The organism is Rhodococcus sp. OAS809 (genome assembly GCF_040546695.1).
GTDB lineage: Bacteria > Actinomycetota > Actinomycetes > Mycobacteriales > Mycobacteriaceae > Rhodococcus_F > Rhodococcus_F qingshengii.
Genome location: NZ_JBEPOI010000002.1, coordinates 4,964,966 through 5,077,107 on the forward strand (window position 1 = coordinate 4,964,966; position 112,142 = coordinate 5,077,107).

The window sequence follows — 112,142 nt, forward strand, 5'->3', positions numbered from 1 at the left end:
CGCAGATGTGGAGAGCACCGACTGGCCACAGATCTGCGCTCTCTACGGAGTGCTCCTCACGCTGACTCCGTCGCCGGTCGTGGCCGTCAATCGGGCAGTAGCGTTGGCGATGCGCGACGGCGAGGAAGTCGGGCTGACTGCGCTGGAGGAACTGGCAGCGGAGCCCAAACTTGCCGACTACCATCCGTATCACCTTGCACGAGCCGAACTACTTGCTCGGTTGGGGCGCACCGACGCAGCGGCATCCGCGTACCGACAAGCTCTGAAACTCGTTGGTACGGAACCGGAGCGGGCCTACCTGGAGCGTCGGTTGGGTGAGATCTCGGACTGATCGGCTCCTATCGAGGGACGTCGAGATCGAAGTACAGGGTCTCGGACCAGTAACCGAGGCCGAGTTCGCGTAGCGGTTCCTCGACGCTCTCCTGAGTCGGCGTGAACAGTCGCTCCCAGAAGCGCGGCTTGGCGGGTGCGAGTGTGGCCAGCGCCGCCTCCATCTCGGCGTCGATGTCCGCCAGACCGGTCATCAGGGCCGTGCCCTGTTCGGCGAACGGTTCGTCGTCCATGTCGAAGATCTCGCCGCACTCGAGGACGAAGTAGTGGTCGGGTTCGGTGTGGCTGCGCAGGAAACGCAGCGCATCGCCGGCCATCGTGCCGAGTTCGGGGTGATCGATGCGGCCGAGGAAGTCTTCGAGCCGGGCGATACCAGGACCACAGGGCGCGGTGACCGCGATCAGGTCGGGGGTGTCGTCCCAGATGATCGACTGTTGGGCGAAGGGATTCACGGACACAAGGATCCGTGGGACCAGCGGTATCGCGTACGACCACTCCGAGATTCCTTTGAGTCCACGGGTGCGAGCGGCAGCCGGATTCTCATGCGGGGCAACAGGGGTCGAGTAGAGATAGGTGCGGTTGGCCACTGGCCGAGTCCTTTCTGCGGTCGGCGTCACCTGATTCGGGCGGCGCCCACCATCCTCAATGCCAGGTCTCCGTACAGTTTTCCGATGTCTTCCGGATTCGTGTAGTTGCCGGCCGGGAACCAGCGGCACACGTCGACGCACAGGGACATCAAGGCGAGGGTGACGCCTTCGGCATCAGGGATCGTGAAATCGCCCGACTGCACGCCGGCATCGACAACCTCCCGGACCACCCGCGTCGTGCTGCGGCGAAGCGCGACGACGGTTCGGTAGTGCTCTGGTGTGAGGGCAGTGAGTTCGTACTGGACAACGCGAGCGAGTGAATGGTGCCCGGCCTGCCAACTGGCGAAGGTGCTGATCAGTTCCTGCAAACGAACGGACGGTTCTTCACCAGGTCGGTCGGCGCCCTCGACCACCTTCAACGCTTCGGTGTGGCCTTCGAAGCTGATCGCGAAAAGCAGTTCTTCTTTCGAGCGGTAGTGCGGGTACATGGCGGCGGGACTCATGTCGAGTCGCGCGGCGATGTCACGGGTGGTGGTGCCGCCGTAGCCGGCAGAGGCAAAAGCGTCCACGGCTGCCGCGCGGATACGGGCCGCAGCTTTGGAGGGGCTGATCACCACGTCAGGTGAATCGCTCACGGTTTCCTCCAGGTGTGACGGATTTCGATGTTGACAATATCCCGCTCTCGATTCACTATAAGCAGGTGCTTAGATTCTAAGCGAATGCTTAGGAACATCGTTACGTGTGGCTTTGCCACGCCGAAAGGAAGCAACTCGTCATGCGTCGCACTCTGTACGGACCCGATCACGAGGCATTTCGCGAATCTGCTCGCGAATTCGTCAACCGGAACATCCTTCCGGTCGCAGAGAAGCTGATCGACCAGCGCTTCATCGATCGTGAAATCTGGCTCGAAGCGGGACGCAACGGCTTCCTCGGACTCGAGGTTCCGGAGGCGTACGGCGGAAGCGAAGCCGGCGACTACCGCTTCAACGCGGTTCTGGCCGAAGAGCTCTCGCGCGCCAGTGCAGCTGTTGCCTCGAGCTTCGGCATTCACGCCGACGTCGTTGCTCCCTACCTCGTTCAGCTCACCACCGAAGAGCAGAAGCAGCGTTGGCTGCCCAAGTTCTGCACCGGTGAGATGCTGACGGCCATCGGCATGACCGAGCCTTCCGGTGGATCCGACCTCGCCTCGCTCAAGACCACTGCGGTCAAGGACGGCGACGACTGGATCATCAACGGCTCCAAGACCTTCATCACCAACGGCTACAACGCCGACCTCGTGATCGTGGCGGCTCGGACCAGTCCCGAGAAGAAGTCCAAGGGCATCACCCTCTTTGCCGTCGAGACCGGCATGGAAGGCTTCGAGCGCGGACGCAAGCTCGACAAGGTCGGCCAGCACGAGTCCGATACCGCCGAACTGTTCTTCGAGAACGTTCGCGTGCCGTCCACCAACATCATCGGTGAGATCGACCGCGGCTTCATCCACATGATGGAAATGCTGCCGCAGGAGCGCGTCGGCGCTGCGGTGTCCAACATCGCGCACGCCGCTCCGATCCTCGAAGAGACGCTGCAATATGCCAAGGACCGCAAGGCTTTCGGTCAGCCGATCGGCTCGTTGCAGTGGAACAAATTCCTTCTCGCGGATCTCGTCACCCGCATCGAGGTCACCCAGGCCTACGTCGACAACTGCGTCGCGGCACACGCTGCCGGCGAGCTGACCGCCATCGACGCCGCCAAGGCTAAGTGGTGGACCGCGCAGGTGCAGAACGAGGTCCTCGATCACTGCGTTCAGTTGCACGGTGGCTACGGCTTCATGACCGAGTACCGCGCCGCTCGCGCGTGGATGGACGCCCGCGTCACCAAGATCTGGGCCGGATCCAACGAGATCATGAAGGAACTCATCGGCCGCGATCTCGGCCTGTAATTTCGCAACTGCAGTCGATACGTCACTGCAACCGCCACTTCCCGAACCCGACGACACAGGAGCATCACCGCGCATGTCTGTTCTCGACAAGTTCTCTCTGACCGATCGAGTGGTCATCGTGACCGGTGCGTCGTCGGGCCTCGGGGTGGCGTTTGCGAAAGCCGCAGCAGAGGCCGGCGCGGACGTCGTCCTCGCTGCTCGCCGCGTCGACAAGCTCGAAGACACGGCCAAGCTCGTGCGTGACGCAGGCCGCGAAGCATTGTGTGTGGCCACCGACATCGTCGATCCGGCTCAGGCTCAGAACATGGTCGACGCCGCGATGGAGAAGTTCGGCCGCGTGGACGTGCTGGTCAACAACGCCGGCGTCGGAACTGCCGTTCCGGCGACCCGCGAGACCCCGGACCAGTTCCGCGCCGTCATCGACATCAACCTCAATGGGTCCTACTGGGCAGCGCAGGCCTGCGGCCGCGTCATGCTCCCGGGCAGCTCCATCGTCAACATCTCGAGCATTCTCGGATTGACGACCGCCGGACTCCCGCAGGCCGCCTATGCGGCGAGCAAGGCAGGCGTCATCGGATTGACCCGCGACCTCGCACAGCAGTGGGGAACGCGCAAGGGCATTCGCGTCAACGCGATCGCGCCCGGCTTCTTCAAGTCGGAAATGACGGACCAATACAACGACGGTTACTTGGACGCGATGGCTCCGCGCCTGATCCTCGGCCGCATGGGCGATCCGGAAGAGCTCGCGGCCACCATGGTGTGGCTCGCGTCCGAGGCCGGCGGATACGTCACCGGTCAGACCATCGCCGTCGACGGAGGAATCACCATCACCTGACGCCGATGCCGAGATGTCGCCGGCTTTGCCGTATAAGTAGCTGGTGACCTCTCGCGCCGAACCTCAGGAGAACTGGGAAGACCGTCCGCCACCATCCATGGCTGCGACGGAGCTTCTGCGTGACCTGCCGGTGACTGCCCGCGGCGTCCGTACCAGGGCTTCTCTGGTCGCAGCGGCTCGAACGGTGTTCGAGCGCGCAGGGTATCTCGACGCCCGTCTCACGGACATCACCAAGGAAGCGAACTGCTCCACCGGCACGTTCTACACCTACTTCGACAACAAAGAGCAGATCTTCGCCGCAGTTCTCGACGTCGCGCAGGAAGACATGCTGCACCCAGGCATGGGACGGGTCCGCGACGTCGACAATCCGTATGCGGTCCTCGAATCGAGCAACCGTGCCTACCTGACGGCTTTTCGCCGCAACGCCAAACTGATGGGTCTGCTCGAGCAGGTATCGCACATCGATCCGGCCTTCGCGAAACTGCGTCGGGACCGAGCCGAGACCTTCATTTCTCGTAATGCCCGAGCCATCGAACGCTTGCAAGCAGCTGGCAAGGCAGACGCCTCGTTGGACCCGCTGTTGGCTTCCCGAGCACTGTCGGCGATGGTGAGCCGTCTTGCCTACAGTTCATTCGTCTCCGAGGAACCTGGCGCCGACGGCAACCCCGTCCCGTTCGAGGACGTCGTCAAGACGGCTACTCAGGTGTGGGCCAACGCGCTGGGACTCGAAGGCGACCGCGGGTAGTTTCAGCCTTCGCCGCGGGCCGCGAACTGCTCCTCGAGGCTGTGGCGCAGTGTTTCCTCGCTGTTCTTGACAGCGTTTTCGACGAACGGCCCGATCAATCGGCCGAGTGCCTTGCCGGCAATGCCGCCGGGCAGTTTGTAGGCGAAGTCGACGGAAAGCTCGGTCTTGGAATCGTCGATCGCAGCGAACTCCCACGTGGACGAGTTGGATACACCGCCGAGCGAGGACAGCTTGATGATCCGATTCTTCTCCCACTCGGTGACCTCGAGTTTGGAGCGCAACGTGCTCGGCCCGATCTGCATGGCCGCGTCGAACGTGGCGCCGAGTCCCTGATCGAACTCTCCGAACGGGGTGAACTCGGAAACACCGAACATCCACGTCGGGACATTGCGGTAGTTGTCGATGTAGTCGAAGGCGACATCAACCGGCACGGCAGCAACCGCGGTGTGGCGAACATGGATCATGACTGGTCCCTGTCTTTCGGTGAACACCGACTCTAACCAATGGCTCCGACGTGTTCGGCGGCGGCGCAAGAGCGATCTACGGTATCGGTATGACGAACGAGCTTCCGGTACGCGGGTCCTGGCGCGATTACGAAGACCTGGGACTACCGAAACCGCTCGCTGCGGCGTTGGAGGCGTTCGTCGAGCAGGGCTATCACGGGACTTCGATCCGTGACGTCGCGTCGCGGTCCGGGCTGTCGGTGCCGGGGCTCTACCACCACTACCCGTCCAAGCAAGCTCTGCTGATCGGTCTGGCGACCGTTGTGATGACGGAGTTGTTGGAGCGAAGCCGCGCCGCCGAACTCGATGCCGGGGACGATCCCTCCGATCGCTTCGACGCGGTGATCGAATCTCTGTTGCGGTTCCACATGTTTCGACGCGAGCAGTCGTTCGTCGCCTCCTCCGAGATCCGCAGCATGGAGCCCGACAGCCGGGCTGGTTACATCGCCCAGCGCGACGAACAGCAGAAGCAGGTGGACCGGATCGTCCTCGACGGCGTCGCCTCGGGCGTGTTCGAAGCCGACCATCCCGAGGACGCCAGCAGAGCCGTGGTGACGATGTGCGTCGCCGTCGCGGTCTGGTACCGACCGGACGGTGAGTTGTCTCCGGACGAGTTGGTGGAGAGGTATTTGGAGATAGCGAGGCGCATGGTGGGGGCGAAGCGGGTGGGGGAGTGACTGTGGGGGCGAAGCGGGTGGGGGAGTGACTGTGGGGGCAACTGCGCGAATCAGTCTGAATTTTTGAGCAATTCGAGCGCCGCGTCCCGGCCGGCGCCGAAGGGGTCGGTGCCGATACCGATCCCGTCTGCGACGAGGGCACCTTCGTGAAGCAGCATGATTGCCTCGACGAGACGTTCGTCGGCTAGTCCGTCCGTCGCCAGAATGCGCCGGAAAAGGTCTGACATCTCCCGCTTTTGTTCGGCGATGACAGCGAACACCGGATGTGAGTGATCGCTGAACTCGGCGTGCGCGTTGATCATGCTGCACCCTTTGCCTCCGCTCGCCTTGGACCAGGAGGCGGAAGCGTCGAATACCGCACTCAACTGTTCGGCGCGGCTAGCTCCGGCTGATGCGAGCTTCTCGTCGCGAAAGATTCGCCACCGCCGATCTCGAGCCCTCAGGTATTCAACGACGAGACCGTCTTTCGAGCCGAACCGTTCGTACAAAGTCTTCTTCGTGACCCCGGCGTCCAGTGCGACGGTATCCACGCCTACGGCATGAATCCCCTTTTCGTAGAACAGCTTCGACGCAGACTCCAGAATGCGACGCGCTTTCGGAGTCAATTCGGGTGTGGATTCCTCTGCCATGGACAAAAGTATACCGATCTGTATAGTCGGGCTCATGAGTAAACAGATCGGTATACCTCGGATCGTGACCTCGAGATCTGCCGTGACGGCTACCTTGTCGGTCCTGTTCGTCGCGTGCTGGAGTTCGGGATTCATCGGAGCCAAACTAGGCGCCGGCAGTGCCGGGGTCCCCACGCTGCTGATGTGGCGTTTTCTCCCGCTCGCGGTGGTACTGCTCCCGATTGTCTGGTTCTCCGCCCGGCGCCAGAACACGATGCCGACACCACGGGCTCTCGGCAGGCAGGTGGTGATCGGGATGCTCTCCCAGAGTGGCTACCTGTTGTCGGTGTACTGGGCAGTCGATCTCGGCGTGAACACCGGAACCACAGCGCTGATCGACGGTATTCAGCCGCTGGTGGCTGCCGCGCTGCTCGGTCCGGTCCTCGGTGTCGCAGTCCCGCGTATGCAGTGGGTCGGGTTGGCGATCGGAATGGGCGGCGTCGTGATGGTCACGGCAGCCGATGCCGGGGCCGGCACATCGGCGCCGTGGTGGGCGTACGCGATTCCGTTCCTGGGGATGCTCAGCCTGGTTGCATCCACCTTCGTCCAGCAACGCGCTCCCACGTCCACACCGCCACTGCAGGCTTTGGCCATCCACTGCTCAACCAGCGCAATAGCTTTCACAACTCTGGCGATCGTCTCGGATGCTGCCGTACCGCCGAGTATCAGCACATTCTGGATCGCGTTGCTCTGGTTGATCGTGTTGTCCACCTTCGGTGGTTACGGGCTGTACTGGTTGTTGCTCCGCCGCATCGGCATTACGTCCGTCAACACCCTGATGTTCTTGATCGCCCCCGTCACCGCGGTCTGGGGCGCACTGATGTTCGGAGAATCCTTCACTCCGTTCACCGCGCTCGGCTTGGCGGTGGGCATCGTCGCCGTCGTCGTGGTCACCCGGGCGGACAATCACCAGAAAAAGCGGGGAGAGGGCGAAAATGCCTGTTCGGTAAGGGCTCCGATCACTTCGCGCTGATGACTCCCGACCTGGATGTGAACCGCTCGCGGAGCGCGGTGAGTTGCTCTGCGGTGAGCTTCAGTCCGTTGATTGCGTAGTCCTCGACGGTGCCGAAGTGCGTGCGCATTTCGTCGAGAGCTGCGTCGAAATAGCTGTCACGGACTCCGAGGAGGGGTCGTAGCACTTCTGCGTCAACGCCTTTGCTCGCGGCGAAGTCGAGGATCGGTTCTGTCATGGGAGCCAGATCGGTGTTCGTCTCCAGGTAGTCGGCGCGTACATCGGCTTCGTCGGCCCCGAGGAGGAGTAGGAAAGAGGTCGCGGCCCACCCGGTTCGATCCTTGCCGGTGGTGCAGTGGAAAAGTGCTGCCCCGGAGCGTTTTTCGTCGATGAGGTCGAGGTAGAACGTGCGATAGGCGTCGAGAGCGGACGGCAGGCTGACGAAGTTGCGGTTGGCTTCCTCCATCTGTGCGATCCCACGTCCGTCGCTGATGGTCTCGGCGTATGCGACCGGGTCCGTCATGAGTAGTCCAGTGGCCGCGGCGTTTTGGGCATTGTCGGCAAGTACGTCGAGCCAGACTGTGCGCGTCGAGTCAGGGAGATTGTCGAGTGCGCCGTCGCGCTCGGCGGCGGTCCTCAGGTCGTATACCGTCCGCACGTCCAAGTCGGCGACCGCGGCAAGGTCGTCGCCGTCGAGTTTCGCCAGAGTCGCCGAACGATAGAGCGCGCCCGCGCGGACGGTGCCGTCTGCAACAGGAATGCCACCGAGGTCCCGGAAGTTCGGAACGGTCTTCAGGAGAACGCGGCGATCGAGCGGGTGAGTTGGCATGGCTGACTCCTTGTGGGTTCCGTTTCCGAACTGATCATTCATGCCTTCTGCACACTGCGCACGAGCTTTTCGGCATTGCGTCTCTTGATCCACTTGTCGATGACGAGAGCCATGAAGATCCACCCGCCCAATGCCGTGATCACCCACACGATGATCGGGGCGAGGATCCAGGACCCGACGCCGCTGATCTCGATACCGTCGGGGACCAGGGTCGCAACCCAGAGCGCGAGCAGTGTGGCGACCAAGCCGACACCACCCGCGAGCGGAGCCGCGTAGTGCAGTGCCACGCTGAGCACGAATGGGCCGAGGATCATGTGTGCGAGGGTGAATACACCGATAGCGGCCAAGAAGCCGTTCACGCTCAGGCTGACCCCGGGAAGAGCAAAATGCACGACGATCAGCGCTATCGCGCCGAGAACACATTGCGAAACGAGCTGAAATAACAGACGCATGGCTTGTACCTCCGTGATCAGGTCGAGTCACCCGAGAGTGGTGTGTGCGTGGGGAACGCTTTGCTGCAGGGCTTCGGGACGAGGCGCCGTCCAGGTGCCGTCGAGCACGGAGGGACGGGGGCGGTACAGGCGCAGTACGTAGTTCCACCCGGGCATGATGGGCAGTGCGTTCGCGACGCCGTCGAGATGGACCCCGAAGCGAATGGTGTTGCTGCCGTCGGAGTCTGGGGTGGCCGTGAGGCTGTTGATGCTGTTGACGCCCAGAGCGTTCTCTTCGAAGTATCCGGCCGCGTTGTACAGCGAGACCGACCAGAACGCATCCACGGGAACATCGTTCAGGCGGAGACGGTATTCCCCGACCGGGAGACGTTCGTCGAAGTTGACGTAGGTGGCCTCGTACTCGGGAAGGCCACCCCAGCCGGATGCGGTACCGAGCAGGTGCCTGATCGGATCGACTTCCGCAGCGGTACCGAATGAATGGTCGTACGTGGTGATGCCACGCGCGAGTGCGAGGAGTGCGTCGCGGGTCTCGGTCTGCGATTGCTCGTCGTAGTCGGGCAACGGGAACTCTCCCGTTCCGCCGCCGTCGATGTTGAGGGCGTCTTGCAACCGGTTCACCTCGGCGACGTCTTCGGGGCTGTTCGGATCGACGAGGATGCGCACGATCAGTGCGGCGTAGTCGGTCCCGACCAATTCACGCGTGAGCAGGTGCTCTCCCGGGTCGCGCAGGATGACGGGACCGAAGTGATCTTGACTGACCACCCACACGGAGATGTAGCGCTCGCCGGTATCGGGCACCGTGATGGTGACGTTCTCGCGCACGTCGATGATCGCGCTGCTGTACAGAGTGTCGCGGTTCTGGCGGATGATCGGCTGGTTGTCGAGTGACCCGAGATCACGAGTGTGGTTCCACGTGCCCAGGCCGACGCCCGCGGCCAGGCGAGCGAACATGAGATCGGACTCTGCCCGATTGAAGTTCAGGACGTTGACGGCGATCGTGGACATAGTGGGTTCCAATCGGTGTCGGGGTACGGAAGCGGGCGCGGTAATCCATGGCCCGTCGGGGTGAATCAGCCCAGCAGTCGTGCTTTCGCGGCTTGGAACTCGGCGTCACTCAGCAGGCCTTGTGATTTGAGGTCGCCGAGTTTCTGCAACTCGGCGACGAGATCGACCGGGGCCGCGGGTGCGGGTGTGGGCATCGGGAGTGCGGCATGCTGCTGGGCGAATTCGTACTGCGCCTGCTCGTAGTCGGCCTGAGCTCTCCTTTGCCGGCGGGTGGCCATACCGTCGCTGACGGCGGTCGCGGTACCGGTGACGACCGCGGTTCGGGCGGCGAGGCCCAGCAGTCCGGGGCGGCCTCGTCTCGGGATGTACGGCATGTCAGACCTCCAATTTCGGGATGATCGTGTCCATGAGGGCATTGACGACGGGTGCGGGTATCCGCTCGTAACCCAGTAGCACCGCGCCTGACGCAGCGGTGCGGGCGGCGAGTTCGCGCTGATAGACCAGCTCGAGCGCGACCAGCAGCGCTGCAGCGCCGGTGGGAATGGCTGCCGCGAGTTCGGTGATGTCCTCATGCCCGAGCAGACCGGACGCGCCGAGCATCTCGACGTTGATCTCGAAGCCGTTCGGCAACTCCTCGACTTCGATGAGGGTGAGTTCATCGTCCTCGGACTTGGAGATGACGATCAGATCGAGCAGCCGCACCAGGCCGGTATCCGTAAGGTCGGTCAGTGCGGAGAGCGCGGCCGGGTCGAGGCTCTGCCCAGGCAGGCCGAGAAGGTAGAAGTCGACGGGGCCGAAACGCGCGGCACTCACGAGAGGACCTTCAGCTTGAGTGCGGCGAACTCGTCCTCGCTGATCGCTCCGGCTTCGAGCAGTGCTGCGGCTGCGGCGATCTCCTCGCTGGGGCTCTTCCCCGCGACCTCGCGGATATACGATTCGGCGGCCTTCTCGGCGTCGCGTGCGGCCTTGTTGCTGCGTTCCGTCATCCCTTCGCCGCGGGCGACGAGATAGACGAGGGCGGTCAGGATCGGTAGGAAGAGCAGGAAGAACACCCAAACGGCCTTCAACCAGCCGTTCAGCTTGTGGTCGCGGAACAGGTCGGCGATGATCGCGAACAGCGCGAAGAGATATCCGATGAAGACGGTCGCCCACAGCATCCAGCCGAGGCTTTCCCAGAAGCTCATGTGTCTTATCCGTTTCGTGTAAGGCCTGCGCACACGGTATTCCGCTGACTCACGCATTTCGGTTGATTCCGGCAATTCTCACCGGTATCGGCGGGCTTCGATCGCGGCCTAATCCGAAGCGGATGAGACCGGATTTCCACGGACATCGAACGTCTCGAGTATCTTCGACACATGATCGAAGCCGTGCGTGACGCACTCGCCTCTGGTGAGGCGGAGCAGGCTCGACGAGTCCTGCGGAAAAACTGGCTTCGTTTGATTCTCGAATCTCACACCAGGGAACTCGAGCAGCTCTGCCTTGCTCATCCCGATCCCCACGATCCGCACATCCTGCTGATACGAGCGTGCTGCCGCGATCTCAGCGGTGATCCGTACGGCGCTGAGTTTCTCCGCGGGCAGGGTCTGCGGGCGGCGTCCGACGATTTTGTCGTCTGCTTCACCGACCTGCTGCTCGCTCCGGACACCTCGACCAAGGCCGTGATCGCCGATCGCGCGCGTCACGCGCTCGCCCAGTGCGAGCCCGAGGACGATTACCCGTCCGCGCTTTTCCTCCTCGGATGGACCGAGGTCAGGCTTCGTCGTGACCTTCCTCGTGCCATCGCGCTACTTCGCTCCGCCGGCGACGAGGCGCAGTTGCAGTCGCGCACGGAGACATTGCGTCTTGCACAGTCCAACTTGGCCTTTGCGCTGACCCACGCGGGAGCATTCACGGAAGCCGAACAGATCCTCGACGGCCTTCCTGCGCGAGAGGTGGCGTCCGATTGGGAACGCTTCGAAGGTGGGCTCCCACAGTCGAATCGGGGGTGCATCGCTTACTGGCGTGGCGACTTCGAGGAGGCGATCGCTCAGTTCGATTCGATCATCGAGGAGGGCAGCCCCGGAACCAATTTCGAGGCGCTCGCCCGTCTGTACCTGGTGATGAGCCTGATCGCTCTGAACCGGGAAGACCGGTACCACAACGCCGCTCGTCTGCTGCGAGGCGTGAGCACTGCGGACAAGCACGGCATTCCTTGGGATACGCTGCGGCGCGTCACCACGGCCTGGCTCGCCCACGCTCAAGGACAGGACGAGCAAGCTCGCCGCATCGCAATGCCCACGCTGACCAGAACAGGTGCTGCGGTCGCTCACGCGCTTCTCGCGGAGCTCTACCGAGTCATGGGGGATCCGGAACCGTCGGCTCAAGCGCTTCGCTTGGCAACCTCGGCCGCGCTGCCGCGATATGCGCTGGTGAGCACCCTTGTCACGTCTGCCGCCCTGAGCTCCGTCGCCGGGCGTGGACCGCAGGCGCACGAGCAGTTGGATCGTGCGCTGGCGGAAGCAATCCCCGAGCGGATTCTCGCCCCATTTCTGAGCGGCGATCCGGTAATCGTCGATCTGTTGAACGCGCACGCAACACAGGGGTCGAGACACCAGGAGCTCCTGCGCACGATTCTGGAAAAACGGGGCCAGCTCTCTGCCAAACTCGCCGGAGTCCTGACGGAACGTGAGAAAGAGATCCTCACTTTTCTGCGAACTACGATGACTGCAGACGAGATCGCTGCGCACCTCGGCATCGCCTATCCCACTGTGAAGACTCACATTCGCTCGATCTACCGCAAACTAGGCGTGACCAAACGGCGTGCCGCTGTTCAAGCAGCCGACAACCTAGACCGCGGGATCGGGGGCGATTCCGCGGCGGAGGCTGCGAACCGTCAGATCCAAGGCTTGTAGGCGCGTCCCGGAACCGCGGTTCACGTAGTCCATCGACGTGTAGAGCAGTGACCACAGCAGGTTCTGCACCCAGTCCGAACCCATGTCGGGGTCGATGGAACCGTCGGAGTGTCCGCGCTCGATGGCATCGGTGACTGAGTCGTCGTTCGACGCGGACTCGGCAAACGAATCTTCTTGATACACACCGGGAGTGAAGAACAGGACCGTCAAGAGGTCGGCCAGTTCGAAGTATTCATGGCACAGGCGAACCAGTGCTTCGGCTCCGGTACCCTCGCCGAGTCGAGCTGCTGCTGCTGCCTCTCCGACGGCGCGGGTGGCCTCGGCCGCGACTGCGTCGACCAGGTCTGACCGTTCGGGAAAGTAGCGGTGCAAAGTGGTCCGGCCGACCTTTGCGGCCGAAGCGATCTCGCTGAGGGTCGCAGCAGGCTTGGATGCGAACACCGAAACGGCAGCATCGAGGATGGCCTTCCGTGTGCGCTCGCGGGTCGCGCTTTGTTCTGGTGCGCTGTGGATCGTTGTCACGAATCCGAAGCGTAGCCGTGTCCGGTTTCGGTATCCAGTGTTTCCGAATCGGAATTTCTCTTGCCCTTTATGGAACATTCGTGTTCCATAAATTCATGCTTGAATCCGACGCTTCTCAGCCCGCACCGAAATGGAGCAATCTCCGCGTCCTCTCGGAGTTCGCTCGACCGCATCTGCCGTCGCTCCTTCTCGGATTGGTACTGGCGCTGTGCGGCTCCGCGGCGACGCTGGCAACGCCCATGGTCACCAAGTGGGTTCTCGACACCCTCGATACCGGTGCGTCGCTGAAAGGACCTATCCTCACGCTCGTCGTCCTTCTGATCGTCGGTGCCGTGCTCGGTTGTGCTCAGTGGATCGTTCTCGGAACCGCCGCCGAGAAGGTTGTCTTCGACGCCAGGTCGTCGCTGGTGAAGCGATTCCTGGCGGCGACCGTACCTTCGCTGCAATCGCGATCCGTGGGTGAATTGGTCACCCGGGTCACGTCTGACACCTTGCTGCTGCGGGAGGCTGCGTCGTCGGCCGCGGTGAATATTCTGAACGCAGCCGCGTTGACCATCGGAACGATTGTTCTGATGGGCGTACTGGATCTGCCGTTGTTGGGCGTCACCATGGTGGCAATCGTGTTCGCCTCCATACTCTTTGCCGTTCTGATGCCTCGGATTTCCGCAGCCGAAGCGCGAACCCAGGAATCGCTCGGTCAGCTCGGCGGCGTACTCGAGGGTGGCTTGCGTGCGATCCGGACGGTCAAAGTTTCCCTCGCCGAGGATCGCGTCGGCGCTCTGGTGACGAACAATGCGTCCGATGCGAAAAAGCATGCGATCACGGCAGTTCGAGTGTCGGCAACCGCGTGGACTGTCGCGTGGACCGCCATTCAAGGATCGATCATTGCCATCCTCGGCTTTGGTGCCTGGCGAGTCGCCGACGGCGAAATGGCAGTCTCGACGCTAATCGCGTTTCTGCTCTACGCCTTCACCCTGATGGGGCCGGTGTCGGAGCTTGCGCAGAACGTGACCTCCGTTCAGTCGGGAATCGCGGCAGCTATCCGGATTCGCGAGATGCAGTCGTTGCCCACCGAGCAGTACGACGAGGTCGTGGACGTGGTCGCGAAAACCAACGCTGCCGCGCCGCTGATCGAGTTGCGCGACGTCACCGTGAGCTACCACGGATCGAACCAGCCGGCGTTGCGCGATGTCTCGCTGGTCATTCCGACGCGTGGGCACATGGCCATCGTCGGCCCGTCGGGTGCAGGAAAGACGACCTTGCTCTCGACCGTGCTGCGATTTGTCGAACCGCGATCGGGTGAGGTTCTCCTGCATGGAGTCGGTTACGACGCGCTCGATCACCGCGCTGTGCGCGAGAGTCTCGCATACGTGGAGCAGGAGACACCGGTGGTGCCCGGAACGATTCGGGAGAACGTCGTCTTCAGCCATCCCGATGCGACGGACGAAGAAGTCCAGGCCGTTCTGCGCTTGCTCCGGCTCGACGACGCGATCGAGGCCCTGCCCAACGGACTCGACACCGCTCTGACGGCCACTTCGCTGTCGGGCGGCCAACGTCAGCGGATCGCGATGGCGCGCGCAGTTCTGCGGCCGAGTGCTTTGCTTCTGCTCGACGAAGCCACTGCCCAGGTCGACACGCTCACCGAAGCCGCGATTGTCGACGCGATCAACGAACGTGCGCGCACCGGGGCCGTGGTGACTATCGCTCACCGGCTCTCGACGGTGCGTGACGCCGACTGGATCGTGGTCATGGAAGACGGTCGGATCCGCAACATCGGCAACCATGACGAGCTCATGGACAAGGACGATCTGTACCGCGACATGGTGGTTGCCGGCCGGCTCGATCAGGGCGAGGCAATGCTCGAGGATTGTTGACCCGACGCGTCGGCGTGTGCGAGAGTGCTGATACCGAGCGATCGCTCGGTCGGGATGTTCTTTCGGAGGTGGCTGGTGGCAATCGATCTGACGTACGCGCCCGAGGTGGTGGCGCTGATCGAGAAGACGCGCGACTTCACGCGCAACGTAGTGCTCCCCATCGAAGACGAACACGCCGGTGACATCGCTGTAGCGGGTGGCGATGCAATCCGCATCGAGATGCAGTCGGCAGCAAAAGAAGCCGGTGTCTTCGCCCCGCATGCGCCGATCGAGTACGGCGGACACGGACTCAACATGAGTGATCGCGCGCCGGTCTTCGAGGAAGCCGGCTACTCCCTCTTCGGGCCGACGGCGCTCAACATCGCGGCGCCGGACGAGGGCAACGTTCACATGCTGGCCCACGTGGCGAACGAAGCACAGAAGCAGCAGTTCCTCGCGCCGCTCGCAAGCGGGGACATGCGGTCGGCATTCGCCATGACCGAACCCGCGCCCGGAGCGGGATCCGATCCCTCGGCTTTGAACACCCGCGCCGAAAAAGTCCCCGGTGGCTGGAAGATCAACGGTAAGAAATGGTTCATCACCGGCGCCGCCGGCGCCGGGTTCTTCATCATCATGGCGCGCACGTCCGGCGAGCCCGGGCAGCGCGGCGGAGCGACCATGTTCTTGGCGCCGACGGACACTCCCGGCCTGGTAGTGGGTCGACACATCGACACCCTCGACAAGGCCATGATCGGTGGGCACTGCGAGGTCACGTTCGAGGATCTCTTCGTACCCGACGAGGCCGTTCTCGGTGAGGTCGATCAAGGTTTCGCCTACGCGCAGGTTCGCCTCGGTCCCGCCCGCATGACGCACGTGATGCGCTGGCTCGGTGCAGCGCGCCGCGGCCACGACGTCGCCGTGGCCAGAGTTGCCGAACGAGAAGGCTTCGGCTCGAAACTCGGTGATCTCGGAATGATCCAGAAGATGGTCGCCGACAACGAGATCGACATCGCAGCCAGCCGCGCACTCCTGGTGCAGGCCTGCTTCGAACTCGATCAGGGCGGGCACGCGAGCAACGCGACGTCCATCGCCAAGACCTACGCTGCCGAGGCGATCTTCCGGATCGTGGACCGCTCCATTCAGATGTGTGGCGGAATGGGCGTGTCCGGCGATCTGCCGCTGGCACGCTTGTCCCGCGAAGTGCGTCCCTTCCGCGTCTACGACGGCCCGTCCGAGGTTCATCGCTGGGCAATTGCGAAACGTGTTGTCGGAGCTGCGAAGCGCGCTGCTCGGGAGGAGTCGAAGTGACGGACTTTCCAGGACTCGATCTCGCGGCGCTCCACAAGTATCTGCAAGCCGCTGGCGTCGAGGTGAGCGGTGAGTTGCGAGCCGAACTGATTTCAGGCGGCAAATCCAATCTCACCTACGGTATCTTCGACGACAACTCGAAGTGGATTCTCCGTCGTCCACCCACGGCCGGCCTCACGCCGTCGGCGCACGATGTTGCGCGCGAGTTCCGAATCACCTCGGCGTTGCAGAACACCGCCGTGCCGGTCGCGCCGACCCTCGTGCTGTGCGAGGACGCCTCGGTGATGGGTGCGTCGTTCACGGTGGTCGAGTTCGTCACCGGTCAAGTGATCCGGACCAAAACCGAGTTGGAAGCTGTTCCGGCAGCGCAGGTCACGCAGTGCACCGACGAGTTGGTGCGTGTTCTCGCTGCACTGCACGACGTCGACTACACCGCAGTGGGTCTCGGCGAACTCGGCAGACCAGACGGTTACGTAGCCCGCCAGGTGAAGTTGTGGGCCGGTCAATGGTCACGCGTCAAGACCGAGGACTCGGCCGACGTGGACAGGTTGGCGTCGAGCCTCGCGGAATTGATTCCGGCGGAATCAGCCTCGTCGATCGTGCACGGCGACTACCGGATCGACAACACGATTCTCGCGGCGAACGACGTCACCAAGGTTGCCGCAGTGGTGGACTGGGAACTGTCGACGCTGGGAGATCCGCTGGCGGACATCGCGATGATGTGCGTCTATCGGCATCCCGCGCTGGATCTGGTTCTGGGTGAGCCTGCTGCGTGGACGAGCCCGTCGCTACCGTCCGTTGTCGATCTGGCGCAACGGTATTCGTCCGTTTCGGGTCGTGAACTGGCGCATTGGAACTTCTACATGGCGCTCGGGTTCTTCAAACTCGCCGTCGTGGCGCAGGGCATCGATCACCGATTCCGAGCAGGAGCCACCGTCGGCGGGGGATTCGACAAGGCTGGATCTTCTGTGCCGGAACTGATCTCGGCCGGACTCAACGCACTGCAAGGGAAATTCGAATGACTCGATCAGCACTGGTCACCGGCGCCTCCAAGGGAATCGGGCTCGGCATCGCAACACGCTTGGCTTCGCAAGGGTACGGGCTGACCATCACGGCGCGTGATACCGAGCGGCTCGCCGTTGTCGCCGAAGAACTTACCCGCGCCGGATCGCCGGACGTCGTCGTCTCGGCCGGCGACATGGCGGACGAGAACTTCGCCGCAGCACTCGTCGCCACACACAGTGAGCGATTCGGCTCCATGAGGGCTCTCGTCCTCAACGCCGGAGTGGGAACCAGTGGGCGAGTGGCGGATTACCCGATGCGACGTTTCGACAAGACCGTTGCCGTCAATCTCCGGACACCGTTCGCGCTATTGCAAGCGTCGCTGCCGCTCCTGCGTACAGCGGCGGACGCGGACCTCGCCGGCGGAGCAAAGGTGATCGCTCTCGCCTCGATGGCCGGTGTGTATGCCGAGAGCGGCCTGGCCGTCTACGGAGCCACCAAAGCTGCGCTGATTTCGATGGTCGAGGCACTCAACGCCGAGGAATCCGGAAACGGCGTCAGTGCGACGGCCATCGCTCCCGGTTACGTCGACACCGACATGTCGGCATGGACACACGATCGGATCACACCGGACACCATGATCAAGGTCGACGACATCGTGGAGTTGGTGGACGGTCTGCTCAAGCTCTCGTCTCGAGCGGTCGTTCCGAAGGTCGTCATGGCGCGGGCCGGGACCAACGGCTACTCCGCCTGAAATTTCAATCCAGCTTGGCTTCGCCCCGCTTGCGAAAGAAGTGAAAGCCAGGCACCCCGACGATCGCCTGCCGCAGGTCCTTGACCACTCCGAGGAGTTCGTGGATCTCGGGCGAGACGGAGTCCAAGGTTCCGAGGATGGGCAACACCGCGGCCACCCGGTCGGTGAGCTCCGGTAGTTGGTCGATCAGCTTGATCGCGGCGCTGACCTCTGCCTCGGAAAGGTCGTCGGCGAACCTGGCGGCCAGCGGCGCGAGCTGTAGGGCGATGGGCTCGTAGATCTCGAGGAGTTGTCCCGCGATGTCCGACGTCTGCTCGACGGCCTCGACCAGTGTCTCAGCGCGAACGGTCACGGCGGCAGCTCCGATGACGACGCGGTCGGCGTTGTCGGCGATCTGGTTGATGCGCGCCACCAACCTCTCGACCGAGAAGAGGAGCGCCTCGAGTCGAGTGGGCAGGGTGACCGCAAAAGCGACCGTGGACAGGGACCAGTGCACCACGTCGCCGACGGAGCGGACGACGGTGGAGCTGCCGGGCAAAACTAGAGCCATCCCTCGATACTGCCTGATGTGACGTCAAAGTACAGGTAAATCTCACATTCACGAGGCCCGCGGCGTCTTCGAGGTGTCGGTGCCGGCGCGGACAATCAATTCACCCGCTGCCTGCCGCACCGCGCAACCTGGAAGGATCGAGACATGACGGCTATCCGTACGCACACTGTGATCGACTCGCCGATCGGAGCGTTGACGCTGGTAGCAGCAGGTGACGACCTCTGCGGTCTGTACATGGCGGAGCATCGCCACAAGCCGGACGAGTCCACGTTCGGTGATCGTTCCTCGGCGGTCTTCGGTGAAGTCGAATCGCAGCTCACCGAGTACTTCGAGGGTGATCGCACGGAGTTCTCCGTGCCGCTGGCGCCCGTGGGTACCGAGTTCCAGAAGCGGGTGTGGGACACCTTGCGAACGATCCCGTACGGCGAAACCTGGACCTACATGGAGCTCGCGCAAACTTTGGGTAACCCGCTTGCGATCCGTGCTGCCGCCGCGGCAAACGGCAAGAATCCGATCAGCATCATCGTTCCCTGTCATCGCGTGGTCGGTAGCGACGGAAGTCTGACCGGTTTCGCCGGCGGCCTCGAACGTAAGCGGTTCCTGCTCGACCGCGAGCACGGCGGCGAATCGGATGTCCTCTTCTGATGCGCTCGGCTCACAATTCGGTGATCGGGAACGTCTACCGGTCGTGACACTCAAACCGTTCGAAGACGTCGTGACCGAATACGGTGCAGTGGTCCTCCGTGTCTGCCGCGCGGTGGTCGGGCCCGTCGACGCCGAGGACGCGTGGTCCGAGACGTTCATCGCGGCGATGCGGGCATACCCGGATCTGAACCCGGACGCGAACATCGAAGCCTGGCTGGTCACCATCGCGCACCGCAAGGCGATCGACATCACCCGAGTGCGTGCCCGCGTGGCCGTGCCGACAGACGACGTTCCGGAGTTGCCGACGCGAATCGGCGTGCCGGGCACGTGGGATCACGAACTCTGGGACGCACTCGAACAACTACCACTCAAACAACGTGCGGCGGTCGCCTATCACTTTCTGTGTGGGCTGCCGTACGCAGAGATCGCGGACATCCTCGGCAACACGCCGGCAGCCGCCAGACGCGCGGGTGCGGACGGTATCGCCACCCTACGAAGAACCTACTTGTCCGCTACCGCTGCGGAAGGGAGTCACTCATGAGTAACGATGTGTTCGAGGCACTTCCAGCCGTTGACGCCGACGCCATGATCCGCCTACGGGCGCGCCTGGCTGCGCAGGCGTCCGAAGCCGAATTGATCGACGTGGCATATCGAACCGTCGATTCGCCGGTCGGAAAGCTGCTGCTGGCGGCAACTGATGTCGGCCTGGTGCGGGTTGCCTTTGCCGTCGAAGGGCACGACCTCGTTCTGGAACGATTGGCGGACACCGTCAGCCCTCGTGTGCTTCATTACCCGCGCAGGCTGGACACTGTCGCTCGCGAGTTGGACGAGTACTTTGCCGGTGCGCGTCGAGAATTCGATCTGCGCTTGGATTTCCAACTCGCGAAAGGGTTTCGACGCGAAGTGTTGCGTCATCTTCCCGAGATCGAATACGGCCACACTGCAAGCTATTCGGTGGTCGCGGCAGCGTCGGGAAGCCCACGTGCGGTGCGTGCCGTAGGGACCGCATGTGCAAAGAACCCGCTGCCGTTGGTGGTCCCGTGTCACCGGGTGGTGCGCAGCGACGGCAGCCTCGGGCAGTACGCGGGTGGCCCCGAACTGAAAGCGATTCTGCTGGATCTGGAAGCCGGCCGGTGAGCGCAGTGACGCTGCGCTTTCAGGCGCCCTATGCAGTCGAACCGCTCACCGGTGCCCTGCGGGCTCACTGCGTCGCAGGCCTCGAGCGTCACGACGACGGTGTTCACACCAGAGTCGTACCGTTGCCTTCCGGACCCGTTGTCGTGTCGGTGTCGTGGACCGACGACGGTGTCGTCGTGGATTCCGATGTGCCGGTAACGGATTCCGCAGTGCTGGAGGTGATCGTGCGCCGTTGGCTCGACCTCGACGCCGATCACACTGCTGTCGAAGCGGCGTTCGGTAGTGATGAGTTGTTGGCCCCACTTGTTGCCGCCCGTCCAGGATTGCGTGTGCTCGGTTCGGTGGACGGGTTCGAGACCGCAGTGCTCACTGTTCTGGGACAACAGGTTTCGCTCGGCGCGGCGAGGACGTTCGGTGGTCGTTTTGTCAGCGCATTCGGGGTACCGGTGCAAGGGGATTTTCTTGCCTTCCCTGATCCGGACGTGGTTGCAGCGCAATCAACCGAGGGCATACAGAAAGCCGTCGGATTGACCACAGCGCGCGCAAGAACAGTGCACACGCTGGCAACTGCGGCAGCGAACGGCCTCGACCTCTCCTGGAATGCGGATCCTGTCCAATTTCGGCGAGAGCTGTTGGCGCTAAAGGGGATCGGACCGTGGACCGCTGACTATCTCACCGTCCGGATTCTCGGTGATCGCGACGCATTCGTGCCCGATGATCTGGTGTTGAAACGTGCGCTGGGGGTCTCGACGGCCAAAGAAGCCGCAGCGTTGTCCGAGCGCTGGCGACCCTGGCGAGCCTACGCGCTCTTTCATCTGTGGACCAAGGAAGCGTTTCTGTAGTCGGTCAGTCTTTCGCGCGCGCCAGTTCGGACGGCCACCAAATACGTTTCCCGATGTCGTGAGAGAGTGCCGGCACCAGGACGCTGCGCACGATGATCGTATCGAGCAGCACGCCGAAGGCCACGGCAAATCCGATCTCGGCGAGGAAGACCAGTGGCAGGATGCCCAGTACGGCAAATGTTGCGGCCAAGACGATTCCGGCTGACGTGATCACACCGCCCGTCACCGCAAGACCGCGCAGTACACCTGCGCGGGTGCCGAATTCTCCGGTCTCCTCCCGGACTCTGGTCATCAGGAAGATGTTGTAGTCGATACCCAGCGCGACGAGGAAGACGAAGGCGAACAGCGGGAACGATTGATCCGCCCCGGCGAACCCGAATACGTGTGTGAAGAAGAATCCGCTCACACCGAGGGTCGCCGCGAATGAAAGCACCACGGTGACAATGAGAATCACCGGGATCAGCAGAGCACGGAGCAAAGCGGCCAGAACCAGGAAGATCACCACCAGCACGATCGGGATGATCAGGTTTCTGTCGCGGACCGAGGCCGCCTGGACATCAAGGGTGGTGGCCGTGCTGCCGCCGACGAGCGCGTCGGCGCCGGGCACGTCGTGGACGGCAGTCCGCAGTCGCTTGACAGTTTCGAGTGCCTCCGGCGAATCGTAGGAGTCGGCGAGGGTTGCATTGATCATGGTTCGGCCGTCGATCGGTGCAACGGTGAAAGCCGCAGGGGCGCAACCCGCAGCGGCGGCTTGTGCGACGGCAGCGGGGTTGGTCTTGATCAAATCGCTGACCTTCGCGACGTCCACCTGGGTGCAGACGGCTCCGGGATCCTGCGAGATACCTTCGACGCCGCTGGCTGCTTTGATGACGGCGTCGGCCTGGTCGGCGTTTGCGGTGATCACGGCCGGTGCGCCGGCTCCGGGATCGAACTTCGAGTCGTAGAGTTCTTGTCCGACAACGGCGTCGGGACGATTGGTGAAGCTTTCGGTGGATGTCAGGCCATCGGTTTTGAGACTGCCGATCCCGGCCGCGAACAGGATGATCAACAACACTGTGGCGCCGATCCACAGTGGGCGGTCCTTGCTACCGACGGCCTCGGCGATCTTGCCCCACATCCCGTGCGTCGTAAGGTCTGCGGCGTGATCGACCTTGGGCTTGCGCGGCCAGAAGACCCACCGTCCGGTGGCGGCCAGAGCGACCGGCATGAACGTCATCATCACCAGATAGGTGCAGGCGATCCCGATGGCGGCGACGGGTCCGAGGCTCTTGTTGGAGTTGAGTTGAGAGAACGTCAGGCAAAGCAGACCGAGAATCACGGTGACAGCCGAAGCGGTGATGGCCGGCGCAGACTCGCGCCAGGCCTTGATCATCGCGTCGAAGCGGTTGGGATACGTGTGCAATTCTTCGCGATAGCGAGAGATCAAGAGTAGGGCGTAGTCGGTACCGGCACCGATCACCAACACGAAAAGGATGCCTTGAGACTGTCCGGTCAGAGTGAGTAATTCGGCTTTCGCGAGAAAATAGATCACCATCGACGACAAACCGATGGCGAGGAGCGCGGAGAACAGCGGGAAGAACCACAACACCGGCGATCGGTACACGACAAGCAGGATGAGGATCACGACCAGGAGTGCCGCGCCAAGGAGCGCTCCGTCCAGACCGGCAAAGGCGTCGATGAACGCAACGAGTAGCCCACCTGGCCCGGCTGGGAGTACCTCGACATCACCAGCTGCTTGTTTTGCTGCGTCGATGACGTTCTGCTCGGTGGTCGCCAGGACATCGCCTGCCACGGATGTGTCTCCGTCCTTGGCGACGAGTGGCACGAAGATCGACGCAGTTGTGCCGTCGGCGGAGTACTGAGTGGGCTGCATACCGTCGGCGTCTACCCCGGAGATGCCGGCAATGGCGCCGTAGGCCGAGTTGATTGCAGATTTGTCCGCCTCGGTGAGGGCCGAATCTCTATGGAACAGAACAAATCCAGGGATCGTCTCGACTGCGAGGAAGTTCGCGGATTGGTTGCTGACGATTGTCGATTCGGCGGAACTCGGGAGGTACGAGGCGTTGTCGTTCTTTTGAACCTCGGCGAGTTTGCCCTGGAAAGAACCGCCGAATCCGCCTGCGACGAAGGCGAAGATCGCAAGGGCGATCACGGTGAAGATCGGCACGCGAAGGCGCTTCACGGCTCCGCTGTCGTTCCGTTCTGCGTCAGTTGTGTCCAGCTTGGTCATGGTTCTCCTCGAACGCAGTCGACCAGCACCAACAAAGCAACGTTTTCCAGTAGAACACGCAATACGGGCGCGGTGGAACCACTTGGCGTGGAATTGACGACGCTACGAAGTGCCTTTGCCGTATGTCTCGCGGGCTGCGACGTCCATGGGAAAACGGACGACTGTGTCGCCGAACAACAATCGAGTTGCCGAAGCAGCTGCGGCCAGCACGTGCGCGGTACCGGTTTCGGGGTTGCGGGTATGCACGACTACCTCGTCGTGCTGGAAGAAGACCAACTCGCCGTCCGGATCTTCGGCGAGGCGGCGCCTGAGGTCGGCCAGGAGGCACAGCGCCCACTCGGACGCAGTCGCCTGCACGACGAAGTTGCGCGTGAAACGACCGCGGGCGTGAGCGTCGCCGTGGGAGTAGAAGTCGGGAGACGGTGGGGGACAGGCCCGGCCGAGCAGTGACTTCACCACCTCGCCGCGCTCACCTGCCTTGGCAGCTTGCTCGACGTACTCGACGGCGACCGGGAATCGCTTCCGCAACAAGATGAGCAGTGCTTTGGCTTCACCCGCCGTCGCCCCGTACAGGACTCCGAGGATTGCGACCTTGGCTTTTGCGCGATCCCCGCCGAAGGCTTCTGCACCGACAAGTGCGTACAGATCGTCGTCGCCGGCGGCAGCCATCATGCGGCGGTCGCCGGACATGGCGGCCAGAATTCGGGGTTCGAGCTGACCGGCGTCGGCGACGACGAACACGTGGCCCGGATCTGCGACGACGCTCGAGCGCATGGTCTTAGGAATCTGGAGGGCCCCGCCGCCCCGGCTCGCCCACCTGCCGGACACGACACCACCGGGAACGTAGATCGGGCGGAATCGATCGCCCCGCACCCAACTGTCCATCCACTGCCAACCGTTGGTGCTGTACAGCTTGGCGAGTTCGCGGTGACGTAGGAGCAGCGGCACAGCCGGATGATCGATTTCCTGCAGAAACCACTTGCGCGTCGACGGTAGTTCGATGCCCTGACGTCCGAACGCCTCGGTGATCTCCACCGAAGACGAAGGATTGACGGTGCGCCCGAAGACCTCGCTGATCTGGGCGGCAAGTTCCTGCATGCGTGCGGGGAGGTCGTATCCCGTCGGCCGCGGCCCCAGCCGTTCTTCGAGGAGTTCGCGATGCTTCTGCGTCGAGAACGGAAGGCCCGTGTGCGTCATCTCGGCGGCGCTGAGAGCGCCGGCCGATTCTGCTGCGATCAACAAGTCCAGTCGAGCGTCCGCGCCGATGGTTGCGCGCTGCTCGGCGAATTCGGTGACGACGGCGAGGGGATCGAGAACGGGTGCAGTGTCGAAGAGTCCGAGTCGATCGTCGTCGAACTCGTCGGCGGGCGGTGACGGTTTGCCGGCGCGCATTCCGAGTATCGCGCGGGTCAGGGAGATGTCGTGGCACCGTTGAACCCGTACGCCTGCCCGCAGTAGAGGTGGGTACACGGTCGCCGTACTCGGCCACACCCACCGCGGGTGCTCGGCTTCCTCGATGGTGCGTACCGCTGCGATCAGGTCGGGGTATTCGACGGGATCGGCGAGCGGCGTTCCAGCGGGATCGGTCCGTAGGACAGTTGCCGTCACAGCTCCCGTGGACGTCGTACTACCGGGGACCAGGACAACTCGCACGACATCAGTGTGACGGCTGGGTCCGACACGCCATCGCTCGGCGTGCTCAGGCCCTGACGAACCGGATGTGTTGACCCGGGCGGGCTTGGCCGAGTCGGTCGATATCTGCGTCCGCGACCACTCCCACCACCGGATAGCCGCCGGTGATGGGGTGATCGGCGAGGAACACGACAGGTTGGCCGCTGGGTGGGACCTGGATCGATCCGAGTGCCACGCCTTCGGTGGGCAGTTCGGTGTCGTCTGTTCTTCGAAGTAGTTCGTCGGCGCCGACGCGATCGACGCGTGCGCCGATTCGGTCCGAGTCGGTCGAGATCGCCCATCGGCCATGGAGGAGTGTTACGGGGTTGGTGAATCGATCTGCGCGAGGACCGAACACCACTCGAATGGCGAGAGTCTCGTTTGCCATCGGCGGCACCGGTGCGAGGTCGACGGCTGAGAACGTGGTCGGCGATGGCCCGATCGGTAGAAAAACACCAGGCTCGAGAGGCGCCGGACCGATCCCGGACATCGTGTCGGTGCTGCGCGATCCCAGGATCTCGGGAACCACAATGCCGCCTCGGACGGTCAGATACGTCCGCAGTCCACTCGGTGCGTAGTCCAGGCGGACGGTCTGACCAGCCCGCAGATCGATCACGCTCGAATGCCCGACCGGAATGCCGTCGCGGTAGGCCTGTGCCGGCGCACCGGTGAACGCGATCGTTGTCGGTTGCTGCGCCCGAAGACTCAGCCCACCCAGGAGGACCTCGACACCGGCTGCGCCCTCGTTGTTGCCGACGAGCCGATTGCCAAGCCTGAGAGATCGCCTGTCTGCCGCACCGGAAACCCCGACACCCGAGCGAAGATGACCTATCCGTCCGAGGTCCTGGATCAGGCTCAGCGGCCCGGTGTCGAGTATCTCCAGACCGTTCATCGTTGTTCCTCGTTCACGAAGCGCACGCGTCTGCCGGGCTGAACGGTGGCCGGTGGTGTGGCGTTCAGATCCCACATCACGGCATCGGTGCTCCCGATGATCTGCCAGCCACCCGGTGATGCACGCGGGTAGACCGCGCTGTATCCAGCGGCCAGGGCGACGGAACCGGCAGGCACAGCGGTTCGTGATTGCGTTCGACGCGGAACGTCGAGCCGAGTGTCGCCTGAAGTCAGGTAGGCGAAGCCGGGTGCGAATCCGATGAAGGCGCAACGCCACATTGCCCCGGTGTGGGCCGCAACCACCTCGGATCGGCTCATACCAAGTGACTGTGCGACGTCGTCGAGGTCGGGCCCGTCGTACCTGACGGCGATGGTGAGTGCATCCGTCTCGAAATGCTCGTCTGTGGTCGCGGCAGAATCGGTCTGCTCGAGATCGTTCAAGCGCTTCCGGACGTACGTGAGATCTGCCGCCGGGGTGCACGTGACCAGGACCGTGCGAGCTGCGGGGAGGAAGTCTTCGACCCCGACCGGGGTGTTACGCGTCAGTGCTTCGGTGAACGCTAGAACGCCAGCTTCGGAATCGAAGTCCACGAGCAATGCGCGTTCTCCCGCGGGAAGTATGCGAGTCACCGGGAGGGCTCCCTATCGACTCGAGTCCGCTCCACGTCCGCTCGCATCGCGGCGATGAAACTCGCGATGGTGGCTCGCTCTGTGGCGGTAAAATTGCCGAGGGTGCTCACCGCCCGTGAAATGAGTGGGCCGAAGTAACTCTCGCCCAGAGTGACCGCCGATGGTGTGACCTGCAAGAGCACCCGCCTGCGGTCTGCTGAGTCTCGCTCCCGAGCTACGTGGCCCGCTTTGACCATCCGGTCGACGAGCGCGGTCACCGACGCCGAGTTGATACCCAGCTGTGCGCCGAGCCAGCCTGGTGTCGCCGGTGCGTCCGAGCGCTCGGCATCGAGAAGGCAGATCAACGCGCGCACGTCGGTGGAGTGCATTTTGTACTTGTTCGCAAAGCCGGAAACCGCCACGTTCAAGTCGACGGTAAGTGCGCGAAGCGAGTGGACGATCGCCATCGCTTCGTCTTCTGCATCGCCGACGCTCAAGGATGCCTCCAGCCCTGGTGTGTTGTCTCTTGATTGTCTACTATCTCGATAATCGAGAGAAATGGGGGTGGGGGATGGACTTCAATCGCGCATACGACGCTGTACTGACCAAATGGCCGCAGAAACCGCTGGGTGTGGATCTCGCGGGGCGGTTCGGTAACACGCATGTGAACGTCTGTGGGCATGCAGACTCGCGGCCGTTGATCCTTCTGTCCGGGGGAGGTGCCACTTCGACGGTGTGGTTCGACAATGTTGGGGCGCTGTCGAAATCCCGGCGTGTCTTTGCTGTCGACACCATGGGCGATGCCGGGCGGAGCGTTCCGAATGGTGATCCGATGAAGTCCGTCGACGATCTGATCGAGTGGATGGACTCGATAGTCGATTGCACCGGGGCCGGCACCGTTGATGTGATCGGACATTCCTATGGCGCAATGATTGCGTTGGCCTTTGCGCTGCATCGACCGAATCGTGTCGGGAAACTTGTTCTGCTCGATCCTAATTCGAGTTTCTCCGGCATGAAGGCGGGCTACCTTCTGCGTGCGCTTCCGCTGTTGCTCTCCCCGTCGCGAGCGCGCCGACGGCGACTGTTGGATTGGGAGACAGGTGAGTTGAGTATCGACTCCGACTGGCTGTCTCTTGTGGAAGTGGGCACTTCGGATCTACCGCGACCCGATCTCGTAGTGCCTCGACGTCCTTCGAAGGAGGCCTTGAGCGCACTGGATGTCGAGTTGCTGGTGGTCCTCGCACAAGACGGACGGGTGCATGATGCGGAAACCGTGTCGAAGTCAGTGCGGGAGAGGGTTCCCGCAGCGCGTGTCGAGGTGCTGAAAGCTTCTTCGCATCACAGCATTCCGATGGTTCCCGCCGATGAAATCAACCGGGTGCTCGTCGACTTCTTGGAGGGCTAGCGGATCAGGGTGCGACGACGCACCCCGGACCGATCGGTGTCGCCGGATTGACATCGACCGTTGTGACCGGCCCGCCCGCGGACGTCTGGTAGGCCATCAGAGAGTGTTCGCCCGGTGCAGTCGGAGTCCACAGCGTGACGGCGTGGCCGAGTACGACCGGCAAGGTGAAGTAGGGATTGACGGTGTCCCAGATCAGTTCCTGCGGGAACATGGTCGACGCCCGGTTCATGTCGACAATCGAGACGTTCGGCTCGTTCAACGCTGCTGTCCTGGCAACCACCAGATACGTGCAGCCCGCTCCGTACGGCGTCGTCGGTCCGCTGCTGAGACCCGGAAGGATCGTGACGTCGACTACGTCCGCGGAAGCTGACGTCGCGGAACAGATGGCTGCGCCCGCGCAGAGGGCGGCGGCGATCACGGAAGTGCGAGCGATACGTGAAAGTGTCATACCAGCAGGTCGGTTTTATCTGGGTGGGTGATACAGACAGACTGACCGGATGCGCGCACTTCACGTTCTGCTGGCCGGCTTCGGCTTCCTGCTGGGGTTCCTGATTATTGTTGTCTCCGGCCTGATCGAGTGGGCGTCCTTCGCCTCCCGAACCGATTTCGCCTTCGTCGGTGACTCCGCCGTGTCGGTTGGTGTTTCCAACGAGGCGATCTACACCGCCGTCGCTGCTCCACTGGTGGGTGCACTGTTGGGCTGGGTGTCAGCTGTCATCGCGACGAGGTTCGGGTGGAGCCTCACTCATGGGGGTGCCACGCCGGCAAGCGAGTGACCAGGCAGCGGACCCGCTTGCTGGTCCGTGGGTTATGAGGAAAGGCCCCGACCTCCATCGAGGTCAGGGCCTTCCTTTGCGCCGCGCTACTTCTGTGTCGAGCTACTTCTGTGTCGAGCTACTTCTGTGTCGAACTACTTCTGTGTCGAACTACTTCTTGGAGACGCGGAGCAGCTTCTTGTTGACGAACTCGTCCATTCCCCACGGACCCAGCTCGCGGCCGACTCCGGAGCGCTTGACTCCGCCGAAGGGCAGACCGGGCAACGTCGTTCCGTGCTCGTTGACGAACGCCATTCCCACGTCGAGATCTGCAGCGACCGACCGGGCGGAATCGAGATCGCTGCTCCAGACGGATCCGCTCAGGCCGTAGACCGACGAATTGGCAAGTTCCACAGCCTCGCTGGCCGACTTGACCTTGTAGACGACTCCGGCAGGTCCGAACAGTTCTTCGCTGTAGGCCCGCATGTCCGGTGTCACGTCTGCGAGCAATGTCGGTTGAACGTAGGCGCCCGGGCCGTCGATCTTCTTTCCACCGGTCAGCAGCGTGGCACCCTTGGACACAGCGTCGTCGATCTGCTCGATCAGAGTGTCTGCCGCGCTCTGCGAAGAGAGCGGACCCAAGACTGTGGATTCGTCCAACGGGTCACCGGCAGTGACGGATTCGAAGGACGTCGCCAACTTGTCGGTGAAGTCGTCGTAGAAATCTTCGGTGACGATGAAACGCTTGGCCGCGTTGCAGGCCTGGCCGGCATTGGACAGACGTGCCTTGGTTGCGGACTTGACGGTGGCATCCATGTCGTCGGAATCGAGGACGATGAACACGTCTGATCCGCCGAGTTCGAGGACGACCTTCTTGAGATTGCGTCCGGCAGTTTCGGCGACGCTGGTTCCGGCGCGTTCGCTGCCGGTCAGTGACACACCTTGAACTCGGGGATCGGCGATCATGTCCGCGATCTGCTCGTTGGTCGCGAAGACGTTGACGTAGGCGTCGTCCGGCAATCCGGCTTGTCGCAGAATCTCTTCCATCAGCAGCGCCGACTGCGGACAGTTCGATGCGTGCTTGAGAATGATCGTGTTACCGAGCATCAGATTCGGTGCCGCGAAGCGGGCGACTTGGTAGTACGGGAAGTTCCACGGCATGACGCCGATGAGAGCGCCGATCGGTCGCCGGTACACAACCGACTCCTCGGCCCCGGGAACGTCGAGTCGTTCTTCCTCGAGCAGTGCCGGACCGTGGTCTGCATACCACTGATAGATCGCGGCCGAGAGTTGTACTTCGCCCTTGGCCTCGCGGACCGGCTTACCCATCTCCAAGGAGATCATTCGGGCCAGTTCGTCTGCGCGCTCTGTGTACAGTTCGGCGGTCTTGCTCAGGACTGCCGCACGCTGCTGTGGCGCACTGTTGCGCCAGGTCAAGTAGCCGCGATGCGTGTTCGCAAGTGCGGCTTCAACTCCGGCGTCATCCAAAGTATCGAATTCCCTGACGGTTTCACCTGTCGCGGGATTGACTGTTTTGTAATTAGCCATAGTTGTACAACGTGCGGAAGGGGCTCGAAGATTCCCGAAACGCGCAATCACATTGAATCGGCTCAACAGGTTTCGATCAAATCCCGGCTGGGTACCATGTCACGCCACCTTGGGACGATGGGTGCGCTCGTAGCCCTTGCGGTCGTAGAAACGGGTGGTCACGATGCCGAGTACGACGCCGATCAGTAGCCCCACCAACGTCATCCAGACGGCATGCAGCAGGCCTGCCTCACCGCGTGCGCCGAAGAACAGGATCGATCGCGTGCCCATGTAGATCTGGTGCATCGGCTCGAATTGCGCCAGCCAGGCATACAACCTGGGGCTGGCTTCGAGGGGGATGGTGCCACCGGACGAGGGCAGCGCGAGAATGACGAACACGAACAGGTTGATCAACATGCCCAACGAGCCGAACGCGGCCATCACCGACATCGCCGTGATGCCCACCGCTGTGATGACCAGCGCGCCGTACTCCCACAATGCAAGCCCGTGAGTGACCGGCATTCCGAGGGCGCGACTGATCCACTGGAACAACGCGGAGACTATGCCGGACAACACGATCATGAATGCCCATTTGACGAGCAGCGTTCGAAACCTGTTGATACCCACAACGTCGTTCTGAACGAAGAGTGGACCGAATTCGGTAGGCGCGTATCCGAGCATGCCGTCCACCAAGGAATTGACCACGGTTGCTCCGGTGAATCCCGCAAGGACCAACAGCAGCGCGAAATAGAATGCCACCAAACCGAATCCGGTTCCGTCGGGAAGCGGATCGTGGGCAACCGTGAGTACGTTCACCGGGTTTTCGAGCAGCAGGCGGCTCGCTCCGGAGATCTGGGTTCCGGTGCCTCCCGCTTCCAACTGCGCGGTGACAAGGGCGGTGAGTTGCTCGCCCATGTTCTTGTTGACCGAGGCGAGGGCTGTGGTTCCGATCGACTGGACCAGCGATGCCGAGACGGAACCGGCGCGAGGATTGGTGTAGATCGTGATGATCGGTTGCTCTACGTCACCGGCGACGACGCTGGCCTCCGCCAGGATGATCGTCCTCTTCGTGAAATCACTGGGAATCACGATCGCGCCGTACAGCGTGCCGGAGTTCAACCGCGATTGGGCTTCGGCGATACCGATCTGCTGCAGGTCGATCTTCTGGTGGTCGATTCCGCTTTCGAGGCCGGCGACGATGTCGTTTCCGAAGTTCTTGCGGTCGGCGGGGTCGCCACCGGGGAGGGTGTCGCCCTCGTCCTGGTTGACCAGGGCGATCGGGAACTGGTCCAGGTGTTTCTTGGGGTCGAGTATTCCGCCCATGTACAACGCTGCCAGCGCAGACATCAAGAGGGTGACCACTATCAATGGTGTCAACCAGAATCGTGGTGTGTGCATGACGGTGCGGGCAGACGGCTCCGTGTTCTTGCTCATCGTCAGTCGACCGGCTTTCGTTCGCGCGGAGTTCCTCGGGCTGAGCGTAAACGCAAAGGTGCGCCGGGGCAGTCTTTCGATCTGCCCGCGGCGCCGGAGACCTGTCCGGTCGGCGACAGGCCGGATTGCCGGCAGTCTCATCCGAAAAGGCTGAGAACGGATCGGTAGGGTATGGCCCGCGGCAACCCTGCCGAGATGATTTCGGAGAAACCGTTGACCAACGTGCTGATAGTTGTCCTGATACTCGTAGTGATCGCTGCCGTCGTGTTTGTGGTCCTGCGTGGACGCCAGGGCAAGCCGAATGCTCGCGTCGACCCGCTCGCCGACTATCCCGAGGTGTACGACCCCCACAAGATCGGGGTCGGCGACATCATCACGTACGCGGGTATCGACCATGTTGTTCGAGGGACCATCACGCTCGACGAAGAGGGGTACATCTGGCGTGAGCACCTTCTCGACGGTTCGACCGGTCGTCGTTGGCTGACGGTCGAGGACGACGAGGGCGAATTGGAGATGACTCTCTGGATGCGTCGAGAAGGAACCAACCTGGTCCCGAACGGCGACGTCATTCTCGACGACAAGGTTCACCGCAAGATCGAAAGTGGAACGGCGAAGTTCACGGCCGAGGGTACGACGGGTACGGCCCCTTCCGGCTCGATGGAATACGCGGACTATGCGACCGCAGACAAGACCGGCCTGATTGCATTCGAGAAGTGGGCGCGCGGACAGTCGTGGGAGGTTTCCACGGGACGGGCGGTCACTCGCAGCGAACTCACTGTCATCCACTCGGGCCCCCCGGAATGAGCCTGTATCTACTCGACGTGGAGCCGACCGACGTGGATGCCTCGGCACTGGGGTTGGTACTGGGAGCTCCTGCGCCACCGACCCTCGCCGAGTTGGTGATCGGAACTTCCGACGCGACGCTGACCCTCGGAGTGCTGGGGGCTTCGCACGTGGTGACGGCCTGGGCGTCGGGAAAGGAACTGACCGAACAGGTTTCGTGCGATGCTCTTGCAGTCGGCGGTGAACCACTGCCCGCAGTGGAGTCCACGCAAAACTACCGGTTCGAGTCTTCCTCACTGGTGATGGATCGGGTCGAATTCGACTCGGAAGCTGCGTCGTTGAAAGAGTCCGCCGGCCACGACGGTTGGATCTGCGGATCCTTTCCCGGTGACGACACGGCTTTGACCGCTTTGTATGGCGTGCGAGACCGCCAGGGGTGGAGTTGGCAGAGTTGGCATTTGTACCCGGGGGAGGGGACAGGAGTGATCGTGAAGACACGCAGCAGGTGGCAGCCGTGAGGGGGCGGACGTGGTTGGCTCCGGTGATGCTGGCGGCCGCAATTGTCTTGTCGGCGTGCGGTGGTGGAGCCAAAGACTTCATCGCGGACAACTATTCCAAGACGTCCCAGGATGGCGACGTCGTGTTGTACTCGTCGAAAGATCCAGTGGGCACGACCGTCTCACGGATTGTCGACGCGGACGAACCAGCGGCGCGAAGTGCTGACGGCGGCAACGAATACCTGCGCTACGACGACGACATCGTCACTGTCAGTTCGGCTTCGGGCGGTGGCAGCACCATCAAGGTAGAGGACATCGACGGCACGTATCGCAGCGGCGGATACGCGTACCTGGGACCGGGCTTCAACCCGGGATCCCCGGCGGGTGGAAGCAGTGGCAGCGGCGGCTCGGGTAGTGCCAAATGACGGTAATGCTCAATGAGGAGGAGAACGGCGTGACGAACATCTTTGCATCCACTTCCGTCGAGATCGGGACGGTGGATCCGGCATTGCTCGTCGGGGGCGTTCTCGGCACCCTCGCCTACTTCGTCGTCGGTGCAGCGGTTCTGGCGACGGGATTCCTGGTCCTCGACCTCATGACACCCGGAAATCTCCGCCACCAGGTTTACGTCGACAAGAACCCGAACGCTGCGATTCTGTTGGCCTCCAATCATCTTGCGCTGGCGATCATCGTGGTGACGGCAATCCTGACCAGTTCGGACGGCTTTGCTCAGGGACTCGCCGACTCCGCGGTGTACGGACTGTTCGCGATCGTGTTGCAAGCGATCGCGCTGCGATTGATGAACGCATTCCTTCCCGGCAAGTTGGTTGCGCTGGTGCAGGATCCGAAGATGTGTGGCGCCGCGTGGGCTGTGGGTGTGAGCTTGCTGTCCATCGGTTTGGTGAACGCCGCAGCGCTCACCTGATGGTTGCCGCTGATCCCGATGTGACAGTTGACGAGCGTTCGACGATGCTCGGCCCGCGCGCACGCGTCCTTCTCCTTGCGGCTGTTGCGGCGTGCGCTGCGTGTGGCCTGATCTACGAGCTGGCCCTGTTGACACTCAGCGTGAGTCTGACCGGCGGCGGCATCACCCAGACGTCGTTGATCGTCGCGGGATTTGTTGCGGCTCTGGGTATCGGAGCGCTGGCCGCCAAACCTCTGCTGGGACACGCTGCCGTTTCGTTCGTGACGGTCGAGATACTGCTCGGGCTGATCGGCGGATTCAGTGCCGTCACGCTGTACGTGACCTTCACGTTCTTCGGTTCCAGCGCAGCAGTTCTGGTGGCGGCGACCGCGCTGATCGGCATCCTCGTCGGTGCCGAAGTGCCTCTGCTGATGACGCTCTTGCAGTCCGGTCGCAGCGACAACGACGCACAGAGCACCGGAAAGGTACTGGCCAACCTCAATGCCGCCGACTACCTCGGCGCATTGATCGGTGGTCTGCTGTGGCCGTTCGTACTGTTGCCGTGGGCGGGAATGATTCGCGGTGCCGCACTCACCGGCATGATCAATCTCGTGGCTGCGGCAGTGGTCGCGCTGATACTCCTTCGGTGGCAGCTCAGCCTGCGCGCACGATCGATCGCCGTCGTCGCAATGCTGTTGGCAGCAAGTTTGATCGGATGGTTGCTGATCGCAGCGTCGGACATCGAGACCACGTCGAGGCAGCGGCTCTACACCGATCCCGTGGTGGCCGCCGAGCGATCGGTGTACCAGGAAATCGTCGTCACCGAGCGGGGGAACGACGTGCGCCTGTTCCTCGACGGAGACCTGCAGTTCTCCAGTGTCGACGAGCATCGGTACACGGAGTCGCTGGTGTATCCGGCCCTGGTGAACGACCCCCGGCGCGTGCTGATTCTGGGCGGCGGTGACGGCCTCGCTGCACGGGAAGTGCTGCGAATGAACAGCGTCGAGCAGATCGTTCAAGTGGAACTCGATCCGGCAGTCATCGAGTTGGCCAACACGCGTCTTCGTGATCTGAACGAGGGAGCGCTCGAGGATCCACGGGTGGACGTCGTACTCGACGACGCGTTTCGGTGGCTGCGAGAGCGTCCGGAACCGGGTTTCGATGCGGTGATCGTCGACCTCCCGGATCCTGACACCCCCGCACTTGGCCGCTTGTATTCGATGGAGTTCTACGGACTTGCCGCTGCCGCGATGAATCCGGGCGGGCTGATGGTCGTCCAGTCCGGCAGCCCGTACTCGACACCGGATGCGTACTGGAGAACGGTGTCGACGGTATCGGCTGTCGGACTGAGCGTCTCGCCCTATCACGTTTTCGTGCCGAGCTTCGGTGACTGGGGATATGTGCTCGCGCAAAGAGGTTCCACGCCGCCCGAGCTTCGTCTGCCCGCTGATGTGCCGAACCTGCGGTTCCTCGACGAGCCGACGCTGGCGTCGGCCTCGGTGTTTCCTCGCGATCGCCCGAGGCGGGAGTTGGAACCCTCGACGCTCGACCGGCCACGCATCGTCGACGATATGCGCAAGGGCTACGAACGCTGAACTCCCGACCGAGTAGCTTGAATCGAGACTCTCGGCCACGACGGAGGTACGGATGACTGTTCGGATCGAGGAGCACGCACCGGGAGTTCGGTTGCTCACGATGAAGCGCAGGAAGCATTCGCAGCTTTTCATGAAGAAGAGGTGATCGAAATGAACGGTGCACAGTCGCTCATCCAAAGCCTGGTCGACTCGGGCGTCGAGGTGTGCTTCGGCAATCCAGGAACGTCCGAGATGCATTTTGTCGCCGCACTCGATTCCGTTCCGCAGATGCGGGCGGTACTCGGCTTGTTCGAGGGCGCCGTGACCGGTGCCGCGGACGGCTACGCACGGATCGCCGGAAAGCCTGCCGCGACGCTGCTCCATCTGGGCCCCGGTATGGCGAACGGACTGGCGAACCTTCACAACGCGCGCCGCGCCCACACACCGATCGTGAACATCGTCGGGGACCACGCGACCTACCACCACGGTTTCGACGCTCCTCTCGAATCGAACATCGATGCGCTGACCGAATGGTTGGAGGGGTGGAGTCGACGTTCCGAATCCACCGCGACCGTCGGTAGCGACGCGGCCGACGCCGTTGCCGCCTCGTTGAATCCGCCCGGACGCATTGCCACACTTGTCCTCCCTGCCGACGTCTCGTGGGGCGAAGGTGGAGTTCTTGCGGGTCCTCGGGACATACCGGGGCGGGCGGAAGTTTCTGCAACACAGATCGACTCGGTGGTGGGCGCGCTCAATGCCGAGGGTCGCGCCACGCTACTGCTGGGCGGCGCAGCCTGTTCCGAAGCTGGGCTGCGCGCCGCTTCCCGAATTGCGGTCGCGACCGGTGCCCAGATTCTGATCGAGACTTTTCCAGCCAGGCTTCAACGAGGTGCGGGGCTACCGTCATTCGAGCGCTTGGGATACTTCGCCGAGCACGCCACCGAACAACTTCGCGGAACAACTCAGCTGGTTCTGGCCGGAGCGGTTTCGCCGGTCTCGTTCTTTGCGTATCCCGGAAAACCGAGCGATCTGGCACCGGAGGGTGCTGCGGTGACAACGCTGGCAAGCGTCGGCGACGATGTTGCCGGTGCACTGGAGGCAGTGGCCGAACTCGTGGCACCGGGAGTCGAACCTGTCTTGCAGGAAGCGAATCGGCCGGCGCTGCCGAGCGGGCCTCTGGACGTTCGAAATTGGGCCGACGTGATCGGCGCCCTGCTGCCAGGCGACGCCATCATCTCCGACGAGGCGGCGACTTCCGGTTGGGCGATCCCGATTGCCCTTGCCGGAGCGCCGCGCCACGACGTGCTCACGCTCACCGGAGGTGCCATCGGCCAGGGCATCCCGGTGGCGACGGGCGCCGCTGTGGCAGCGCCGGAGCGACCGGTGATCAATCTCGAAGCCGACGGAAGCGCGATGTACACCATCACGGCGTTGTGGACGCAGGCGCGAGAGATGTTGAACGTCACGACGATTCTGCTCAACAATCGCGCATACGCCATCCTGCGTGGCGAACTGCAACGAGTCGGCGCAGAAGGTGGCGGCGTCGTCGCACAGTCGATGCTGGATCTGTCATCTCCGAACATGGACTACGTCAAGATCTCCGAGGGGTTGGGAGTGCCCGCGTCGCGGGCGAACACAGCGGAGGAGTTGGCCCAACAGTTTGCCGCAGCGCTGGCGGAACCCGGCCCGCATCTCATCGAGGTCATGCTGCCTCCGACGTCGTGATTTCGACCTCGAATCGATCGTCGATCGTGCATTCAACTGGAGGTTTTCGGTGCTAGCTGCGATCGGTCTGTCTCTTCCGATTGCCCTCGGCCTGCTTTTCGTCTCGATGCCCATGGCGGTGATCGTGCTCGTCATGATCACCGCTGGAGCACATCGAGGGGCGGCATCTTTTCTACTCGGGTGGGTCCTCGGAATCTCGGCAGTCGTCGCGGTGACCATCGTGATCGCGGACTATTCGTTTGCGGAGTCGGAGTCGTCGCGGACTTCCGTGTGGTCGAGCGTCGTACGAATCGTGTTGGGTCTGGTCCTGTTCGGCTTGGCATACAAGCAGTGGCGCGCGCGTCCGCGAAACGGGAGTGAGCCGACAGTTCCGAAGTGGATGAAGAGCGTCGACGGGTTGACTCCGCGGAAGGCGTTCGGGTTGGCGTTCTTGTCCGCGGCGGTCAATCCCAAGAATGCAGCGCTGGCGGTATCCGGTGCGGCCACTATCGCGGTCGCCACGAATGTCGTTGCCCAACAGATTGTTGCCGCGGTGATCTTCACGGTCATCGCGAGCGTCGGCATCGCGTCGCCGATCCTGGTGAAGGTGTTCTCCGGCAAGCGTGCCGACGAGATCCTCGCGTCCGCGAAGGCATGGATGACCGCCAACAACGCGGTGATGATGACGGTCATCCTGACGATCCTCGGTGCGACCGTGCTGGGCGAGGGGCTCAGTGGGCTGCAATAGGTCGCCTACCATTGGCGGGTGACTGATTTCGACGACGACGCTGCCGGTTCCATTGCCTCCGCTGCTTTGGCTGTTCTGCGCGAGCAAGGCCCGCTGAGTCTCGAAGAGTGGGCGACCCATCTCGAGGAGTACGGAACTGCGACCGAGTTGGCCGATGTACTCGAGTACCTGTCCGAACCGATGCTCGGGTACCTGCCCAACGGAAAGTACGTCGCTCTCGACACGGTCCTCGAAGGGCTCGTGTTCACTCACCGGCTCAGCGAAGTCGAAATTGCGTCGGACATCCTTGACGCGAGCCCCGACCTGGAACCGATCTTGGCATTCGGCGACGACGACGGGGCGATCCGGGTGGCCCTGGCGGAAGAAGCAGCCTCCGAACGCGGAGCTGCTCCCTTCCGGAGTCGACGAGTTGTGGTACTTCCGGCCGGAACCCTCGGCGAGTGCGCCGACGGTGATCTCGTCGGCTTGGCTGTCGAAGACGGAACACTTGCGTTTCGTCTGGTCGAGATCGAGGACGAACCCGATCTTGCTCCGGCGCTCGGCGAACTCTTCGAGGAGGACGGAGTCGAGGCCCTGGATTCTGTGTGCTGGCAACTCCTGATCGAGGATCCGTCACTCTTCACGGTTCCTGTTGCGCCGCTGGGTGAGATCTTCGAGGTGGCAGGTTACGAGCACGAGCGTGAGCTACTGGCTCGGCGGGGATTCGACTTCGACGCCTACGACCTGCAGATTCGGACAGCCTTGGTGGCCAGTACCTACGACCTGACCCACGACGAGGCAGTCTCTGCCGTTGCGTTTGTCGATCTGGCGGACCGCGGATACACCGACGCGGTCATCGCCGACTTCGATATCGCGGACTGGGCCCACCGTCATGTGAGCGCTGCTCCGGACTCTTTTGTCTCACTGGCAGATCCGGGTGCTGCAGTGGCCGTGTTCGATCTCGGATTTCGGAATCAGGACCCGGTGACCGACGCAATCCTCGAAGCGCTTGCCTCCGAACTGGCCGAGCGAGGGCCACGGTCGGTGCGGGCGGCGGCTCATTGGCTCGCCGGTAAGGCCGTCGATCGGCTGGGGCGCGTCCTCGAAGCGGAGGCGCACTACGAGAAAGCGCTCCTTGCCGAATCCGGTTGGGGTCCGGCCTTGTTCGAGTTGGCTCAGTTTGCGTCGGACCGCGGCGACGCGACCCGGGCGCTGTCACTGCTCGGGCGGATCGACGGCGGAACCGAAGAGAATCTCTACGCCGTACTGCAGGACTTCGTCCCAGCCGATCACCCGGAACTCGGGCGAAACGACAAGTGTTGGTGCGGTTCCGGCCGCAAGTACAAGGTCTGCCACCTCGGAAAGGCCGATGAATCCGTCAAGGCGGACGGTCGGTGGCTGTACAAGAAGGCATGCCTGTTTGCGTTTGCCTCCGAATTCGTCGACATCGTGACCGGGCTCGACGATCTCGAAAACGAAAATCTCTCCGAGGACGAACTGATCGCGGCCACGATCTTCGACGGATCGGCACTGGACGTCGCTCTGTTCGAGGGTGGAATCTTTGCCGAATTCTTGGCCAGACGCAGCGAACTACTTCCGGAGGCGGAAGTTGTGACAGCCGCACAGTGGCTCGGAATCCGGAGGTCGGTGTACGAGGTGATCGAAACGTCCGACACCGGCGTCGTGCTGCTCGATCGTGGATCCAAGGAGACCGTCACGGTTGCTCACTCGGTCGAAGGCAAGCCAGGTGATGTGATCAGTGCTCGGGTCCTGACGGCCCCCACTGGAGCGTTTGCGGTGGGTGTTGTGGTCATGGCAATGGAATCGCAGGCTGCGAGGGTGCTCGAGGTTCTCGCTTCCGAAGATCTCGAGGCCGAAGAACTGGTGCGCGAGTTGCGTGGAGGCGCCGATCACTCGACCGATGACCGGTGACGATGTATCGAGTCGACCCCGTTAAAGTTGGATAGGTGAACGAACCGATGGATGCCAATGACTTGATCGCCGAAGCCGCGATGGAGTTGTTGCGTGAGCACGGCCCGCAGACAGCGGCGGACTGGGGCACCCTGTTGGCTGACGCCGGGCACGGTACAGCCGAGGACATGACCGAATTCGTCGAGTACGTCGAGGACCCGTTGCTCGGATACTTGAGTGAGGAGCGGTACGCCGCACTCGACACGTTGTTCGAGCATCGAGTGTTGACCCATCGCCTCACCGAAGCGGAGATCAAGTCCGGCGTTCTCGACGCGAACCCCGATCTGATGATGCTGCGGGTTTTCCTCGATCGTGACGACGACGTAATCCACGGCATCAGCGTCGTGCACCGCGGGACCGACGACGATCTTTTGGCTGATCGTGGGATCGAAGATCCGGAGTTCCCACACGACGAAGGCTTTCTGCTCGACACCGACACCCTTGCCGAGTGCTCGGTAGGTGACTTGATCGGATTGTTCGTCGCTGACCGTGAGCTGACACTCTGCACCATCCCCGAGGTACTGGATCCCGCACCCGGATTCGGCGAGAGTCTGGGGACGGTCCTCGCAGACACCGGTGCTGACACCCTCGATGCCATTGTCTGGCAATTGATGCTCGACGAGCCGTCGCTGTTCCGTCAGCCGACCGCACCGCTGGGCGAAATGCTCGAGGCGGCAGGTTACGTCCGCGACGGTGATTACGTTGCGGTCGACGGATTCGATTTCGAGGCGTACCACCTGGCGAACCGGGCTCGCATGCTCGAGGTCCGCGAGAATCTGCACCCCGAAGAAGCCGCGTCGGTGATCGCCTTCGTCGATGTGGTCATGGCCGCGAAAGCCGAAGGCGTCGACGATGTCTCGGACTGGGCGCGCAAGAAGATCAAGGAGGATCCGCAGGCCTTCGCAGGCCTCGCCGAGCCGCCCGCGGCTGCGGCAGCGTTGGAGCTGTTGTCCGAACTCGACGATCATGATTCCGTATTGCATTCTGTTGCAACTGCTCTCGCCGAAAAAGGGTCGCGTCGTGTCAAGCCGGCAGCGCACTGGCTGGCGGGCAAGGCTTCGGATCGTCTCGGCAAGATCCTGGCCGCTGAGGCGTCGTACGAATCAGCGCACGATCTCGATCCCGACTGGACTCCCGCGATCTTCGATCTGGCGCTACTGGCCGCCGATCGAAGCGATGTGACGCGCGCGCTGGCTTTGCTGGGCCGAATCGAAGGTGGCGAGTCCGAGGTTCTGCACGAGGTTCTTCAGCGCTACGCCCCGGCCGAGCACCCCGAACTCGGACGAAATGACAAGTGCTGGTGCGGTTCCGGTCGAAAGTTCAAGGTTTGCCATCTCGGTAAGTCCGAGGTGACGTTCGACGACCGGGCCAGCTGGCTCTACGTCAAGGCTCAGTTGTTCTCGCGCACGCCGGAGTACTTCGACGCCGTGTTCGATCTTGCGCTCATCCGTGCCGAGCAGTTCAACAGCGAAGAAGCACTGACGCTGGCCGTCGAAGGTGGTTTGGCCGTCGACGCTGCCTTGTTCGATGCGGGTATTTTCGCAGCTTTTGTCGAGCGCCGCGGAGAACTGCTGCCTGCCGACGAACGCGAACTGGCCGATCAGTGGTTGTCGATTCCGCGCTCGGTGTACAAGGTCGCCTCGACGGAGCCGGGACAGTTGGTGACCCTCAGCGACGTCCGCAACGGGCATCTGGTGAAGGTCACGGACGAGTGGGGCTCGCTGAACCTCGAGCCAGGCACGCTCGTGTGTGCTCGTGTTCTTCCGGCCGGGTCCACGATGCGCACGTTCGGTGGCATCGAACCGCTTGCGGTAGAAGACAAGAAGGAGTTGATCCAACTGATCGAGTCCGAGGACACCGAGCCGGGTCAGCTGGTGGAGTTCCTCAGCCGCGGCCTTGCCGGTGCGCCTTTCCGGTAGCGCGAACTAGCAAAAAGGCGCACGGGGCCGGAGGCCCTAGGGCGTTACCTGAGCCAACATCATCTGCTCGAAACCCTCACCGTACGGCGGGAGCATTCCCCATTCACCGCGTGGGTCATGCTGCGCTGCTTCGAATACCGTTCGCGCGTGACTGAACTCGAGGAAACCCTCACGGCCGTGGTAGTGCCCGATGCCCGAAGCTCCGACGCCGCCGAAGGGTGCGTCGCTCAGCCCGGGGTGAGACATCGCGTCGTTGATGGTGACGCCGCCCGAGACGGTCCGTTCGAGTACGGATTCCTTCTCGTCCAGATCGGTTCCGAAGTAGTACAGCGCCAACGGTTTCGGTCGTGAATTGATGTCGGCGACGACGTTGTCGAGTTGGTCGTACGGCAAGACGACGACGGCCGGCCCGAAGATCTCCTCCTTCATGATCTGCGCGTCGGTCGGAGGGTCGACCACGATTCGCAGTGGGCGACGACGAGTGTCTGCGGAGAGTTCTTCGTCGGGAACGGTGATGATTCGTGCCCCACGTTCTTCGGCGTCCGCGATGTACCCCTCGATGCGTGCGAGGTGACGATCGCTGACTATCGAGACCACGTCTTTGTTGTCGGCAATCGTGGGAAACAGTCCCGTGAACTGGTCGGTGAACGCGTCGATGAATGCTTCCGTGTTCTCGCGCGGAACGTAGATCAGATCGGGAGAGACACAGAGTTGACCGGCGTTGGTGGACTTCGCGATAGCCAAACGCGAAGCAGCAGAGCTGATATCGGCACTGCGGCTCAAGACGCTCGGTGACTTGCCGCCGAGTTCGAGGGTGACCGGCACCAGGTTCTTCGCAGCATTGGCCATGACCAGCTTTCCGACGGTCGTGCTGCCGGTGAAGACGAGGTGGTCGAAAGGCAGGGACGTCAGCCGATCAGCGACTTCCGGGCCGCCGGTCACCACCGCGACCTCCACGGGGTCGAGAGTTCGACGCGCCGCCTCGGCCAGGACGGCCGCAGTATTGGGCACGATCTCCGACGGTTTGAGAACGGCGCGATTTCCTGCTCCGAGGGCGCAGGCGAGCGGGCTCAGGAGAGTGAACAGGGGAGCATTCCAGGTTCCGATGATGCCGATCGAACCCTTCGGCTGGTACGACACGTACGCCGTGGCACCCAACTGGTCCTGCATCGCTCCGGTTGCTCTCGGTGAGCGAATCATCCACTCTTCGAGCGAATCACGAACGTGCTTGAGTGAAACCATCGACCCGAGAACGTCATTCATCACCGAGTAGGCCGGGATTCGGCCGCCGAAGTCTTCGTTGATCGCCTCGGTCAGATCCTTGTGGTTTGCCACCAGGAGATCGACGACGCGTTGAATGCGCTCGCGTCGTGTCTGCGCGGACGGAAGACCAGCGGCTCGAGTTGCTTCCTGCTGAGCGCGCAGAATCTCTTCGAGATCAGTGGCGACGGCGGCATCGGTGCTCATGGGCACTCCTCGTAGTGGCGAAGTATTGACCGGACCGTATCGACGCGGTGCGAGTGGATGTCCTTTTCGTCTCGTTGACCGGGACGGATTCGATTGGTAGAGAGAACACATGTCGCAGACACAGGTAGAAGACACTGCAGTGAAGATTTCCGTCGAGGAATCGGTGGGACTCGGTTTCCTGACGCTCGATCGGCCGGCGCGGCGCAATCCGCTCTCGGCGGAGACCATGCGTGAGGTGACGGCTGCCCTTGTCGAATTGTCTGTAGACGAGCGCGTGCGGGTCGTGATCGTGCGCGCCGAAGGCCCGGTGTTCTCCGCCGGACACGATCTGACGGAGATGATCGGGAGAACCCTCGAGGACGAGCGGGCGATCTTCGACGGCTGTACCGAGATGATGGAGACCGTACAGCGGATTCCGCAGCCGGTGATTGCCGCAGTACAGGGCCCGGCTATCGCGGCGGGCTGCCAACTGGCCGCGTCGTGTGATCTGGTTGTTGCTGCGTCGAATGCTGTCTTCGGCACGCCGGGCGTCAAGATCGGACTGTTCTGCTCGACGCCCATGGTGGCGCTGAGCAGGGCAGTAGGGCGCAAGCGCTCGATGCAGATGTTGCTCACCGGGCAGACGATCGACGCCGACACCGCTGCGGACTGGGGTCTGGTGAACTTCGTCGTCGCGCCCGAAGACCTGGACCGAGAGGTGCGCGAACTGGCCGCCAAGATCACGACGGCCAGCCCCTTGACGGTGAAGATCGGTAAGCAGGCGTTCTATCGCCAGATCGATCTGCCGCAAGCGCAGGCGTACGAGGCGATGGCGGAAACTATGGCAACCAACGCCGTGACCTGCGACGCTCAGGAAGGTATGCAGGCCTTTGTGGACAAGCGAAAGCCCGAATGGCGCAATAAGTAACGATCGCTCTTCCGGTTTAGTTGGACGTCCTATAACCTGAGGCGCATGAGCCTGGATCCACGCACCAACACTGTCGACGGAGTGCTTCGGCGCTCGGCAGCCAAGTACCCCGACCGTGTAGCCGTCGTATTCGAAGATCGCACTCGCACCTACCGCGAACTCGACGACGCGGTGACGCGGGTCGCCGCCTACTTGCTCGGTCTGGGGCTCGAACACGGCGACCGCGTCGCGGCATACGGAACCAACTCCGACGCCTATGCAATCGGATTTCTTGCCTGTGCACGAGCAGGTTTGGTGCATGTTCCGGTCAATTACGCACTGAAGGGGGAGGAACTCCGGTACCTCGTGGCGCAGTCAGGCGCCCGCGCGGTGTTGGTGGATCCGGCATTGGCGCCGACGCTCGACTCGGTACGCTCCGACCTCGATCTCGATCACGTGATCGCACTGCGGGACGCGGAACTGTCCGTCGTCACGATCGGTGAGGCAGGCGAGGTGCCGGTCTTCGAACCGCGTGCGACGTCGACCGATCTGGCGCAACTCCTGTACACCTCGGGCACCACCTCGAAGCCCAAGGGCGCCATGATGTCTCACGGTGCACTGGTTCACGAGTACGTGTCCTCGGTGATCGCGCTCGGCCTCGACAAGAACGACAACCCGCTGATCTGCATGCCGATGTACCACTCCGCGGGCATGCACGTCTTCATGCTGCCGTACCTGTCCGTCGGCGCGACGGTCAGTCTGATGCAGGCGCCGGACATCCCGGAAATCCTGCGCCGTGTCGAAGCCGAAAAGATCGGATCGCTGTTCTTGGCGCCGACCGTGTGGGTACCGCTGGCCAACCATCCGGACCTCGAGACCCGCGATCTGTCGTCGCTGAAGAAGGCGCAGTACGGCGCCTCGATCATGCCGGTCACCGTGCTCAATCGTCTGCGCGAGCGCTACCCGGACATCGGTTTCTACAACTGCTTCGGCCAGTCCGAAATCGGCCCACTGGCAACAGTTCTCCAGCCCAGCGAGCATGCTGATCGCCCGTCTTCCTGTGGTCGCGCGGTGTTCTTCGTCGAAACCCGCGTCGTCGACGCCGACGGAAACGATGTCGCCGACGGTGAGTCCGGCGAGGTTCTCTACCGCTCACCGCAGCTGTGCAACGGCTACTGGGAGAATCCGGAAGCCACCGCCGAGGCCTTCCGTGACGGCTGGTTCCATTCGGGCGATCTGGTCGTGCGGGACGAAGAAGGTTTCATCACGGTCGTCGACCGGATCAAGGACGTCATCAACACCGGCGGCATCCTGGTGGCGTCACGCGAGGTCGAAGATGCGGTCTACACGCACCCAGCTGTGGCAGAAGTTGCCGTGATCGGTACGCCCGACGACAAGTGGATCGAGGCCGTCACCGCGATCGTCGTGCTCAAGGACGGCAACGACGAGTTGACGCCCGAGGCGTTGATTGCCCACGTCAAGGAGCGAATCGCTCCGTTCAAGGTGCCCAAGCATGTCCGTTTCGTGGCCGAGCTTCCGCGCAACCAGAGCGGCAAGCTACTGAAGCGGGAACTGCGCACCGTCTGAAGCTTGCTATAGGTTCTGCCTTACCTTCGGTTCGTTTTCAGGTCTTTGACTCCGATTGCCTCACGGTATTGACTTCGGGGGACGGCATGGACTTCGGAAACAGCAAGGTGAGTGGTGGGAATGCAGGTCGATGCAGATGACTTCGCAGATATCTTGGCGACTGCGCGGGAGTTCATCCGTAAGGAAGTAGTTCCGCGTGAGCAGGAGATAGCCGACACCGACGCCATTCCTGAGGACATACGCAAGAAGGCCGCAGCTATCGGGCTCTTCGGTTACGCGATCCCTCAGGAATGGGGTGGGCTCGGACTCGACCTCACCCAAGACGTCGAACTGGCAATGGAATTCGGCTACACGTCTCTGGCGCTGCGTTCGATGTTCGGTACCAACAACGGAATTGCCGGGCAGGTGCTGGTCGGCTTCGGTACCGACGAGCAGAAGGCTCAGTGGCTCGAGCGCATCGCCTCCGGTGATGTCGTGGCTTCCTTTGCTCTCACCGAACCCGGCGCGGGCTCCAACCCGGCCGGCCTTCGGACCAAGGCAGTGCTGGACGGATCCGACTGGGTGATCGACGGCAACAAGCGGTTCATCACCAATGCTCCACTGGCACAGCTGTTCGTGGTGTTCGCGCGCACTCGCCCGGCGGATTCCGATGGTCCGGGAATTGCAGTGTTCCTGGTTCCGGCTGACACGCCAGGTGTCACGGTCGGTCCCAAGGACAAGAAGATGGGTCAAGAAGGTGCTTGGACCTCCGAGGTCACCTTCGACAACGTCCGAGTTCCCGAGTCGGCCCTCGTCGGTGGCGACCAGGACACCGGATACCGCGCAGCGATGACGTCTCTCGCGCGCGGACGAGTCCATATCGCGGCGCTCTCGGTGGGAGCAGCACAGCGAGCGCTCGACGAATCTGTCGCGTTCTCCGTGGTCACGGAACAGGGCGGCACCGCGATCGGCGACTTCCAGCTGGTTCAAGCGATGTTGGCAGACCAGCAAGCCGGTGTGATGGCAGGGCGCGCGATGGTGCGCGAGGTGGCCGCGCGGTACGTCAGCGGTGAGGATCGCCGTCTCGGGCCTTCGGCGGCAAAGCTTTTCTGCACCGAGATGGTGGGCAAGGTCGCAGATCTCGCCGTGCAGATCCACGGGGGCAACGGGTACATGCGTGGTGTTCCGGTCGAACGCATCTACCGTGAAGTTCGCCTGTTGCGCCTGTACGAGGGAACCAGCGAGATCCAGCGTCTGATTCTCGGTGGTGGGCTCGTGGCGCAAGCGAAAAAGCAAAACCAGCGCTGACACATTTTCCAGACGAGCTTTAACCTCACGAACGGAGTGGACATGGGATTGTTGGACGGCAAGGTTGCGGTAGTGACCGGAGGAGCCCAGGGCATCGGGCTCGAAATTGCGCGCACCTTCATCAAGGAAGGCGCGACCGTCGTTCTCGGCGACATCAACGAAAACCGTGGGAACGGCTGCGGTCGCCGAACTCGGTGGAGAGTCGGTCGCCCGTTTCGCTTCCTGCGACGTGCGTGACTCCGGACAGGTCGAGGCCATGCTCGATCTGGCCGAAAGCGCTTTCGGTCCAGTCGATGTCATGGTCAACAACGCCGGCATGACGCGCGACGCCACGATGCGGAAGATGACCGAGCAGGACTTCGACGACGTGATCGCCGTTCACCTCAAGGGCGCCTGGAACGGAACACGCGCTGCCGCCGCCCGCATGCGCGAGCGTGAGACGGGCGCGATCGTGAACATCTCGTCGATCTCCGGCAAGGTGGGCATGCTCGGGCAGACCAACTACTCGGCCGCGAAGGCCGGGATCGTCGGTCTGACGAAGGCCGCGGCAAAAGAGGTCGCGTTCAAGAACGTTCGCGTCAACGCCGTTCAGCCCGGACTGGTCCGCACGGCGATGACCGAGGCGATGCCCGAACGGATCTGGAACGAGAAGCTTGCCGAGATTCCGATGGGGCGCGCAGCCGAGCCTTCGGAAGTTGCTTCGGTTGTGCTGTTCCTCGCGAGCGACCTCTCGAGCTACATGACCGGCACGGTTCTCGAGATCACCGGCGGCCGCCACATCTGATCCGTCCTGTTCGAGTGCAAGAATTCAGAGTGTGAGAATTCTGGGTGTAAGACTTCTGGGGTGACTACTGACATGGGACAGCCGAACTCGGATCTTCCGCTCGACGGAATCACCGTAGTTGCACTCGAACAGGCGGTGGCGGCACCGCTCGCCACCAGACATCTCGCGGACATGGGTGCGCGGGTGATCAAGATAGAACGCGTCGGCGAGGGTGACTTCGCGCGTCACTACGACCAGGCGGTTCACGGTCAGGCATCACACTTCGTGTGGCTCAACCGTTCCAAGGAATCGATCGCCGTCGACGTGAAGTCGGACGCCGGCCGGCAGATCCTTCTCGATCTGGTCGCGCGAGCCGATGTGTTCCTGCAGAACCTGGCTCCCGACGCAGCCGCGAGACTGGGGTTCGGCGCGGAGGAACTGCGCGATAAATACCCACGGCTCATCGTGATCGACATGTCCGGCTACGGCAGTGCCGGCCCGCGGCGCGAGCGCAAGGCCTACGACATGTTGGTCCAAGCCGAGACCGGAATGATCTCCGTGACAGGCACACCGGAGACGGCCACCAAGACCGGCATCCCGGTCTCCGACATCGCGGCAGGAATGTACGCGCTGACTTCGATTCTGAGCGCCCTGTTCCGTAGAGAGCGAACGGGCAAGGGAGCGCTCGTCGAGGTCTCGATGTTCGATTCCACCGTCGAGTGGCTGGGTCATCCGATGTACATGAAAATGTATGCAGACAAGCAGATTCCACGTGTCGGTCTCGGCCATGCCGCGATCGTTCCCTACGATTCGTATCCCACGGCCGACGGCGAAATCCTGATCGGCGTCCAGAACGACCGTGGATGGCGAGCGCTGATGGTGGACGTGTTCGAGCGAGAGGATCTGGTCGATCATCCGCGTTACCGCACCAACATCGTGCGCGTCGAAAACCGTGGCGAGGTAGACGAATTGGTGGGCTCTCTGACGCGTCTGTACTCGACGACAGATCTGGATCAGCGTCTGGCCGCCGCTGGTGTTCCGGCCGCGGCACTCAACGACATGGCCGGTCTGCTGGAACATCCGCAGCTGGAGAAGCGTGCCAGATGGCGGTCCGTGGGCACCGAGAACGGTCCGATCGATGCCGTGCTGCCTCCGATGACGTATTCGGATGTCGAAATGCGCATGGGTGACGTTCCGGCACTCGGCCAGCAGACGGATTCTCTGCTGGCCGAGTTGGGACTTACGGGCGACCGGATCGCGGAACTTCGCCGCGACGGATCGATCGGTTAACGCTTCTAGCGTCGCAGGTTCTCGAACACCGCGGCAATCCCTTGTCCGCCACCGATACACATGGTCTCGATCCCGTACCGTGCCTGGCGCCGGTCGAGTTCGCGCAGCAGATTGGCGAGGATCCGCCCACCGGTAGCGCCGACAGGATGTCCGAGCGAGATTCCGGAACCGTTGACGTTGAAGCGTTCTTCGATGTCCTGCGCGCTCAATCCCCAGGCTTTGGCGCACGCGAGAACCTGGGCGGCGAAGGCCTCGTTGACTTCGATGAGGTCGATGTCGTCCAGCGACAGATCGACACGGGAGAGAGCCTTCGCCACGGCAGGCACCGGTCCGATGCCCATCCGGTTCGGCTCCACACCGGCCACACCCCAGCTGACCAGTTTCGCGAACGGCCGCAGGCCCAGCCGTTCGGCGTTGGCCGCAGTGGTGACGATGGCCGCGGCTCCGGCGTCGTTCTGGCCGCAGGCGTTTCCGGCGGTGACTGTTGCTTCGGGGTCGACGCGACCTCGAATGGGGCGCAGTGCAGCAAGATCGGACAGTTGTATCCCTCGGCGCGGATGCTCGTCTTGGGTGACGACTGTCTGCTCACCACGGCGTCCGGGGACCGAAACGGGAATGGTCTCGTCGTCGAAATACCCGCTGTCCTGGGCGTGAACGGCCCGTTCGTGCGATCGCACCGCGTATCGGTCCTGCTCGTCGCGGGTGATCGAGTACTCCCGGCGCAAGTTCTCGGCGGTCTCGATCATGCCGCCTTCCACCGGAAAGTTGACTCCGCCGGAGTTCGTGCGCGGTTTGGCCAATCGGTCGTGGAACTCGACGGAAGGGCGCTTCGTGCCCCAACGCATGTCGGTGGAGTAGAACTCGGTTCCGCTCATGCTCTCGGCGCCGCCGGCGATGACCAGATCACTCATCCCAGTCTGTACCTGCATCGCGGCGTAGATGATCGCCTGCAATCCCGAACCGCAACGGCGATCGAGTTGTATTCCGGGAACGGACACGTCGAGACCGGCGTCGAGTGCCGCGATTCGTCCGATGGCCGCGGCCTCTCCGTTGGCGTACCCCTGACCGAAGATGACGTCGTCGACATCGGTGGACGCAATGCCGGTTCGTTCGACGAGGCCACGCACAACAGTGCCGGCGAGTGTGGTGACGGGAACGTCCTTGAAGACTCCGCCGAATCCGCCCACCGGGGTGCGAACGGGTTCACAGATGACTGCGTCGTGCATGGAATGCGCCTGTCTCGAGGAGAGTGGGGAATGCGTCGCGTGAACGGGCCGATCGAAGGGCCCACCGCGACCTGGCCTCTCGAATATCCAGCACACGTGGCGCGGTTGTCAACAGCAGGAACGACCTGTTCGGACATAGTTTCCGCCATACGGTTCGTATGCGAAATCGACTTTGACACATATACCCTTCGGGGATTGAATGGATACAGCGTCTCTGCCGCACACACGTCGCGGCGGGATGAAAGTTCCTGGAGTCGAATCAATTTCGTCGACCGGGAGGGCGCGAAGTACCGACTGACAGGTGGAACAGTGACTCGTTTGGCGCAGACGGCGGGATTGACCGAAACTCAGACCGATATCGTCGGGGCGGTACGCGAGTTCGTCGATCGTGTGGTCATCCCCGCGGCGCAGGAACTCGAACACTCGGATACGTACCCGACCGACATCGTCAAGCAGATGAAGGACATGGGTCTGTTCGGACTGACCATCGACCCCGAGTACGGGGGTATCGGCGAATCATTGCTCACCTACGCGCTGTGCGTCGAAGAATTGGCCCGTGGATGGATGAGCGTGTCCGGTGTCATCAACACGCATTTCATCGTGGCTCACATGATTTCGGCGCACGGGACGCCGGAACAGAAGGCGAAGTACCTGCCGCGTTTGGCTTCCGGGGAACTCACCGGTGCATTTTCCATGTCGGAGCCTGCCCTCGGTTCCGATGTTGCTGCCATATCGACCAGGGCGAAGCGGACGGACTCCGGCGATTACGTGATCACCGGCCAGAAGATGTGGCTGACCAACGGGGGTTCCTCGACCTTGGTGGCAGTCCTGGTCAAGACGGACGAGGGCGCGGAGAAGCCGCACAACAATCTGACGACGATATTGATCGAGAAACCCGCAGGTTTCGGCGAGGTACTCCCGGGCCTGACCATTCCGGGCAAGCTCGAGAAGATGGGGTACAAGGGAATCGACACCACGGAGATGATCTTCGACGGTTTCGAGATCGGAGCCGAGGAGGTTCTCGGTGGCACCCCTGGCTCGGGATTCCGGCACATGATGGACGGCGTCGAGGTCGGCCGGGTCAACGTCGCCGCGCGTGCCTGCGGAATTGCCCAGCGCGCTTTCGAACTGGCTGTCACCTACGCCAAGCAACGCGAGACTTTCGGCAAGCCGATCGCCGAGCATCAGGCCATCGCGTTCCGGATCGCCGAGATGGGCACCAAAGTCGAAGCGGCACATCTGATGATGGTCAACGCTGCCAGGCTCAAGGACTCGGGTGAGCGCAACGATGTCGCCGCGGGTATGGCGAAGTATCTGGCGAGTGAATTCTGCTCGGAGGTCACCCAGGACAGCTTCCGTATCCACGGCGGATACGGCTATTCCAAGGAATACGAGATCGAGCGGTTGATGCGTGAGGCGCCGTTCCTTCTGATCGGTGAAGGCACCAGCGACATCCAGAAGCAGATCATCAGCAAGGGCCTGCTTCGCACGTACAACTGAGCCGAGAAGCGGCACCGCGAATATGCGCGGTGCCGCTTTGTCGTGTCGGGTCAGCGGGTGAAGGCCAGGGTTGTCACCGGTGACCGGTTGCCGTATGCGTCAACGGCTTCGACGCGGGCTTCGTATGCGGTGCCCGCTGCGGCGTCGGGAATCGGAATGTCGAGGCTGTTCGGCCGCGGCATGAAGTAGAAGTCCGAGAGCACCTTCGACGAGACCACCTTCGCTCCGGTGGCTGTGTCCGTGACCTCGACGGCGTAGTGGTGCACCATCTGATCGTCCTTGGCCTGCGCGATCCTCAGTGCGGTCGCACCGTTTTCGCCGGTCGTCGCCGAGAGCGGAGTGCTCGAGGTGAACTCCGGCGCGTGCGTGTTCCGTGCGCCCGAGGTGTAGCGGAAGTTGTCCTTGATCTGCTGGTTGGTCGACCCGTCGAGTTCGACCGTCCACCCCGAACCGCTCAGCGTGCCCGCGCTCGAGTACGGCGGCTGCCAGTTGGCTGACCACGCGCCACCGGCGTAGATGTCGTGCTTGTCTGCCGCCATGTTGATTCGGTTGATTTCCGTGCGGTCCTGGTAGACCTCGACGAAGAGCGCTTGGGCAGTGGGTGATTCGAAACGGTTCGCGAGACCGGACTCGGTCACCATCTGGTAGCCGTGATCGATTTCGATGTACGACATCGAGCCGTCGTTGACCGACGTGAAGTCACGCTGATGGATCGACCGGTCGTCGTTGTTGTTCAGATGTGAGTGCCCGGAGAAGAAGATTGCCTGAGGGAAGGCACTCAGGTCTTCGGTCAATCGAGGGTTCGACGCCTGCTGCCCGTCCATGGCTGTGTTGCTTGCCGGCCGGTGTCCCTGGACCAGGATCGGCTTGGTCAGGTTCCCGGACTCCGCGGTGATTTCGGTCAGGCGGGACTTCAGCCAATTGCGTTGCGCTGAATCATTGTTGTAGGTTTCGGTGTTGACCGTGAAGAGATGGACACCATTGACGTCGGATTCGTAGTATCCGCCACCGGAATCCGGGAACCACTCCGCCGGGTACCCGGCTCTGATCGCCGCGAGACTTGCATCGTGATTGCCGTTGGAGATCAGGAGTTGTGTGTCGTTCATGCCCTTCCGGGCGAGGTTTGCCTGGAAGATTTCTGCGACGATCTTGTGGTCGGGCCCCTTGCCGTCTCCGTTGTCGTTGATCATGTCCCCGTTGGAGAGGATAGCGTCGGGTTTCGGGAAGATGGAACCGATTGTGTCGAAGAAGCTTTCGTACTTCTTGTCGTTGTTCGCGTGATCGCCGACGTGGACGTCGGACATCACGACGACCTGAGCCAGCGGCTTTTCCGACGTCTTGATCAGGTAGCCGAACGAGACGGCCGCGCTCGCGTGATCGCCTCGGAAAGCTGCGACAGTGACGTTGGTGTCCTGCGCGATGTGCAGCGGACGTCCCGGCGTGGCAGCTTGGCTGTCGGTGGTGGGTGTCGTTCCGTCCACGGTGTAGCGGACGGTGGCGCCGCGCTCGGCGGTGAAGGTCAGGTCGACGGGGTGCTCGTACCGTCCGCCGGGGACGCTGACGCCGGGCGCTGCGGGCGGCGTGTTGTTCTCGCCCGAAGAGCTGCCCCATTCGAAGGACGAACTGCCCCAGCCGGGTTCGGCGTGGGATTCGGCGGGGGCGATGCCGGGAACGGCGAGAGCCGCTGTCACGGCTGCTATCGCGATGGTCGTACGTCTCACGAGGATTCCTTGTCTTCGACGCGGTGGTTCAGACCTATCCGTAATTGGTCTGGACCAATTACGGTAGGTGGCGCCGGGTAGAAGAAGGTGTGTCCTGAATGTCCGATTAATGAAGCGTGTGTGAACACCCTGCAGTGCTTGGTACCGGTATACCCGGCTGCGTTTATGGCAAAGTCGATGGAGTGGACCTACGTCAGATCGAGTACTTCCTTGCCGTTGCCGGTGGTGAGTCCTTGTCGACGGCTGCGCAGAATCTGTCGGTCACCAAGCCGTCGCTGTCGCAGGGTATTCGTGGCCTCGAGCGTGAACTCGGAGTCGAACTGTTTCACCGCGTCGGTCGCGGTTTGGTGCTGACGGCAGCAGGTCGGGCGTTGGTAGGGCCGGCGAGGCAGATGACTCGCAGCAGCGCGGCCGCGTTCGACGTCGCGATCGGTACGGCCGACGAGCCTCGTGGCCGGCTCGACATCTGCTCCGCGGCACATGGTCTCGAAGGTCCGATCGCACGCATCGTGGCAGACTTTCGTGAGCGGTGGCCTGCTGTGACCGTTCGGGTCGGTGAGTTGCCGCAGGGTGCAACGTCTGAGCAGGTGTTGGCAGACGGCGCGTGCGAGGTGGTCTTCAGTTACTGGCCACCCGACATGTCGGCGCTGTCCACGAAAGTGTTGGGGGTGAACGAGTACTGGCTGGCAGTGCCGTCGGGGGTTCATCCTGACGTCTGGCCGAATGGTGTGAAACCCGCTGCGGGAGAGCCGGTGTCATTGACGGCATTGCCCGATCTCCCCGTGGTGGGTGTGCTCAAACACTCGCGGGCTCGCCTTGCCATCGAGTCGTCTCTGCAGGCCGCCGGGGCCCGGACTCGGATGTCGACGGAGTTGGCGCAGCGGGAGACCGTCGGCGCGTTCGTCTTTGCTGGTTTGGGCATGGCATTCATGGAGCGTTCGTTGGCCGAGAGGTCGGTCGCGTCCGGCGCGGAGATATTTCCGGTGGAGCCGGCGATCTCACTGAATTACGGCGTCGAGTTCGATCCGGAGACGCTCTCGCCGTTGGGCAGGCTGTTCGTGGAGGGCTTGTGACGTGGGGAGATGTTCTCGATGTACGCAGACCCGGCCGGTGAGAGCGGGCCGTCGCGGTAGACCAAGATCGTCTGCCGGGTGATCGGTGGGAAAAGCGAGCGAACCTCAGATGCCGGGGAGTCTTGTTCGGCGATCGATCTGGGCAGCAGCGCGGCGCCTACACCTTGCCCGACCATTTCCCGGACAGCAAGGCGATCTGGCACTTCCACGACGACGTCGGTGAGTTCCAGATCGTCGTCGATCGAGTGCCCGCGCCGAACTGCGGATGCCTCGACCACCATCGGCAGGCGCGCGACCGCGGTGCGCGGAACCGGATCGGGGAGGTCTGTGGCCAGGCGAATGGGGATCGACAAGACCGTTTCCTGGGTGCTCACGGCAATTTCTCGAAGCCCGTCGGAGACTTCGGCACCCGGGTGGGTCTCGAGAAACCCGAGTTCACACGTACCTGCTCTGACGAGCGCGCGCACGTCCTGTGCGTTGGCGGAGGCGTTCGTGGAGAACCGAATTCCGGGTGCCGTCAGATGGAGGCGTCCGGCGACCTCTGCAACAGGGTCGATGGCGAGATCGGACTGAACTGCTATGGCGAGTTCCCCGGCGCGCAAAGCGGTTACCGCAGCCACCGCGGCCTCGGCCCGAGCAACGTCGGCGAGCAACGTACGGGCAGAATCGGCAACTGCCAGTCCGACCGTGGTGGGAGCCAGACCGCGAGTGGTGCGCTCGAAGAGTGTGGCTCCGAGAGCTCGTTCGAGGTTGCGCACGGCCTGCGAGAGGGACGGTTGCGAGATACGCAGGACGTCCGCGGCGGCAGTGACGCTGCCGTGATCGACGACCGCGACGAGATACTGCGCGCTGCGTATGTCCATGCCGGGTGCCTGCATCTGACGAATTCTCCCAGATGACGGAGCCTTGGCGGCGGTGACTTGCTGCGACCTGCGGACATAGGTCTGAGCTATGGCTCTGTGCGCCTTCTCGTCTTTGTGGCGCAGGCCATAGCGATGGTCGACTGTTCCAGTACCACCGACCGCGGTTCGTGCTCGGTGAGTACCTGGAACACAGGAGCGTGATGTGAGCGAGCTTCACCTACCCAACCGGATACGCCACTCGGCGTCGACACGGCCGTCCGATCCGGCAATCACGTGCGGCGACCGAACGTTGACTTGGGCTGAGCTGGATGGCGAGACCAGCACCTTGGCGAGTGCGCTGGCAGAAGTGACCACAACGGGTGCTCGTGTCGGTGCGCTACTGCGTATGGGGCTCGAAGGTGCGGAAACCTTCATCGCATGTGCGAAGGCAGGCGCTGTGTTCATACCGTTGAACTGGCGGCTCAACCCACTCGAACTCGTCGACATCGCCGAGGACGCGGAGCTCGACGTCTTGATCGTCGATGACGAGTTCGCCGCGGGGGCGGCGGCGATGTCCGCAGCGTTGCCGGACATCGAGGTCATAACCGTGGGAGCTGCAGGGGGCCTGCCGGATTCGCGAACCTGGGCGGAGTTCGTGGCATCAGGGACCGGTGTCGACCCCGGACACGGGCACGATCCGGACGCAGCAGTTCTGCAGCTGTACACGTCCGGGACAACCGGCCGGCCCAAGGGCGTCGTGGCCACGCACCGGAATCTGTACAACGAGCCCGAGGGGTTCGATGTCTACGAATTCGGTTCGAATGCAGTCGCACTCGATGCACTTCCCCTCTTTCACATCGCCGGTGCCGGCTGGATGAGTACATGCTTGTCGGCCGGAGTGCCTTTGGTGCTGCTCGGAGACATGGCGCCTGCTCGGGTCGCTGATGCCATCGCGACCCACCGCGTCACCCACGCATTTCTGGTGCCTGCAGTCATTCAGACGCTGGTAGATCTGCCGACTCTCGACAGTTTCGATCTGACCAGCCTGGAGGTGGTCGCCTATGGGGCGTCACCGATCACTCCGGCGCTCCTCGCCCACGCGATGACTGTCTTGAACTGCAAATTCGTTCAGCGATACGGGATGACCGAGACGACGGGTTCGGTATCCGTCCTTCGTGCTTACGACCATCATGTGAGCGGGCCGCGTTCGGAGTTGCTTCGCTCTGCGGGCAAGCCGATGATCGGCGTCGAGATCTCGATTCGAGACGTCACCACTGGTGAGGAATTGCCGCCCAATAATTCCGGTGAGATCGTCGCGCGCAGTAGAAACAACACTCGCGGATACTGGCGACGTGACCGTGAGACCGCCGAATTGTTCACCCACGACGGTTTCCTCCGAACGGGGGACGCCGGCCATCTGGACGACGAGGGGTATCTGTTCGTCACCGATCGACTCAAGGACATGATCATCACCGGCGGAGAGAACGTCTATCCGATCGAGGTGGAATCCATTCTGGCCGAGCACCCCTCGGTAGCCGAGGTCGCGGTGGTCGGGGTTCCCGACAAGCGCTGGGGTGAATCCGTGACCGCAGTGGTCAAACTGGTCGACGGTGCCGACGTGCCGAGCATCGACGAGTTGATCGCGTTCAGCACAGCGAAGTTGGCGTCGTACAAGAAACCTCGCCAGATCCATTTCGTGGACTCCCTACCTCGCAACGCGAGCGGAAAACTGCTCAAGTCGAGCCTGCGGACCATGCTGAACGCGAGCGGAGAAGCATCATGATCGTGACCGAAGACGTCGGTGTCGCACAACGTGAGGCGTGGGCGAACAAAGTTCTTCCACCGGTCGAACAGGTGCGGGACGGATTGTGGTCGATCCCTGTTCCCATGCCGGACAACCCTTTGCGCTACGTACTCGTCTACGCACTCGCGCTCGACGACGGACTTGCCCTCATCGACGTCGGTTGGGATCACGAACAGTCCTGGCAGGCTCTCGTCGACGGCATAGCATCGATCGGATACCACGTTTCCGAAGTGCGCTATGCGGCAATCACGCACCTGCATCCCGATCACTTCGGTCTGGCGCCGCGTCTTCGGCAGGTCAGCGGCGCGACACTTGCGATGCACGTGGCCGACGCGACGCTCCTCGGGTACCACGGGCCCGAACAGACCCGCGACGACATCAGTGGCTGGAACCTGCAGTTGTCCGAACTCGGCGCACCGGCCGAAGTGCTCGACGCGTCTCGGGTCGACCTGGTGCGGTTCGCTGAGCACGAAACCATCGACATTGTTCTGGGAGAAGGGGATTCACTCGACCTACCCGGTTGGAATCTCCGCGCCCAATGGACACCGGGGCACACTCCCGGACATCTCTGTTTCGTGGAAGAGGACAGAGGCTTGTTGTTCAGCGGCGATCACATGCTGCCGAGGATCAGCCCGAACATCTCCACGATTCCCGGTGAACTCGAGAACCCACTTCATCGTTATCTTCTCTCGCTCGAGGCGACGACAACACTGGGCGAGTGCGAAGTGCTTCCGGCACATGAATATCGATTCCGTGGGATCGCCGATCGTGCACGTCAATTGATGGGGCATCACGAGGAGCGATTGGCGGAGATCGTGGCTGCGGTGCAGGATGAGCCTGAATCCACGGCCTGGGAACTCTCACGCACGATCTCCTGGTCTCGCCCGTTCGAACAGATGTCGCCGCGACTACTTCGCTTGGCAGTCCGCGAAACCCATGCTCATCTTGTTGTTTTGGCCAAGCGGGAGATCGTGACACCGTCCGGCGGCACACCCGTGCGCTGGAGCATTCGCGCGCAGTGACCTTTCAAGAATCTCATCACGGAAGTAGGAACCGAACATGAGCGTCGTGCTCACCGACTTCGCCGACGGCGTTGCCGTCATCACCCTCAATCGTCCCGAGGCCAAGAACGCGGTCAACCTGGAACTCGCACAGGCACTCGCCGCCGCGATCGACGAGTTCGAGGAACGCCCCGATCTCACCATCGGCATTCTGACCGGATCTGGTGGAACCTTCTGCGCCGGTATGGATCTGAAGGGATTTGCGCGCGGAGAGCGGCCATCGCTACCGGGTCGTGGTTTTGCCGGTCTGACCGAGGCACCGCCGTCGAAGCCGCTGATCGCAGCCGTCGAAGGTTGGGCACTCGCCGGCGGTTGCGAACTGGCCTTGGCGGCCGACTTGATCGTGGCGTCCACGGACGCGAAATTCGGCCTGCCCGAAGTGAAGCGGGGACTTGCCGCGGCCGCCGGCGGACTCCTACGTCTGCCGAAAATTCTTCCGTATCAGTTGGCCATGGAAATCGCGATCACGGGGGATCCACTCAGTGCCACCGTGGCGCATCATCACGGCTTGGTCAATCGGCTCGCCGAACCGGGACACGCGCTGACCGTCGCACGCGAGCTTGCGGCCCGAGTAGCGGCTAACGGTCCACTGGCTGTTCGCGCGACCAAGCAGGTACTGGCAATGTCCGCCAAGTACACCGATCCGGATGCCTTTGTCGCGCAACGCGAATTCATCGATCCGGTCTTCACCTCTCGTGATGCCAAGGAGGGCGCCACGGCATTTGCCGAGAAGCGCTCTCCCGTGTGGAGTGGTTCATGAGTGCCGAGACGATCGAGCGCGCGGCCGTAAGCATCGAACGAGACGGTGCTGTCGCGACGATTGTTCTCTGTCGGCCGCACCGCCGCAACGCTCTCGATCTCGACGCCTGGATCGCTCTACGTGAAGCAGTCCTCGAACTTCAAGAGGACGCGCAGATTCGCTCGGTGATCCTGACCGGCGCGGATGGGACCTTCTGCGCGGGCTCCGATCTGGACAAGCGTGGCTCGTCGCACCCGCTCGATCGCATGCGTGTCATCAACGCAACGGCAATCGCACTGAGTGAGTTTCCCAAACCTCTGGTGGCGAAGGTCGACGGGTTTGCCGTCGGAGCCGGATGGAACATGGCGTTGCTCTGCGACTTCGTCGTGGCGGCCAAGGGTGCGAAGTTCAGCCAGATCTTTGCCAAACGGGGGTTGTCTGTCGACTTCGGTGGTTCGTGGATCCTGCCGAGACTGGTCGGCCTCCAACAAGCCAAGCGACTGGTGATGCTTGCCGAGACGATCGACGCACAGGAAGCCTACGAGCTCGGGTTGGTGACTTATCTGGTCGAACCGGCCGAGCTGGACGAACACACGTCAACACTGGCGCAGCGGCTCGCCGCCGGCCCGCCGGCCGCACTGAGTCAGTCTGCCGCCATGCTCGAACGTCACACCTCCCTCTCGTTGCGGGAGGCCTTGGACAACGAGGCGAGGGCGCAAGCGGTCAATTTTGCGACGGATGCCACCGACGCGGTTCGTGCCTTCGTGGAAAAGCGGGAGCCGATCTTCACCGGAGAGTGGGCCGTACCAGGGGCAACTCGGGTGGAGTGAGCGACGGATCGCTGGTCGTATGATGGATGAGTGGATCTGCACTTCGTCACCTACTTCGTCGCTGTTGTCGACCACGGTGGGATAACGAAGGCCGCTCAGGCTCTCTACATTTCGCAGCCCTCGCTGTCACAGGCAATTCGTACGCTCGAGCGTCGACTCGGCGCCACGCTGTTCGACCGGACGGGCAGGCGGTTGGTTCTTACCGACGCGGGCCGCACGTTCGATCTCGCGGCCAGGAGAATCCTTGCCGACGTCGAGCGCGCGAAGGCGAAAGTGACCGCCGTTCGCGAACTCGAGTTCGGTCGTGTCGACGTCGTCTCGTACTCGGCGTTCTCGATCGATCCGATGGTCGAGTTGGTCCGGCGATTCCGGGCCAACTTCCCGAAGATCGTCGTGCGTGTTCTCGACACGTACGGCCCGGCCGGGGTCGACAATGCGTTGCGGCGAGGGTCGGCCGAGGTCGGCGTCACCGATCTGAGTATCGGGTACGAAGGTTTGGTCACGGCTCCGATTGCCACTCAGGAGTTGGTGCTCGCCACCCATGCGTCGTTGTCCGGCCGACTTGCAACGCCGTTGGCGGATCCGGTTCCGCGAGCGCTCTTGCACAGTTTGCCGCTTGTGGTCGATCTCGGTGATCAATCGAATCAGTTCCGGGGTCTACTGAGCGAAGGCGCCGAGAACGTAGTCGTGGACTGTGTCCACCCTGTGACCACGTGGGAACTGGTTCGCCGCGGAATCGGCGCCACTGTAGTGCCGAGAAGGGTTGCACAACAGCAGATGACAGACGTCTGCGCCTTCTCCTTCGATCCGCCGCTGACACGCGACGTCGGTATCGTCTATCGCTCGGGCGAGCAATCCCCGGCGGCCGCTGCATTCATCGCGACGGCTGCGGAAATGGCCACCTCCGCCGTTCCGTCCACGGAAGAGGAGTGAACTGTGGAGTTCCGGCAGATGGAGTACTTCCTCGCAGTGGTCGAGAACAAGGGGATCAACGGCGCCGCAGCGGCTCTCGGCGTTGCTCAGCCGACCGTGTCACAAGCGTTGCGCGGGCTCGAACGTGAACTGGGAGTGAGGCTGTTCCATCGCATCGGGCGCGGCATGGTGCTCAGTGCTGCCGGTCGCAGTCTGGTCGGCCCGAGTCGACAGGTCTTGCGAGACGTAGCTGCGGCGGCTGAACAGTTGACGGCATCCGATGGCGCCATCGTCGGTCGCCTCGACATCATGGCTTTCCCTGCACTGACTTCGGGGACGATCGTCGATCTGATTGCGGAGTTCTGTCGACGGTATCCGCAAGCACGAGTCAGATTCTCGGAACTCGAGCGTGAGGACAATCTGGAAAGTCTCATCCGGGACGGCCACTGCGAATTCGCGGTGGCTCATCTGCCGCTCGAGGCGGGCGAAGGGCTCGAAATCGTCGAATTGGGGGAGCAGGAATACCGCCTGGTCTACCCGGCTGGAACAGAACTACCCGAGGGGCCGGTACGCCTTTCGGAAATGCCGGACATTCCCATGGTATTCGTTCCTCGCGGGGCAGCGATGGGTGACGCGATCGAAGATTCGATCCGAAAGGCCGGTACCAGAACGGAACTCGCGGTGGTGACCGAGCAACGGGAGTCGCGGCTCCCGATGGTCATCGCCGGACTCGGCGGTTCGTTGGTCGAGCGCTCGGTGGCGAAATCGATGCCTGGTCAGGTGGTGGAACGGGCCTGCGAGCCGAGATTTCTGCGTGCGTACGGTCTCGCCTTCGACCCCTCGACGTTGTCGCCGGTGGGACAGGTATTCGTGAACCTGATCCACGAGTACCTGTCCGACGAACGCCGGTCACAGCACTAGAGTCGGCAGATACGTTCTCGCGCGGCAGAGTACTCGGCGGCGAGACGCTCTACTACTGCATGCGTCGGAAGGACTGCATCGATCGCTCCGATGCCCTGTCCGGCGCCCCAGATGTCACGCCAGGCCTTGGTATCGGTGTCGTTGGTCGCGAAACTCATTGCGGATGGATCGGATTCGGCCAGGTTGTCGGGGTCCAAGCCGGCGGCAACGATGCTGCCCCGCAGGTAGTTTCCGTGTACTCCGGTGAACAGGTTGGAATAGACGATGTCGGAGGCCCCTGAATCCACGATCATCTCCTTGTACGCAGGATCCGCGTTAGCCTCTTCGGTTGCGATGAAAGCTGATCCGACGTATGCCAAATCGGCCCCGGCCGCGAGCGCAGCGAGAATCGAATCACCATGAGCGATGGCACCTGACAACAGCAGTGGACCGGCGAACCACTCACGAATCTCCCGAATCAGGGCAAACGGCGACTGCCTACCGGCATGACCACCGGCCCCGGCAGCTACCGCGATCAGTCCGTCGGCGCCCTTCTCGATCGCCTTGCGTGCAAAGCGATTGTCGATGACGTCATGGAGAACGATTCCGCCGTATGCGTGGACTGCGTCGTTGATGTCGGTGCGAGCGCCGAGGGACGTGATGACGATCGGAACCTCGAACTCGGCGATGGTCGCCAGGTCCTCTTCCAAGCGGTTGTTGGACCGGTGGACGATGAGGTTGACGGCAAATGGCGCCGACGGATTCTCCGGGTGCTCACGATCATGTTCCTCACGAGCCACGGTGATCAGTTTGAGCCAATCCCGAAGTGCCGACTGCGGACGAGCATTCAGTGCCGGGAAGGACCCGATGATGCCAGAGGCGCACTGCGCGATGACGAGGTCAGGAGTCGAAATGATGAACATCGGTGAAGCGAGAACCGGGACACGCAGTTGCGACGTCAGGTCTGCGAAGGTCGTCACCTGGAACCGCCTTTCTGATCGACGGATTCGAGAAGTCTCGAGCGGAGGTCGGTCTTGAGGACCTTACCGGCAGCCGATGTCGGAAGGAGTTCTACCTCGACGACTTCGCGAATCTTCTTGTACGGCAGCACCTGCTCGGCGACAAACGCCTTGATCTGCTCGGCGTCGAACTCGGCGCCCGGAATCATCACCACGAAGGCTACGGGTTCCTGGCCGTTGCTCCCCACTTCGCGGCCGACAACCGCGGCAGTCGAGATCGCCGGGTGCGAAACCAGAATCTCTTCGAGTTCCCGCGGATAGACGTTGTACCCCTTGTAGATGAGCATGTCCTTGGCCCGGTCACAGATGAAGAGGTATCCGTCCGAGTCCAGGTACGCGATGTCTCCCGTGTCCAACCAGCCGTCGACGAACTGTTCTGCGGTGGTTTCCGGGTGTCCGAGATAGCCGTCGGTGACCTGAGGTCCACGCACCCAGAGTTCGCCACGTTCGTTCTCGCCCAGAACGGTCTTCCGGTCGAGCTGATCGCGAATCTGGATTTCGGTGTCGAAGATCGGGAGTCCGACGCTGCTCTGCCGATATTCCGAGCCGTTGATCAGCGGAGCGGCCGTGACCACACAGGTGGCCTCGGTCAGCCCGTAGCCTTCGACGACGAGCGCTTTGGGAAATGCCCGGCGGAGTGCGGCGAGCGTGACACTGTCGATCGGGGCAGCACCCGAAGACACGACGCACACGCTGTCGGTGTTGCGCACCGTGGCGTCGGGATGAACCGACAGTGCGTGCCACATGGCGGGAGACCCGGTGAGATAGGTGGCCTCGTGCTTTTCGATCAGCTCGAGCATCCGGCCGGGTTCGAACCGACCGGCAAATACCTGGGTGAGACCGGAAATCAACAGGAACGACGTGTTGAGCAACGAATGTGCGTGGAAGAGAGGGGAGACCACGATGGTCGCCCCGGTCCCGGGCGTCGGACCGAGCACGTCGAGGCCGTCGATGCGTCGAGGCGTGACGAGACCGTCAGGACCTGCTTCCAACTCGTGACCGGTTCTCCACCCACACATCTGCGTGATGTTGCCGACGACGTTGCGGTGAAGAACACGAACACCTTTGGAGACTCCGGTGGTTCCGCCGGTGAACGCGATGTGTGCGATGTCGTCGCTACGAACCGAGGCAGGGGTGAATTCGGTGGGTAGATCGGCGATGAAGGAGTCGAATGCGACGACCGACTCCGGTGTGTCGAGCGCGCCCTCGGTGTCCTGGACCATCACGATCGTACGCACGGAGGTTCCTGAAGCGGCCGCAAGCAGTACGTGCAGCTGCGAACTCTGAGTCACTGCAGCAACGGCGGACGTCTCTTCGATCTGCTTGCGCAGGCCGAGCTCTGGCTGCAGTGGGTTGACCAATGTGACTGTCGCCCCGGCCTGTAGGCATCCGTAGTAAGCCTGGAGGAACTCGACGCAGTTCCCGAGGTGCATCAACACCACGTCGCCGACGCCCACCCCGGCTTGCCGCAGTGCGCCGGCGAATTGCGCACTGCGCTGGCCGAGTTCGCGGAAGGTGCACGTACGCTCGCCGTCCACGACGGCGAGGCGGTCACCGTAGAGCGCCGCCATGCTGGGTGCCCAGTAGGCCATGGTGGTATCCGGGTAGTGCATGTTGTGCCGCAGTTGTGGATTGGCGATCACGCTGGTGCCCGTCACCGGGGAGCCATTCGGATAGCGCCGTCGAGTCTGATGGTCTCGCCGTTGAGGTAGCCGTTCTCGAGCATCGAGACGGCGAGCTGGCCGAACTCGTCCGGACGACCCAGTCGTGAGGGATTGGGAACAGAGGCTTCGAGGGCCGTGCGCACGTCTTCGCGTAGGCGCGCCAGCAGGGGAGTGTCCATGATGCCGGGAGCAATGGTGTTTACGCGGATTCCGCGGCTGGCGAGATCGCGGGCAGCGGTGACCGTCATACCGACGATGCCGGCTTTGGACGCTGTGTAGTTGATCTGACCGATCTGACCTTCGAATGCTGCGACCGACGCCGTCATGATGATGGCACCTCGCTCACCGTCCACTGCGTCGAGTTCCGCCATCCGCTCGGCGCCGAGACGGAGTGCGTTGAACGAACCGACAAGATTCAGCTTGACGACGAACTCGAAATCTTCGACCGATCCGGCTTTTCCGTCCTTGTCGAGAATGCGCATACGACGCCCGGCACCCGCGCAGTGGACGACGCCGCGGAGGCCGCCGCGCTCGTGCGCCGCGTCGAGTGCTTCGGCGAATTGTTCGCTGTCGGTGACGTCGGCCGGGGCGAATTGTGCGGCAGCACCGAGATCGGCCGCCACCTGCTTACCGTCGGACGAAGGCAGATCGATCAACGTGACCTGCGCTCCGGAGTCGAGCAGCCGTCGAGCGGTTGCCAGGCCGAGGCCTGAAGCGCCGCCGGTGATCGCGGTGGAAAGTCCCTCGAGTTTCATGAATCAATTCTTCTTTCCTGCTGGATGACGTGTCGGCCCGAAAGCGTTGTCGGGTCAGATCAATTCGAGAATGGTCGCATTGGCCATGCCGCCGGCCTCGCACATCGACTGGAGACCGTAGCGAATTCCGTTGTCGCGCATGTGATGTGCCAGGCGAGTCATCAAGATCGCACCTGATCCGCCGAGTGGGTGGCCGACCGCGATAGCGCCGCCGAGCGGATTCACACGATCGATGGCTGCGCCGGTTTCAGCCTGCCAGGCAAGCGGGACGGGGGCGAATGCCTCGTTGATCTCGAAGGCGCCGATGTCGTCGATGGACAATCCGGAGCGATCCAATGCCTTTGCGGTGGCGGCAATCGGACCGGTGAGCATGATGACCGGGTCGTCGGCTGCGACCACTGCGGTGTGAATACGAACGAGCGGCTTCCACCCGCGTGCCCGGGCGTACTCGCTGGTCGTGACGAGTGTGGCGCCCGCCCCGTCGGAGATCTGAGAAGAGTTGCCGGCGTGGATGGCACCGTCGGCGTCGAAGGCCGGGGGCAACTTCGCGAGCGACTCCACACTTCCGCCTCGCCGAATGCCTTCGTCCTGGGACAAGCCCGCGATCGGAGTGATCTGCCCGGTGAATGCCCCTTCATCGGTGGCACGGGCCGCGAATTCGTGTGAGCGGAGGGAGTATTCGTCCAGAGCTGTTCGTGTGAGTGCCCATTTGCGGGCCATCATCTCGGCGCCGGTCCCCTGGCTGAAACCGTCCACCCCGTAGCGTTCGAGTACCGAAGCCGGAAAATGCTCACCGTTCTTGCTGGCGGTACCCATCGGTACTCGTGACATCGATTCGACGCCTCCGGCTACGACCACGTCGTTCTGACCGGAGATGACGGTGGCCGCAGCAAAGGAAACTGCCTGCTGGCTCGATCCGCAGGCCCGGGTCAGCGTGACGCCGGGAACGCTGTCGGGCCAGCCGGCAGCGAGTGCCGCTGTGCGGGCGATGCTTCCGGCCTGCTCGCCGACCTGACTGACGCAACCCCAGATCACGTCGTCGACCGTCGCCGCGTCGAGTCCGGTCCGTTCAGCGAGCGCACGCAGTACATGGGCGGACAACTCGGCCGGATGGATCTCCGAGAGGGCGCGGCCGCGACGGCCGATCGGTGTACGTACTGCGTCGACGATGACGGCATCTCGCATGTATCTCTCCTGCTGTTCGTGCCCGGTTCTGCGACTGTGCGGTCGGGGCGTGTCTCGAGTCGATCACGAGCGGGTCGACCCGGCAATGTCTTTCGGTGAATGGCTTTGTTAGCGAATGGCTATACGTGGAGTACTCAGCCTCGGATGAGCTTGCGATCGCGCTCGGGATTGGCGAAGACGAGGACCAGAACCGCGGCGATCACTCCGATGACGCCGATTGCCTGGAAGGACTGGGCGTAACCGTCGGCCGGGGTTGCAGCGTTGTCCACGATGACTCCCGTTGCGTAAGGAGCAATCAGGCCACCGATCGACATGATGGCGAGGAAAAATCCCATCGTTCCGGCAGTCTGCTGCGGCGGGCACAGCTCCGAGATCGCAGCGTTGATGAGCGGGAAGGTGATTGCCGAGAACCCGTAGCCGATCGAGACCATGGCGACAGCGACGATGGGGGTGGAGATCTGTGGCAGGAACAGGAGAATCGATCCGCAGATCAGAACGCCGACACAGGGAACGATGACGCGAACCGTACGAGAGGTGAAGCCGCGGCCGATCAACTTGTCCGTGACGGAACCGGAGGTGATCATGAGGACGAGACCGACGATCGAGGGCAGCGCGAACATCGAACCGGCCTGCATCGCACTGTATCCGAGGCCGACCTCGAAGTACGACGGCAACCAGGTGAGAACGACGGTGGTCAGCGCGTAGATGGTCGCGATGAGGAAGCAGCAGCTGACGAAGGTGCGGGAGAGCAGGATCTTGCGCCACGGAACATTGGGCTCGGTGACCGCCTTCGTGGCTGTCCCGGCTGCCTCGGTTGCTTCTGTATCTGCAGTCTTGGTCGCCTTGACGGCCTTGCTCGTGTACGGGCCCTCGGACCAACCGGCCAGCCAGCAACCCATCCACACGAGACCGAGAACGGAGAGCGAGAGAACCGCTGCGCGCCAGCCGTAATGAACGGCGATGAAGGTCAGTACCGGCGCGAGGGCGATCTTTGCGACAGAGGCGGATCCGGCGAGCATTGCGCCGGGAAGGCCGCGCTTGGCCGGCGGGTGCCACGAGTACGCCGCGGTGTGCATCAGCGCCGAACTGGGGCCTTCGGCAAATCCGAGGAGCATGCGCGAGACGATCAACATCGCGAGGCTGGCGCCGAGAACGAGGGGGAGCATGACCACGGACCAGATTGCGGCCAGGATCAACAGCGCCCAACGCAGGGTCAGGTACTTGTTGAGCGGTCCGGCGAGGAATCCACCGATGCAGAACATCAGGAAGAAGAGCGAGCCGACCATGCCGATTTGCGAAGACTTCAGTCCGAGCTCACGAGCGAGGGGCTGAGCGATGATTCCGAGGACTGCCTTGTCCGCGTAGTTGACGATGTAGAGGAAAACGACGAGCCCGGTCATCGTCCACGCACGCTTGCGGGTACCGAAGATGGGAACTGCTGACGAATCTGGCGTTGCTGTTGCTTCGGGCTGGACGTCGTTACGCTGTGGCGCGATGGGGGTCACGTGGCGTCCCTTCGAGACTGGTGGGCGGATGCGATCGTGCTCGAAGCGCGGCCTCGAAGCGATCGATGGTGGTGTGTTTGCCGGCTGACTCATTCAACGTGTTCTGGATCACTTTGAGCAATGTCGCGTCGATGATCGGAACGATAGCGGTTGCCTATGTATCGCAGGTCAGGCCATATTGGTACGCCCTATCGGACGCATAGCCGATGAGTGTTGGATCGAATGCGGAACATTGAGGCAAGGTGAGATCAGGATCACCCTGTCCCCTTGACCGACTGGAGTTCATACATGCAGCGCACCGTGTTCAACGAGGATCACGAGGCATTCCGGGCAACCGTTCGCGATTTCATCGCGAAGGAAGTAACCCCGGTCCACGAGAAGTGGGAAGAGGACGGTCACCCGCCCCGTGACTTCTACCGACGACTCGGAGAGCTGGGCGTACTCGGAATTCAGGTGCCGGAGGAATACGGCGGAGGCGGCGAGAAGTCGCTCAAGTTCAACGTCGTCGTCGCCGAGGAAGTTGCTGCCGCCGGGGCGTCGTTCGGCTCGCAGTCGGTGCATACGAACCTGATCCTGCCCTACCTACTCGAGTACGCGAACGAAGAACAGAAGAGCCGCTGGTTGCCGGGCTTCGCTTCCGGAGATCTGATGTTCGCGATTGCGATGACCGAACCGGGAACAGGATCGGATCTGGCGAACATCGCGACCACGGCCAAGCTGTCGGAGGACGGTACGCACTACGTGGTCAATGGTTCCAAGACGTTCATCACCGGTGGAGTACTTGCCGACCGCGTCCTGGTGGTGTGCCGTACCGCGCCCAGCACAGCGGAGAACCGGCGCACGGGGTTGTCGATTCTGGTGATCGATACGTCGTCGCCCGGATACTCGGTGGGGCGCAAGATCAACAAGATCGGGCTCAAGACCTCCGACACTGCGGAGCTTTCGTTTGTCGACGTCAAGGTGCCCGTCGAGGACCGACTCGGAGAAGAGGGCGACGGCTTCAGCTATCTGACCCACAACCTGGCTCAGGAGCGGTTGACCATCGCGTTCGGAGCGGCCGCCACTGCCAGTGCAGCGCTTCGCTTTGCCATCGACTACGTCAAGGACCGCAAGGTGTTCGGCAAGCCGGTCGCGGCCTTCCAGAACACCAAATTCGTTCTGGCCGAATGCGCTACCGAGGTTGATGCCATTCAGCTGGTGTCCGACAACGCACTCGAATGTCATGACCGCGGCACTCTGACGATTCCCGACGCAGCGAAGGCGAAACTGTTCTGCACCGAGGCGGCAGGTCGAGTGATCGACAAGTGCCTCCAATTGCACGGCGGGTACGGCTACATCACCGAGTATCCCATCGCGCGTCTTTACGCAGACACGCGTGTCACACGAATCTACGGTGGCACAAGTGAAGTCATGAAGACCATCATCGCGAAGGATCTTGGTCTCTGACGCACTCTCGACATGTTGTCGGCCTCGGAACAAGTGTTCCGAGGCCGAAAACATCTTCCGGGTAGGTCAGTTCGCCGGAACCCCGACCACGCCGTCCGCGATCAGCGTCGAGGCGTGATCGGCGTTGGTTCCGAGGATGTCGGCGAGCACCGCGATCGAATCGCCGCCGACCTCGGAGGCGGGTCCGGTACCCAGGTGTGCGCCGTCGAACGAGGCAGGATTGGCGGCAGCCAGGTAGCTTCCGATTCGAGGTTGATCGAGTGCGGAGAACATCGGGTTGTTCTCCAGTTCGCCAGATTTCACCACTTCCTCGAAACTGCGGTACCTCTCGAACAGAACCGACGATGTGTCCAGCGCTGCAGCGATCTCGGCGCCGCTGTGTTCCCGGAACCAATGTGAGAACAGAGCAGTGAGTACCTCTCGATGACGGTAGCGATCCGCTTCGGTGGAGAAGTCGGCTCCGAGCGCAGCTTCGACAGCGTCGACAGCCGCCGTGGTGCCGGTGACCGACGCAAGGTCGCGGAAATGGCGGGTAGTGAGTGCAACGATCATGAACCGTTCGTTGTCGCTGGAGACGAAATCGATTCCGTACGTGCCGTAGACGGCGTTTCCGCCGGACTCGCGACTGCGACCGTTCACTTGTACCTCGGTGAGGTAACCGAGGGTTCCCGCGGTGGCCAATGCGACGTCTTCGAGTGGGAGCGTGATCCGAGATCCATGTCCGGTCGAGTCACGTTGGCGCACTGCGGCAGTGATCGACAGGGCGGCGTAGAGCCCGCATGCGACGTCCCAGGCGGGCAGTGCGTGGTTGACAACTCCGGCGTAGTCGGCGGGGCCGGTGATCTGTGGAAATCCCAAGGCGGCGTTGACCGTGTAGTCGACTCCGGGGCTGCCGTCGCGGCGTCCGAGGATCTCGAGGGTGATGACGTCGCTACGCAACTGGGCCAGGGAGTCGTGGCTCATCCACTTACGGCCGCCGGCGTTGGTGACCAGGATTCCGCCGCCAGGTCCCGGCGCCGTGACCAGTTGGCGTATCAGTTCTTGGCCGCGTTCGGCGCGCATGTCCACTGACAGTGACCGTTTGCCTTTGTTGAGTCCGGTCCAGTAGATGCTCTCGCCCTTGTCTGTGACGGGCCAGCGATTGTAATCGGAGGCACCTCCGATCGGGTCGATCCGGATCACCTCGGCGCCGAGTTGGGAGAGCGTCAGTCCGCACAGCGGCGCGGCGACAAAGCTCGAGACCTCGACGATGCGAAGCCCGGACAGCGGGCCTGGGCTCTGAGTCATGTGTGGTCCTCCGTGATAGAAGAGTGTGTGCTCATGCCATCAACACGGTGAAACGCCAGTCGAGAACCGGAGTTTGTGTTGCAGAAGCATTGTGGGAGAACACGAGCGAACGCAGTTGCACTGCGGTTCCGTGTTCGAGGGGCGACGAGTTTTCGACGTGCAGTTCGCTCGTGAGGGTATCGCCCTCGTGAACGGGTCCGGTGTGATCGCACGAGTGCCACCCGAGAACCGTCACCACGTTGGGCAGAGCGCGAGTCGCCTGGGCGAGTGCGATCCCGATGGTGTGGCCGCCGTAGACGAGGCGACCGTGGGCGCCGACGCGATCGTCGTGGTGCGTCGCTGCGATGTTCAAGCTCAGCCGGGCAAGTTCGGGTGCGCTGGAGACGACGTCGCCGCTGCTGTGGAAGACGGAGCCCACCAAATCGGAATCGAAGTGCCTGCCGGGTACCCGCTCTCGATACGTGTCGAGGTCCCAACCGTCAGGTGATACGTACGGAGCCGGTTCGGACGGACCGATCGCCCCGAGGTCGTCGGCGTGGCGAGTTCTCGCCTCGATCGGGTCGGGGCTCAGGGGGAGCATGGCGCAGCGGTAGAAGTCGAGGACCGTGTTGCCGTTCTGATCAGCAGACGTCATCCGTAGCGCGGCAAGTCCGGTGGCGCCGCGTCCCGGCTTGGCCGAGTTCTCGCGTAGACCGACAACCTCGGTGCGCGTGTACAGGGTGTCGCCGAGTACCGGGAAACGGTGGAATCGCAGTCCACGGTAGAAGAGGTTCGCCTTGACGTGGTGTGTGACCACGGTTGACTGACCGATGGCGATGTCGGTGACCAGTCCTGGATTCGCCACTGGTGCAACGGAACCCGTGACGCTCGACGACAAGTGTGCGTCGAGAGGCAAGCGCATGCGGTCACCGAGGATCGCCTGATGGGAGGCGGCGAGTCCACTGGTCAACGTCACCGCGGGGGCTTCGTCGAAGATCTGACCATGGGTGAGCTCGTCGAAGTACGGGCCTCCCACGTAGTGCTCGCTCATACGGTGACTCCTTCGGCTCGGGCAAGCGTACGACGCGCTGCCACGGCCACAGCTTCGTCGAGCATCTGGCCGTCGAGTTGGGCGGCACCCGAACCCAGGGTTTCGGCTTCTTCGAGTGCGGTCAGTACCCGTCGGGCGTCATTGACGGCGTCGTCCGAAGGAGTGAATGCGGTAGTGGCCGAGTCGATCTGCGCCGGGTGGATGACCCATTTGCCGTCGAACCCGAGAGCGCTGGTCCAGTGCGCGGCGCGGCGGAAAGCGTCGTCGTCGGTGATGCCGAGAAAGGGCCCGTCGATGGCTGCGACGCCGGCTGCGCGGCAGGCGATCAGGATTCTGTCCTGGACGGCAAGCCAGTGTTCAGGCAGTGCCGAGCGTGAACGGCCGAGCGCTGCACCGAGATCGGCGTATCCGATGATCGCGGCTTGGAGACGAGGAGTCGCGCGGGCGATGGAGTCGGCATTCTGGACGCCGAGCGGAGTTTCGATCAGGGCTTGCAGGGTGGTGTGGTGCCCACCGGCAGTGAAGAGGATGTGCTCGGCCTCGAGTAGTTCGTCGGCGGACTCGACCTTCGGGACGATCACGCTCGTCAGCGATTCTCCGAGGGCGCCACAGGCGATCAGGTCGTCGCGGGCCCATGGTGTGGTCAGGCCGTTGATTCGGACCGAGATGGTGCGCGCCCTACCGAACTCGTGCACCAAGGTGCTCACGAGGGTTCGCGCCAGGTCCTTGTTCGCCGAAGTGACGGCATCTTCGAGGTCGAGAATCACCTCGTCTGCGTTCGAGAAGAGTGCTTTGCGTGCCTTGCGCTCGTCTGAACCCGGCGCGACCAGGGACGCGCGACGTCTGGTGGCGCGGTAGTGGTTCTCGTCCATAGTGTGTCGATTACCTCGATCTGGAAATCAAATGTACGGCCAGTTGTGAAGTGGATGAGCTGCCGTGAACGGCGTTGATGTGCACCGAACTGCCTCGATGCTGGCAGTTGCTGCGTCTCGATGTCAAGGCGCGGTATTGACATTGCGCGAACAATATCGAAATATGGCCGTACAAACTTATTTCAAGTCGAGGCGGATTCATGCTCAAGCTCAACGACGAAGAGACATTCCTGATCGAAACCGTGCGCCGGTTCGTCGACCGAGAGGTCAAGCCCACGGTCCAGGAGGTGGAGCACGCGAACGAGTATCCCGAGAAGTGGATCGATCAGATGAAGCAGATCGGGATCTACGGGCTCGCGATTCCCGAGGAGTACGGCGGATCGCCGGTGTCCATGCCCTGTTATGCGCAGGTGACGCAGGAACTGTCACGCGGATGGATGTCCCTGGCGGGGGCGATGGGCGGTCACACGGTGGTCGCGAAACTCATCTCGCTGTTCGGTACCGAAGAGCAGAAGGTGAAGTACCTGCCGCGAATGGCAACCGGCGAGATCCGGGCAACGATGGCCCTCACCGAGCCCGGCGGAGGTTCCGATCTGCAGGCCATGACAACCAATGCCAAGAGCGACGGCACAGATCTGGTCGTCAACGGCGCCAAGACATGGATCACCAATGCCCGCCGATCCGGCGTGATCGCCTTGCTGTGCAAGACCGATCCAAGCGCAAGCCCTCGTCATGCGGGCATCTCGATCGTTCTCGTCGAGCACGGCGAAGGGCTGACCGTCTCCCGCGACCTCCCGAAGCTCGGATACAAGGGCGTCGAGAGTTGTGAACTGTCCTTCGACAATTACCGCATCTCCGAGTCGGCCATTCTGGGCGGTACTCCCGGAAAGGGTTTCGGTCAGATGATGAAGGGGCTCGAGACCGGCCGTATCCAGGTGGCTTGCCGCGCACTGGGCGTCGCCACGGCCGCACTCGAGGATTCACTTGCCTACGCGCAGCAGCGCGAGAGCTTCGGCCAGCCGATCTGGAAGCACCAGTCGATCGGCAATTACCTCGCCGACATGGCAACGAAGCTGACGGCCGCACGGCAGCTGACGTGGCACGCGGCGCAGATGTACGACAGTGGGGAGCGGTGCGACATGGAGGCGGGCATGGCCAAGCTGTACGCCTCCGAGGTGGCGATGGAAATCGCTTTGTCCGCCGTCCGCATCCACGGCGGTTACGGCTACTCGACGGAGTACGACGTCGAGCGGTATTTCCGTGATGCACCACTGATGATCGTCGGGGAGGGAACCAACGAAATTCAGCGCAACGTGATCGTTTCGCAGCTGGTTGCCCGCGGCGGTCTGTGACGGACCGGTGAGCAAGTAGGATCATGTCGCTATGAGCGGTAAGGAAAGAGAGACGGAGCCGGCGTACCAACGCCTCTCTCGTGAGCTTCGTCAGCAGATCTCTGCCGGTACCTACCGCGACGGCATTCAACTGCCCACCGAATCCGAACTGGCGCAGCATCACGGCGTGAGTCGGCAGACGGTCCGCCGAGCCTTTCACGATCTGGTTGCCGAGGGCATCGTGTACCGAGTACCCGGGCGCGGAACGTTCGTGACCGAGAACAGCGGCCGCTATCTCCGTCATCTCGGATCCATCGAAGATCTCATGAACCTTTCGCGGGACACGACGATGGAAGTTGTGTCACCGCTGCAACGGCGCGTGGACATCGAGGCGGCCAGTCGGCTTCGGCTCGACACCGACGTCGTGTACACCGTGGTCTTCCGGCGGATACACGAGGGAGTTCCGTTCGTGCAGACGACGGCGCATCTGCCGGAGGCGATCGCGCGGCAGATCATCGACCTGCCCGCCATGGCGGCCGGTGCGGTGAGCGCCAATACGGTGATCGGCTTGCTGGAACCGCTGATCGACAGTCCGATTGTCGAAGCAGCACAATCGATCACGGTGTCCCCGGCCACGGCGGACGTTGCCAGGGACGTCGATTGCGAAATCGGCCACGCCATGTTGCGGGTGGACCGTTTGTACTCCAACGCGCAGGGCGTTGCCAACGAGTTGTCGGTGAGCTATTTCTTGCCGGAGCAGTACACGTATCGGGTCACGCTGCGCCGCGGCGCACATTAGCGCTGCACTTTTCTTTGCTGTTCAACACCTTTCAGGAGAGAACTATGCGAATTTTCAACGGAATCGACGAAGTAGAGACGGCTGTCGGTGAGCACTTGGGCTACAGCGCGTGGTTCCCGGTCACACAGGATCGGATCGACAAGTTCGCCGACGCCACCGAGGATCACCAGTGGATTCACGTGGATCCCGAGCGCGCAGCGCAGGGTCCGTACGGCGGCACCATCGCCCACGGCTATCTGACTCTCTCGTTGTTGCCGGTGCTCGGCGCTCAGGTGATGCGTGTCGACGGAATCTCCATGACCGTGAACTACGGAAGCAACAAGGTGCGATTCCCCGAACCGGTCAAGGTCGGTTCTTCGGTGCGGGCAGGTGCGGAGATTCTTTCCTTCGAGCGCACCGCGAAGGGCGCGACGATAGTCGTGCGGTACACGATCGAAATCGAAGGAGCGGGTAAACCTGCGCTGGTAGCGGATACCGTGCGCCTGTTGGTCTCCTGAATCCTTTTCCATTCTTCCAGAACGAGATTCGAGGTCAGTTGTGAAACGAGCAGCATTGGTCGCGCCGGTCAGAACCGCGGTGGGCCGTTTCGGAGGGGCACTTCGTGACGTGCCTGCGGAAAGTCTGGCTGCCACCGTCGTCAAGGAGACCGTGCGTCGTAGCGGAATCGATCCGTCCCGCATCGACGACGTCGCGATGGGGCAGTCGTATGCCAATTCGGAGGCACCGTGCATCGGAAGGTGGGCGGCGCTCGAGGCCGGGTTGCCGATTTCGGTAGCCGGCTTCCAGACGGATCGCCGATGTGGAACGGGTCTGCAGGCCATCGTTTCCGCGGCCATGATGGTCCAGACGGGTGCGGCCGACGTGGTTCTCGCGGGCGGCGTCGAATCGATGAGCGGGATCGAGCACTACACCACCGGAGCGCGGTGGGGCACCAGATCCGGTGGGCTGCAACTGTTCGACCGCCTCGATCGTGGCCGCGAGCGCTCGCAACCCGAGTGGCGATTCGGTCGGATCAGCGGAATGATCGAAACGGCCGAGAACGTCGCGACACGCTGCGGGATCACGCGGGAAGAGTCGGACACCTTCGCCGTCGACAGCCACCGAAAGGCAACACTGGCAAGAGAATCCGGCCGCTTCGATGCCGAAATCGTCGCCGTCGAACTGACGGATCGAAAAGGGAACGTCACACAGTTTCGTGCTGACGAGGGGATTCGTCCGGATACCTCACTCGAAACCTTGGCACGGCTGCGTGCGGTAACCGAGGGAGGCGTCGTGACCGCCGGTAACGCCAGCCAACAGAACGACGCTGCGGCAGCGATGTTGGTTGTCGCCGAGGATCGTCTGGACGAGCTGGGGCTGGAACCCATCGGGTTCCTCGACAGTTGGGCCGCGGCCGGTTGTGAACCGGCGCTGATGGGCCTCGGGCCGGTTGCCGCCGTCTCGAAACTGTTTGCTCGCACCGGGGCAGGCTTTGCCGATTTCGATCTGGTCGAGCTGAACGAGGCGTTTGCGTGCCAGGTTCTCGGCGTCGTGAAGGAATGGGGATTCGAGGACCTCGATCGCCTGAACGTCAACGGTTCCGGCATCTCGCTCGGGCACCCCGTGGGAGCGACGGGTGCGCGTATGGCAACAACCGCGCTTCACGAACTCGGCCGACGCGGCGGCGGAAAAGCGCTGTTGACCATGTGTATCGGCGGTGGCCAGGGTATGGCGGCCGTGGTGGAGTCTGCCTGACGAGGTTCGCTTCTGGGTACACTTGCGGCGGGGGATCGGAAGTTCTACGGAGGCAGTCGGTTGACGAATGCAGGCGCAGCAGACACCAGTGGCGCGCTGAGCGTCGAGGATGTTCGTCGCGCCAGGGCCGCACTCGAGGGTTTGGACGTCACCAGTTGGTCCGGTCGCTTCGAGCTTCTCTCCGACACCAACCGTCTGCGTCTGTTGCTCTGCCTTCATCACGCACCGGGTATCTGCGTCACGGATTTGTCCGTGGCGCTGGGGATGAGCGGCACAGCCGTCTCACATGCGCTGCGGCTACTGCGTAGCCAGGGGTGGGTGAGCGCGACCCGCGACGGCCGATCGATGCGATACCAACTGGCGGACGACACCGTTCACCAGCTGCTGCATTCGATCGGCGCCACACATTTTCACGACGAGACACCCACCCCCGGGCACACGCACAGCTGAGCGCTACTCAAGGAGTCGCGAAGAACTTCTCGACGGCCGGCGCAGCGTTCGGGTTTCCGTTGGTGATTCCTGCGCCGACTCCGGCAACCGTGCCGATGACTCCACCGACGATGCAGCCGGCGATGAAGTTCGGGAAGATCGACAGGCAGCCGATTCCGACGCCGAGGTTGGCTCCGATCAGGGTCGACTGCAGACCACCGTTGTTCCAGCCGATATTGACCTCGTTGGCCATCGTGTCGAACGCGGCCTGCTTCGGATCGTTACCGGGGAAGAGCATCAACGCCGCCTGGCTGTTCGACTCTGCGGTCGGTGTCAGTAGGGGTTGGGACGGATCGAAGCCCGCATTCGGGGGCGCTGCGACCGCGGTGCCGGCTCCGGCGCCGACTGCGGCGACGACGAGAACGGACATGGTGAGAGTTCGGGACAGTTTCATGGGGACGGCCAATCTGTCTGTGTGGAACCAGTCGTGAATGGTGGCGGTGCAGTTCGTTAACCAGAACTCCACCGTCTGGATCGATCGTGCGGACCTCCTCGGGCACAACGGGACCCGTCGTCTCCGCGCGACGGGCCGTGTTTGGTGGCTACCCGACTCCGAGTGCCCTGAAACCGCCTAGTCTCATTCGTTTTTCGACAACCGCGCACGCAATTCTTCGACCTCGGCAGTAAGCCGATCTACCTCGGCTTGCAGGGGTTGGCGTGCCAGAGCGAGGGATTCGTCCATGCGCTCCTTGTCGAAGCGTGGCGTGATGTTTCGACTGCAGTTCCAGTCGAACGCTTCGACGTCGATGACGATGGAACGCTGGGCTTTTGCCGTCATGGTGCCGCCGGGGACTTGCAAGAGCTGTTGCAGTAGTGCAGGGTCCTCGTCCGCTTCGATCACCTGCGCACGCCCGTAGATCTTCAATCTCGTTCGCGTCGGGTAATCGATGACGAACAGCGAGATGCGATTGTTCTCTTCCAGATTGCCGAGCGTCACGAATTGCTGATTGCCGGGGAGATCGGCGAATCCGATTCGATTCGGGCCCAACACATGCAGGAATCCGCGCGGGCCGCCGCGATGTTGGACGTACGGCCAACCGTCGGGCGTCACCGTGGACATGAAGAAGGAATCCACGGATTTCACGAATCCCTGCGCGCGGAAATCGAATTCCATCGGGCCTTCGTCGGGCTGATCGAGTTTCGAACCGTACACGGTGAAACTTCCGGTCGACCGCTGACGCTCCACCGCAGCGGGGGAGAAGGCGATGTGTGCGTATCGGGTCGACATTTTCCAACTCCTGATGCTCAGTGCCAACGGTGGTCGGCAACGGCAGTTCGCGGACCGAACTTGGGTTTGACGGCTTGCCCGCTGACCTGCAGGAGCCTCACGGCGCGGTATCGATGCGGTTGAAGGGGAGCGAGGTACTGCACCATCTCGGCGTCGTCGATCGGTTCACCCAGCAGTGACCACCCGACGACGGCAGCGAGGTGGTAGTCGCCGACCGAGAGTGCATCTGAATCGCCGAATGCACGCTGAGCCACTTCGGCGGCAGTCCAGATCCCGACGCCGGGTACCGCTCGCAACCGTTTGGTCGCCTCGGTTCTGGGGAACGTGGATGCCTGCTCGAGGCGGTCGGCGACGCGAGCGCACTGAACGATCGTCTTGGACCTCGCTGGATCGACGTTCGCGCGATGGAATTCCCATGACGGCATTCGACGCCATTGGTCCGCGGTGAGTGGAACTCGCATTCCGTCGGGCGCGGGGCCGGGTGGGCGCTCCCCGAATTTGGTCAGCAGGCGGCGCCACGCGGCAAATGCGTCGATGCCGTGGACTCGTTGCTCGAGGATCGCGGGAACGAGAGCTTCCATGACGCGGCCGGTGCGGCCGATGCGCAGATGAGGGAAGCGTCGATGAGCTTCGGCGAGCTTGGGATGTTCGGGGGCAAAATCTTCGGCTTCGTCGTCGAGACCGAGCAGCGCTTCGGCGCCGGTCAGGAATTCCGTGGCGCCGGGACCCCAGGCCTGTACCCGGACCGTATGGCGATCCGACTGGGTGATGCGGTAGGTCACAGGACCCGAAAGTTGGCGGGAAACTCGCCAGATCGCTCCGTCGGCTGACCGTCGATGTGTGGGGTCGCCGGGTCCGCGCTGATGCGGGCTGAGCGTCAGCGCGGCATCGAGCGGTCGCTGAGAAGTCACCGTGACTTCGTCGACCGGAGATAGCGGCGTCATCGAGGTCAGCGTATCGCCACCGTCCATCCTCCGTTAAGGCGTGTGTCGGTGGCGCAACGTATTGTCCGAGCCATGATCATCGTGAGCACCGACGGATCCTGTCTGCGAAACCCCGGTGGGGCTATCGGCTGGGCGTGGGTCAATCACGAGGGTCCGAGCATGTCCGGCGGAGAAGCGTCCGGTACCAATCAGATTGCCGAGTTGCGTGCTCTGTTCGAGGCCGTCGTCGCCCATCCCGGTGCTGATCCTCTGCTCATCGAATCCGACTCGCAGTACGCCATCAAGTGCGCTTCCGAATGGTTGCCCAGTTGGAAGCGCAAGGGCTGGAAGACCGCGAGCGGCGGGGCGGTCAAGAACCTCGAACTGGTGCAGAGTATCGATCGAGCCATCACCGATCGAGTCGGTCCGGTGCGCTTTCGCTGGGTGCGCGGGCACGTCGGCAACCACTACAACGAAATGGCAGACAAGCTGGCCGGCGAAGCCGCACGCGCCATCGTCTCGGGGGACATCGCATCGGTGCCGCTTGCTGCCCCGGTGAAGAAGGAACCGACCGCCGTGAACTCCCCCTACAAGGAGAAGTCCACGACGGCCGAAGAACCGGCAGATTTGTTCACACTTTTCTGAGCGGTTCAGAACCCGTCGGCAACCTGAACCAGCGCCCGGCCGGTGTACTTGCCTTCGCGGACCTGATCGATCACCGAGACGACGTCGCGGACGGCAACGAGGTTCGTGATCTCCTTCAGATGGCGTGGCGCCAAGTCTGAGCCCAGCCGGGTCCACAGCGCGCGACGGGGCTCGATCGGCATCAATACCGAGTCCATGCCCAGCAGTGAGACTCCGCGGAGAATGAACGGCAGCACGGTCGTAGGCAGCGCGGCGCCACCGGTCAATCCGCTGGCGGCCACAACACCGCCGTAGTTGATCGTGCTCAGAACGTGAGCGAGGGTCTTTCCACCGACGCAGTCGACGGCCGCCGCCCACTGAGATTTTCCGAGCGGGCGAGGCTTGGCGTCGGGATCCTCGGGAAGCCGGCCGATCACCGAAGACGCACCGAGTGACGTCAGAAGGTCTGCCGCGCCTGGCTTACCGCTGGAGGCGACCACGTCGAAGCCTGCGCTTGCCAGAAGGTCGACGCTGACGGTGCCGACTCCGCCGCTCGCACCCGTCACCAGGACGGGACCGTCGGCGGGCTTCACTCCGCTGGCCAGAATGGCTTGGACACTCATGGCCGCGGTGAATCCTGCCGTGCCGATCGCGGCAGCGTCGGCGGTGGAAATGCCGTCGAGCTTCACGACCCACTCGGCAGGCAAACGGGCGATCTCGGCGTAGCCGCCGTTGCGGGCGGTCCCGATCTCGTAGCCATGTGCGACGACCTTGTCTCCCGGGGCGAATGCGTCGGACTCGGAGGCGATGACCTCGCCGGCGACGTCGATGCCGGGGACGATCGGGTACTCGCGAACTACCCCGCCTTTCGGCGTGACCGCGAGCGCGTCCTTGTAGTTGACGCTCGAATACTCGACGCGAATGGTGACCTCACCTGCCGGGAGGAAGGATTCGTCGACGGTTTCGGGGGCGAAGTCGATGGTGCCGTCGCTGTCGCGGGCGACCCAGGCGTTGAAAGTAGTCATGGGTCGAACATAAAGGCCTTCGGCCCTGTGCGCCTTTTTGGTAGTGCGAACTACCAGAAAGGCGCACAGGGGCGGAGCCCCTAGATCAAGCTGCCCTCATGCACCGCTCGATCGAACGCCGGTAGCGGGCCACCGGCGCGCAGGGTAGTTGCCAATGCAGGATCGGCGAGATGGAGACGGCCGATCGCGATCAGATCGAACTCTCCGCTGCCGATGCGCTCCTCGAGCTGTGGGATGTTGTCGACTACAGGTGCGACGCCTTCGATGCGGCTGTCCCGCAGCGACTTTCCGATACCGACGCTGCCGACGGCCATCGTGACGGCGCCGGTCAGCTTCTTCGCCCAACCCGCCAACGAGAGATCGCTGCCTTCGAAGGCCGGCACGTCGAAACGCCTGATGCTGGCGTCGAGAACGTCGACTCCGGCGTCGACCAGCGCGCCCAGGATGACGCCCAACTCTTCGGGGGTTTCGGCGATCTTCGCGGTGAAATCTTGCTGCTTGTGCTGTGAGAAACGGTAGATGATCGGCAGATCCGGTCCGATGGCCGCGCGGATCGCGGCGACGACGGCGGCCGGGAACCTGGTACGACGCTCCAGGTCGCCTCCCCACGCGTCGTCGCGCTGGTTGGTGCCCTCCCAGAAGAAGGAATCGAGGAGGTAGCCGTGACCGCCGTGGATCGCGATGCCGTCGAAGCCGAGTTCGACGGCGTGCTTCGCGCTACGGACGTACGCGTCGATGACGTCCTGGATGTCCTGCTCGGTCATCGCTTCGGTGCTCGCCTGTGCGCGTTCGACGTAGGCAGCGGAGTACGAGGTGACGCCGAGCGGGCCCCATTCGCCAGAGGGGCGCATCGGCTTGAGTGAGGGGTCCATCTGCGTCATCGCGCCCCACAGAGGTCCGACGTGCCAGAGTTGAGGCACGATCTTGCCGCCCGCAGCGTGCACGTCGTCGACTACCTTCCGCCATCCGGCCTGAGCAGCGGGAGTGTGGAGGTTGGGGACGTTGGCGTGGTCGACAGCAGTCTCGTGATCGATCGCGACGCCTTCGGTGACGATCAGTCCGGTGCCGCCCTCAGCTCGTCGGCGGTAGTACTCGGCGACGTCCCGGCCAGGCACGCCCTCGATGGAGTACGTGCGCGTCATCGGCGACATGACTATGCGGTTGGACAGTTCGAGCGAACGGATGCGGAGCGGTTGGAACAGCGGGTTGGTCACTTCGTCACAGCGCTTTCATGAATCGGAAGAATCCGGGGTCCTGGTCGACACGGAGCCGGGTGAGGGTTCGGTAGCTGATCAGCCACTTGCCGTCTTCTTTGCGGTATTTCTCGTGGTAGTGGCCGTAGCCGTGTAGGTGCAGTTCTTTCTCGCCGTCGTTCCACCACAGCATGTCCTCCATCGCCCAGATGCCGGTTGCGGTGGTCAGCGAGGTCAGCACGATTTCGGGAGTGTGTGCGTGGTGCGCCGTGGTGAGGGGGATGTCGCCGTCGAGCATGTTCCGAATTGCCGCGGTGAGTTTGTCGATGCCCACTACCTGGTTCGAGGTGTCGCCGGTCTTGGGTTGCTTGTCTGTCGGGAGTCCGCCCCACGTCTCGCTGACGACGTCTGCGGTGTGCAGGGTTGGGTAGACGTGCCACTGCTTGGTGTCCATGCAGCGTAGGCGCGCGGCGAACACACGCTTGATTTCCTCGATTGCGAGCAGTTCCTCGACGGCACTGATCGACCCCACTTCGGACTCGGCCTGAGACATTCAACCTCCAACGGTGATCGGCAAGATGGGTTCACATTCGGGTGCTCCGGGCGGGCCGTCAACGACCTGTCCCGGTGAGCGCGACGGCACTCGGTATGGTCGAGCGAACGAAAGGGGTGTCAGACGTGTGTACCGAAGAGGTCCCATCGACTGGACCGGAGGAGATCGCCGAGGTTCGGGCTTTTTGGCGCGAGTTGGGTGTTCCTGGCGTGATCGACGTCCATACCCATTTCATGCCGAAGAGCGTCATGGACAAGGTGTGGGGCTACTTCGATTCGGCGGGACCGATGATCGGTCGACCATGGCCGATCGCGTACCGACTTGCCGAGGAGGAGCGGGTACACCGTCTCCGCGAGTTCGGTGTCCGGGCTTTCACGTCGATGATCTACCCGCACAAGCACGCGATGGCAGAGTGGCTCAATCAGTGGGCCGTCGAATTTGCCGCGCAAACACCTGATTGCCTGCACACGGCCACGTTCTATCCCGAGGAGTCGGCGGCGTCGTACGTCGGAAAGGCCCTGGATTCGGGCGCGCGAATCTTCAAGTCCCACATCCAGGTCGGAAACTACGACCCGAACGACCCTCTGCTCGACAAGGTCTGGGGTCAGCTCGAGGACTCCGAGACGCCCATCGTGATCCATTGTGGATCGGGACCGGCGCCGGGGGAGTACACGGGACCTGATCGCATTGCTTCGCTGCTCGCACGGTACCCGCGCCTGTCGTTGATCGTCGCCCACATGGGGATGCCCGAGTACAGCGAATTCCTCGATCTGGCAGAGGCTTACGGCAATGTCCGCCTGGATACGACCATGGCGTTCACCGACTTCACGGAAGAGCAGTGTGCCTTCCCGAAGGCGGACGTATCACGGCTCGTCGACATGCAGGACCGGATTCTGTTCGGTAGCGACTTCCCGAACATTCCGTACCCGTATCTCACAGCCTTGCAAGCGGTTACGCGCTTCGATCTCGGAGACGAATGGCTGCGAGCCGTCGTGCACGACAACGCTGCGAAACTCTTCTCGGTGAGCTGAGCCCACCGAGAAGTATTTCGACTCAGCGCAATTTGATGCTGCCGCCGTCGGCCATCAACGTCTGTCCGGTCATGTACTTGGAATCGTCGCTCGCCAGGAATACCACGACGGGAGCGATGTCGGTTTCGGGATCACCGATGCGTCCGAGAGGCACCTTGGCAACCGATGCGGCTGCGCGCTCAGGGAAGGTTTCCTGCCACTTGACGACGCCTTCGGTGGCGGCGAACGGGCAGACCACGTTGACCCGAATGCCTTCCGGCGCCCACTCGTTGGCGACGACGCGCGTCAGGCCTCGCACAGCTTCCTTGGCCGCAGCGTAGGACGTCTGGGTCGGCATTCCGTCCAAACCTGAACCCGACGCGAAGTTGACGACCGAACCCTTGGTCTTCGCGAGTTCGTCGTGGCACGCCTGCATGAGGTGGACAACGGGGTAGAAACCGGTGTTGAAGGACAGGTCGAACATGTCCTGCGTGGTTTCGAGCAACGGAGCCTGACGGGACGCGTGAGCGTTGTTCACCAGGATGTCGAGCTTGCCGAAAGCCTCGAGTGCGGCGTCACGGATCTGCTCGGCCGAACCGGCGGCAGCAAGGTCGACGTTCAGGAACTTGCCGGAGCCGGCCAGTTCTTGTTCGAGGGCCTGGCCCTGCTCGTCGTTGATGTCGACGAACAGGACCTTCGCGCCTTCACGGGCGAAGACTCGGGTGACAGCGCGACCGATTCCACCGGCGCCGCCGGTGACGATCGCTACCTTGCCGTTCAACCTCATGAAACGCTCCTCTTCGTAAGTGCTGCTCAAACTGTTGCGGTCTCGTCGACTGCAAGTGCGATCTTTTCGAGGCCGGCGATGCTGTAGGCGGCGTAGGTCTCGTACGGCCCACGGCCGGAGAAGTAAGACGAGAGCTGGCCACCGAGTTCTTCGACGGTGAACGCGGATCCGGCTGCGTCGAAACGGTTCTCGACCTTGGGTGCTTCCATCAACGCCACCATCTTGCCGTAGACGACGAAGACCTGTCCGTTGATCTCGTCGGAATCGGGGGATGCGAGGTAGCTGACCAGGGTCGCGACGCGCTCGGGTGCAAGCGGATCGAGGCCGACGACGCCGGTGTTGTTCTCGCCGAAGGCTTCTGCCGTCATGGCGGTGCGGGCACGGGGGCAGATCGCGTTGGTGCGGACGCCGTAGCGGGAGAGACCTGCTGCGCTCGAGAGCGTCAGCGCGGTGATACCGGCCTTGGCTGCCGAGTAGTTGGGCTGCCCGGCGCTGCCGAAGAGGAAAGCCTCGGAAGAGGTGTTGATGATGCGGCCATAGACCGGTGCGTCGGCTGCCTTGCTGGCTGCGCGCCAGTGGACTGCGGCTGCGTGCGAGGTGGCGGCGTGGCCCTTGAGGTGCACACGGATGACGTCGTCCCAATCGGATTCGGTCAGGTTGAAGATCATCTTGTCGCGCAGGATGCCTGCATTGTTGACGAGGATGTCGAAGGATCCGAAGTTCTTGACAGCCTCTTCGATGATGCGCCCGCCGAGCGACCAGTCGGAGACGTCGCCGGTGATGGCGAGTGCCTGTCCACCTGCGGCCTTGATCTCGTCGACCACGTCGTTGGCCGCTGCACCCATGTCGTTGACGATGACGGCTGCACCGGCAGCCGCGAGTCCGAGTGCTTCGGCGCGACCCAGGCCGGCGCCGGCGCCGGTGACGGCGGCAACTTTGCCTTCCAAGCTCAGTGATTGCGTCATGTCGTGCTCCTTCGATCCGGGCGGTCGGGTACGTCTTGCAGAATTAGTATTCATTCTAATTTGAAGTCGAGAGTTCGGTAGTCGGTTCCGAAAAAATCATTCGAGCGAAATCAGAATTAGTTCTAGTTTTGAACAGAAGTTTGGCCGACTGAGGAGGAGTCTCACTCAGCGGGAGCGGTGATCTGGGTCACGAGCGCTGCATGCCACCTTGGGGCGACGCGGCGATCCCACCGCGTACGCGTTTGCGTCACCACCGATCCGCTCAGTTCTCGGCCGCATTCGTCGGCTCCAGGGTCGGATAGTTCCCACCGAAAACGCAGTACGGTCGGCCCCGAATTCACCGGGCCGGACATCAAGGAAGGCACCAGCAGTGTCACTGAATTTGGCAGATCTGTACGAGGGCATCTCGGATCTGATTCCGGACCGCACGGCGCTCGTGTGCGATGGTCGTCGTCGCACCTACGTCGAGCTGGACGAGGGCTCGAATCGCATCGCCCGCCACCTGGCGAGCGTCGGTGTCGGGCCCGGCGATCACGTTGCTCTGCACATGCGCAACAGCATCGAGTTCGTCGAGAGTTTGCTCGGCTGCCTCAAGATTCGTGCGGTCCCGATCAACGTCAACTATCGCTACGTCGACGCCGAACTGACCTATCTGTACAACGATTCGCAGTCGGTGGCACTGATTGTGGACGAGGAGTTCGTTTCCGTCGTGGAGACGGTTCTCCCGGCCGCGCCCGGCATCAAGCACGTCGTTGTCGTCGGCAAGTCCGTGGTCCGCGATATCGAAGGTGTCGACGTCGTTGGATACGCCGACGCTGCCGCGGAGCAGCCCGCTACTCGTGACTTCGCGCCCCGCAGCAACGACGACCTCTTTGTCATCTACACCGGCGGCACGACGGGGATGCCCAAGGGCGTCATGTGGCGTCATGAAGACTTCTACTTCGCGGCGCTCACCGGCGGAAATCCGTTCGGTCCGCCGCACACGACCGCTGAGGCTCTGTTCGCCGCGGTGCCGAACGTTCCCGCGATGAACATGCTCAGTACCGCACCCCTGATGCACGGTGCGGCGTCGTACTCGCTGTTCACCGGATTCTTCATGGGCGCCAACGCAATTCTCATGGCGCGGTTCGACGCGAAGACGACGCTGCAGCTCGCCGGAAGTGAGAAGGCCGTCTCCATCACCGTCGTCGGAGACGCGATGGCACGTCCGCTCGCAGACGAATTGGCAGCAAACGCAGCAGATTACGACCTCAGCACGGTCGGAATGGTCTCGTCGGGTGGAGCCTTGTTCTCGCTCTCACTGCGGGAGCAGCTCAAGTCGATGCTTCCGAACCTGGTGATCCGCGACGGATTCGGCTCCTCGGAGTCGGGCGTCGACGGCAATCTGGAGATCGGCGAAGACGGCCTGATGCGCATCGCCGCTCGCGACGAGACCCGCGTCGTGGACGAAAGGATGCGGCCGCTGGAGCCGGGATCGCCCGAGACCGGCTACATCGCTCGCAGCGGTCACGTGCCGGTCGGCTACTTCAATGATCCGGTCAAGACCGCGGCTACGTTCCCGGTGATCGACGGGGTGCGGATGTCGGTGCTCGGCGACGTCGGGCGCGTGGAAGCCGACGGCTCGATCGTCCTGCTGGGGCGTGGTTCTCAGTGCATCAACACCGGCGGGGAGAAGGTGTATCCGGAAGAGGTCGAGCAGGCGCTCAAGAGTCACCCGGCGGTGCTCGACGCTCTGGTCGCGGGAATTCCGGATGCGAAGTTCGGTGAGCGCGTCGCTGCGGTCATCACGACCCGCGAAGGCTTCGACGTCCCGGACGCTGCCGAGATCGGTGAGCATTGCGCGTCGCAGGTCGCTCGGTACAAAGTGCCGCGCACCGTCATGAACGTTCCGTCGATCAGGCGTTCTCCCAGCGGAAAGGCCGACTATCGCTGGGCCAAGGCCACTCTCGCCGAGCAAGTCTCCTAGTCCGGCCGGAGCCGTCCAGCGCGTTTGTGAGGGACGCGTTGGGTGGCTCCGGTGCTCTAGCCTGTCACCGTCAGAACCAGCAGAGCGACGTTGAGTGCAACGATCAAGCCCGCCGCAATCCACGCCGCGACGGTCGTGAGCGGGGCATTGCGCGCGTCGCCCATGAGTTCGGGGTCCGAGGTCATTCGCACCAGCGGGATGATCGCGAAGGGGATGCACAGGCTCAAGACCACTTGGCTGAGCACGAGCGCCAGCGTCGGGTCGACGCCGAGTCCGAGCACGATCAGTGCCGGGATGAGCGTGACGATCCGGCGTGTGATCACCGGAATCCGAATGGCCAGAAGACCATGCATGATCTCGGCGCCGGCCGCGCATCCCACGGAGGTCGACGCGAGTCCGGAGGCGAGGAGGCCGATCGCGAACACCACGGCTACGCCCGGGCCGAGCGAATTCTCGATCGCGGCATGCGCACCGTCGATGGTGTCGGTGCCGGGTACTCCGCGCAGCGCCGAAGCGGCCAGCAGCAGCATGCCGATGTTCACGCCACCGGCGATGATCAACGCGACAACGACATCCCAACGGGTGACTTTGAGTAATCGCTGCAACCGTGGCCCGGGTTTGATGTGGCCGTGGCGATCACGTGCCAATGCGGAGTGAAGGTAGATCGCGTGCGGCATGACCGTTGCTCCGAGCATGCTGGCGGCGAGCAGTACGGTCTCGGTTCCTTCGAAGCGGGGGACCAGTCCGGCGACGGCCTCGCTGCCGGAGACGTCGGTGAAGGCGAGCCCGGTCAGGAAGCCGATGGTGATGATGGCCAGCAATCCCATGACCACGAACTCGAAAGTGCGCTGTCCGCGCCGACTTTGGATCGTCAGGATGACCATCGACACGCATCCGGTGATCAGTCCGCCGAGGAAGAGCGGGATGTTGAAGAGCAGGTTGAGTGCGATGGCGCCGCCGATGACTTCGGCGACGTCGGTCGCGATCGCCATCATCTCGGCCTGGAGCCAGAAGGCGCGGCGGTTGTTCTTACGCAGGCGCTGACCCAGCATTTCGGGCAGGGATCTGCCGGAGACGAGACCGAGTTTCGCGGACAGATACTGCACGAGGACGGCCATCGCGTTGGCGAGTACGAGTACCCAGATGAGGAGGTAGCCGTACTTGGCGCCGGCGGTGAGGTTGGCGGCGACGTTGCCCGGATCGACGTACGCGATTGCCGCGACGAACGCCGGACCGAGCAGGGCGATGGATCTCCCCGTGGGTCGTCGGCGCGGAGTCGTCGGCTCTTGCGTACTGGTGCTCATCGGTCTCCTGGTCACACGTACTCGGACCTGTTGGTTCGAATAAGTGAACTATAGAGTTCGGGGAGCCGAACTTTCAACAGCTGTGCGCGGTCAGCGACCGCAGAGGGTCCCTAACCGCGCACAGGCCGGTTAGGCCGTCACGCCGGCAGCCAGGAGAGCGCGAGCCTCGGGTCGGCCGTCGAGGAGGGCGTTGGTACGCAGTTCGACCTTCCACTCGCCGTCCGTCTTGATCAGTTCCCAACGGTTTGCGGTGATGCGGAGGACCTTGAATCCCGTCGGGTTCTCGGGATCTTTGATGACCAACTGCGAATGGCAGGTCGCGACGGCCTTGTTGCCGTCGATGCGGATGTGGGCGGGTGTCATCATGTGGGCCGCGCCGTTCATGATCCAGTTCTGGTGTGAGGCGCTGTGAACCATCGCGCGCAGTTCGCCGCGGCCGTGCATCGCACCGGTATCGACGTCGTAGACGCCGTCCTCGAGCCACAGGTTCGCGACCTCGTCGGCTGATCCGCTGTCGACGGCAGGGCTGTATGTGGTCAGCAGTTCGGTGATCGCGAGCTTGTCCTCGAGCAATTCCACTCGGGCGAGCAGGGATTCGATCAGGGCGGTCGAGTCGGTCATCGGTACGTCCTTTGCATTGGATTGTCGGGGAATCAGGAAGTGGTGAAAGAGAAGCCCTCGGTGAGGGCGATTCGGTGAAGTTCTTCGAGTTGTTCGCAGTAGTGCTCGACGCTTCGAGCGCCGACCGAGCAGCTGGCGATGGTCGCCCCGGCGTCACGGACGCGAGTCAAGGCGCGAAGGGTGGATTCGCGATTGCCGAGAGGATCGAGCGGCGCACCGGCGGGAAGCACCACGTCGAATCCGTCGGGGAGCGTCGTGGCATCGAGCATTTCCTTCAGTTCGGAGAATCGCAGCCCGAACGGCACCCACCCGTCGCCGTGTGTGGTGGCCCGGCGCAGCGATCTCTTGGTCCGGCCGCCGATCCACAGCGGCACCCGTTTCTGGACGGCGTGGGGTTCGACGACAAATCCGGAGTAGTCGTAGAACTCGCCGTGATACTCCGGAGTCGGCGTCGACAGTGATGCCCGAAGTGCGGCCAAGGCATCGTCAGCGCGCGCTCCTCGGTCGGCAAATGGAGCATTTATGAGATCGAATTCTTGTTTCAGAGTCCCCACCCCGAGGCCGAGTATCAGGCGTCCATTGCTGACGCGATCAAGCGTTCCGTAACGCTTGGCGATCTCGAGGGGGTGGTGGTAGCCCAACACCAGCACCTGGGTCGCCAGCAGGATTCGTGATGTACGCGCGGCGAGAAAACCAAGGGTGGCGAGCGGATCCCAGTAGGTTCCGCCGCGCTCGGCGGCAATCTCCTCGGGGACCGCCACGTGTTCACTGCAGGTCAGATGATGGAAACCGAGTCGATCCGCGGTGGCGGCCACTGTGGCGATCTCGCCGATGTCAGCACTTGCCTCCCACTCCGAGCGCGTGCTCGGGTGCTGAATCAGGACCGGTGTGACGATTCCCAGGTGCATCGGGCGTTTATAGCGTCCCCACTCGCCCGGTGGCAGGTGAATTACCGCTGATCGGGATCGAAAAGATCGATTCACTTTCCAGAAACTGTGACCTGGGTTATATTCGGTAGAATCAATTCCAGTTTTCGGGAGGCGTCCATGACCATTGTTGACATGAACGACACACTGTCCACCGTCCAGACTGCCGGTGGGCAACCCAAGAAGGATCTGCCGCCGTCGATGGTCGAGCGGATGACACTGATTCTCGACGCCTTCGACGGCCGCGCCGCGCGGCTGACGCTGGAAGAGGTCGCGTGCCGTACTCAGTTGCCGCGCTCCACGGTCCACCGCATTCTCGATCAGCTGGTCAAGCTGGACTGGGTCGATCACGCATCGTTCGGCTACTGCCTCGGGCGTCGCGCGCTCGGCCTCGGTGGTGGCGACGGCGGCCACAGCCAGATCCGCGAAGCCGCTGCACCGCTTCTGCACGAACTGCACCTGCAGACCGGCATGGTCGTTCACCTATCGGTGCTCGACGGACGCGAGAGCGTCTATCTCGACAAGGTCGGCGGACGATTCGCCGCGGCGCTCCCGTCCCGCGTCGGCGGCAGAGTGCTCGCTCATTCGACGGCTGGTGGCAAGGCGATGCTGGCGTGGATCGACCCCGAGCGCGTCGACGCTCTGTTCGGGTCTTCTCTTCCCCGCTGTACCGAGAACACGATCACCGACGTCGCTGTGCTCCACCAGGAACTGAACCGCATCCGTCAGCGTCGGGGACTGGCCTTCGAACGCGGGGAGTCGGCGCGTGGAGTCGCTTGTGTGGCTTCGGCAATTCGCGGACACGAGGGTCCCGTCGGCAGCATCGCGTTGTGTGGTGACATGCGGACCGCTCAGCTCGAGCGAGTTGCTCCGCTGGTCGTCGACGCGGCTCGCGAGGTCTCACGGACGCTGTACCCCGAACTGGGTGCTCCTCGCCGCGGCCGCAAAACGCCTCCCGTTCCGACCAATACGTTCTCGGCGGAGACGATGGATCGCCTGCTGGCAGCGTCGTCCGACCACTGGATCTGACGTATTTTGATCGACTTGTCTCGCTGATCGGGACGAGTCATAGCAGCTCAGCGGTACTGATGGCACCGTTCGGACCATGACGACTGAACTGAGCTACGAGGGAACTCTGAAGGAACTGCAGACCGATCTCGGTGTGCTCCGGTACCACGAAGCCGGCGACGGCCCGCCGCTCCTGCTGCTGCACGGATCGGGCCCCGGCGTCACCGGTTGGCGAAACTACCGCGGCGTTCTCGCGGACTTCGCGAAGCACTTCCACTGCTACGTTCTCGAGTTCCCCGGATTCGGCGTCAGCGATCCCGGCCCCGACCATCCGATGATGATGGCGCAGGCGTCGGTCGGGATGTTCCTCGACGGCCTCGGCCTCGGCCCGGTCCGCATGATCGGTAACTCCATGGGCGGCATCGTCGCCACCAAGGTCGCGATCGACGAGCCGCACCGGGTGAGCAAGCTCGTCACCATCGGCGGCATGGGAAAGAACACCTTCTCGCCGGGGCCCGGTGAAGGCATCAAACTCCTCATGGAGTTCACCGACAACCCCACCCGCGAAGCTCTGGTCCGCTGGTTGCATTCGATGGTCTTCGACCGCGCCGTCGTCACCGAGCAGCTCATCGAAGAGCGTTGGGCCCTGGCCACCGAGCCGACGACGCTCGAGATCGCCCGTCGTATGTACAGCAGCAAGGCCATGGCCGCCATGGGCGCGGCTGCCGCTGCGTCGACCGCCGTGCCGTACTGGGCACAGCTGAACAAGATCAAGGCGCCGACGCTGTTGACCTGGGGACGCGATGACCGCGTCAGCCCCGTGGACATGGCGATTCTGCCGATGCGCGACATCCCCAACGGCGAAGTTCACATCTTCCCCAACTGCGGACACTGGACGATGATCGAAGCTCGCGACGCCTGGGTCGCGTCCGTTCTGGCATTTCTGACGCGTCCAGAAGGCAAGTAAGGCCCGTGCGCCTTTTTGGTAGCCCCCACTACCAAAAAGGCGCACAGGGGTGCTCCCACTCACCGGGAAGCGTTTCTGCACTTCGGTGGGCTACCTGCCACCGTTTCACCAACAGATTTTCATTCTGCCCAGGCACTCGCCGGGTAGCGAAACCAGAAAGCCGGAAAAATCATGGGTCAGGTTCTGGACAACATCTCACAGTTCGCCGACGAGATCCGCGCCGACGGGGTCGAGGGCGACAAGCTGATGCGCTTGACGGACGGCAGCGCGAAGCGTTTGCGCGACTCCGGCGTCATCCGGATGTTCCAGCCGAAGGAGTTCGGTGGCCTCGAGGCGCATCCGCGTGAATTCGCCGAGACGGCAATGGCTATCGGTGCGATGGACGGTGCCACGGGCTGGGTCAGCGGCATCGTCGGTGTGCATCCGTGGGAGCTTGCGTTCTTCGACCGCAAGGCTCAGGAAGAGGTGTGGGGAACCGATCCCGATACGTGGATGGCGTCGCCGTATGCGCCGATGGGTGTGGCGAGGCCGGTCGAGGGTGGGTACATCCTCAACGGTCGTTGGTCGTTCTCGTCCGGCACCGATCACTGTGACTGGATCATGATCGGCGCGATGGTCGGTGACGAGTCCGGTAAGCCGTTGATGCCGCCGAAGCACCTGCACGTGCTGTTGCCGCGTTCGGATTACGACATCGACCAGGACAGCTGGAATGTCGTGGGCCTGCGCGGAACCGGGTCGAAGGACCTGATCGTCAAGGACGCGTTCCTGCCCACCTACCGCACGATCGACGCCGGAAAGGTGTACGACGGGACGGCGTGGAAGGAAGCGGGCCGTACGGAGACGTTGTACAAGTTCCCGTTCTCGTGCATTTTCCCGTTGGGGATCACCTCGTCGTTGATCGGTATCGCCGAAGGTGCGTTGGCGTGCAACATGGCGGCGCAGCGTGAGCGTGTGACGGTCAGTGGTGTTCCGATCAAGGAAGATCCGTACGTGCTGTTCGCGATCGGTGAGGCGGCGGCCGAGATCGCTGCTTCTCGGGCTGCGATCTTGGAGACGGTGGATCGTTTTTGGGACATGACGGAGAAGGGGCAGGAAGTTTCGTTCGAGCTTCGTGCGATCGGTCGCCGTACGCAGACTGCTGCTGCGTGGCGGGCGGTGCGTGCGGTGGACGAGATCTTTGCTCGTTCCGGTGGTGGGGCTTTGCAGTTGAACACGCCGATGCAGCGGTTCTGGCGTGACGCTCATGCCGGTTTGGCACATGCGATCCACGTACCTGGCTCCATTTTCCATGCGTCGACGCTCTCGCAGCTCGGTGGCGAACCGCAGGGTATCCACCGCTCGATGATCTAGTCCCACAAATACTTTCGAAGCAAGGACGGTTAGGCATGACTGAAATTCGGGGCCTGGGGTATCTCAGGATCCAAACGCAGGACGTGGCTCGCTGGCGCGAGCTCGTGGTCGACGGACTCGGCCTCGCGGTCGGTAGTGGCCCGGAAGCCGACGGCCTCTACTTGCGCCTGGACGAGCGTCGTGCGCGACTGATCGTCCTGCCCGGTGAGACGGACAAGGCTCTCGCAGTGGGCTGGGAAGTGCGAGATCAGTTCGCGCTCCAGCGTGTTCGTGAAGCAGTGGAGAAGGCCGGAGTCGAGGTCGAGGTTCTTTCCGAGGTCGACGCCAGCTACCGCGATGCCGAGCAGGTCATCGCATTCGGCGATCCCAACGGCAACCGAGTCGAGGTCTTCTTCGGGCCGGTACTCGACCACAGCCCGTTGGTCACCCCGCACGGCGGCCGTTTCGTCACCGGCGATCAGGGCCTCGGCCATGTGGTGCTTCCGGTTACGCGTTTCGACGAGGCATACACCTTCTACACCGAGGTGCTCGGATTCCTCCCACGCGGTTCCATCCGTCTCGGCGGTATCGATGCGCCGCCGCCGGCTCGCCGCGTTCGCTTCATGGGTGTCAACCAGCGCCACCACAGCCTGGCGTTGTGCCCGGCGCCGCCGGTTGACGAGCCCGGTCTCGTGCACCTGATGATGGAAGCCGAGACTCTCGACGCCGTCGGTCAGGCTCTCGATCGTGTTGCCAAGCTCGGCTTCTCGATCTCCTCGACGTTGGGTCGCCACACGAACGACAAGATGGTGTCGTTCTACGTGCGCGCACCGGGTGGATGGGATCTGGAGTTCGGTTGCGAAGGCATGCTTGTTGACGAAGCCTTCTACACCGCTGAGGAAATCACGGCCGACAGCTACTGGGGCCATGACTGGTCCGAGAGTGAACCGCTGGCCGCGTTCACTCCCAAGAGCTAGCTCTTACGCAACGAAAAAGCTCGGTCCCAATGCATATCGGGGCCGAGCTTTTTCGTGCGATAGATCAGGAAGCTGCTGCGGCCAAACCGGTTTCGAGGTCGGCGAGAATGTCGTCGATCCCTTCGATGCCGACCGCAAGGCGGACGAGCCCCGGGGTGACGCCCGAAGCGAGCTGCTCCTCGGGGGTGAGCTGCGAGTGCGTCGTCGACGCGGGGTGGATGACGAGTGAGCGAACGTCACCGATGTTGGCGACGTGGCTGTGCAACGTCAGTGCGTTGACGAACTTCTTGCCTGCGTCGACTCCACCGGCGAGCTCGAACGCGACGATGGCGCCGGTTCCCTTGGGAGCCAGCTGCTTTCCGCGCTCGTGCCAGGGCGAGGATTCCAGTCCGGCGTATGCGACCGACGTGACTTCGGCGCGGCCCTCGAGGAATTTCGCGACCTTCTGGGCGTTGGACACGTGGCGCTCGATGCGCAGGCTCAGTGTCTCGATACCCTGCGAGATGAGGAAGGCGTTGAACGGTGCGATGGCCGAGCCGAGGTCGCGCAGAAGCTGAACGCGTGCCTTGAGGGCGTAGGCGGGTGCGCCGAGATCGGCGAAGGTGACGCCGTGGTAGCTGGGGTCGGGGGTCGTGAAGTTGGTGTGGCGTCCCTGGGTCCAGTCGAAGGTGCCACCGTCGACGATGACGCCGGCGATCGCGGTGCCGTGTCCGCCAAGGTATTTGGTGGCGGAGTGGACGACGATGTCGGCGCCGTGCTTCAGCGGCTGAATGAGGTACGGAGTTGCGACCGTGTTGTCCACGATGAGCGGGATGCCGTGCTCATGGGCGACTGCGCTGATGCCGGGGATGTCGAACACGTCGTTCTTGGGGTTGGAGATGGTTTCGCCGTAGAACGCCTTGGTGTTCGGACGGATTGCCTCACGCCAGTGATCGAGGTTGTCCGGGTCCTCGACGAAGTCGACGGTGATACCGAGCTTGGGCAGCGTGTAGTGGAAGAGGTTGTACGTGCCGCCGTACAGGCGAGGGCTTGAGACGATGTGGTCCCCGGCCTCGGCGAGGTTGAGGATCGCGAAGGATTCGGCGGCCTGACCGGACGCAACCAGCAGAGCCGCGACTCCGCCTTCGAGGGCGGCGATGCGCTGCTCGACGGCGTCCTGCGTCGGGTTCATGATGCGGGTGTAGATGTTGCCCGGCTCGGCGAGGCCGAAGAGCGCCGCCGCATGGTCGGTGTTGTCGAAGACGTAGCTGGTGGTCTGGTAGATCGGAAGCGCCCGAGCGTTGGTAGCGCTGTCCGGGCCCTGTCCGGCGTGGACCTGCTTGGTTTCGAACGACCAATCGGCGGTCGGATCGGTATCGACGGGGGTGTTCTCGCTCATGAATTCATACTCCGTGGTGAAGGTGGGTTGGTGCGGGTCAGGCGGTTTCGACGACTGTATGCACTGGGACGGGATTGCGGGTGAGATCGAGTACGGGGCAGTGGGCGTCGACCGTTTCCTGCAGTTCCAGGTAGCGCTCGCGGGTTTCGGGGCCGGTCAGGGTGACGACCACGCGGACCTCGGAGAATCCCGGACGGACGGCGTCGTCGAAGCCGAAGAATCCACGAACGTCGAGGTCACCTTCGGCTCTGGCCGAGATGTCGTCGAGAGCGATACCGAGTTTGTCCGCCCAGACGCGGTAGGTGACCACCTGGCAGGAGAGCAGGGAAGCAAGGTAGTACTCGACAGGATTGGCTGCGGTGTTCTCGCCGCCGAGGGCCGGCGGCTCGTCGACCTCGACGCTGTACTTACCGAGAGAAATGGTGCTGGCAACGGCGTCGTGCGCCTGGGCGGAAGCCTTGAATACGACGTGCGCTTTGCTGGCGTCTTTGTCGATGGCGTCGGCGTTGGCTGCTACGACGGAACTCAGGTGTGAGATGGAGGCGGTGGTCATGACAGAAATGTCCCCTGATCTGGGTGTACATACGAGTATCGACGTGAGCGGCGCTCACGTCGTAGGTCCGATCAGTAGATCGGACACCCGGATGTACAGACATGCGCAAAGTCGACATGGCGCCGCCGCGTCAGCAGCGTGCCCGTCTCGTATGCGCCGATTCCCGTCACAGGAGAGACTGTAACCGGTTCATACCCTTTCCGACCAGACGTATAGGAAATCTGTCTCGGATTGTGGTCTGTCATGCGGGCGGCAGTCCGCTCCACCGGGGTGTCCGACGATTGGCGAAAGCGTCGAGTCCTTCGGCGATGTCCGGAGAGCGCAACACTGCGTCCTTGGCGTCGTCGGTGACCTTCCATCCGTCGGCGTCGGCGTCGGCGTAGAGAGCCTCGATGGCCTTCAGACTCAGACTCACGGAGGTGGGGGAGGACTCGCAGATCTCCGCTGCCATCACCAGTGCCTCGTCGAGTGCCTTACCAGGGGCAGTGACTGCATTGACGACGCCGAGGTCCTTTGCCCGTTCGGGATCGAGTGTGCGGCCGGTGATCAAGAGTTCGCGGGCGACGTTGATCGGAAGCGCGCGAGGCGCCCGAAAGAGTGCTCCGGACGTCGCAACCAGACCGCGTTTGGTTTCGGGAAGGCCGAATTGCGCTGTGGCGGAAGCGACGATCAGATCGCAGGCCAGTGCGATTTCGAAACCGCCACCAAGCGCGTAGCCCTCGACTGCAGCGATCAGGGGCTTGTTCCGCCGGCGCCGGATGACGCCGTACTCTCCGCCGCGAGGCATGCGGAGGTCGGCCCGCTCTCGGATATCGGTTCCGGCGCAAAAGATGTTGGGGGTTCCGGTGATGATGCCGACCCACAGATCAGGGTCGTCGTCGAGAATATTCAGCGCGGCTTCGATTCCCTCGGCAGTCTCACGGTTGATCGCGTTACGGCGTTCTTCGCGTTCGATCCTGACGATGAGAACGCGGTCATGGCGTTCGGTGGAAACAGTCGACATAATTGGACTGTAGTCCACCTATCGGAGGCGGAGGTGCGTCACCTGACGGGACGGACATTGGACACATTCCGGACTGTGGCGAAGACTGTGTTCTGAGGCGGAGAAGGGCAGGTCGACGTGATTTCCAAACGAGAACAGAACAAGCGCGACACCAACGACAGGTTGCTCTCGGCTGCTCGAATTCTGTTCTCGGCGCAGGGTTTCGCCAGCACGACCGTCGACGACATCGCCGAGCGAGCCGAGGTGTCGCGAGCCACCTTCTTCAATTACTTCCAGGGCAAGGACTCGGTTCTCGAGGCGTTGCACAGTGATCATCTCGATCAGCTTGCGGCACTGGTGGATCAGCTCATGGAATCGCCGATGCCGACTTCTGATCGGATCTCCCGGATTTTTCAGGACTTTGCGCAGCAAGCGATCATGCACCCGCGCTATCTGCGCATGGTGACTGCAGAACTCGAGCGCGACTTCGCCTCCTCCGGAGCGGGGGCGGCCCACGATCATCGGTTCCACGTGGAACTTCTGCGGATCGTCACTGCCGGTATCGAAGCCGGCGAAGTGAGATCGGACTACCCGCCGCTGTTTCTTGCACAGATGATCGGTGGCACGTACGGAGCGTTGGTCCGCTTCTGGCGGCAAGACGCCGATTACGACGTGGTCGGAGAATTCGATCGCGGAGCCAGGTACGTCGCGGAAGGCATCGCTGCTCGCTGATCAGGGAGTGGGCACTACCAGAGGCAGCATCTGCTGGACGCTCACCGAAAGATAGTTTGCGGCAGTCTGATCGCCGGACAGATGGCGCAGCAGGCTCTGCTGGAACAGGCCGTCGAAGATTGCGTACATCGCCGCCGAGGTGACCGATGCCTCTACGTCGAGAAGCTCGGCGTAGCGAGAAACAATGCGCCAGATCATGTTTTCGAGACTCTCGTCGATCGCGGCGACGTCGGCTCGGAACGACTCCTCGAACATCGACTGCGCGCGCAGGTCGTACCAGAGGCGGTGCATCGTGGGTTCTTCGATCATGGTCTCGGCGAGCAGTGCACCGAAACCGGTTTTCAGTTCCTCCGGTGTCTTCGCGGTGGCGACGATGCCGTCGTAGCGGGTGACGCAGCGTGCCTTGTAGTGGCGCACGCAGTGGGTGATGAGATCGACCTTGTCGCTGAAGTAGTAGTGCAGGACGCCGTGGGAGAACTCCGAATTCTGGGCGATTTCGCGCAGGCTCGTGCGTGCGTAGCCCAATTCGGCCAGGGTTTGCAGTGCGGCCTCGGCGAGTTGATCACGTCGCTCGGAGAATTTGTCGACCTGGCGACGCGACACCTTGTCTGCGTTGGACCGCTTGGCGGAGTCGGACCGCTTCGCGGAGTCGGACTGCTGGCCCGGTGAGCTAGGTGCAGCCTTTTTCCCTGCCTCACTAGGCTTCTCGACTGTCGTGGTCACGATGGCACGTCCTGTTCCCTGCGGTTTCCACAGCGGCACGATCACCGCGTCCGAATCAGTGTAACCCCTGGTCTTTGACGAGCGTGTAACAAAATCTTGACAGTCGTCAAGATTTTTCTTGACACTCGTCCAAAGTTGAATACTCTGTGACTCACACCACTTGGCAGCGTCGCTGTGAACGGTGGCATCGCGAGAGTCGTTTCAGTCATGGAGGCAGTCGAAAATGAGCGTGTTTGATCTCGAGGGACGAAAAGCACTGGTCACAGGTGGTGCCAAGGGGCTCGGAGCCGGAATGGCTGAGGCGTTGGCGAAGGCGGGGGCGTCAGTGATGATCGGCGACGTTCTCGAAGACGAGGGTCGTGCCACCGCAGAGGCTGTTGGTTCGGGCGGAGTCAAAACCGGCTTCGTAAAGCTGGACGTCACCGACGATGCCAACTGGGAAGAGGCAGTCGCCGCCACCGCGGAGACCCTCGGCGGCTTCGACATCCTCGTCAACAACGCAGGCATCGAGATTTCCTCGCTGGTGGTCGACCTCGATCCGAATGACATCCGCCGTATGTGTGAGGTCAACATCCTCGGAACAGCGCTCGGAACCAAACACGGACTGCGCAGCATGCGTCCGGGTGGCGTAGCCGGAACCGGCGGTTCCGTCATCAACATCTCTTCAGTGGCCGCAACCATTCCGTTTCCCGGGATCAGTGGATACTCCGCGACCAAGTCCGCGGTCGATCGCTTCACCAGAGTTGCCGCCGCCGAGTCGGGCAAGCTCGGCTACGGAGTCCGCGTCAACTGCATCTACCCGGGTCTTGTCGCCACGGAGATGGGTCTCGGACTCGCGGCGGACATGGAGAAGCTCGGTCTCTGGCCCAGCGCCGAAGCAGCAGTCGGAGACGTCATCGGCCTCACCCCGCTCGGCCGCCTCGGTGAAGTGAACGACATGGCTGACGCCGTTGTGTTCTTGTCCTCCGACGCCGCGCGATTCATCACCGGAATCGGCCTACCGGTCGACGGTGGCATGGGCATGTAACTCGCCCTTCATTCGTACGTACACCCTTCTCACGTCTTCGAAAGGTTCCACGAACATGTCCGAAAAGAAGCCCGTCATCGTTTACGGCGTCTCCGGGTACACCGGCCGTCTGGTGTGTGAATACCTGCGCGAGTTCAACATCCCGTTCATCGCAGCCGGCCGCGACGCCGGTCGCATCCAAGAGGTCCTCGACAAGATCCCTGGTTTGGACACCGTCGATCACGAAGTCGTCGAGGTCGAGCACACGGTCGAGGCTCTCACCGAATTGTTCACCGGTGCACAGGTTGTCAGCAACATGGTCGGGCCGTTCATCAAGCTTGGCGGGACCGTCGTCGAGGCCGCGCTGAATGCCGGTTGCCACTACATGGATACCACCGGTGAGCAGGACTGGGTACTCGACGTCCAGGAGAAGTTCAGCGACAAGTATCAGGAGAAGGGCCTGCTCCTCTCTCCCGGTATCGCGCAGATGTACACCACCGGTGAGATCGCGGCCAATATCGCACTGGAAACGCCGGGCCTCGATACGCTCGACATCCTCGTGCTGTGGAAGGGATTTCCCACCTACGCGTCCACTCAGACGATCTTCACCATCCTCAAGGCGAACTGGTACTACCTCGAGCAGAACAAGTACGTGCAGTGGGCGCCCGGCCAGACTTTCGACGTCGTCGTTCCGGGCCAGCACGAAACTGCGCTTGCATTGCCGTGGGGCGGAACATGCCACCCGGTGTGGTTCAAGAACGATCCGCGAGTTTCCAACGTCAAGGCTGCGGGCGGAGTGTTCGACCGCACCGTGATGGAAGGCGTTGTCGCGACGCAGAAGATCGTGGAGGAGCAGATCAAGACCCTGCCCGCCGACGAGCAGGAAGCCGCCTTGGCCGAGATCGCCGGATCGGTTCAGGCCGGTATGCCCCCTCGTGAGAATCCGCGCATCAACACCTCACTCGACTCCGTCTACGCGTCGGGCCCGCTGGGTCGCTCGCACGTCGTGATCCACGGAAACTGTAACTACAAGCAGACGGGCCTCCTGCACGCCTATGCAGCGCATTCTCTGCTCCAGCAGGCGCCGAAGCGGACCGGGCTTGCCTCGGCTTGCCAGGCGTTCGGCCATCGCGAACTGCTCGGCGCGCTACGTAGTTTCGGGCTGGCTCTGGAGCCGGAAGTAACCATCAACGCCTAACTCGTCGCCCTCGTCATCATGTTCACGGCTCCCGGCGTGTAGCGCGCCGGGAGCCCCGCCCTGGAGGCTCCCCATGCGTTTGACCGACTATCTCGACAAGGGAGCCTCTCTTGGTTCCACCGCACCGTGTTTGACGATGGGGGAGCGCACTCTCTCCTACGGCGAGGTGCAACAGTTCAGCCGACGCTTCGCAGCTTCGCTCGCGGCTTCGGGCATCGCGCCGGGCGAAAAGGTCGCGATTCTGTCCGGCAATGATCCGATCTCGTTCTCGTGCGTATTCGGAATAAGCCGGGCCGGCGGCGTCTGGTGCCCGATCAACCCTCGCAACGAAGCTGCGGAAAACCGAGACCTGTTGGATTTGTTCGATTGTCGCGCTCTGTTCTTCCAAAAGTCCTATGCGCCGCTAGTCGACCAGATCAAGGATGCGCTTCCCCATTTGGTGACGCTCGTCTGCATCGACGGCGAATCGGAATCGGCACAATCTCTCGAAAGCTGGCTCGGGGAAGAAGAACTCGACGTCGCTGCGCCCGACGACGTCACCATGCTGGTCGGCACCGGTGGTACAACTGGACGGCCCAAGGGAGTGATGTTGACCGGGCACAACATCGAGACGATGACCGCAATCACCTTGATGAGTTATCCGTTCGAGGGGCGCCCGGTGTATCTGGCGTTGGCACCGCTGACTCACGCCGCCGGTGTTCTGTGCTTCCCGATCATGGCCCTCGGCGGCGAAGTAGTGATCATGCCGAAGCCCGACCTCGGGTACTTCCTCGCGAACGTTCAGAAGCACAAGGTGACTCACACCTTCCTGCCGCCGACGCTCATCTACATGCTGCTCGAGCACGAGGCCCTGTCGGCCACGGATCTCAGCTCGCTGCAATGCTTCTGGTACGGAGCGGCGCCGATCTCCCCGACCAGACTCGCGGAGGCGATCGACAAGATCGGCCCGGTCATGGCTCAGCTGTTCGGGCAGAGTGAAGCCCCCATGATGATTTCGACGATGTCACCGAAGGAGCACTTCGGCTCGGACGGCACTGTCGCAACGTCACGACTTTCGTCGGCGGGTCGACCGTCGCCGCTGGTGACCGTGGGGATCATGGACGACAAAGGCGCGCTGCTCGGACGTGGCGAGCGTGGTGAGGTGGTGATCCGCAGTTCGTTGGTGATGGCGGGTTATTACAAGAACCCCGACGCAACCGCGGAAGCGTCAGCCCACGGCTGGCATCACACCGGCGATATCGGGTACCTGGACGACGACAATTTCCTGTTCATCGTCGACCGTGCGAAGGACATGATCATCACCGGCGGTTTCAACGTCTATTCGGTCGAGGTGGAGCAGGCGCTCATGGCGTATCCGGGGATTCAGGACTGCGGAGTGATCGGGTTGCCGGATGACAAGTGGGGCGAACCGCGTTGTGGCAGTGGTGCAACCGCACCTCGGCGCCGACATCGACGGCGCCGAGGTGATGGCTTTCGTGAAGGCTCGCATCGGAAGTGTGAAGACTCCGAAGCAAGTGATCGTCTGGGACGATCTACCTCGCTCCAAGGTCGGCAAAGTTCTCAAGAACGAGATCAAGAGCGAGCTGACGGGCTGAGGTCACGACTCGCACACCACGTCTTCGGCCGGCAGTGAGCCGTCGAGCAGGTACGAGTTGACGGCGGCGTTCGCGCAAGTATTCGCGTAGCCCGGGAACACCGCATGAGTGCGGCCTGGAACTGTCACGAGCCGTGAGCCTTTCATCGCCTCATGCATGCCGAGGCCTTCGTCGTACGTCGTGCGGGTGTCACCGGTTGCCTGGATCTGCAAGGCCGGAACGTTGTTGTCGATGTCGATCCGCGTAGGGGCCTCACTGCGCCAGAACGCGCACGGCATGATCGTGTTGTGTGTGCCGGCAAAGATCGGCTGATCATCACGGTGCTCCTCCAACTTGTTGCGGTACCACTGGGGATCGCTCGGCATCGACACATCTCCGCAGACGATGGCGATTGTCCCGGCATAGTCAGGACCGGTTCCCAGTTCGGTCTGGAACCATGCCTGCATCAATCCCGTCAGCTGGGGATGGATGTTCTCGACGGTCTTGCCTGCGGCGAGATCGCGCAACTGAACCAATACCTGTGCGAATGCCTCGCTCTCCTTCTCGGTGTCGCCGGTTCCGTTGACGTACATCAGGAATGGAAGGACGTGATTGTCGACGGCATGATCACCGATCTGTATCGGAGTGGTGGCCGCGTCCGAGATCAGCTTCTCGATGAGGGCGCGAACTTCGGCGGGCGTCGATCCGAGTGCATAGGTGGAGTTGTGTTCTGCTACCCACTGCGAGAATCCGTCGATCGCTTTCTCGTTGGCCGGGCCCATGTCCTGGAACATCTCGTATCCGTATTTCTTCGGATCCGGTGCACTGTCGAGAACCACACGGTCGATCCTGTCCGGGAACATTTGAGCATAGGTTGCACCGAGGTATGTACCGTACGACCACCCGAAGTACGACGCCTTCTCCTGGTCGAGGGCGCCACGAATCACGTCGAGGTCTCGGGCGATGTTTTGAGTATTGATGTGCGGCAGATAGTCCGGGTACTTGTCCCAGCATGTGTCAGCGGCCTCGCGTGCGAGCGCAACACTCTCGTTCCATCCCTCGTCCGTGGTGCCCGGCGACCGCATCCATGTCATCTGTTCGACGCCGCAGTCGATCGGTGTGCTCTTGCCGAGTCCTCGGGTGTCCATGCCGATGACGTCGTATGCCGCTGCGACTTCCGGTGTCATGCCCGCATTCAGAATCTCGGGCAATCCCAGTCCTCGGCCACCCGGGCCACCAGGGTTGGTGAGCAGGATCCCGCGTCGCTGTGCGGGGTCGGTGGACGCGACCCGCGAGATCGCCACTTCGATCGTTTTGCCGTCAGGGACGGAATAGTCCAAAGGTACTGTGACCATGGCGCATTCACTTGCGGTCGACGTTCCGGTATCTGTGGCGCATGGCCCCCACTCGAGATCCTGTTCGTAGAACGCGCTGAGATTCGATTGTGGATCTTCCTGCGGAGTAGCAGGATCCGAGCACGCCGCCAATGCAGGTACGGCGAGCGCGGCAGCGGCGATTGTGGTAGCCAGCCACCTTCGTGGTCGAGGCATGCGTGATCTGGGCATGGTGAATCCAGTCATTGTCGTGTCCTTGCGTTGAGCCCATTTTCGGGCAGTGTTGGTCACCCCACTTCGAATGTGGGGGTTGATCAGGGTTTTTCAGAGGCGGGATTGACGGGCGGCGAACTCCGCGGCCACAGCCTTCGCGAATCTTTCCTGGGTGACGGTTCGTCGATCCGCTTGGTGTTCGCGCAGTACCGCTACCAGCCGGGTGGGGGAAGCGTCCTCCGGTGCAGCCTGTTCGGGTAGCACGCTCTCGGTGAAGTCGCAGAACTGAATGGCAAGGGCCGCAATCGTGTCCGCGTCAGCCGGTGCGTCGGCGAGGGCATACATGCGAGTTATCAATTCGATGGCCTGCTCGCGGTTCGGCTCGGCCAATACCCGGCGATGGGCGGACAGGAGTGAATCGCAGACCTCGGGATCGCCCCCGGAGACCGTGAGTGCGAGGATCAGAAGTTCACGCTCGTTGTCGATCCACGCTGTCGGCGCACCGGCAACGACGTACTGTGCGAGCACTTCCGAAAACGCGTCGGGTAGTTCAGGATCGGCATTGCGGCGTAGCGACTCGATGTGCGCACGCTGAACAGCGATCTGTTCGGCTTTCGTCGCCAATTCCTTGTCGAGGGCATCGAGTGCGGACCGAGTGTCGTGAGCGTCGCCGTCGAGTAGTTCGGCGATCTTGGCGACAGGAATCCCCAGATCGCGCAGGCGGCGGATGCGACTCAGTCGTGCCAGGTCCACCGCCCGGTACATGCGGTAGCCGTTGGGTTGGCGTTGTGGTTCTTCGAGAAGGCCGTTCGAGTGGTAGTAGCGCACGGATCTGACGGTGGTGCCGGCCAATTTGGCCAGCTCGCCGATGGTCATCATCGCCCTGCCCTCCCGTGATCGAATCGGATTCCGTCTGTGAAAACCATTCTCCAACCTTGACGCGGCGTCAGGGTCAAGATTCGCGCCGGAGAACGTGACCGTTGACACTTTAAGGAGGCGGACTTAATCTGACCTTTGTCCTTTACGACATCGTCGATTTCGAGGAAGTGCCCTGATGGCTACCCTTTTTCCTGCGGCAACAATCTTTCCGATCCCCACCGACCCGCTTGCTGCGTACGGTCCACTCGTTGCTCGCCGGAATCCCGAGTCGGTAGTTCCGGCACCGTACGAACACTTTGCGGTCAAGGCGGTCGCGCCGACGATCGGAGCGGAAATCTCCGGTATTCGACTCGGCGGGGGTCTGTCTGATGCCGTGATTGCGGAACTCCGCCGAGCTCTCCTCGAATGGAAAGTCCTCTTCTTCCGCGATCAGGACCTCGACCGAGCGGAACATCGAGCTTTTGCCGAGCGTTGGGGCGATCTCGAACAGCATCCGTTCTTCAAGTACACGCAGCCCGGGCAGACGGACGTCGATGTCACGACACTGGCGAAGGATGCGATGGTCGGCGGAGTCGAGAACAACTGGCACAACGACGTTACGTGGCACGAGTTTCCTTCGTTCGCAGCAGTTCTTCGTGCGGTGGAGGTGCCGGAGGTGGGTGGTGACACTTTGTGGGCCGATACTGCAGCTGCCTACGATCTGCTTCCTGAAGACATCAAGAAGCGTATCGACCCGCTTGTTGCAGAACACGATTGGATCAACTCGTTCGGCAGGTCGATGCCGGTGGATGCGGTCGAGATGTTGCGTCCGAAGTTCCCCGCTGTGCAGCATCCGGTGGTTCGGATCATTCCGGAAAGTGGCAGGCGGGTGTTGTTCGTCAACATGACCTTCACGCAACGGATCTTGGGTGTGTCAGAAGAAGAATCGAACGAACTTCTCACGATGCTGTATCGCCACGTCAATCGTCCGGAATTTCAGGTCCGTTTGAAGTGGGAGCCGAATACTGTTGCCTTCTGGGACAATCGGACCTGCCAGCACTACGCGGCCAGTGACTACTTCCCGGCTCGTCGTGTGATGGATCGAATCTCGATTGTCGGGGATCGACCGGTGGGCGTCGGGGGATGATGCGGCGCTCAGTCCCTCGAGTGTCTACTACGGATAGTAGTAACGCACCTCACATAGTTTTTCGACGCCATGTCGATATGATTTCGACAAGGCGTCGATAAAAGTCGGCGTGACTCGCACCGACGACTTTGGAGCTTCCCGAATGTTCCTCGCCCTGCGTGAACTGTGGTTTGCGCGAAATCGATTCCTCTTGATGGGTGCCGTGGTTGCCCTCATCTCGATCCTGATGGTGATTCTGTCCGGCCTCTCGTCCGGCCTGGTAAACGACGGTGTCTCCGCTTTGCAGCGGACGCCGATTCAGGCGTTTGCCTTCGCGCCGGACACCAAAGCCGACTCAGCGTTTTCGCGCTCGGTCGTCACCGAGGAGCAGGCGCAGGCATGGCGTATGCAACCCGATGTCCAAGACGCCGAGCTCTTCGGCAACATGATCGTCAATGCAAAAACTCGCAGTGGCACGCCTGTCGATCTCACGCTCTTCGGCATCGAACCTGGCTCCTTCCTCGAGCCCGTCTCCGCCGACGGGAGGGGGCTGCAAGCCGACACGGACATCATCGTCAGCTCTACCTTCCGTGACGACGGTGTTGCGATCGGTGACACCGTGATACTCGATCGACTCGGTACGGAGCTGACAGTTGTCGGATTCACCGAAGACAAGCGCACTTTCGGTCACGTCGACGTCGCCTACCTGCCCCTGCGTACTTGGCAGGAGGTTCACGCCGGTGCCAAGATCGGCGAAACCGCCAATGCCAGTGCCTATTCCGAAGCAAGTGTTGTTGCGATTCGGGGCATTGGTGGCGCGTTACCGGATCTCGTGTCGGGCGATGCGGCGGCGGGAACGTCCGCAAAGACGCTCGAGGAATCTTTCGACTCCTCACCAGGGTTCTCCGCGGAAATGATGACTATGTCGATGATCAAGGCGTTTCTGTACGCGATTTCGGCCCTGGTGGTCGGTGCATTCTTCAGTATCTGGACGGTTCAGCGCGGTCGTGAACTCGCAGTGTTGCGCGCGATGGGAGCCTCTACCGGCTTCCTGCTTCGTGACGGCATGGCGCAGGCACTGGTAGTGCTGCTTGGTTCCATCGGCCTCGGTGTGTTGCTGGGCTTGGGGCTCGGTTCGGGGCTCGAAGGCGGGGGGATGCCGTTCGCCCTCGAGTCCGGCCCAGTCGTCAACGGCGCAGTGCTCTTGGCGGTACTCGGGCTGGTCGGCGCAGCCGTTGCCATCGTCCGTGTTACCCGTGTCAACCCGCTCACCGCATTGGGAGAAAACCGATGACCACAGTCGAAAAGACCACAACCGGATTGGTATTGACCGCTGTCAGTCTTCGATTCGGTGACGGTGACTCCACCGTGCTCGCCCTCGACAACGTGAACCTGGGGGTCTCGTGCGGCGAACTTGTCGCGATCGTCGGACCGTCAGGCGCTGGAAAGTCGAGCTTGCTCGCTGTGGCCGGCGGACTCGGTCGGCCGTCGAGTGGAACGATTGTCATCGACGGCGTGGACGTGTCGGCGATGCCGGCCCGTGCTCTCGCCAAACTTCGACGAGACAAGGTCGGCTTCGTCTTTCAGTCCGGCAACCTGATTCCAGCGCTGACGGCGCGCGATCAGCTTCGGCTGATTCCCAAGCTCACGGGGCGGCCGGGTCGCGATCCCGAGGAGTTGCTCGACTCGGTCGGTATGAGTCACCGTGCAGATCGTCGACCCGGTCAACTCTCCGGCGGTGAACGCCAGCGCGTCGGTATCGCTCGGGCATTGATGAGCAATCCCTCGCTACTGCTCGTCGACGAGCCGACGGCTGCTCTCGACCGCAAACGCAGCCATGAGGTGGTCGAACTGCTCTCGCGCGAAACTCACGAGGCAGGCGTCGCTACGATCATGGTGACCCACGATCACGACGTGCTCGGGCACTGCGACCGCATCCTCGAAATGGTTGACGGTCGATTGCGTCAGAGCGAGTAAGCCCGCAAGGGGGCTGGAGGAGATTCGGTGCCGAGGATCGATGCCCCCACTGTGGTCGAGCATCGTGCTGCTCAGCGCCGTGCCCTCCTCGACGCTGCACACGCTCTTCTGTCCGAGACCCCGGACCGGCCGCCGGGGCTCGGTGAGGTGGCAGCGAAGGCCGGGCTCGCCAGGTCGAGTGCCTACCACTACTTCCGGTCCCGAGAAGATCTCCTCAGTGCCGTCGTCGAAGACATGTTCCCGCGCTGGAACGACAAGATCGTCGAGGCGATGGCAGGCGCAGACGATCCGGTATGGGCGTACGTCGAGGCAAACCTCCAGCTGGTTGCCGACGGGGAGCATGCGATAGTCGGAGCGCTGGCGACGCTGACCCCGCAAACGTTTCGAGATTCGCGGATCATGGAAATGCACGACAGTCTTGTGCTTCCGCTGGTCGAGGCCCTTCGCCTCCGTGGCGTGTCGGACCCGAAGCTCACCGCCAAGTTGATCAACTCGCTGGTGCATACGGGTACTGAACTGATCGAATCCGGTTGCAGCATGGACGAAGTCAGGTCCGCCGTGCGTGAGGTCCTCGCGTGACGGGCACCCTCAGGCCGTAATCAGATCCATCCGAAGGTACTCGGTGATGCGGAGCAGCCTCGGGGGTTGGGACACGTCTGAGGAAAGTGCTTGAAATGCTTCGTCTTTCGCGACGAGGCGTGGGGTGCCGAGGCTCACCTCCGTCTCGTCGACCGACAGTCGAGCGCTTCCCGCTCTCAAGACGTTCTGCACCCAGTCCGAGCCCGATCCGTACACCAGAATGAAGACGTAGCCACCCTCGACCGGATAGGCGTCGAGGGGCGTCCGGTAGGTCGTGCCGGATGTGCGTCCGACGTGAGTCAGTACCGGCCATTTACCGCTCGAAATTGCACGCGGGTTGAACACTCGTTTGTTGACATGTCCCCACCATCTCGGCATCGGCATTGTGATCTCCTCTCTCGATCGCCTTACGAGCGTAAGGCGGGCTTACACCTGTAAGGGTGACTTACGTATGTAAGGTTGTCAACGTATTCGTTCCGCCGAGGGGAGTCTGTGTGTCACGGCAACCGCGACAGTCGCTGAACAGGACTCGCGTAATCGAGGGTGCGATCCGCGTTGCCGACGCGGGTGGTGTCGAAGCCGTCACGATGCGACGGGTGGCCCAGGAGCTGGGCATCGAGGCGATGTCGCTCTACCACCACGTGCCCAACAAAGATGCGATCCTCGACGGCCTCGTCGATGCGGTCTTCGAGGCGATCGACCTGCCCGACAGTGAGTGTGCGGATTGGCGAGATGCAATCCGTGGACGCGCCTTTTCCGCTCGCACAGTCCTGTCGCAGCACCGTTGGGCTCTCGGTCTGCTGGATTCGCGACGCAGCCCTGGCTCGGCGACCCTGCGTCATCTCGACGCTGTGCTCGGAGTGCTCCGGAAGGCCGGGTTCACACTCCCGATGGCCGCCCACGGAGCCTCGCTGATCGACAGCTACATCGGCGGATATGTTCTCCAGGAGGCGAATCTGCCGATCAGCGGGCCCGTCGACGTCGAAGAAGTTGCGAGTGACATCCTCGAGCGCCTTCCGGCTGAAGAGTTGCCCTTCCTTCACGAGATGATCGTCGATCACGGTCTGAGTCCGGCTTACGACCACACGAGTGAGTTCGCCTACGGTCTCGATCTCATCCTCGATGCGCTCGAGGCGCGTCGCGCATCGGCGGCACCGGTCCTCGAATAGCAACGATTCGTGCCCAGTTGCTCACTCGTACTGGGGTAACGCAAGGTGTGTGCACGCGGATGAGCTGCAGTGTCCTATTGACAGGTGGCTGTATATACAGGACTATACATTCATCAAAAGTGACCCAAGGCACATTACGTAGATGATGTGATGCACGCCGACCGCGGTGGCCGAGTCCTTCGATCGATGGAGTTCTGATGACTGAACGTCTTCCTGGAGAAGACCGGACGGAAGACGACAATGTCCTGCTCGACGGGAAAGGGTTGTCGGTTCACCGGGTGAACGAAATCGCGCGAGAGCCGGCCGTGATTCGACCTGCCGACGCGGCTCTCGAGCTCACACGGCGGTCATGGGAGACCGCGGTTCGGGTTTCCTCCCGTCAAGCGGTGTACGGGCGCACTACCGGGGTGGGCGGGAATCGCGAAACATCCGTCTCCGACGGTGTGCAGCAGGATCTGAGGCTTCTGAGAAGTCACGCAACGGGATCGGGCCCCAGGCTCCCCGACCGGGTGGTGCGCGCCGCGATCGTCATCCGCACCAACCAGATCCTCAACGGCGGCTCAGGTATGCATCCCGACATCATCGACGGTCTGGTTGCTGCTGTTGCTTCGCAGAACCTGCCGACAGTGCACGCACGCGGTGCGATCGGAACGGGTGACCTGAGTGCGTTCTCCGAAATCGCCATGGGGCTGATCGGTGAGAGCCCGCTTCGCGACGGACGCACCGGAATCGGTTGGACTCCGCACCACGGTGATGCACTTCCGTTCATCTCCACCAACGCGATGACGGTGGCGATCGCCGGCGACACCAGTATCGAAGTCGCGGGGTGGCTTCAGCACTGCTTGGTTGTCAGTGTTCTTTCCGTGCTTGCGTCGCGTAGTTCGATCGAACCGTTTGCTGCACAAGTACAGTCGGCAAGAATGCACTTCGGTCAAGCGGAAGTCGCAGAGCGGGTTCGCGATCTGCTGGCACCACACGACATCACACCCGTGAGAGTTCAGGACTCGTTCGGGTTTCGCGCCCTACCGCAAATCTTGGGTGCCACCTGGCAAGCGGTGCATCGACTGCAGAACACGCTGAGTATCGAGATGAATTCGTCTTCGGAGAATCCGCTGGTGTCGGTCGAAGACGACATGGTGTTCCACAACGGAAATTTCCACGCAATGCCAATAGCCCTTGCAGTCGACGAGGCGAAGTTGGCGGTCGCCAGTGCTGCCCTGCTCTCGCAATGTCGGCTCGCCAACCTCTCCGACCCCGCAGTCACCGGCCTTCGTGCGTTCCTTGCAGACGGTCCCGACGGCAGCAGCGGAACCATGCTTCTCGAATACACGACTTCTGCTGCCATTGCCGAGATCCGCTCGTCGGCGGCACCGGGGTCGTTGGGCCACACGGTAATTTCGCGCGGCACCGAGGATCACGCAAGTTTCGCATCCCAAGCTGCAACTCAATTGGCGGACATTCTTGCCCAATCTCGATTGGTGCTGGCGTGTGAACTGATCTCGGCAGTTCGCGCACTCTCGCAACAACAGCGTGAGCTGGATCCGGCGACCGAGCTCGGCGCGTACCTCGCGCGTGCGCGTTTGGTGCTGGACACGAGGACCGAAGACCGGCCACTCAGTGCAGATCTGAGTGCCGCCGTGAACTTTCTTTCTCAACCGCTCGACCAGTAAGCAGGTGGACCGAATCACAAGTAGGTGTGTGCTCGAACGGAACTCGACCATTTCTCCTGGGTGCGTCCGGACTCAGGTCGACACGAAAGTAGTTCGTAGATGATCAAATTCGACAAGGTCACCAAGGCGTATCCAGACGGAACCATTGCCGTCGATGCTCTCGATCTGGAGTGCCCGACGGGAAAGATCACCGCGTTGGTGGGTCCTTCCGGCTGCGGCAAGACGACCTCACTCCGCATGATCAACAGGCTGATCGAACCGACGTCAGGCACGATTTCGCTCGACGGCGAGTCCACGGCGGGAATGGATCCGGCCCTTCTGCGTCGACGCATCGGGTACGTGATCCAGCACGCGGGTCTCTTTCCCCATCGCACCATCGTCGACAACATAGCGACCATGCCTCGATTGCTCGGTGCGAGTAAAAAGGAATCTCGCACTCGCGCTATGGAATTGCTCGAAACGGTTGGTCTGACGACCAACTTCGCCGACCGCTATCCGTGGCAGCTCTCCGGAGGGCAGCAGCAACGAGTCGGTGTTGCGCGAGCATTGGCTGCGGATCCGTCATTCATGCTGATGGACGAACCGTTCAGCGCCGTTGATCCGGTTGTTCGCGGCCAGCTGCAAGACGAGTTTCTCCGTCTGCAGAAGGAAATCGGAAAAACGATCATCATCGTCACCCACGACATCGACGAAGCGCTGAAACTCGGGGATCAAGTGGTGGTTCTGCGTACCGGCGGCATTCTTGCGCAGGCGGCGACGCCCCTCGAATTGCTGACTCAACCTGCCGACGAATTTGTTGCCGACTTCGTCGGACGTGACCGTGGGTACCGATCGTTGGGGTTCACGACATTGGACGGCGACCTACCGACGGTGTCAGAACCCGTTGCGCATCTGGGCGATTCCGCTGCGGCGGCCCGCGCACTCACCGGCGATACGTGGCTGTTGGTAGTGGATCCCGCGAACAAGCCGCTCGGATGGGTGAGGCCGGACGCGCTCACGGATTGTATCCGCCCGGATGACTTGAATCTCAGTGGAACACTTGCTGATTCCA

General features: G+C 62.5%; 111 protein-coding genes and 2 pseudogenes (2 of these 113 running past the window's edge). 63 read left to right on the forward strand and 50 right to left on the reverse strand.

Going from position 1 to position 112,142, the window contains the following annotated elements:
• Positions 1 to 331, forward strand: the end of a protein-coding gene (locus ABIE52_RS26185) for an RNA polymerase sigma factor (protein ID WP_003940594.1). The gene continues 911 nt to the left of window position 1, outside the view; 331 of the gene's 1,242 nt are visible here — the last part of the coding sequence; its start codon lies off the left edge, out of view; it ends in the stop codon at positions 329 to 331.
• A gap of 7 nt (positions 332 to 338) precedes the next feature.
• Here ABIE52_RS26185 and ABIE52_RS26190 read toward each other — a convergent pair whose 3' ends face one another.
• Both ABIE52_RS26190 and ABIE52_RS26195 read right to left on the reverse strand, forming a co-directional pair.
• Positions 339 to 917, reverse strand: a complete 579-nt coding sequence (locus ABIE52_RS26190; protein WP_099698112.1) for a DUF7822 domain-containing protein — start codon at positions 915 to 917, stop codon at positions 339 to 341.
• Between the two features lie 26 nt (positions 918 to 943).
• Positions 944 to 1,552, reverse strand: coding sequence for a TetR/AcrR family transcriptional regulator (locus ABIE52_RS26195; protein ID WP_030536572.1), 609 nt, complete (start codon positions 1,550 to 1,552; stop codon positions 944 to 946).
• A gap of 140 nt (positions 1,553 to 1,692) precedes the next feature.
• On the opposite strand from ABIE52_RS26195, the gene ABIE52_RS26200 reads away from it, so the two are divergent.
• From ABIE52_RS26200 to ABIE52_RS26210, 3 genes are all read left to right on the forward strand, one after another.
• Complete coding sequence (locus ABIE52_RS26200) at positions 1,693 to 2,838, forward strand: acyl-CoA dehydrogenase family protein (RefSeq protein ID WP_007730036.1); 1,146 nt, start codon at positions 1,693 to 1,695, stop codon at positions 2,836 to 2,838.
• A 73-nt stretch (positions 2,839 to 2,911) separates the two neighbouring features.
• Positions 2,912 to 3,673, forward strand: a complete 762-nt coding sequence (locus ABIE52_RS26205) for an SDR family NAD(P)-dependent oxidoreductase (protein WP_192712186.1) — start codon at positions 2,912 to 2,914, stop codon at positions 3,671 to 3,673.
• Positions 3,674 to 3,770: 97 nt separating this feature from the next.
• Entirely contained in the window at positions 3,771 to 4,418 is a 648-nt protein-coding gene (locus ABIE52_RS26210; RefSeq protein ID WP_007730038.1) for a TetR/AcrR family transcriptional regulator, read from the forward strand.
• Between the two features lie 2 nt (positions 4,419 to 4,420).
• Here the strand turns inward: ABIE52_RS26210 and ABIE52_RS26215 are convergent, their stop codons facing one another.
• A complete protein-coding gene (locus ABIE52_RS26215; RefSeq protein WP_003940411.1) occupies positions 4,421 to 4,882 on the reverse strand; it encodes an SRPBCC family protein in 462 nt (153 codons plus the stop codon).
• Positions 4,883 to 4,971: 89 nt separating this feature from the next.
• Here ABIE52_RS26215 and ABIE52_RS26220 point away from each other — a divergent pair, with 89 nt between their 5' ends.
• Positions 4,972 to 5,598 carry a TetR/AcrR family transcriptional regulator gene (locus ABIE52_RS26220; RefSeq protein ID WP_030536574.1) on the forward strand — a complete coding sequence of 209 codons (627 nt, stop codon included), beginning with the start codon at positions 4,972 to 4,974 and terminating at the stop codon, positions 5,596 to 5,598.
• Between the two features lie 50 nt (positions 5,599 to 5,648).
• On the opposite strand, the gene ABIE52_RS26225 is transcribed toward ABIE52_RS26220, so the two are convergent.
• On the reverse strand, positions 5,649 to 6,227 hold the full coding sequence (locus ABIE52_RS26225; RefSeq protein WP_007729643.1) for a TetR/AcrR family transcriptional regulator: 579 nt from the start codon (positions 6,225 to 6,227) through the stop codon (positions 5,649 to 5,651).
• An 82-nt stretch (positions 6,228 to 6,309) separates the two neighbouring features.
• On the opposite strand from ABIE52_RS26225, the gene ABIE52_RS26230 reads away from it, so the two are divergent.
• Positions 6,310 to 7,239 carry a DMT family transporter gene (locus tag ABIE52_RS26230; protein WP_007729640.1) on the forward strand — a complete coding sequence of 310 codons (930 nt, stop codon included), beginning with the start codon at positions 6,310 to 6,312 and terminating at the stop codon, positions 7,237 to 7,239.
• On the opposite strand, the gene ABIE52_RS26235 is transcribed toward ABIE52_RS26230, so the two are convergent.
• The 6 genes from ABIE52_RS26235 to ABIE52_RS26260 all read right to left on the reverse strand — a co-directional run bounded on the left by ABIE52_RS26235 (position 7,226) and on the right by ABIE52_RS26260 (position 10,688).
• Positions 7,226 to 8,047, reverse strand: a complete 822-nt coding sequence (locus ABIE52_RS26235; protein ID WP_039973106.1) for a tyrosine-protein phosphatase — start codon at positions 8,045 to 8,047, stop codon at positions 7,226 to 7,228. The genes ABIE52_RS26230 and ABIE52_RS26235 overlap by 14 nt on opposite strands.
• A gap of 38 nt (positions 8,048 to 8,085) precedes the next feature.
• The gene (locus ABIE52_RS26240) at positions 8,086 to 8,499 is read right to left on the reverse strand and encodes a phage holin family protein (protein ID WP_003940418.1); all 414 of its coding nucleotides are present in this window, start codon (positions 8,497 to 8,499) and stop codon (positions 8,086 to 8,088) included.
• A 27-nt stretch (positions 8,500 to 8,526) separates the two neighbouring features.
• The gene (locus tag ABIE52_RS26245; RefSeq protein WP_192712187.1) at positions 8,527 to 9,504 is read right to left on the reverse strand and encodes a DUF1214 domain-containing protein; all 978 of its coding nucleotides are present in this window, start codon (positions 9,502 to 9,504) and stop codon (positions 8,527 to 8,529) included.
• Positions 9,505 to 9,569: 65 nt separating this feature from the next.
• Positions 9,570 to 9,878, reverse strand: coding sequence for an SHOCT domain-containing protein (locus ABIE52_RS26250; protein ID WP_007729626.1), 309 nt, complete (start codon positions 9,876 to 9,878; stop codon positions 9,570 to 9,572).
• A gap of 1 nt (position 9,879) precedes the next feature.
• Positions 9,880 to 10,317, reverse strand: a complete 438-nt coding sequence (locus ABIE52_RS26255; protein ID WP_007729624.1) for a DUF6325 family protein — start codon at positions 10,315 to 10,317, stop codon at positions 9,880 to 9,882.
• Complete coding sequence (locus ABIE52_RS26260) at positions 10,314 to 10,688, reverse strand: PLDc N-terminal domain-containing protein (RefSeq protein WP_007729621.1); 375 nt, start codon at positions 10,686 to 10,688, stop codon at positions 10,314 to 10,316. Before ABIE52_RS26260 ends, ABIE52_RS26255 begins: the two co-directional genes overlap by 4 nt.
• Positions 10,689 to 10,859: 171 nt before the next feature.
• Here ABIE52_RS26260 and ABIE52_RS26265 point away from each other — a divergent pair, with 171 nt between their 5' ends.
• Complete coding sequence (locus ABIE52_RS26265) at positions 10,860 to 12,395, forward strand: helix-turn-helix transcriptional regulator (RefSeq protein ID WP_007729618.1); 1,536 nt, start codon at positions 10,860 to 10,862, stop codon at positions 12,393 to 12,395.
• Here ABIE52_RS26265 and ABIE52_RS26270 read toward each other — a convergent pair.
• Positions 12,330 to 12,917, reverse strand: a complete 588-nt coding sequence (locus ABIE52_RS26270) for a TetR/AcrR family transcriptional regulator (RefSeq protein WP_030537226.1) — start codon at positions 12,915 to 12,917, stop codon at positions 12,330 to 12,332. The two genes, ABIE52_RS26265 and ABIE52_RS26270, sit on opposite strands and share 66 nt — an antisense overlap.
• A gap of 95 nt (positions 12,918 to 13,012) precedes the next feature.
• Between ABIE52_RS26270 and ABIE52_RS26275 the strand changes: the two genes are divergently transcribed.
• The 4 genes from ABIE52_RS26275 to ABIE52_RS26290 all read left to right on the forward strand — a co-directional run bounded on the left by ABIE52_RS26275 (position 13,013) and on the right by ABIE52_RS26290 (position 17,834).
• Positions 13,013 to 14,791: an ABC transporter ATP-binding protein gene (locus ABIE52_RS26275; protein ID WP_007729612.1), complete on the forward strand. Its 1,779-nt coding sequence runs from the start codon at positions 13,013 to 13,015 to the stop codon at positions 14,789 to 14,791.
• Between the two features lie 75 nt (positions 14,792 to 14,866).
• A complete protein-coding gene (locus ABIE52_RS26280; protein WP_192712188.1) occupies positions 14,867 to 16,078 on the forward strand; it encodes an acyl-CoA dehydrogenase family protein in 1,212 nt (403 codons plus the stop codon).
• Positions 16,075 to 17,100 (forward strand): phosphotransferase family protein, encoded by a 1,026-nt coding sequence (locus tag ABIE52_RS26285; protein ID WP_192712189.1) that lies wholly within the window; start codon positions 16,075 to 16,077, stop codon positions 17,098 to 17,100. The genes ABIE52_RS26280 and ABIE52_RS26285 overlap by 4 nt, the downstream gene beginning before the upstream one ends.
• Complete coding sequence (locus ABIE52_RS26290; RefSeq protein WP_192712190.1) at positions 17,097 to 17,834, forward strand: SDR family NAD(P)-dependent oxidoreductase; 738 nt, start codon at positions 17,097 to 17,099, stop codon at positions 17,832 to 17,834. The genes ABIE52_RS26285 and ABIE52_RS26290 overlap by 4 nt, the downstream gene beginning before the upstream one ends.
• Before the next feature lie 4 nt (positions 17,835 to 17,838).
• Here ABIE52_RS26290 and ABIE52_RS26295 read toward each other — a convergent pair whose 3' ends face one another.
• Positions 17,839 to 18,384: a hypothetical protein gene (locus ABIE52_RS26295; protein WP_007729604.1), complete on the reverse strand. Its 546-nt coding sequence runs from the start codon at positions 18,382 to 18,384 to the stop codon at positions 17,839 to 17,841.
• Positions 18,385 to 18,528: 144 nt separating this feature from the next.
• Here ABIE52_RS26295 and ABIE52_RS26300 point away from each other — a divergent pair, with 144 nt between their 5' ends.
• The 4 genes from ABIE52_RS26300 to ABIE52_RS26315 are packed head-to-tail and all read left to right on the forward strand — an operon-like array spanning position 18,529 to position 21,008.
• A complete protein-coding gene (locus tag ABIE52_RS26300) occupies positions 18,529 to 19,029 on the forward strand; it encodes a methylated-DNA--[protein]-cysteine S-methyltransferase (RefSeq protein ID WP_003940613.1) in 501 nt (166 codons plus the stop codon).
• A complete protein-coding gene (locus ABIE52_RS26305) occupies positions 19,016 to 19,570 on the forward strand; it encodes an RNA polymerase sigma factor (protein ID WP_228401353.1) in 555 nt (184 codons plus the stop codon). The genes ABIE52_RS26300 and ABIE52_RS26305 overlap by 14 nt, the downstream gene beginning before the upstream one ends.
• Entirely contained in the window at positions 19,567 to 20,166 is a 600-nt protein-coding gene (locus ABIE52_RS26310; RefSeq protein ID WP_007729599.1) for a methylated-DNA--[protein]-cysteine S-methyltransferase, read from the forward strand. Before ABIE52_RS26305 ends, ABIE52_RS26310 begins: the two co-directional genes overlap by 4 nt.
• The gene (locus tag ABIE52_RS26315; RefSeq protein WP_192712191.1) at positions 20,163 to 21,008 is read left to right on the forward strand and encodes a DNA-3-methyladenine glycosylase family protein; all 846 of its coding nucleotides are present in this window, start codon (positions 20,163 to 20,165) and stop codon (positions 21,006 to 21,008) included. Before ABIE52_RS26310 ends, ABIE52_RS26315 begins: the two co-directional genes overlap by 4 nt.
• Positions 21,009 to 21,012: 4 nt before the next feature.
• Here the strand turns inward: ABIE52_RS26315 and ABIE52_RS26320 are convergent, their stop codons facing one another.
• From ABIE52_RS26320 to ABIE52_RS26340, 5 genes are all read right to left on the reverse strand, one after another.
• Complete coding sequence (locus tag ABIE52_RS26320; protein WP_192712192.1) at positions 21,013 to 23,238, reverse strand: MMPL family transporter; 2,226 nt, start codon at positions 23,236 to 23,238, stop codon at positions 21,013 to 21,015.
• A 102-nt stretch (positions 23,239 to 23,340) separates the two neighbouring features.
• Entirely contained in the window at positions 23,341 to 24,891 is a 1,551-nt protein-coding gene (locus tag ABIE52_RS26325) for a bifunctional 3'-5' exonuclease/DNA polymerase (protein WP_047272080.1), read from the reverse strand.
• A 46-nt stretch (positions 24,892 to 24,937) separates the two neighbouring features.
• Positions 24,938 to 25,801 (reverse strand): 5-oxoprolinase subunit C family protein, encoded by an 864-nt coding sequence (locus ABIE52_RS26330; RefSeq protein WP_064443690.1) that lies wholly within the window; start codon positions 25,799 to 25,801, stop codon positions 24,938 to 24,940.
• Positions 25,798 to 26,430, reverse strand: a complete 633-nt coding sequence (locus tag ABIE52_RS26335) for a 5-oxoprolinase subunit B family protein (protein ID WP_003940006.1) — start codon at positions 26,428 to 26,430, stop codon at positions 25,798 to 25,800. The genes ABIE52_RS26330 and ABIE52_RS26335 overlap by 4 nt, the downstream gene beginning before the upstream one ends.
• On the reverse strand, positions 26,427 to 26,906 hold the full coding sequence (locus ABIE52_RS26340; RefSeq protein WP_054188402.1) for a MarR family winged helix-turn-helix transcriptional regulator: 480 nt from the start codon (positions 26,904 to 26,906) through the stop codon (positions 26,427 to 26,429). The genes ABIE52_RS26335 and ABIE52_RS26340 overlap by 4 nt, the downstream gene beginning before the upstream one ends.
• Before the next feature lie 74 nt (positions 26,907 to 26,980).
• On the opposite strand from ABIE52_RS26340, the gene ABIE52_RS26345 reads away from it, so the two are divergent.
• Complete coding sequence (locus ABIE52_RS26345; RefSeq protein ID WP_058037625.1) at positions 26,981 to 27,814, forward strand: alpha/beta fold hydrolase; 834 nt, start codon at positions 26,981 to 26,983, stop codon at positions 27,812 to 27,814.
• A 4-nt stretch (positions 27,815 to 27,818) separates the two neighbouring features.
• Here ABIE52_RS26345 and ABIE52_RS26350 read toward each other — a convergent pair whose 3' ends face one another.
• Entirely contained in the window at positions 27,819 to 28,262 is a 444-nt protein-coding gene (locus ABIE52_RS26350) for a hypothetical protein (RefSeq protein WP_064074241.1), read from the reverse strand.
• A gap of 49 nt (positions 28,263 to 28,311) precedes the next feature.
• Between ABIE52_RS26350 and ABIE52_RS26355 the strand changes: the two genes are divergently transcribed.
• Complete coding sequence (locus ABIE52_RS26355) at positions 28,312 to 28,590, forward strand: hypothetical protein (protein ID WP_192712193.1); 279 nt, start codon at positions 28,312 to 28,314, stop codon at positions 28,588 to 28,590.
• Between the two features lie 150 nt (positions 28,591 to 28,740).
• On the opposite strand, the gene ABIE52_RS26360 is transcribed toward ABIE52_RS26355, so the two are convergent.
• Together ABIE52_RS26360 and ABIE52_RS26365 are read right to left on the reverse strand one after the other, a co-directional pair.
• Positions 28,741 to 30,117, reverse strand: a complete 1,377-nt coding sequence (locus ABIE52_RS26360) for an NAD-dependent succinate-semialdehyde dehydrogenase (protein WP_030537211.1) — start codon at positions 30,115 to 30,117, stop codon at positions 28,741 to 28,743.
• Between the two features lie 99 nt (positions 30,118 to 30,216).
• Positions 30,217 to 31,530 carry a YhgE/Pip domain-containing protein gene (locus tag ABIE52_RS26365; RefSeq protein WP_007729572.1) on the reverse strand — a complete coding sequence of 438 codons (1,314 nt, stop codon included), beginning with the start codon at positions 31,528 to 31,530 and terminating at the stop codon, positions 30,217 to 30,219.
• 171 nt (positions 31,531 to 31,701) lie between these two features.
• On the opposite strand from ABIE52_RS26365, the gene ABIE52_RS26370 reads away from it, so the two are divergent.
• The 9 genes from ABIE52_RS26370 (at position 31,702) to ABIE52_RS26410 (ending at position 41,609) form a co-directional block, all read left to right on the forward strand.
• Complete coding sequence (locus tag ABIE52_RS26370) at positions 31,702 to 32,334, forward strand: DUF4178 domain-containing protein (RefSeq protein ID WP_192712194.1); 633 nt, start codon at positions 31,702 to 31,704, stop codon at positions 32,332 to 32,334.
• Entirely contained in the window at positions 32,331 to 32,831 is a 501-nt protein-coding gene (locus tag ABIE52_RS26375; protein WP_192712195.1) for a DUF2617 family protein, read from the forward strand. Before ABIE52_RS26370 ends, ABIE52_RS26375 begins: the two co-directional genes overlap by 4 nt.
• The gene (locus ABIE52_RS26380) at positions 32,819 to 33,235 is read left to right on the forward strand and encodes a DUF4247 domain-containing protein (protein WP_037128670.1); all 417 of its coding nucleotides are present in this window, start codon (positions 32,819 to 32,821) and stop codon (positions 33,233 to 33,235) included. Before ABIE52_RS26375 ends, ABIE52_RS26380 begins: the two co-directional genes overlap by 13 nt.
• Entirely contained in the window at positions 33,232 to 33,735 is a 504-nt protein-coding gene (locus tag ABIE52_RS26385) for a DUF350 domain-containing protein (RefSeq protein ID WP_442972466.1), read from the forward strand. The genes ABIE52_RS26380 and ABIE52_RS26385 overlap by 4 nt, the downstream gene beginning before the upstream one ends.
• Positions 33,735 to 35,309 (forward strand): polyamine aminopropyltransferase, encoded by a 1,575-nt coding sequence (locus ABIE52_RS26390; RefSeq protein WP_047272094.1) that lies wholly within the window; start codon positions 33,735 to 33,737, stop codon positions 35,307 to 35,309. Before ABIE52_RS26385 ends, ABIE52_RS26390 begins: the two co-directional genes overlap by 1 nt.
• Before the next feature lie 150 nt (positions 35,310 to 35,459).
• A complete protein-coding gene (locus ABIE52_RS26395) occupies positions 35,460 to 37,013 on the forward strand; it encodes an acetolactate synthase large subunit (RefSeq protein ID WP_064688125.1) in 1,554 nt (517 codons plus the stop codon).
• A 49-nt stretch (positions 37,014 to 37,062) separates the two neighbouring features.
• The gene (locus ABIE52_RS26400; RefSeq protein WP_192712196.1) at positions 37,063 to 37,740 is read left to right on the forward strand and encodes a GAP family protein; all 678 of its coding nucleotides are present in this window, start codon (positions 37,063 to 37,065) and stop codon (positions 37,738 to 37,740) included.
• Positions 37,741 to 37,758: 18 nt separating this feature from the next.
• Positions 37,759 to 39,651: an SEC-C domain-containing protein gene (locus ABIE52_RS26405; protein WP_192712197.1), complete on the forward strand. Its 1,893-nt coding sequence runs from the start codon at positions 37,759 to 37,761 to the stop codon at positions 39,649 to 39,651.
• Positions 39,652 to 39,686: 35 nt separating this feature from the next.
• On the forward strand, positions 39,687 to 41,609 hold the full coding sequence (locus tag ABIE52_RS26410) for an SEC-C domain-containing protein (RefSeq protein ID WP_231782572.1): 1,923 nt from the start codon (positions 39,687 to 39,689) through the stop codon (positions 41,607 to 41,609).
• Between the two features lie 36 nt (positions 41,610 to 41,645).
• On the opposite strand, the gene ABIE52_RS26415 is transcribed toward ABIE52_RS26410, so the two are convergent.
• Positions 41,646 to 43,076 (reverse strand): coniferyl aldehyde dehydrogenase, encoded by a 1,431-nt coding sequence (locus tag ABIE52_RS26415; protein WP_192712198.1) that lies wholly within the window; start codon positions 43,074 to 43,076, stop codon positions 41,646 to 41,648.
• A 109-nt stretch (positions 43,077 to 43,185) separates the two neighbouring features.
• Between ABIE52_RS26415 and ABIE52_RS26420 the strand changes: the two genes are divergently transcribed.
• The 5 genes and pseudogenes from ABIE52_RS26420 (at position 43,186) to ABIE52_RS26440 (ending at position 48,889) form a co-directional block, all read left to right on the forward strand.
• Entirely contained in the window at positions 43,186 to 43,983 is a 798-nt protein-coding gene (locus ABIE52_RS26420; RefSeq protein ID WP_003939812.1) for an enoyl-CoA hydratase, read from the forward strand.
• 45 nt (positions 43,984 to 44,028) lie between these two features.
• The gene (locus ABIE52_RS26425; RefSeq protein WP_047272099.1) at positions 44,029 to 45,549 is read left to right on the forward strand and encodes an acyl-CoA synthetase; all 1,521 of its coding nucleotides are present in this window, start codon (positions 44,029 to 44,031) and stop codon (positions 45,547 to 45,549) included.
• Between the two features lie 120 nt (positions 45,550 to 45,669).
• A complete protein-coding gene (locus ABIE52_RS26430; RefSeq protein WP_007729538.1) occupies positions 45,670 to 46,836 on the forward strand; it encodes an acyl-CoA dehydrogenase family protein in 1,167 nt (388 codons plus the stop codon).
• A gap of 42 nt (positions 46,837 to 46,878) precedes the next feature.
• Positions 46,879 to 47,620, forward strand: a pseudogene (gene fabG, locus ABIE52_RS26435) (3-oxoacyl-ACP reductase FabG).
• Between the two features lie 72 nt (positions 47,621 to 47,692).
• Complete coding sequence (locus ABIE52_RS26440; RefSeq protein WP_003940302.1) at positions 47,693 to 48,889, forward strand: CaiB/BaiF CoA transferase family protein; 1,197 nt, start codon at positions 47,693 to 47,695, stop codon at positions 48,887 to 48,889.
• A gap of 5 nt (positions 48,890 to 48,894) precedes the next feature.
• Here the strand turns inward: ABIE52_RS26440 and ABIE52_RS26445 are convergent, their stop codons facing one another.
• On the reverse strand, positions 48,895 to 50,115 hold the full coding sequence (locus ABIE52_RS26445) for an acetyl-CoA C-acetyltransferase (RefSeq protein ID WP_007729531.1): 1,221 nt from the start codon (positions 50,113 to 50,115) through the stop codon (positions 48,895 to 48,897).
• Positions 50,116 to 50,424: 309 nt separating this feature from the next.
• Between ABIE52_RS26445 and ABIE52_RS26450 the strand changes: the two genes are divergently transcribed.
• Positions 50,425 to 51,615, forward strand: a complete 1,191-nt coding sequence (locus tag ABIE52_RS26450; protein ID WP_030537200.1) for an acyl-CoA dehydrogenase family protein — start codon at positions 50,425 to 50,427, stop codon at positions 51,613 to 51,615.
• A gap of 50 nt (positions 51,616 to 51,665) precedes the next feature.
• Here the strand turns inward: ABIE52_RS26450 and ABIE52_RS26455 are convergent, their stop codons facing one another.
• Positions 51,666 to 53,336 carry a chitobiase/beta-hexosaminidase C-terminal domain-containing protein gene (locus tag ABIE52_RS26455; protein WP_192712199.1) on the reverse strand — a complete coding sequence of 557 codons (1,671 nt, stop codon included), beginning with the start codon at positions 53,334 to 53,336 and terminating at the stop codon, positions 51,666 to 51,668.
• 182 nt (positions 53,337 to 53,518) lie between these two features.
• On the opposite strand from ABIE52_RS26455, the gene ABIE52_RS26460 reads away from it, so the two are divergent.
• A complete protein-coding gene (locus ABIE52_RS26460; protein ID WP_030537198.1) occupies positions 53,519 to 54,409 on the forward strand; it encodes a LysR family transcriptional regulator in 891 nt (296 codons plus the stop codon).
• On the opposite strand, the gene ABIE52_RS26465 is transcribed toward ABIE52_RS26460, so the two are convergent.
• Entirely contained in the window at positions 54,343 to 55,287 is a 945-nt protein-coding gene (locus tag ABIE52_RS26465) for a LysR family transcriptional regulator (RefSeq protein ID WP_051720896.1), read from the reverse strand. The genes ABIE52_RS26460 and ABIE52_RS26465 overlap by 67 nt on opposite strands.
• Before the next feature lie 187 nt (positions 55,288 to 55,474).
• Here ABIE52_RS26465 and ABIE52_RS26470 point away from each other — a divergent pair, with 187 nt between their 5' ends.
• From ABIE52_RS26470 to ABIE52_RS26495, 6 genes are read left to right on the forward strand one after another with little or no spacing between them, the layout of a single operon-like run.
• Positions 55,475 to 57,034 carry a long-chain-fatty-acid--CoA ligase gene (locus ABIE52_RS26470; RefSeq protein WP_030537196.1) on the forward strand — a complete coding sequence of 520 codons (1,560 nt, stop codon included), beginning with the start codon at positions 55,475 to 55,477 and terminating at the stop codon, positions 57,032 to 57,034.
• Entirely contained in the window at positions 57,031 to 58,077 is a 1,047-nt protein-coding gene (locus ABIE52_RS26475) for an MBL fold metallo-hydrolase (protein ID WP_030537195.1), read from the forward strand. Before ABIE52_RS26470 ends, ABIE52_RS26475 begins: the two co-directional genes overlap by 4 nt.
• 37 nt (positions 58,078 to 58,114) lie before the next feature.
• The gene (locus ABIE52_RS26480; protein ID WP_030537194.1) at positions 58,115 to 58,876 is read left to right on the forward strand and encodes a crotonase/enoyl-CoA hydratase family protein; all 762 of its coding nucleotides are present in this window, start codon (positions 58,115 to 58,117) and stop codon (positions 58,874 to 58,876) included.
• Entirely contained in the window at positions 58,873 to 59,685 is an 813-nt protein-coding gene (locus ABIE52_RS26485) for an enoyl-CoA hydratase/isomerase family protein (RefSeq protein ID WP_030537193.1), read from the forward strand. The genes ABIE52_RS26480 and ABIE52_RS26485 overlap by 4 nt, the downstream gene beginning before the upstream one ends.
• A gap of 30 nt (positions 59,686 to 59,715) precedes the next feature.
• Complete coding sequence (locus ABIE52_RS26490) at positions 59,716 to 60,618, forward strand: LysR family transcriptional regulator (protein ID WP_007729501.1); 903 nt, start codon at positions 59,716 to 59,718, stop codon at positions 60,616 to 60,618.
• 3 nt (positions 60,619 to 60,621) lie between these two features.
• Positions 60,622 to 61,518 carry a LysR family transcriptional regulator gene (locus ABIE52_RS26495; RefSeq protein ID WP_003939949.1) on the forward strand — a complete coding sequence of 299 codons (897 nt, stop codon included), beginning with the start codon at positions 60,622 to 60,624 and terminating at the stop codon, positions 61,516 to 61,518.
• On the opposite strand, the gene ABIE52_RS26500 is transcribed toward ABIE52_RS26495, so the two are convergent.
• The 5 genes from ABIE52_RS26500 to ABIE52_RS26520 all read right to left on the reverse strand — a co-directional run bounded on the left by ABIE52_RS26500 (position 61,515) and on the right by ABIE52_RS26520 (position 67,718).
• A complete protein-coding gene (locus tag ABIE52_RS26500) occupies positions 61,515 to 62,420 on the reverse strand; it encodes an NAD(P)H-dependent flavin oxidoreductase (RefSeq protein WP_376135298.1) in 906 nt (301 codons plus the stop codon). The genes ABIE52_RS26495 and ABIE52_RS26500 overlap by 4 nt on opposite strands.
• 53 nt (positions 62,421 to 62,473) lie before the next feature.
• Positions 62,474 to 64,129, reverse strand: a complete 1,656-nt coding sequence (locus tag ABIE52_RS26505; protein ID WP_172827034.1) for a class I adenylate-forming enzyme family protein — start codon at positions 64,127 to 64,129, stop codon at positions 62,474 to 62,476.
• A gap of 41 nt (positions 64,130 to 64,170) precedes the next feature.
• Positions 64,171 to 64,935 carry an SDR family NAD(P)-dependent oxidoreductase gene (locus ABIE52_RS26510; RefSeq protein WP_192712200.1) on the reverse strand — a complete coding sequence of 255 codons (765 nt, stop codon included), beginning with the start codon at positions 64,933 to 64,935 and terminating at the stop codon, positions 64,171 to 64,173.
• Between the two features lie 54 nt (positions 64,936 to 64,989).
• Positions 64,990 to 66,120, reverse strand: coding sequence for a thiolase family protein (locus ABIE52_RS26515; RefSeq protein ID WP_192712201.1), 1,131 nt, complete (start codon positions 66,118 to 66,120; stop codon positions 64,990 to 64,992).
• A 134-nt stretch (positions 66,121 to 66,254) separates the two neighbouring features.
• Complete coding sequence (locus tag ABIE52_RS26520; RefSeq protein WP_192712202.1) at positions 66,255 to 67,718, reverse strand: MFS transporter; 1,464 nt, start codon at positions 67,716 to 67,718, stop codon at positions 66,255 to 66,257.
• A 195-nt stretch (positions 67,719 to 67,913) separates the two neighbouring features.
• Here ABIE52_RS26520 and ABIE52_RS26525 point away from each other — a divergent pair, with 195 nt between their 5' ends.
• Positions 67,914 to 69,071, forward strand: coding sequence for an acyl-CoA dehydrogenase family protein (locus ABIE52_RS26525; protein ID WP_003940617.1), 1,158 nt, complete (start codon positions 67,914 to 67,916; stop codon positions 69,069 to 69,071).
• A gap of 66 nt (positions 69,072 to 69,137) precedes the next feature.
• Here ABIE52_RS26525 and ABIE52_RS26530 read toward each other — a convergent pair whose 3' ends face one another.
• The 3 genes from ABIE52_RS26530 to ABIE52_RS26540 are packed head-to-tail and all read right to left on the reverse strand — an operon-like array spanning position 69,138 to position 72,260.
• On the reverse strand, positions 69,138 to 70,358 hold the full coding sequence (locus ABIE52_RS26530; RefSeq protein ID WP_054188392.1) for a CoA transferase: 1,221 nt from the start codon (positions 70,356 to 70,358) through the stop codon (positions 69,138 to 69,140).
• A gap of 31 nt (positions 70,359 to 70,389) precedes the next feature.
• The gene (locus ABIE52_RS26535) at positions 70,390 to 71,388 is read right to left on the reverse strand and encodes a MaoC family dehydratase (RefSeq protein WP_042923986.1); all 999 of its coding nucleotides are present in this window, start codon (positions 71,386 to 71,388) and stop codon (positions 70,390 to 70,392) included.
• Positions 71,385 to 72,260 (reverse strand): HpcH/HpaI aldolase/citrate lyase family protein, encoded by an 876-nt coding sequence (locus ABIE52_RS26540; RefSeq protein WP_030537187.1) that lies wholly within the window; start codon positions 72,258 to 72,260, stop codon positions 71,385 to 71,387. The genes ABIE52_RS26535 and ABIE52_RS26540 overlap by 4 nt, the downstream gene beginning before the upstream one ends.
• A 200-nt stretch (positions 72,261 to 72,460) precedes the next feature.
• On the opposite strand from ABIE52_RS26540, the gene ABIE52_RS26545 reads away from it, so the two are divergent.
• Genes ABIE52_RS26545 through ABIE52_RS26565 form a run of 5 tightly spaced genes read left to right on the forward strand, consistent with a single transcriptional unit; the run spans position 72,461 to position 76,574 of the window.
• Positions 72,461 to 73,612, forward strand: a complete 1,152-nt coding sequence (locus ABIE52_RS26545) for an acyl-CoA dehydrogenase family protein (RefSeq protein WP_003940468.1) — start codon at positions 72,461 to 72,463, stop codon at positions 73,610 to 73,612.
• Positions 73,613 to 73,643: 31 nt separating this feature from the next.
• A complete protein-coding gene (locus ABIE52_RS26550; protein ID WP_003940169.1) occupies positions 73,644 to 74,390 on the forward strand; it encodes a GntR family transcriptional regulator in 747 nt (248 codons plus the stop codon).
• Between the two features lie 44 nt (positions 74,391 to 74,434).
• A complete protein-coding gene (locus ABIE52_RS26555) occupies positions 74,435 to 74,887 on the forward strand; it encodes a MaoC family dehydratase (protein ID WP_003940415.1) in 453 nt (150 codons plus the stop codon).
• 40 nt (positions 74,888 to 74,927) lie between these two features.
• Positions 74,928 to 76,124: an acetyl-CoA C-acetyltransferase gene (locus tag ABIE52_RS26560; RefSeq protein ID WP_042923990.1), complete on the forward strand. Its 1,197-nt coding sequence runs from the start codon at positions 74,928 to 74,930 to the stop codon at positions 76,122 to 76,124.
• A gap of 60 nt (positions 76,125 to 76,184) precedes the next feature.
• Positions 76,185 to 76,574, forward strand: coding sequence for an ArsR/SmtB family transcription factor (locus ABIE52_RS26565; RefSeq protein WP_003940184.1), 390 nt, complete (start codon positions 76,185 to 76,187; stop codon positions 76,572 to 76,574).
• A 7-nt stretch (positions 76,575 to 76,581) separates the two neighbouring features.
• On the opposite strand, the gene ABIE52_RS26570 is transcribed toward ABIE52_RS26565, so the two are convergent.
• The 3 genes from ABIE52_RS26570 to ABIE52_RS26580 all read right to left on the reverse strand — a co-directional run bounded on the left by ABIE52_RS26570 (position 76,582) and on the right by ABIE52_RS26580 (position 78,812).
• Complete coding sequence (locus ABIE52_RS26570; protein ID WP_003940625.1) at positions 76,582 to 77,079, reverse strand: hypothetical protein; 498 nt, start codon at positions 77,077 to 77,079, stop codon at positions 76,582 to 76,584.
• 111 nt (positions 77,080 to 77,190) lie between these two features.
• Positions 77,191 to 77,841, reverse strand: a complete 651-nt coding sequence (locus ABIE52_RS26575; RefSeq protein ID WP_003940212.1) for a pyridoxamine 5'-phosphate oxidase family protein — start codon at positions 77,839 to 77,841, stop codon at positions 77,191 to 77,193.
• 17 nt (positions 77,842 to 77,858) lie between these two features.
• Entirely contained in the window at positions 77,859 to 78,812 is a 954-nt protein-coding gene (locus tag ABIE52_RS26580; protein WP_054826840.1) for a DNA-3-methyladenine glycosylase family protein, read from the reverse strand.
• Between the two features lie 45 nt (positions 78,813 to 78,857).
• On the opposite strand from ABIE52_RS26580, the gene ABIE52_RS26585 reads away from it, so the two are divergent.
• A complete protein-coding gene (locus ABIE52_RS26585; RefSeq protein WP_007729467.1) occupies positions 78,858 to 79,409 on the forward strand; it encodes a ribonuclease H family protein in 552 nt (183 codons plus the stop codon).
• A 5-nt stretch (positions 79,410 to 79,414) separates the two neighbouring features.
• Here the strand turns inward: ABIE52_RS26585 and ABIE52_RS26590 are convergent, their stop codons facing one another.
• The 3 genes from ABIE52_RS26590 to ABIE52_RS26600 form a co-directional block, all read right to left on the reverse strand.
• Complete coding sequence (locus ABIE52_RS26590; protein ID WP_064074261.1) at positions 79,415 to 80,413, reverse strand: MDR family oxidoreductase; 999 nt, start codon at positions 80,411 to 80,413, stop codon at positions 79,415 to 79,417.
• An 80-nt stretch (positions 80,414 to 80,493) separates the two neighbouring features.
• A complete protein-coding gene (locus ABIE52_RS26595; protein WP_050654615.1) occupies positions 80,494 to 81,627 on the reverse strand; it encodes an oxidoreductase in 1,134 nt (377 codons plus the stop codon).
• Between the two features lie 4 nt (positions 81,628 to 81,631).
• Positions 81,632 to 82,159, reverse strand: a complete 528-nt coding sequence (locus ABIE52_RS26600; RefSeq protein WP_192712203.1) for a nuclear transport factor 2 family protein — start codon at positions 82,157 to 82,159, stop codon at positions 81,632 to 81,634.
• Between the two features lie 125 nt (positions 82,160 to 82,284).
• Here ABIE52_RS26600 and ABIE52_RS26605 point away from each other — a divergent pair, with 125 nt between their 5' ends.
• On the forward strand, positions 82,285 to 83,190 hold the full coding sequence (locus tag ABIE52_RS26605) for an amidohydrolase family protein (RefSeq protein ID WP_172403435.1): 906 nt from the start codon (positions 82,285 to 82,287) through the stop codon (positions 83,188 to 83,190).
• A gap of 22 nt (positions 83,191 to 83,212) precedes the next feature.
• Here the strand turns inward: ABIE52_RS26605 and ABIE52_RS26610 are convergent, their stop codons facing one another.
• The gene (locus ABIE52_RS26610; protein WP_192712204.1) at positions 83,213 to 83,956 is read right to left on the reverse strand and encodes an SDR family NAD(P)-dependent oxidoreductase; all 744 of its coding nucleotides are present in this window, start codon (positions 83,954 to 83,956) and stop codon (positions 83,213 to 83,215) included.
• 26 nt (positions 83,957 to 83,982) lie between these two features.
• Positions 83,983 to 84,921 carry a 3-oxoacyl-ACP reductase gene (locus ABIE52_RS26615; RefSeq protein ID WP_007729451.1) on the reverse strand — a complete coding sequence of 313 codons (939 nt, stop codon included), beginning with the start codon at positions 84,919 to 84,921 and terminating at the stop codon, positions 83,983 to 83,985.
• A 370-nt stretch (positions 84,922 to 85,291) separates the two neighbouring features.
• Here ABIE52_RS26615 and ABIE52_RS26620 point away from each other — a divergent pair, with 370 nt between their 5' ends.
• On the forward strand, positions 85,292 to 86,887 hold the full coding sequence (locus ABIE52_RS26620; protein ID WP_065351432.1) for an acyl-CoA synthetase: 1,596 nt from the start codon (positions 85,292 to 85,294) through the stop codon (positions 86,885 to 86,887).
• A gap of 56 nt (positions 86,888 to 86,943) precedes the next feature.
• On the opposite strand, the gene ABIE52_RS26625 is transcribed toward ABIE52_RS26620, so the two are convergent.
• The 3 genes from ABIE52_RS26625 to ABIE52_RS26635 all read right to left on the reverse strand — a co-directional run bounded on the left by ABIE52_RS26625 (position 86,944) and on the right by ABIE52_RS26635 (position 89,720).
• Positions 86,944 to 88,191 (reverse strand): Nramp family divalent metal transporter, encoded by a 1,248-nt coding sequence (locus ABIE52_RS26625; protein ID WP_020909201.1) that lies wholly within the window; start codon positions 88,189 to 88,191, stop codon positions 86,944 to 86,946.
• 129 nt (positions 88,192 to 88,320) lie between these two features.
• Positions 88,321 to 88,812 (reverse strand): nuclear transport factor 2 family protein, encoded by a 492-nt coding sequence (locus tag ABIE52_RS26630; protein WP_003939809.1) that lies wholly within the window; start codon positions 88,810 to 88,812, stop codon positions 88,321 to 88,323.
• Between the two features lie 32 nt (positions 88,813 to 88,844).
• Complete coding sequence (locus tag ABIE52_RS26635) at positions 88,845 to 89,720, reverse strand: TIGR03619 family F420-dependent LLM class oxidoreductase (protein WP_083056640.1); 876 nt, start codon at positions 89,718 to 89,720, stop codon at positions 88,845 to 88,847.
• A 138-nt stretch (positions 89,721 to 89,858) separates the two neighbouring features.
• On the opposite strand from ABIE52_RS26635, the gene ABIE52_RS26640 reads away from it, so the two are divergent.
• The 4 genes from ABIE52_RS26640 to bphC all read left to right on the forward strand — a co-directional run bounded on the left by ABIE52_RS26640 (position 89,859) and on the right by bphC (position 94,019).
• On the forward strand, positions 89,859 to 90,767 hold the full coding sequence (locus ABIE52_RS26640; RefSeq protein WP_003940451.1) for an IclR family transcriptional regulator: 909 nt from the start codon (positions 89,859 to 89,861) through the stop codon (positions 90,765 to 90,767).
• Between the two features lie 76 nt (positions 90,768 to 90,843).
• Positions 90,844 to 91,713: an alpha/beta fold hydrolase gene (locus ABIE52_RS26645; protein WP_192712205.1), complete on the forward strand. Its 870-nt coding sequence runs from the start codon at positions 90,844 to 90,846 to the stop codon at positions 91,711 to 91,713.
• 171 nt (positions 91,714 to 91,884) lie between these two features.
• A complete protein-coding gene (locus ABIE52_RS26650) occupies positions 91,885 to 93,063 on the forward strand; it encodes an acyl-CoA dehydrogenase family protein (protein WP_003940250.1) in 1,179 nt (392 codons plus the stop codon).
• Positions 93,064 to 93,098: 35 nt separating this feature from the next.
• Positions 93,099 to 94,019 (forward strand): biphenyl-2,3-diol 1,2-dioxygenase, encoded by a 921-nt coding sequence (bphC, locus tag ABIE52_RS26655; protein ID WP_042924009.1) that lies wholly within the window; start codon positions 93,099 to 93,101, stop codon positions 94,017 to 94,019.
• Positions 94,020 to 94,083: 64 nt separating this feature from the next.
• Here the strand turns inward: bphC and ABIE52_RS26660 are convergent, their stop codons facing one another.
• The 3 genes from ABIE52_RS26660 to ABIE52_RS26670 form a co-directional block, all read right to left on the reverse strand.
• The gene (locus ABIE52_RS26660) at positions 94,084 to 95,397 is read right to left on the reverse strand and encodes a bifunctional o-acetylhomoserine/o-acetylserine sulfhydrylase (protein ID WP_019745377.1); all 1,314 of its coding nucleotides are present in this window, start codon (positions 95,395 to 95,397) and stop codon (positions 94,084 to 94,086) included.
• Between the two features lie 37 nt (positions 95,398 to 95,434).
• Entirely contained in the window at positions 95,435 to 95,950 is a 516-nt protein-coding gene (locus ABIE52_RS26665) for an OsmC family protein (RefSeq protein ID WP_007732784.1), read from the reverse strand.
• 241 nt (positions 95,951 to 96,191) lie between these two features.
• Positions 96,192 to 96,953, reverse strand: coding sequence for an enoyl-CoA hydratase-related protein (locus ABIE52_RS26670; RefSeq protein WP_064443711.1), 762 nt, complete (start codon positions 96,951 to 96,953; stop codon positions 96,192 to 96,194).
• Between the two features lie 117 nt (positions 96,954 to 97,070).
• On the opposite strand from ABIE52_RS26670, the gene ABIE52_RS26675 reads away from it, so the two are divergent.
• Entirely contained in the window at positions 97,071 to 97,664 is a 594-nt protein-coding gene (locus ABIE52_RS26675) for a TetR/AcrR family transcriptional regulator (RefSeq protein WP_003940428.1), read from the forward strand.
• On the opposite strand, the gene ABIE52_RS26680 is transcribed toward ABIE52_RS26675, so the two are convergent.
• Positions 97,665 to 98,267 (reverse strand): TetR/AcrR family transcriptional regulator, encoded by a 603-nt coding sequence (locus ABIE52_RS26680; RefSeq protein WP_030536953.1) that lies wholly within the window; start codon positions 98,265 to 98,267, stop codon positions 97,665 to 97,667.
• A gap of 343 nt (positions 98,268 to 98,610) precedes the next feature.
• Between ABIE52_RS26680 and ABIE52_RS26685 the strand changes: the two genes are divergently transcribed.
• From ABIE52_RS26685 to ABIE52_RS26695, 3 genes and pseudogenes are all read left to right on the forward strand, one after another.
• Positions 98,611 to 99,414: an SDR family NAD(P)-dependent oxidoreductase gene (locus ABIE52_RS26685; RefSeq protein WP_007732778.1), complete on the forward strand. Its 804-nt coding sequence runs from the start codon at positions 98,611 to 98,613 to the stop codon at positions 99,412 to 99,414.
• Between the two features lie 55 nt (positions 99,415 to 99,469).
• Positions 99,470 to 100,591, forward strand: a complete 1,122-nt coding sequence (locus tag ABIE52_RS26690) for a DUF5938 domain-containing protein (protein ID WP_064443712.1) — start codon at positions 99,470 to 99,472, stop codon at positions 100,589 to 100,591.
• Between the two features lie 73 nt (positions 100,592 to 100,664).
• Positions 100,665 to 102,186: pseudogene (locus ABIE52_RS26695) on the forward strand (AMP-binding protein).
• Between the two features lie 2 nt (positions 102,187 to 102,188).
• Here ABIE52_RS26695 and ABIE52_RS26700 read toward each other — a convergent pair.
• Both ABIE52_RS26700 and ABIE52_RS26705 read right to left on the reverse strand, forming a co-directional pair.
• Positions 102,189 to 103,745: an alpha/beta fold hydrolase gene (locus tag ABIE52_RS26700; RefSeq protein WP_192712206.1), complete on the reverse strand. Its 1,557-nt coding sequence runs from the start codon at positions 103,743 to 103,745 to the stop codon at positions 102,189 to 102,191.
• Between the two features lie 78 nt (positions 103,746 to 103,823).
• A complete protein-coding gene (locus ABIE52_RS26705; protein ID WP_003940101.1) occupies positions 103,824 to 104,591 on the reverse strand; it encodes a MerR family transcriptional regulator in 768 nt (255 codons plus the stop codon).
• 175 nt (positions 104,592 to 104,766) lie between these two features.
• Here ABIE52_RS26705 and ABIE52_RS26710 point away from each other — a divergent pair, with 175 nt between their 5' ends.
• The 4 genes from ABIE52_RS26710 to ABIE52_RS26725 all read left to right on the forward strand — a co-directional run bounded on the left by ABIE52_RS26710 (position 104,767) and on the right by ABIE52_RS26725 (position 108,252).
• Positions 104,767 to 105,717 carry a TauD/TfdA dioxygenase family protein gene (locus ABIE52_RS26710; protein WP_054187475.1) on the forward strand — a complete coding sequence of 317 codons (951 nt, stop codon included), beginning with the start codon at positions 104,767 to 104,769 and terminating at the stop codon, positions 105,715 to 105,717.
• Between the two features lie 142 nt (positions 105,718 to 105,859).
• Positions 105,860 to 106,990 (forward strand): ABC transporter permease, encoded by a 1,131-nt coding sequence (locus tag ABIE52_RS26715; RefSeq protein ID WP_030536958.1) that lies wholly within the window; start codon positions 105,860 to 105,862, stop codon positions 106,988 to 106,990.
• Positions 106,987 to 107,673: an ABC transporter ATP-binding protein gene (locus ABIE52_RS26720; protein ID WP_064443714.1), complete on the forward strand. Its 687-nt coding sequence runs from the start codon at positions 106,987 to 106,989 to the stop codon at positions 107,671 to 107,673. The genes ABIE52_RS26715 and ABIE52_RS26720 overlap by 4 nt, the downstream gene beginning before the upstream one ends.
• Positions 107,674 to 107,700: 27 nt before the next feature.
• Complete coding sequence (locus ABIE52_RS26725) at positions 107,701 to 108,252, forward strand: TetR/AcrR family transcriptional regulator (RefSeq protein WP_021331952.1); 552 nt, start codon at positions 107,701 to 107,703, stop codon at positions 108,250 to 108,252.
• A gap of 9 nt (positions 108,253 to 108,261) precedes the next feature.
• Here ABIE52_RS26725 and ABIE52_RS26730 read toward each other — a convergent pair whose 3' ends face one another.
• Positions 108,262 to 108,636 (reverse strand): nitroreductase family deazaflavin-dependent oxidoreductase, encoded by a 375-nt coding sequence (locus ABIE52_RS26730; protein WP_058037648.1) that lies wholly within the window; start codon positions 108,634 to 108,636, stop codon positions 108,262 to 108,264.
• 110 nt (positions 108,637 to 108,746) lie between these two features.
• On the opposite strand from ABIE52_RS26730, the gene ABIE52_RS26735 reads away from it, so the two are divergent.
• The 3 genes from ABIE52_RS26735 to ABIE52_RS26745 all read left to right on the forward strand — a co-directional run.
• Entirely contained in the window at positions 108,747 to 109,421 is a 675-nt protein-coding gene (locus ABIE52_RS26735) for a TetR/AcrR family transcriptional regulator (RefSeq protein ID WP_058037649.1), read from the forward strand.
• Positions 109,422 to 109,618: 197 nt separating this feature from the next.
• Complete coding sequence (locus tag ABIE52_RS26740; protein WP_064443715.1) at positions 109,619 to 111,091, forward strand: aromatic amino acid ammonia-lyase; 1,473 nt, start codon at positions 109,619 to 109,621, stop codon at positions 111,089 to 111,091.
• Between the two features lie 99 nt (positions 111,092 to 111,190).
• Positions 111,191 to 112,142, forward strand: partial view of an ABC transporter ATP-binding protein gene (locus ABIE52_RS26745; protein WP_003940114.1) — the 5' portion only. The gene runs 164 nt beyond the window's last position; 952 of the gene's 1,116 nt are visible here — the first part of the coding sequence; it begins with the start codon at positions 111,191 to 111,193; its stop codon lies beyond the right edge, outside the window.

Coding starts and splice junctions, on each gene's coding strand:
- ABIE52_RS26585 (WP_007729467.1), top strand. CDS start 78,858: ATGATCATCGTGAGCACCGACGGATCCTGTCTGCGAAACCCCGGTGGG.
- ABIE52_RS26445 (WP_007729531.1), bottom strand. CDS start 50,115: ATGCACGACGCAGTCATCTGTGAACCCGTTCGCACCCCGGTGGGCGGA.
- ABIE52_RS26390 (WP_047272094.1), top strand. CDS start 33,735: ATGGTTGCCGCTGATCCCGATGTGACAGTTGACGAGCGTTCGACGATG.
- ABIE52_RS26690 (WP_064443712.1), top strand. CDS start 99,470: ATGTCCGAAAAGAAGCCCGTCATCGTTTACGGCGTCTCCGGGTACACC.
- ABIE52_RS26520 (WP_192712202.1), bottom strand. CDS start 67,718: ATGAGTCAGCCGGCAAACACACCACCATCGATCGCTTCGAGGCCGCGC.
- ABIE52_RS26485 (WP_030537193.1), top strand. CDS start 58,873: ATGAGTGCCGAGACGATCGAGCGCGCGGCCGTAAGCATCGAACGAGAC.
- ABIE52_RS26210 (WP_007730038.1), top strand. CDS start 3,771: ATGGCTGCGACGGAGCTTCTGCGTGACCTGCCGGTGACTGCCCGCGGC.
- ABIE52_RS26480 (WP_030537194.1), top strand. CDS start 58,115: ATGAGCGTCGTGCTCACCGACTTCGCCGACGGCGTTGCCGTCATCACC.
- ABIE52_RS26525 (WP_003940617.1), top strand. CDS start 67,914: ATGCAGCGCACCGTGTTCAACGAGGATCACGAGGCATTCCGGGCAACC.
- ABIE52_RS26535 (WP_042923986.1), bottom strand. CDS start 71,388: ATGAGCGAGCACTACGTGGGAGGCCCGTACTTCGACGAGCTCACCCAT.
- ABIE52_RS26510 (WP_192712200.1), bottom strand. CDS start 64,935: ATGAAACTCGAGGGACTTTCCACCGCGATCACCGGCGGCGCTTCAGGC.
- ABIE52_RS26260 (WP_007729621.1), bottom strand. CDS start 10,688: ATGAGCTTCTGGGAAAGCCTCGGCTGGATGCTGTGGGCGACCGTCTTC.
- ABIE52_RS26610 (WP_192712204.1), bottom strand. CDS start 83,956: ATGAGGTTGAACGGCAAGGTAGCGATCGTCACCGGCGGCGCCGGTGGA.
- ABIE52_RS26505 (WP_172827034.1), bottom strand. CDS start 64,129: ATGCACTACCCGGATACCACCATGGCCTACTGGGCACCCAGCATGGCG.
- ABIE52_RS26590 (WP_064074261.1), bottom strand. CDS start 80,413: ATGACTACTTTCAACGCCTGGGTCGCCCGCGACAGCGACGGCACCATC.
- ABIE52_RS26360 (WP_030537211.1), bottom strand. CDS start 30,117: ATGGCTAATTACAAAACAGTCAATCCCGCGACAGGTGAAACCGTCAGG.
- ABIE52_RS26365 (WP_007729572.1), bottom strand. CDS start 31,530: ATGAGCAAGAACACGGAGCCGTCTGCCCGCACCGTCATGCACACACCA.
- ABIE52_RS26465 (WP_051720896.1), bottom strand. CDS start 55,287: ATGCAGGCACCCGGCATGGACATACGCAGCGCGCAGTATCTCGTCGCG.
- ABIE52_RS26225 (WP_007729643.1), bottom strand. CDS start 6,227: ATGGCAGAGGAATCCACACCCGAATTGACTCCGAAAGCGCGTCGCATT.
- ABIE52_RS26330 (WP_064443690.1), bottom strand. CDS start 25,801: ATGAACGGTCTGGAGATACTCGACACCGGGCCGCTGAGCCTGATCCAG.
- ABIE52_RS26305 (WP_228401353.1), top strand. CDS start 19,016: ATGTCCTCTTCTGATGCGCTCGGCTCACAATTCGGTGATCGGGAACGT.
- ABIE52_RS26670 (WP_064443711.1), bottom strand. CDS start 96,953: ATGTCGACTGTTTCCACCGAACGCCATGACCGCGTTCTCATCGTCAGG.
- ABIE52_RS26630 (WP_003939809.1), bottom strand. CDS start 88,812: ATGACCGACTCGACCGCCCTGATCGAATCCCTGCTCGCCCGAGTGGAA.
- ABIE52_RS26600 (WP_192712203.1), bottom strand. CDS start 82,159: ATGTCTCAGGCCGAGTCCGAAGTGGGGTCGATCAGTGCCGTCGAGGAA.
- ABIE52_RS26645 (WP_192712205.1), top strand. CDS start 90,844: ATGACGACTGAACTGAGCTACGAGGGAACTCTGAAGGAACTGCAGACC.
- ABIE52_RS26215 (WP_003940411.1), bottom strand. CDS start 4,882: ATGATCCATGTTCGCCACACCGCGGTTGCTGCCGTGCCGGTTGATGTC.
- ABIE52_RS26265 (WP_007729618.1), top strand. CDS start 10,860: ATGATCGAAGCCGTGCGTGACGCACTCGCCTCTGGTGAGGCGGAGCAG.
- ABIE52_RS26575 (WP_003940212.1), bottom strand. CDS start 77,841: ATGTCGACCCGATACGCACACATCGCCTTCTCCCCCGCTGCGGTGGAG.
- ABIE52_RS26295 (WP_007729604.1), bottom strand. CDS start 18,384: ATGGCTCTAGTTTTGCCCGGCAGCTCCACCGTCGTCCGCTCCGTCGGC.
- ABIE52_RS26355 (WP_192712193.1), top strand. CDS start 28,312: ATGCGCGCACTTCACGTTCTGCTGGCCGGCTTCGGCTTCCTGCTGGGG.
- ABIE52_RS26220 (WP_030536574.1), top strand. CDS start 4,972: ATGACGAACGAGCTTCCGGTACGCGGGTCCTGGCGCGATTACGAAGAC.
- ABIE52_RS26370 (WP_192712194.1), top strand. CDS start 31,702: ATGGCCCGCGGCAACCCTGCCGAGATGATTTCGGAGAAACCGTTGACC.
- ABIE52_RS26685 (WP_007732778.1), top strand. CDS start 98,611: ATGAGCGTGTTTGATCTCGAGGGACGAAAAGCACTGGTCACAGGTGGT.
- ABIE52_RS26580 (WP_054826840.1), bottom strand. CDS start 78,812: ATGGACGGTGGCGATACGCTGACCTCGATGACGCCGCTATCTCCGGTC.
- ABIE52_RS26425 (WP_047272099.1), top strand. CDS start 44,029: ATGAGCCTGGATCCACGCACCAACACTGTCGACGGAGTGCTTCGGCGC.
- ABIE52_RS26290 (WP_192712190.1), top strand. CDS start 17,097: ATGACTCGATCAGCACTGGTCACCGGCGCCTCCAAGGGAATCGGGCTC.
- ABIE52_RS26515 (WP_192712201.1), bottom strand. CDS start 66,120: ATGCGAGATGCCGTCATCGTCGACGCAGTACGTACACCGATCGGCCGT.
- ABIE52_RS26550 (WP_003940169.1), top strand. CDS start 73,644: ATGAGCGGTAAGGAAAGAGAGACGGAGCCGGCGTACCAACGCCTCTCT.
- ABIE52_RS26635 (WP_083056640.1), bottom strand. CDS start 89,720: ATGCACCTGGGAATCGTCACACCGGTCCTGATTCAGCACCCGAGCACG.
- ABIE52_RS26710 (WP_054187475.1), top strand. CDS start 104,767: ATGGCTACCCTTTTTCCTGCGGCAACAATCTTTCCGATCCCCACCGAC.
- ABIE52_RS26705 (WP_003940101.1), bottom strand. CDS start 104,591: ATGATGACCATCGGCGAGCTGGCCAAATTGGCCGGCACCACCGTCAGA.
- ABIE52_RS26700 (WP_192712206.1), bottom strand. CDS start 103,745: ATGACTGGATTCACCATGCCCAGATCACGCATGCCTCGACCACGAAGG.
- ABIE52_RS26385 (WP_442972466.1), top strand. CDS start 33,232: ATGACGGTAATGCTCAATGAGGAGGAGAACGGCGTGACGAACATCTTT.
- ABIE52_RS26345 (WP_058037625.1), top strand. CDS start 26,981: ATGGACTTCAATCGCGCATACGACGCTGTACTGACCAAATGGCCGCAG.
- bphC (WP_042924009.1), top strand. CDS start 93,099: ATGACTGAAATTCGGGGCCTGGGGTATCTCAGGATCCAAACGCAGGAC.
- ABIE52_RS26250 (WP_007729626.1), bottom strand. CDS start 9,878: ATGCCGTACATCCCGAGACGAGGCCGCCCCGGACTGCTGGGCCTCGCC.
- ABIE52_RS26530 (WP_054188392.1), bottom strand. CDS start 70,358: ATGACTCAGAGCCCAGGCCCGCTGTCCGGGCTTCGCATCGTCGAGGTC.
- ABIE52_RS26475 (WP_030537195.1), top strand. CDS start 57,031: ATGATCGTGACCGAAGACGTCGGTGTCGCACAACGTGAGGCGTGGGCG.
- ABIE52_RS26350 (WP_064074241.1), bottom strand. CDS start 28,262: ATGACACTTTCACGTATCGCTCGCACTTCCGTGATCGCCGCCGCCCTC.
- ABIE52_RS26730 (WP_058037648.1), bottom strand. CDS start 108,636: ATGCCGATGCCGAGATGGTGGGGACATGTCAACAAACGAGTGTTCAAC.
- ABIE52_RS26640 (WP_003940451.1), top strand. CDS start 89,859: ATGACCATTGTTGACATGAACGACACACTGTCCACCGTCCAGACTGCC.
- ABIE52_RS26310 (WP_007729599.1), top strand. CDS start 19,567: ATGAGTAACGATGTGTTCGAGGCACTTCCAGCCGTTGACGCCGACGCC.
- ABIE52_RS26415 (WP_192712198.1), bottom strand. CDS start 43,076: ATGAGCACCGATGCCGCCGTCGCCACTGATCTCGAAGAGATTCTGCGC.
- ABIE52_RS26555 (WP_003940415.1), top strand. CDS start 74,435: ATGCGAATTTTCAACGGAATCGACGAAGTAGAGACGGCTGTCGGTGAG.
- ABIE52_RS26200 (WP_007730036.1), top strand. CDS start 1,693: ATGCGTCGCACTCTGTACGGACCCGATCACGAGGCATTTCGCGAATCT.
- ABIE52_RS26320 (WP_192712192.1), bottom strand. CDS start 23,238: ATGACCAAGCTGGACACAACTGACGCAGAACGGAACGACAGCGGAGCC.
- ABIE52_RS26275 (WP_007729612.1), top strand. CDS start 13,013: ATGCTTGAATCCGACGCTTCTCAGCCCGCACCGAAATGGAGCAATCTC.
- ABIE52_RS26430 (WP_007729538.1), top strand. CDS start 45,670: ATGCAGGTCGATGCAGATGACTTCGCAGATATCTTGGCGACTGCGCGG.
- ABIE52_RS26420 (WP_003939812.1), top strand. CDS start 43,186: ATGTCGCAGACACAGGTAGAAGACACTGCAGTGAAGATTTCCGTCGAG.
- ABIE52_RS26240 (WP_003940418.1), bottom strand. CDS start 8,499: ATGCGTCTGTTATTTCAGCTCGTTTCGCAATGTGTTCTCGGCGCGATA.
- ABIE52_RS26500 (WP_376135298.1), bottom strand. CDS start 62,420: ATGTTCATCATTTCGACTCCTGACCTCGTCATCGCGCAGTGCGCCTCT.
- ABIE52_RS26540 (WP_030537187.1), bottom strand. CDS start 72,260: ATGGACGAGAACCACTACCGCGCCACCAGACGTCGCGCGTCCCTGGTC.
- ABIE52_RS26720 (WP_064443714.1), top strand. CDS start 106,987: ATGACCACAGTCGAAAAGACCACAACCGGATTGGTATTGACCGCTGTC.
- ABIE52_RS26235 (WP_039973106.1), bottom strand. CDS start 8,047: ATGCCAACTCACCCGCTCGATCGCCGCGTTCTCCTGAAGACCGTTCCG.
- ABIE52_RS26615 (WP_007729451.1), bottom strand. CDS start 84,921: ATGACGCAATCACTGAGCTTGGAAGGCAAAGTTGCCGCCGTCACCGGC.
- ABIE52_RS26650 (WP_003940250.1), top strand. CDS start 91,885: ATGGGTCAGGTTCTGGACAACATCTCACAGTTCGCCGACGAGATCCGC.
- ABIE52_RS26660 (WP_019745377.1), bottom strand. CDS start 95,397: ATGAGCGAGAACACCCCCGTCGATACCGATCCGACCGCCGATTGGTCG.
- ABIE52_RS26545 (WP_003940468.1), top strand. CDS start 72,461: ATGCTCAAGCTCAACGACGAAGAGACATTCCTGATCGAAACCGTGCGC.
- ABIE52_RS26715 (WP_030536958.1), top strand. CDS start 105,860: ATGTTCCTCGCCCTGCGTGAACTGTGGTTTGCGCGAAATCGATTCCTC.
- ABIE52_RS26395 (WP_064688125.1), top strand. CDS start 35,460: ATGAACGGTGCACAGTCGCTCATCCAAAGCCTGGTCGACTCGGGCGTC.
- ABIE52_RS26625 (WP_020909201.1), bottom strand. CDS start 88,191: ATGAGCACCAGTACGCAAGAGCCGACGACTCCGCGCCGACGACCCACG.
- ABIE52_RS26245 (WP_192712187.1), bottom strand. CDS start 9,504: ATGTCCACGATCGCCGTCAACGTCCTGAACTTCAATCGGGCAGAGTCC.
- ABIE52_RS26440 (WP_003940302.1), top strand. CDS start 47,693: ATGGGACAGCCGAACTCGGATCTTCCGCTCGACGGAATCACCGTAGTT.
- ABIE52_RS26205 (WP_192712186.1), top strand. CDS start 2,912: ATGTCTGTTCTCGACAAGTTCTCTCTGACCGATCGAGTGGTCATCGTG.
- ABIE52_RS26665 (WP_007732784.1), bottom strand. CDS start 95,950: ATGACCACCGCCTCCATCTCACACCTGAGTTCCGTCGTAGCAGCCAAC.
- ABIE52_RS26375 (WP_192712195.1), top strand. CDS start 32,331: ATGAGCCTGTATCTACTCGACGTGGAGCCGACCGACGTGGATGCCTCG.
- ABIE52_RS26740 (WP_064443715.1), top strand. CDS start 109,619: ATGACTGAACGTCTTCCTGGAGAAGACCGGACGGAAGACGACAATGTC.
- ABIE52_RS26300 (WP_003940613.1), top strand. CDS start 18,529: ATGACGGCTATCCGTACGCACACTGTGATCGACTCGCCGATCGGAGCG.